This is a genomic window from Peribacillus sp. NPDC097295 (genome assembly GCF_044761665.1).
In the GTDB taxonomy this organism is placed as follows: Bacteria; Bacillota; Bacilli; order Bacillales; family DSM-1321; genus Peribacillus.
Genome location: NZ_JBIWCW010000002.1, coordinates 288,358 through 403,700, shown reverse-complemented (window position 1 = coordinate 403,700; position 115,343 = coordinate 288,358). Strand labels below are relative to the sequence as shown.

The window sequence follows — 115,343 nt, the reverse complement described above, 5'->3', positions numbered from 1 at the left end:
GGGGCTGGAAACCGCTGTCCCTTTGCGTCCAGCCAAAGTGAGGATGGACCAGGAAGGATGCGAATCCCATGCTTGTTCCAAATAGGATCCCAGTTTTTAATCCCTTCCGTATAGTGCCACATCCGGTCTCGATTGACGATCCTCCCACCCGCTTTTTCCGTGATGGCGAGCATCCTTCCGTCCACATGCTCCGGTACACCTGAAATCATCGACTTCGGTGCATCACCCAGTCTGGCAGGCCAATTTGTCCTGATTAGATCATGATTAGCACCAATTCCACCACTTGTGACAAGAACTGCCTGCGAACGGAAGATGAAATCCCCAGCCACTTCACGGGAACTTGCTTCTCCTCGAGCCGCAGAGCTTGGAACGAGTACGGAACCTTCCACCCCGATTACAGCATCATTTTCCGTAATCAATTCATTGACGCGATGACGGGGTCGATAATCGACAAGCCCCTTTTCCATGGCCTTGCGAACTCGCTCTTCAAACGGTTTAACAATGCCAGGCCCCGTCCCCCACACGATATGAAACCTTGGGACCGAATTGCCATGGCCTTCAGCCAGATAGCCACCGCGCTCCGCCCAGCCGACTACCGGAAAGAAGCCTATGCCTTGGGAGGATAACCATTCCCTTTTTTCCCCGGCAGCGAACTCGACATATGCCTCCGCCCATTTCTTGCCCCAATAATCTTCATCCTCTTCCCTATCAAACCCAGCCGTGCCCAACCAATCTTGCCACGCAAGTTCCTTAGAATCCTTGATTCCCATCCTTCGTTGCTCAGGTGAATCCACAAGGAATAAACCGCCAAAGGACCACCACGCCTGCCCTCCCATGGAAGTCTCTGGCTCTTGATCCAAAAGTAGAACCCGCTTCCCGGCATCAGCTAGCTCTGCCGTGGCCACTAACCCTGCAAGACCAGCTCCGACAACGATTACGTCAAAATCCATGTCCATTCCTCCGATTTGGTTCAAAGAATTTATATTTGCTTACATTGTAAGAATATAGTCCTTACATTCCCTGGAACAGACCCGATTTCCTTCTTAAATAAAAAAAAGTCTAACTTGTCTATGACAATTGAACACATAAAGATTTATCCGTCAGTTTCCCAAATGTATACCACTTACTCCGTCTCATTTTCCTATATTTTTATATAACTTCATTTGTAAATTCGTTGAATCCACTAACATTCTTATAAGAAACAGGAAAGATGTACAAGCAATCCGTCACTTTTTTCATATTTTATATAACTGAGTGTTATTAGAATCAATCTTCTAAGCTGACACTTTTTGAATTTAAATTATATAAAGAAAGGGTGAGAAAATTGACACGGGAAAATAGGAATAAGAAGTTTTCTATCATCATACCTGCCCACAATGAAGAAAAATATATAGCGGGGTGTCTGGAATCCATCAAAGCTGCTTCAAAGCGGTATAAGGATCAGATTGAAATTATTGTTGTGTTGAATCGGTGTACAGATCGGACGGAGGAAATCGCAAAATCCTATAATGCGATCACGATCAAAAATAAGGACAAAAATCTTTCGAAAATTAGAAATGCAGGGGCGAAAGTTGCCACTGGAGATATTCTGATTACGATAGATGCAGATACCAAAATGTCTAAAGGATTCCTATCTAGAGTGAATTTGTTATTATCGAGCGGGTTATTTATCGGTGGCGGGACATCCGGGTTATTTGACCGTATGTCTTTGGGGATTCTAACATCTGTTGCAGCCATATCCATTCCAATGCTAATCAAGTATGGTTTGATTTCAGTTGGGATATTCTGGTGCTACAGAAAAGATTTCGTGGCCATTAACGGATTCAATGAGGAATTGCTTATGGCCGAAGACGCTGATTTTGCCCATCGGCTGATGATGTGGGGGCTGGTAAATCGAAAGCTTTTCGGCATCATCCCTTTTGGCATGCTCACATCAAGCAGAAAGTTTGATAAATTCGGGGATTGGATTATGGTCAAAGACCCTCGCTATATATGGTCTTATCTGAAGGGAACGGACAAGAAGCGGGCGGAAGAATTGTATTATGATTATTAAGCAGGAAAGGGCTGGCGGATATTCCCCAGCCCTAAATAATAGGTCCTATAAAAAAAGGAGTTTAACCAGTAAAAACTGGTTAACTCTATAATACGAGTCGAGTAGAAGGAAGAGCCTTTCTACCTTGCGGTAAATTGGACTCTCCCCCTCACAGAACCGTGCTTGCGCTATTAACGCACACGGCTCCTCCTAGTTAACATTTACAGAATGTAGCTAATCTCTTTTCTTGAATCGTATATATTGACTTTTATTCTTGGTGATGGAAGTGGATATTTATTAAGAAATAGACTGAATTTATCCCATGTAAAGGATTTCCTTTGGCTTCTTCTATTGAGCCATTTAAACAATAACTTTTCGATTTCGTCTTTGAAGTTGTTAACATTTTGGGTATTATCAGTGATGCAATAATAGTTGTAATAACCTATTAGTGAGCATTTAAATCTATCCACAATCATATGAATACCTTTACTTCTATTACTCTTCAGCCATTCTTTCGTTTCTTTTAGTTTACCTTGTACTTTCTTTCTGCTGTGCGTAAGACATCAGCCCTCTCGATTCACTAACATTATGGAGCTCAATCCCTTCAACCATTTGGTTTTCGGCCCGCTACCTAACTGTCTACGCTTAAAGACTAAAGTTACCTTTAGCCCTCCAAGACTCGCTACGAGCGAATGGCTAGTTCTTACTCGACGGGAATCCCACCCGCTATATGATCCGACCTATGCTCGGCGATTTATGGTGGAATACAGCATCGTTCTCATAGCCTTCCTACCTTTGTTAATGAATACGAAGACATCATCCTCTCCTCTTTCTATTTATTAAATTTTAATCCAAATAAATAAAAGTGCATATAAAAATAGACAGAAACCGATATTTCAAATATCAGATTCTGTCTATATATATTATTTTATTGAAGTAAATTTTTGCAGAAAGTATATTGAAGCATATCGCTGCCTATGTGGCAAAAATATGATTCAAGACACAAAAACACAAAAAACCACCAATAATATGTATTGGTGGAGACGGTGGGAGTCGAACCCACGTCCAGACATAACGGCACTTAAGCTTCTACGAGTGTAGTCGATATATTCGCATTTCGCGAACTCATTAGCCTATCGACAGGCGGCAGAGCAGCTAGTCTGATTGGTCTCTTCCTTCATCCTCAGACGGTGGATTCCGGCGTATCCCACTTAGAGTGAGTCCCTTACCCTACCACGTGGGCCATGGAGGGAGGAACAGCTTAACGTCTGTTGTTACGCAGCGAAAGCTAGGTTGTTGTTTTGTTTGCCAGTTATAGGCGTTGACGTTTTAACGAGGCCGATCCCCTCGACTCGCAACTTAAGCTCGAACTATCCCTGTCGAATCCGTAACGTCCCCATGATTAGAATGGAGCGTACGAGAAAAGAATAGTCAGCTAGTTGGCTGATATTCAGTTGTCATCGGTACAAATTTAATTATAACAGATTGAATCAAAAAATCAATTGTAAGGTCTTGGCAACCCTACATCTTCTGACGATCGCGGAAAGCACGCTCGATATCGCGTTTTGCTTCTTTCTTCTTCAGGTCATCACGCTTGTCATATTGTTTCTTCCCTTTACCTAACCCAATTAAAACCTTTGCAAAGCCATTTTTTAAATACATTTTCAGTGGGACGATGGTGTAACCCGTTTCCTTCGTTTCACCAATCAGTTTACTGATTTCTTTCTTGTGCAAAAGAAGCTTCCTTGTACGCAATGGGTCATGGTTAAACTGGTTCCCCTGCTCATAAGGACTGATATGCATATTATAAAGATAGATTTCACCATTTTCAATTTTGGCAAAAGCATCCTTCAAATTCAGTCGGGCTGCACGTATTGCCTTGATCTCGGTCCCTTTCAATACGATACCTGCTTCAAATGTTTGTTCAATAAAGAAATCATGATACGCTTTTTTATTTTGCGCTAATTGCTTTCCTGAGCCTTTTGGCATCTAACTCTCCCCTTTTATCCAATCGGAGAGAGGATGACTCGCATCCTCTCTTCCGTTTTATCTCTTTTTAGGTTTTCTTTTACGCTTCGCTGCCGGCGCATTTTCAAAGAATTTTTTCTTCTTTTTCGGTTTTCTGTCAGAAGAAGCTCCACCGTTTCGGTTATCACCACCACGGCCGCCTTTCCCTTCAGATCCTCTTGAGTCTCCGCCTCTGCGCTTCCGGCCGCCTGAACCTGAATTGGCTTTGAAAATTTTCTTTTCGCCAGAAGGACGCGGTCGGCTTACTTTCATGCCGATGATTTCAAAATCAATCGCCCGTTCTTCTTTATTGACATTGGAAACCCGAATGTCGATTTCATCACCAATCCGGAACACCTTCCCTGTCCGTTCCCCGATCATCGCAAGTTGACGTTCATCAAAGCGGTAGTAATCGTCCGTCATGAAGCTGACATGGACAAGCCCTTCAATGGTATTCGGCAACTCGACAAACATTCCGAAGTTCGTAACGGAGCCGATGATTCCAGTATACTCTTCGCCAATTTTATCCAACATGTATTCCGCTTTCTTTAAATCATCCGTTTCCCGTTCTGCGTCAACGGAGCGACGTTCACGTTTCGATGTATGGTCGGCGATATCCGGTAAAATGGCGTTCCACTTCTCTTTAGTCGCTTCATCGAGTTTCCCTTCGATTAAATACGTCCGAATTAAACGATGGACGATTAAATCTGGGTAACGGCGGATCGGTGATGTGAAATGAGTATAAAACTCGGCTGATAAACCAAAGTGACCTAAGCTTTCCGGATCATATTTAGCTTGTTGCATCGAACGAAGCATGACGGTTGAAATGACGGTTTCTTCCGGCTTTCCAGCAACGGCCTGAATGATTTCCTGCAGAGCCTTCGGATGGACATCATTGGCAGATCCACGGACGATATAGCCGAAGTTCGTGATGAATTCAAAGAAACGTTGTAATTTTTCTGGTTTTGGATCTTCATGAATACGGTATATGAATGGCACATCAAGACGGTTGAAATGCTCCGCAACGGTTTCGTTAGCCGCTAGCATGAATTCTTCAATCAGTTTCTCTGCAACCGAGCGTTCTCGTAAAACAACATCAGTCGGGTGACCTTCTTCATCAACGACCACTCTTGCTTCACTGAAATCAAAGTCGATTGCCCCGCGGTTCATCCGTTTCTTGCGAAGGATTGCTGCCAATTGTTCCATATCCTGAAACATCGGAACAAGGGATTCATAGCGTTCGATCTGCTCCTCGTCTTTATTGACAAGAATCTTGTTCACATTGCCATATGTCATCCGTTCTGTCGTCTTAATGACACTTTCAAAAATATCATGAGAAACGACTTCCCCATCCGGTGTGATTTCCATTTCACATGATAACGTGAAGCGATCGACTTGCGGATTCAAAGAACAAATCCCATTTGATAGGCGATGTGGAATCATCGGAATGACCCGGTCAACCAAATAAACGCTCGTCCCTCTTTCAAGGGCTTCCTTATCAATCGGCGAACCTTCTGTCACATAATGGCTGACGTCGGCGATATGTACGCCGAGCTTGTAGTTACCGTTTTCGAGTTTAGTAACTCCCACTGCATCATCCAAGTCCTTCGCGTCCGCTCCATCAATCGTAACCAATATTTCATTGCGTAGATCCCGGCGGTTCCCAATTTCGGATTCTTTGATGGTATCTGAAACGGCATTGGCCTGCTCCATTACGTCTTCCGGGAATTCCATCGGAAGGCCATATTTATGGATGACGGATAGAATGTCTACGCCAGGGTCGTTCTTATGGCCGAGGATCTCAATGACTTCCCCCTCCGCACTTACGCGTCCTTCAGGATAAGACGTCAGCTTGACGACAACCTTATGCCCTTCCACCGCACCATGTGAAGCATGCTGGGGAATGAAGATATCATTGGCAATCTTTTTATCATCTGGAATGACAAATCCGAAATTTTTGCTTTCAGAGTATGTACCGACCACTTGTTTGATCCCACGTTCAAGGATCCGGATGACTGTACCTTCTTGTCTTGATCCAGATGTTTCAGATGAAACCCTGACCATGACGATATCTCCATGCATAGCTGTGCCTGTTTCATTTGGCGGGATGAAAATATCATCCATTCCAGGATTATCTTCCGGTGTCACAAAAGCGAATCCTTTTGCATGTCCAGTTAATTTACCTCGGAATAAATTCATTTTTTGTGGCAGGCCATAACGATTGCTTCTCGTCCTTACCACCAACCCCTTTTCTTCCATCTTAACTAGCGCCTTCACGAAATTCTTGAAGTCCGCGGAATCTTCGATTTTAAGGGCCTCTTCCAATTCTTGTACCGTAAGTGGCTTATATGCTTCATCTTTCATGTATGTCAGAAGCTTATTTATATGTTCTTGAATGTTATCTTCCATAAAAACCCTCCTATTCAGGGTATGATTAATTAATTATTCGGACCAATCCAGGCTTTCTAAAAATCCTAATACATCTTCATGCAGCTGTTCACGCTCTTTATCAAGGGTAATGACATGCCCAGACTCTTCATACCACTTGATATGCTTAACGGGCGATTCGACAGTTCCATAAATAATATCTGCACTTTTAGGATTGATAACATCATCATGTCGACCCTGCACGACAAAAGTCGGTGCGTAGATATGATCTACGTGCTCACGTACATCGGTTATCAATTCCTGAAGAGCCTTTAATGTACCCATGGGTTTATCAGCAAAGCGGTCCATTTCGTGTTCGATTTGTTCTTGGGTCTTTCCTTCATACTTTTTAAATTCTCTAGCGTAGTCCAATACTCCTTTATACATCGCTTCTTCACTTTTGATATACATAGGCGCACACATCGATACGATACCCTTTATAGGTACAGTGTAACCTAATTTAAGAGAAAATACGCCTCCTAATGACAGTCCCGCAACAGCAATTTCTTCATGGCCTTTTTCTTTCAAAAAATCATAGGCCATCATCACATCTTTCCACCAGTCGGAAGGACCTGTTTTCACTAATTCCTCAGGGGGGACACCATGCCCTTTATAGTGTGGCGCATGACAAGTATATCCTTGTTTTTCAAGATAACGACCAAGCATCCGTACATCGGCGGAATTACCCGTGAAACCATGTAACAGTAAGACCGCCCTTTTTCCACCTTCAAAAGTAAAGGGCTCTTGCAGCTTCATTTTCATGTATCTTGGCTCCTTTAATTGCTGTCATCTGCATGTTTTATACTTTCTAAATTAACTATAGCTATTCCTGCAACTATTGTGCAAAGAAAAAAGCCTAGCTATTTAGCTAGACTCATTTTTGATCGATTACACATCAAAGTACGCAACAAGTAAAGTTAAAGCAAAGAATAAAACAGCTAATACAATCGTTGCCCGATGAAGGACAAGGTCTAAGCCGCGTGCTTTTTGCTTTCCGAATAACTGCTCAGCACCGCCAGCAATCGCACCTGATAAACCTGCACTTTTTCCTGATTGAAGCAATACCGTCACGATAAGCGCGATACTAACAATCACTAAAAGCGTTATAAGTAATGCATGCATGCAATTACACCTCCTGAAGAACCAATAAACAATTACTTTAACTTTACCACACCCCTAAGGTATCTACAATCTTTGTTATGACATATTGGAAAGAATTCCTAGACTTTAGAGCCATTGTTTTCTTTTTGAATCAAAATTTGAGATAATTTACAAAAAGAGAAGAAAGAGGTGTATCTATGTTTAAGCCCATACTTCGGATTCTTGATATACTGACCATCCTATTCTCGGCGGTGGCCGGTTACTCCCTTTGGACAAACGGTAGCAACCTGATAAGCGTCCTGTTAATCATTCTCTCACCGCTTCTACTGCTGTTAGCCAAATACCATGGGAACCGATATTTATTATTTTCTGCATATATCACGACAACCATTTATTTTACTGCTATTATTTATAATGGACTATCCGATAGCAGCATTGACTTCTTCCAATCAAGCTTCAGTGTCTTATTGCTGGGAGTAGCCGCCGTTTTGTTAAGTATCATAGCCGCCGTCATCGGTTTTGGTACGAATACACTGACCATTCTTTGGCTAGCCTTACATGCGCTTGTCACCTTTGAAACCGTTAGGATGAACAGTGCTTCTGGATTCCTTTCACACTTTTGGTCAAATCCTGTAGTGGAAACAGCCATCCGTAATGATTTTCCTTTTTTATTAATGATCATCTGGATTGGCTTATTTCTAGATAAATACCAACGTGAGTTAACAAGGGACTATTTATCCCGATAATCTAAAGAAACTTATCTTTTGGAAATCTTATTTAAAGCAAGGAGCTTTCATATGTTAAAACCTATATTCACTGCAACTGCTCTATCCTCTTTCATATTATTGGCTGGATGTTCGTTTGATTTTTCGACGGACAAAAAAATAGAAGAAAAAGAAGAGCAACAAACATCCCAGAATGCCTCAGAAGAACCTAAGAAGGAAGATTCTACGGGACAAGTCAAACATGAGGTTGCAGTCGATACAACCGCTAAACCTGCCCAGGAAGGCCTTCAGACATTGGCTGAGCCGGAGAGCATACCTGTTCTGGTCAATAAACAATACAGCCTTCCTGAAAGTTACAAACCGACCGACCTGATTTACCCTAAAGTCGATTTCATCTTCGAAGATAAAATCGAGAAAAGAATGATGAGAAAAGAAGCGGGAAAAGCCCTGGAGAAAATGTTCCAAGCGGCTGAAAAGGAGAATATGCATTTAGCCGGCGTTTCCGCCTACCGCTCTCACCAAACACAAATCTCCATCTTTAGTAACTATGTCGCTAAAGACGGAGAAGAAATAGCCAAAACCTACAGTGCCCTTCCCGGGACAAGTGAGCATGAAACAGGCCTATCCATCGACGTCACGACACACGATGGAGCCTGTGCTGCCCAAGACTGCTTCGGTGACTCAGATGAATCTGCATGGCTAGCAAAGAACGCCCACGATTATGGTTTCATCATCCGCTATCCTAAAGGCAAAGAAGACATCACGGGCTACAAATATGAACCATGGCATATCCGTTATGTCGGAGTCGATGTCGCTACGGAAATATATGATGCGAACATGACCTTGGAAGAATACTATAATGCTGTACCGGTAGAAGCCAGTACGGAGAAATAACAAACAGGGTGTCCGCCGCGGGCACCCTGTTTTCATTTAATCAAACGTTTGATTAAATTTTTCACTAATATGAAATGTAATTTTAGGTCTATACCATTGGCTCAATTATGTACATGTAGCAAGTTGATTAATTCGATAACTTTTTCATCATCGCCAGGGTTAACGTACACTAGCTTTTTATTTTTAATAATCTCTGTATAGAAATTATCGGGATGACTGACATCCAAAAGTAAAGGAACGTTATATACATTAATGGAACCATTTCGATTACTGCTATACGTTACGGATCCATCTACTAAACGGGAACCCGCTAATTGGGTAACATCTTCTGGATAATTCTCACTGGTTTCATCATAAGGATTGAGGGGTGTGCCGGCCGTAATGTGCCTCACATTTAATTCATCTAGATCTTGGTTCGCACCAAGTTGTAACCAAATCCTTGCATATTCGACTTGTTCACTTGAAAACTCCGCAAGAGTCTCTACGTCTTGCTTAGCATCTACATTTGGGTCCATACTTCCCTCTGGATCGATGTCTTCTGCATCATCCCTTTTTATTTCCCCTTCCTCTTTTGATTCTAAAACTAAGTGGCTTTCTTTAGAGTCAGCTGTCGATTCCTCACTTTTATCCCCATCACACCCTACCAGGATTCCCAACAGCAAACACAGAATACCATTTAAGAAAAGAATCCTCATTAGCTCTTTCCATCTGACCATAAAGTTCCTCCAACCCTTCCTAGCATAAGAATATACAACGTTAAATATCGATTTATTTATCATACTATAAATATGTAAAAATGGTAATTTATGATAAAATATTACAAGAAGTATAAGGAGAGGGTTTTATGATGATTTTTGGTCCTATGCTGGTGGCTCTTATACCAGGAATAATTATATGGACGCTTACTTGGTGGCTTAGTAAAAAAGGAGTTTCTCCTCTAATAAAGATGTTACCTGGAACTATAGCCGTAATTTCGGCCCTTATCCTACTTTATATTAGTATTGTCTACATAAGAGGATTTGAAGGGGTAGGTTATGGATTCCTTTCCTTTTTTCTGATACTTGTTGCATGTGTCTCTTTCATGATTAGTAAGGGAGTTAGGGCTACCGATGAGAGTATATAAAAACACTCCGCTTCTGTTCCGAAGCGGAGTGTTTTTTCATTTATTATTTCTTCAAGTTATAGAAAGATTTCAAGCCGCCATAGACAGCCAAGTCACCAAGTTGGTCTTCGATGCGAAGAAGTTGGTTGTACTTAGCAATACGGTCTGTACGGGACATGGAACCTGTTTTGATTTGCCCTGCATTTGTCGCAACAGCGATGTCAGCAATTGTGGCATCTTCTGTTTCACCAGAGCGGTGAGAAACGACCGCTGTGTAACCAGCACGTTTTGCCATCTCGATTGCATCAAACGTTTCCGTCAATGTACCGATTTGGTTTACTTTGATTAAGATTGAGTTGCCGATACCTTTTTCTATACCTTCAGCCAATTTTTTCGTGTTCGTTACGAATAAATCGTCACCAACCAATTGAACTTTAGTGCCTAGGCGTTCTGTTAGAAGCTTGTGGCCATCCCAGTCGTTTTCGTCCAAGCCATCTTCAATAGATAGAATTGGGAATTCATTCACTAGTTCTTCATAGAAAGCGACCATTTCTTCAGAAGTCACACCATTGCGGCCTTCGCCAGCAAGATCGTATTTGCCTGTTTCTTTGTTATAGAATTCAGAAGAAGCAACGTCCATACCAAGATAGATATCTTCGCCAGCTTTGTAACCTGCTTTTTCGATAGCTTCAATGATGACTTGAAGCGCTTCACGGTTTGAACCAAGGTTTGGTGCAAATCCACCTTCGTCACCGACAGCAGTGTTTAAGCCTTTAGAAGCAAGAACCGATTTCAATGCATGGAATACTTCCGCACCCATACGTACTGCTTCTTTAAAGCTAGGAGCACCGACAGGAAGAATCATGAATTCTTGGAAATCCACATTGTTATCCGCATGTGATCCACCGTTGATGATGTTCATCATTGGAGTTGGAAGTTGTTTGGCATTGAATCCTCCAAGGTAGCGATACAATGGCAGTCCTGAAAATTCTGCAGCAGCATGAGCAGCAGCCATAGAAACACCAAGAATTGCATTAGCACCTAGGTTTCCTTTATTTTCTGTACCATCTAATTCAATCATTGTAAGGTCAAGACCAGCTTGATTGGTTACATCCAAGCCAATGACTGCTTCAGCAATGATATTATTTACGTTATCTACTGCATTTTGTACACCTTTACCAAGGTAACGAGATTTATCCCCGTCACGAAGCTCTACTGCTTCATGTTCACCTGTTGATGCACCAGACGGCACTATTGCACGGCCAAAGTATCCTGACTCTGTTTGAATTTCTACTTCTATTGTTGGATTACCACGAGAATCTAGTACTTCGCGTGCATATACGTGTTCGATATACGGCATTATAAATCTCTCCTTTTTTATTGCTGTTTTATTTTATTTAGATAATAGGGATTTACCTGTCATTTCAACAGGTTTTTCGACTCCAAGCAAATCAAGGATCGTTGGAGCTAAATCACCTAGAATTCCATCTGTTCTTAATGTTACCTGATTTTGCGTGACAATGACAGGAACAGGATTGGTTGTATGAGCTGTCATCGGATTTCCTTCAAGCGTTACGACTTCATCAGCATTTCCGTGGTCAGCCGTAATGATGGCTGTACCACCTTTTGCAACGATGAGGTCAACAATCTTACCAAGGCATTCATCCACCGTCTCTATCGCTTTAATAGTAGGCTCTAGCATCCCTGAATGGCCGACCATATCAGGATTGGCAAAGTTCAAGAGAATCGCATCAAAGCGGTCCGCCTCAATTTGCTCCAGCAAAGCATCCGTCACTTCATAGGCACTCATTTCAGGTTGTAAATCGTATGTAGCAACCTTTGGAGAATTAATTAGGATCCTCTCTTCTCCAGGAAACTTCTCTTCACGACCACCGCTCATGAAAAACGTCACATGTGGATATTTTTCCGTTTCGGCGATACGAAGCTGTGTAAGATTATTTTGAGAAAGTACTTCTCCTAATGTATTATCAAGATTTGTCGGCTTAAAAGCAACATATCCGTCAACAGTTTCCGAGAAATGTGTCAAACAGACAAAATGAAGCTGCTCAGGATGGCCCGGACCACGATCAAATGAACGGAAGTCCTTGTTCGTGAATGTATTGGATATCTGGATGGCACGGTCTGGACGGAAGTTATAGAAAATAACGGCGTCTTCGTCCTGTATTGTCGCTACAGGCTTTCCATCTTCCGCTGTGATGACCGAAGGGATCACGAACTCATCGAAAATACCATGTTCATAAGAATCGTCTACACACTCCATCGCAGAACCATATGCAGGTCCATCTCCGTATACCATCGAACGGTAGGATTTCTCCACACGCTCCCAGCGTTTGTCACGATCCATGGAATAATAACGTCCGGAAATGGTCGCGAATTGTCCGACGCCGATTTCCTTCATTTTTGCCTCTGCTGCCTCGATATAGCCTTTTGCCGTTTTCGGTCCGACATCACGGCCATCAAGAAATGCATGAACAAATACATCTTTGACGCCTTCTTTAGCAGCCAGTTTCAGAAGGGCATATAAATGCTCAATATGACTGTGTACGCCACCATCAGAAAGTAAACCGAATAAGTGAAGGGCCGTACCCTTTTCCTTGGCATGGTTCATAGCATCAACTAATGTTGGGTTTTCCGCAAAGTCCCCTTCACGAATGGCAAGATTGACACGCGTCAAGCTTTGGTAGACAATCCGCCCTGCCCCGATATTCAAGTGCCCTACTTCAGAATTCCCCATTTGACCATCTGGTAGTCCTACAGCTTCTCCACTTGCAATTAAATGCGAGTGGGGATATTGATCCCAATAACGGTCAAAATTAGGCTTTTTCGCATGATAAACAGCATTTCCCTCTTCTTCTTTCCGGCATCCAAATCCGTCCAAGATAATAAGAGCGACAGGCTTTTTACTCATATTGACCAGCCTCCAGCAATTGTAAAAATGAATCAGGCTTCAAGCTTGCGCCACCAACCAAAGCACCATCGATATCTGGTTGAGCCATATATTCTTTGATGTTTTCAGGTTTCACGCTACCACCATATTGAATGCGGATCGCTTCTGCCGCTTCTTTAGAAAACTTGTCAGCCACAACGGAACGGATATGGGCACACACTTCATTTGCATCTTCAGCAGATGAAGACTTCCCTGTTCCGATGGCCCAAATTGGTTCATAGGCAATGACGGTTTGTTTCAATTGATCTTCAGATAGACCTGCTAGGCCTTTTTCAATCTGTCCTCCAACGAAATCATTCGTTTCGCCAGCTTCCCTTTGTTCAAGCGTCTCTCCACAGCAAACGATAGGAGTCAGCTTATTTTTGAAAGCAGCATGGGCTTTCTTATTCACGGCTTCATCTGTTTCATTAAACATTTCACGACGTTCAGAATGACCAAGGATTACATAAGAAACTCCGATATCAGCTAGGGAAATCGGGCTGATTTCTCCAGTGAAGGCGCCATTTTCTTCATAATGCATGTTTTGTGCACCAATCTTCACATCTGTTCCTTGTGCTGATTGAACAAGCTGATTCAGAAATAATGCTGGAGCACAGACTACCGTGTCAATTTTATCTGACTTGGGGATTAACGTGCTCACTTCTTCTAAAAAGCCAGTCGCTTCTGATAAAGTTTTATTCATTTTCCAGTTTCCTGCAATAATCGGTTTTCTCATTTAATCTCCATCCCTTCTAAAGTTGTATTTCTCGGATTGTCACTTCTTATTTATCGTTCAATGCCACGACCCCAGGTAGTTCCTTGCCTTCCATGAATTCAAGAGAGGCTCCGCCGCCAGTAGAAATGTGGGACATTTTATCAGCAAGACCGAATTTCTCCGCCGCTGCAGCTGAATCACCGCCTCCGACGATGCTGTATGTATCTTTTGCATCTGCTAAGGCTTCAGCAACCGTTCTTGTTCCATTCGCGAATTTATCGAATTCAAATACCCCCATTGGTCCGTTCCAAATGACCAATTTAGATCCTTTAATGACATCAGCAAATAGTTTGCTCGTTTTAGGTCCGATATCCAGGCTCATTTTATCACTTGGGATTGAATCGATATCGACAACTTCCGTTTCTGCATCAGGAGAAAATTCCGCTGTCACGACCGCATCAATCGGTAAGTGCAGTTTAACGCCTTTTTCCTTCGCACTTTCAATGAATGATTTGGCCAGTTCAATCTTATCTTCTTCCAATAAAGAAGTTCCGATTTCGTGACCTTGGGCTTTAATGAAGGTATAACCCAATCCGCCACCTATGATCAAATGATCCACTTTTTCTAAAAGATTTTCGATGACGCCGATTTTATCTTTCACTTTCGCTCCACCAATGATTGCTGTAAAAGGACGCTCCGGTTCAGATAAGGATTTACCTAGGACCGAAAGTTCTTTTTCCATTAATAATCCGGCAACGGCTGGAAGATGGTGGGCAATGCCTTCCGTAGACGCATGGGCACGGTGAGCGGCTCCAAATGCATCATTTACATAAACATCCGCAAGTTTCGCAAATTCCTTCGCTAATTCTGGGTCATTCTTCTCTTCCCCAGGGTAAAAGCGTACGTTTTCCAACAACAGGATTTCGCCATCATTTAATTCTTTAATGATTGATTGTACGTCCTCGCCATGTGCTTCATCAGCCTTTTGTACGTCTTTACCTATTAGCTGACTTAATCTCTCAGCAACAGGAGCCAAGCGCAATTCCTCTACGACCTGTCCCTTAGGACGACCAAGGTGACTGGCTAAGATAACTTTAGCTCCTTGTTCAATCAAATATGTGATGGTTGGTAATGCCGCTTTGATTCTCGTATCATCCGAAATCTTTCCGTCCTGCATCGGAACGTTGAAATCCACCCGACAAAACACGCGTTTACCTTTTAATTCAATATCTTTAACCGACTTTTTATTCATAATCCAAGAACCTCCTTAGATATGGTTACTTTATTTTTAAAAGGGAGACGACCAATTCCCAACTCCCTTTTTTCTCTTTTCCATTATAGTCTGTATACGGATATTTATCCAAAAACAAGTTGAAGTCTTTCACGTAATATCATTATAAAAAAAACCTCACCTTCGTGAGATTTTTTTTATAATTTAATTTTCAAGCGAATTACAGACCTTTTTTAGCAAGGTAATCGATCAAGTCTACAACACGGTTAGAATAACCTGTTTCATTATCATACCAAGATAATACTTTTACCATGTTTCCTTCCATGACCATTGTAGAAAGAGCATCAATCGTAGAAGAAGATGGGTTTCCATTATAGTCACCAGATACTAGTGGAAGTTCACTGTATTCCAGGATTCCTTTTAGTTCGCCTTCAGATGCTTTTTTGAATGCTGCGTTTACTTCTTCAGCGGTTACGTCTTTTTCAAGTTCAGCAACTAAATCCACTACTGAAACGTTCGGTGTAGGAACACGCATAGCCATACCATTCAATTTCCCTTTTAACTCAGGAAGAACAAGTGCTACAGCTTTAGCTGCACCCGTAGTTGTCGGAATGATATTTTCAGCAGCCGCACGAGCACGACGGTAGTCTTTATGAGGTAAATCAAGAATTTGTTGATCATTTGTGTATGAGTGAACAGTCGTCATCATTCCACGTTTGATACCAAATTGCTCTTGAAGGACTTTAGCGAAAGGAGCTAAGCAGTTAGTCGTACAAGATGCATTTGAAATGACATGATGGTTTGCTGCATCGTATTTGTCTTCATTTACACCCATTACGATTGTAATATCTTCGTCAGATGCAGGAGCGGAGATGATTACTTTTTTCGCACCAGCTTCTAAATGTTTAGCTGCATCAGCACGTTTTGTGAAACGGCCAGTTGACTCAACAACAACTTCTACGCCAAGTTCTCCCCATCCTAATTGTGCTGGATCGCGCTCAGCCAATACTTTAACTTTATGTCCATCAACTACTAAGAAATCCCCATCAACTGTAACTTTTTCTTGTAGTGAACCATGAATTGAGTCATATTGCAGAAGGTGTGCCAACATATTAGCGTCAGTTAAATCGTTAATCGCTACGATGTCTACCTCTGGATTTTTTAATGCTGCACGGAATACGTTACGTCCAATACGTCCAAAACCATTAATACCTACTTTTACTGTCATGAAAAATTCCTCCTCTTAAGTTCGAAAATATTTTATTTAAGGGTATGATATCCCTGAATTAACTCTAATGCTGCCGCTTCATCCGTAATTAAAACCGTCGATGAAGGAGCGCCTTTCATATAGGAACGGATTGCCTTTACTTTAGTCTTCCCGCCAGCAACAGTTATCACTCGCTTTTCAGGGCTAAGGTCTTCTAATTGAATGCCAACGGTCAAAACTTTATGGACAACAGTTCCATTTTCATCGTAATAATAACCAAATGCTTCACCTACAGCATTTCCATCAATCAGCTTTTTTAACATATCTGATGACGTATTTCTTCTCTTAGCCATCGCTAGAGCGTCACCTATACCATGGATAATCATATCGGCAGATTTGATTTTCGTGATGACTTCTTTCATCGCAGGTTCCTTCATGATAGAAGTATAGGACTCATCGCTCAATTGATCGGGAACATACAGTACCCGGTAAGATGCACGAGCTTTATGGGCCATCTTTTCCACGATCGTATTCGCCTGGATTTGCGTGGCTTCACCTAGTCCACCTCGGGCTGGAACAAATGTCAACTGCATCGATGCTTCATCTGGCGATAGTGAATTAGCTACTTCAGCCATTGTCGATCCGCCAGTAACGGCTATGGTATTCTTCGTTTTCCATTCCCGTTTCATCCGGATTGCGCAGGCTTTTCCTAACTCTTTTTTCACCCAAGGAGACTCTTCACAGTTCCCTGAAACGATGATGACTTCGTCAACTTGCAACATTTCCTGCAATTGCCGCTCCATTAGGTCTATACCCATTACCTCTCGCATTATTCCTTCCAATTTTTCCAGGACTTCAATCCCTTCTTCAGAAAGCATCATGCCAGAACTAAATATATTGATAAGGTTCTGACCTTTTAGAAAGTCAATTTCACTTCTAAGGATCCGCTCAGTCAAATTAAGGCTCACAGCCAAACTTCGCCTTCCCACGGGCTGTAACATTTTGATATGACGCAGGATATCATACCTTTTTTGCATAACCGTAAGGAAATCAGGCAATAATTTTCTTTGTACCTCGAGTAGTGTGCGCATGGTTAAATCTCCTAAAAGATCTATATGGACATATTATGTCCCACATAGTCATTTTGTGTCCCGCTTAAAATAAAAAAATATTCCTGCTACAAAACTTATAATAGCAGGAAAAGAATGTTTCTTCAAACAATTTGATAGATTATTTTACCAAAACACTTCTAAGCGTTGATATATCAACGTTTCCATACTGAATAATTCTTCCACCCATTTCAATGACTGGAATCATCAGCCCGTACTTTTCAACTAAAACATCATCAGAATGAATATCAATTTCTTTATATGTTAACTCAGATTCCTTTTTTAATTCTTCCAGAATCTGTTTCGCCTTTACACACAGCGGGCACTGTACCCTGCTGTACAAAATCAAAGTGTCCTTTTCCATCATACTCATCCTTTTCAATCATACCTTTTTCGTTTAGATGAAGCGGGAATGCCCAATTGTTCCCGATATTTGGCTACCGTTCGCCGAGCCAAAATGATTCCCTTCTCCTCTTTTAACCATACAACTAAGTCTTGATCGGAGAGCGGCTTCTGTTTATTTTCATTTTGGATGGCAACCTGCAGATTTTTTTTCGCCTGCATCCCTGAGATATCCTCCACATGGCCAACCGATTGCAATGAAGTGGTAAAAAATATTCGCATTTCCAATGTACCAAATGAAGTTTGTACATACTTCCCTTTCACAGCCCGGCTCACAGTGGACTCATGGATGCCGAGTTCGTCCGCTATTTCTTTCATCGTCATCGGCTTTAAATAATGTAAACCATGAAGAAAACAGAAAGGCTGCTTTTCGACAATTGTTTGCATAACCTTTAAAATGGTTTCCTTACGTTGTTGTATCCCCTTTGAAATCCACTGGAACTCCTGCCACTTGTCCTGAATAAAACGTTGCACCCCATGGTCTTTATAACTCTTCATCTGGTTCATATACCCTTTATCCACATGAAGATTGGGCGAATTCCCTTCATAATTCCCTACCAGCAGAGTTCCGTTGACTACTTCGACAACTACATCCGGTACGATATAGGAGGGCTTTTCCTGAAAAAAGAGGGAGCCGGGCCTTGGGTTCAATGTCTGGACATAATCAAGCACTTGCTGAATTTCTTTCAGTGAAACACCAATCTTTTTACTCAAATCCTTCCAGCGTTTTTCGACAAACTCAGGAAAATAATTTTCAAGGATACATTCCGCTAATCGATTCACCCCTTCTGCTTTCACCTGAAGAAGAAGGCATTCTTGCAGATTCCTTGCCGCAAGACCATGTGGTTCTACCTGTTGTAATACGTCTAAACTTTCTTTTAAAATGGTAGAAGACATGCCAGGTTCACAAATATCATCCAAATCGATTCGTAAATACCCATTTTCATCAAGATTATGGATCAGGAACAACATCGCTTTTTGATGTTCAGCGGATACATGCTGGTGATTTACTTGTGACATGATATGCTGTTCAAGCGAGAGCGTATCTTCACCACTCAATTGTTCGATCCAATCATTCGAATCATACGTATTTTTTATATGTTGTTTCCCTTTTTTACGATCGTAGGTAGGTTGAAATAAGGCAGAAACTGGTTGTTCCAGGGATATTAGTGGGTTTTCCTCCATTTTATTTTCTAAAAAGGCGGTAAGCTCTTGTGTCGAATACTGCAACAACGTAATAGCCTGCATTAATTCCTGGGTCATAGCCATTTTTAATGTTTGCTGTTGAAAAAGACCTGCGTTCATGTTCATGCTCATTGATCCATCCCTCCCCATTCCATTTTACATGATTAGGAGATAATACTACACTAAAAACTGAAAACGCTTACTCAATAGAATGTTCTTATTTATACACTATATGCTCAGGCAGAGCCCTTAACGACTACTTATATGGGAACCAAATTATTCAATATCGGGAGATTCAAAAAGAAATTGAGGTTATCTTCAAGTAAAAAAAATCTCCTACTATATGCAGGAGATTGCAGTTTCCGACAAAAGAGTGTCGGAATGTTTTCATTCTTATTATTTATCTGCTTGCTTCTTTTTCAAATATTCCGCACGCAATTTTTCAAGATGTTGCTTTTTATCAAATTTGGCCGGCTTCTGTTTTTCATGAAACTTTGTCACAGCTACCTGGCTTTTGTAATCCAATTGATATTTCCCCACTTTGTTCACCTACTTTTCTTGTCTTTAAAGAAAATCCATTCATTACATATACTATACCTTATTTTACTGATATAAACCGGATTACTTTATTGGTGTAATGCTAACCTGCTATATAAGCATTCCTTTAAAGCATCGTAATAAAAAAAGCCCCCACGCTATGAAAAGCGTAGGGACAGTAAACAGTAATGCCCTCGGCAGGAATCGAACCTGCATTTCAAGCTTCGGAGGCTTGCGTTCTATCCGTTGCACTACGAGGGCGGAATAGGAAGTCGATTAATCGAGCTTAAAGTATTTTTTCAACAGACTCCATTATATGATATAAACCGTTTGTTTGCAAGAGCATTCACGTTTAAAACATCGAAATATGGGTAGTATGGATAAAGTGGAAATTCATCCCTGGACGGCATAAATCAAATTAAATATAAGTTGAAAGGAGCATTCATTGTAAATTGTCGAACGAATAATCAAATATAGGGTTTGTTTTGTTTGACCTTAATTGACCAAAAAGTGTATCATACATACATAAAGAAATTTAAATGATTCTCTCAATCGAAGGAGGAAATGAACATGAATTTAATTCCTACAGTTATCGAACAAACAAGTCGTGGGGAGCGTGCCTACGATATCTACTCTCGTCTTTTAAAAGACCGGATCATCATGCTTGGAAGTGCAATCGACGACAATGTATCCAATTCTATTGTTGCTCAATTACTATTCTTAGAAGCTGAAAATCCTGAAAAAGACATTACACTTTACATTAACAGCCCAGGTGGAAGCATCACTTCCGGTATGGCGATTTATGATACGATGCAATATATCAAGCCTAATGTCTCTACTGTATGTATCGGTATGGCTGCTTCAATGGGTGCATTCCTATTGGCTGCTGGTGAGAAGGGCAAACGTTTTGCACTTCCTAACAGTGAAGTCATGATTCACCAACCACTTGGAGGCGCTCAAGGTCAAGCAACAGAAATTGAAATTGCAGCCCGTCGTATCCTTCACTTGAAAGATAAATTGAACCAAATTTTAGCGGAACGTACTGGTCAACCGCTAGAAGTCCTTCAAAGAGATACAGAACGTGATAACTTCATGACTTCTGAAAGAGCTCTTGAATACGGCTTAATTGACAAAGTCATCACGCGTAGCCACCTTGACGAAAAGAAAGAATCTTAATGATAAAACGAACGGACTCATTCATTTGAGTCCGTTTTTCTATATCAAAAAAGGGATGCTACTTTAGGCATCCCCATTTTTTATCCTTCTTGCTGTACGAATTCTTCCAACGCTTCAATTGCTTCCTGTTCGTCGCGCCCGTCTACGATAAGCTTGATGGATACACCAGAACTAACAGCTAGGCTCATCAAACCCATAATACTTTTGGCATTCACTTTTTTTCCGTCTTTTTCAAGGAAAACGTCTGATTGAAAACGATTAGCCTCTTGAACGAAAAGAGCTGCCGGGCGGGCTTGTAAACCTGTCTTTAGTTTTACTTCTATTTGTTTTTCCACCATCTTGATCTCTCCATTACACCTTATTTTTTCGCAGAAATAGCTTCTCCCCCACGGAGTCTATCAGCTATTTCATCAATTTTTCGTAGCCTGTGATTAATGCCTGATTTACTAATAGTTCCTCCAGAAACCATTTCACCCAGTTCCTTCAGAGTAATATCTTGATATGCAATCCGCAGTTCGGCTATTTCCCGCAACTTATCCGGTAAAATACTTAGTCCTACTGTATCTTCGATATAATGGATATTCTCGACCTGTCGCAGTGAAGCTCCAATCGTTTTATTCAGATTGGCAGTTTCACAATTTACAAGCCGATTGACGGAGTTACGCATATCCCGCACAATTCGTACATCCTCGAACCTTAGTAATGCTGAATGCGCTCCCACAATGCTTAAAAACTCGGCAATTTTCTCGGCTTCTTTTAAATAAATGATATATCCTTTTTTTCTTTCAAGCGTCTTCGCCTTCAAGTCAAACTTATTCATCAATTCACATAAGGCATCGTTATGCTCCTTATAAAGCGAGAAAATCTCGAGGTGATAGGAAGACGTTTCCGGATTATTGACCGAACCTCCTGCGAGGAAGGCACCTCTTATATATGAACGCTTGCAACATTTCTTCCCCACTATATTATCGGATATAGCATGAAGAATTTCAAAGCCTTCTCCCAAAATTTCTAAATCGGTTAAAATCCGCTGGCCGCCTGCTGACATCCTTACGATATACACATTATTCTTTTTGAGTTTCATCTTTTTACGAACGAGTAGCTCGACCTGGACTTCATAGCTTTTTTTCAGGAGCATATATATCCGTCTAGCGATCGCTGCATTTTCCGTCTGAATATCCACAACAAGCTTACGGTTGGAAAATGAAAGGGATCCGTTCATCCGAATAAGGGCACATAATTCGGCTTTCACGCAGCAATCCTTACCTTCCAATGTAGTCAATTCTTTCTTTGTTTCTGAAGCAAAAGACATTCATTTCACCCCCCAATCGAACATAGGTCATCTATTTTTTAGTCAAAAGACAGTCTCCACCTATATTTAAGGAGCTATATGACTTTCGTGTATAAGCATGTTATATAGTAAATCCGCTACCTTTTTCGTGTCATGGCGGATGACATCATCCTCATAGCTGAAAATGTGCCCCTGTATGATTTCTAGGCCCATTCTCTTTAAACTCTCGACATCATACACAACCGGCTTAGCATATTCCGCTTGATAACGTTCCTGAATTCCGATTGGTATGGCTTCCGCATTGACAAGAATCCGATCTATGTAGGCATTTCCCATATGATCATATATTGCTTTTATATGGTCGCTCGCACTATAATCCAGTGTTTCCCCTGCTTGGGTCATTAAGTTGCAGATATACACCTTCTTTGCTTTGGAGCGGGCTATTTCTTTCCCAATACCTGGTACAAGTAAATTCGGAAGGATGCTCGTGTATAAACTTCCTGGCCCGATGACAATAAGGTCGGCTTGCTTGATGGCCTGGATCGTTTCACTGAGCGGCTTTATTTGTTGAGGAGACAGAAATACTCTTTTTATTTTCTTTCCTGACAAGGGGATTTTCGATTCTCCCGTTACAATCGTACCATCTTCCATTTCAGCATGAAGGACCACACTTTGGTTCGCAGCAGGAAGGACTTTACCACGGACATTCAGGAATTTACTCATTTCCTGGATGGCATGGACAAAGTCCCCCGTCAATGAGGTCATGGCCGCAAGGATTAAATTCCCCAACGAATGACCGGACAATTCATTTTTACTTTGGAAACGATGCTGAAACATTTGCTCGACAAGAGGTTCTACATCCGAAAGTGCAGCCAGGACATTACGGATGTCACCTGGGGCAGGGATATGCATATCCTCCCTGAGGCGGCCAGAGCTACCGCCATCATCGGCAACTGTCACAATAGCCGTTATATCTACTGGATACTTCTTCAACCCCCTCAGTAGGACTGGAAGGCCCGTTCCCCCTCCAATGATTACCACTCTAGGTTGTCTCTCTTTATCTGGCATCTATTTTCCCCTTACTCTTTTCGATATCACGATGGGACACATGAACCGTATAGCTCTTTTGGAAATAATTCGAAATGTATTCGGTCAAGGCAACGGAACGGTGCTGACCTCCCGTACATCCGATTGCGATTACCAGCTGCGCTTTTCCTTCACGCTTATAGTATGGAAGCATGAAGCTAAGCAGATCCGTCAACTTTTCCAGGAACTTTTGTGTCTCGCTCCATTTTAAAACGTAACTTGATACTTCCTCATCCAAGCCGGTCTTTGGTCTCATTTGATCAATATAGTATGGGTTAGGTAGAAAACGCACGTCAAACACAAGGTCAGCATCAATTGGCAATCCATGTTTGAAGCCGAAAGACATGACATTCACAGAAAATCCAACCTGTTTATTCTTCGAAAACTCCGTGGCGATTTTTTCTCTTAATTCCCTTGGTTTCAGCTTGGACGTATTAAAGATCAACTGAGCCCTTCCTTTTAATTCATCCAAAAGCTCACGTTCCAATTTAATGCCTTCTAATGGCCGATCCAATGGAGCCAACGGATGGGTTCTCCTCGTCTCTTTATAGCGACGGACCAATGCTTCATCATCCGCCTCAAGAAAGAGGATCCTAGGCGATACCCATGAGGTCTCCGTTAAGTTATCCAAGGCAAGAAATAAGGAATCGAAAAACTCCCTACCCCTTAAGTCCATGACTAGGGCTACTTTATTCATCTTATTTCCGGAGTCCTTCATTAACTCCAAGAACTTTGGTAATAAAGCGGGCGGCAAATTATCGACGCAAAAAAATCCGAGGTCCTCAAAACTTTGAACTGCCACCGTCTTTCCCGCTCCTGACATTCCGGTTATGACGACCAATTGCGTATCATTTATCTGCCCAACACTCATGTTTTCGCCCCCTTGATTAGTTATCTTCTTTTTATAAAATAAGGATTAACCTGGATCAAGTCGATAGGAAAGTAGCTTGAATTCCGGTGTATAGGTAAAGGTGCCGTAGATCACTCCACTTCCTTGAACCATATAATCTAGAATATGATAATCCCCTTCGGCCATGTCCAGTTTCTTAATATCTTCAATAGGGTGCCAAAAAAGCTCCCCTTCTTCACAAACATCCACATTGACACCATCGGAATCGGTCGCAAAAAAGGTAAACATCATCCATTCGGACAACACTTTGTCTCCATCCTTCATAATAAAGGTGAAAATCCCTTTAATGGTCGGGTTTTTCAAGTAAACGCCCGTCTCTTCACGATATTCCCTGATACAGGCATCCCGGACTGATTCTCCTGGCTCCATCTTGCCTCCGGGAGCAACCCACCAACCACGTCTTGGTTTTTTTAACAAAAGGATTTGGTTGTCCTTTACTAATACACAGTTTGTGACACGTTGCACTGTTCTTCACCTCAAATTGGCCTATGCTCGACTATAGAAACTTCCCCTCTGATTCCTGAAGAGAGTCCGTTGTTATTCTTAAACCACCGCTAGACATCCATTTGGCGATTTACAAATGCTTTATAGTACAAACAAGCTGAATTTTACATTTTACCTCTATGATTAAACTATGTGTAGTATATCTTATCATTATACTATTTTTGAAATAAGCTAACAATAAATGAAACTTCCTGGTTTGGTTGAATATTCATTCCTACACTTGATTTCCTACTCACTCTCCGGGTTTCCCTCTTTATTCCAGACAAAAAAAGACACAGATTTCTCTGTGCCCAACGTTTATATAATAAAGGGGGTCAATACTACCCTTACTATACCCAATCTTTATTGCATGGATGTTACAGCCTCGTTAAAACCCAATGACGAAGTGTAAATTTTTGTATAAGCCGTTACGCTTTAATTTGTAACTTCTCTTTTAGTTCTTCCACATAGTGCTGAACGGATTGCGCAGCAATACTACCATCGCCTGTAGCCGTTACGATTTGGCGCAATGTTTTTTCACGAACGTCTCCAGCCGCAAAAATGCCAGGAACCCGTGTTTGCATCACGTCATTCGTTTCGATATAACCTGTCGCATTTAAAATGCCTAAGTCCTCAAAAGGCTTCGTTAAAGGAAGCATGCCGATATAGATGAATACACCATCTGCCTTCAGCTCTTTTTCTTCTCCGGTAGCCGTGGAAACTAATGTGACACTACCGACTTTTCCACCGTCTTCATTGATTTGTTTCAAGGTGTGATTCCAGATGAAATCGATTTTTTCATTAGCAAACGCACGGTCTTGAAGGATTTTCTGTGCACGAAGCTCGTCACGTCTATGAACGATCGTCACTTTAGAAGCGAAGCGAGTTAAGTAGACCCCTTCTTCAACCGCAGAGTCTCCTCCACCGATGACGAACAGTTCTTTCTCTTTAAAGAAAGCCCCATCACAAACCGCACAATAAGATACACCTCGGCCACCTAGTTCTTTTTCACCTGGTACGCCGATTTTCTTGTATTCCGCTCCTGAAGAAATGATGATGGAACGGGCCTTGAATTCCTTAGAGCCAGCTTTGATGGTTTTGTACTCTTCTCCATCAATGATTTCCTTAACGTCTCCGTAAGCATACTCTGCCCCGAATTTTTTAGCATGGTCAAACATTTTTGTTGAAAGCTCAGGTCCAAGGATGGTGTCGAATCCTGGGTAGTTTTCGACTTCCTCCGTGTTGGCCATCTGGCCACCTGGCACTCCGCGTTCTAACATCAATGTTGAAAGGTTCGCCCGTGATGTATAGACAGCAGCCGTCATCCCTGCAGGACCAGCTCCGATAATCACAACGTCATAAATTTTTTCAGACATAATCTCACTCCTCCATATTCCATAACAAATGGAACATTCACTGCCGTTAGTGTTCCCTACCTATTATCCTATATAACAAATAATTTTTCGTCCAAGTATTTGCTCATTCCAAAAGGTTTTGAACAAGTTTTACATACTTCGATAAAGTGGAAACCGAAATGAAGTACTTATCCGCGATGGCCTGTTTACTCGTCTTTTCGTTTTTAAGTTTATTCCATACATATTCGACCGCAGCGGCCCAGCCTGCTGGATTGTTAAGCTTTTGCTCTTTATGAGACGCCTCGACGAAGACAGAAAACCACATTAAATAGAGGCCGGCCTCATTTAATTGGATAGGCTGGAAGTGCTGATATAATAATTCGGCCGTCCGATCGGCAAAACCAATCGCTGTTTGTTGACGGTCTTTATTAGGTTCCTGAACCAAATCGGCATAATCCTTTTCCCATTCAGTGAAGTTCTGCTTCATGGTGAACACCTGGTTTTTTAAAAGCTTCTGCTTATGCACGGAATGCTTTAATAGGAAAATAGCAAACAATCTTTCTTCGATAAATTCACTCTCAAGCCGTTTTATAATGGAAGGAAGATGATGTTCAAATCCTTCTGAGGTAGCATTCATATCTCCCCAAGGCTCCATGCCCTCTTTTTCCGGATTCATCTCCACGACCCTTTTCCACGCTTTTCTGGCCGCTTGTTCATGTCCAAGGTGATAAGCCGATATCGTCAGCCAATAGTAGAACGTACCGTCACCTTCGAACCCTTGCTTCTGTAGCGCATTCAACCATTTATATGCAGAGGCATAGTTTCCGATTAACGCAAAGGTAGCGCCAAGTTTGAAGCGATGTTCAGATAACATGGGACGAATCTTTTCGAGCATCGAGACAAGTTCCTCCACATGTTCATCATCCTGCTGATAATGGTGAAAAACGACAAGGTTACAAAGCGCATGCAGGTTTCCTGGGCTTTTATCCAGCACCTCATCCAATGTGCTGAAAGCTTCCTCTACCTGACCGAGGTAAAAATAGGCGAGTGCTAGATTATTGTATGCTGACCAATAATCCTCGTATTCGGCAATCGTTTCTTTTAACACTTCGATCGCTCTAGGAAAGTCGCCTGCTTCCAGATATTCTCGGGCTTTTTCCTGTTTCGCAATAAGGCCATCATGCTTAAATGGGTTTTCCCCTGAATCATCGGACTCAAAGGTAATTAGTTCAAGAAGATCCTCAGCATCGTCGCTGAACTCCCCGTCTTCCTCTTTATCAAGGTACGCACTCGCGTGGCGATACGCTTCCTTGAACATGCCTAGATGGGCATAATTATTGGCTAGGAAGTAATGGCATTCCGACATATAAGGATCCATTACATCCAAGATATTTTCTAGAAGGTTATTGGAATAATTGTATTCGCCGATTTCTGAACAGGTAATCGCCAATTGACAGGCTATCATCGGTTCAGCGGGCTCAAGTTCCAGGGCACGTTCCAAGTATTTTTTTGATTTAGGTAATTCATGTCTATGATATGCTTTTAAACCCTTGGTGAAGTAATACTCACCAGTTGGGTGAAAGGTTAGAATCTTTGCCTGTTGGCTATATTTAGAGTCTTTACTCATGTAATCCTCCATCTACAAGTTGATTAACTATAGTATTATATCATATGGAAGGATTTTTGCCGAACGATTCAAGAATATGGAAATGAGTCTTCCTCCTTTTTTCTCATTCTGGTAGATGGTCAGTTATAAAAAAACACCCTCCAAAGTAGGAGGGCAGTAAACTGGCTTAAGCCTTTAATTTGGGTTCATCTTTTACGGAATGCCTAGCCTTCAATACATCAAGAACGGCCTGGAAAGGCAATTCCTGTTCTTGAAGCAGGACGAATAAGTGATATAGAAGATCTGCACTTTCCATCGAAAGTTCTTTTGCATCGCGGTTTTTGGCCGCAATGATGACTTCAGCTGATTCTTCCCCCACTTTTTTCAGGATTTTATCAACGCCTTTTTCAAATAAGTAGGTCGTATAAGAACCTTCAGGCATTTCAGCTTTTCGCTCCGCAATCAACCCTTCCAATTCCGTCAAGAAATTCACGTTCGTAGGTTCGGATTGCTTCGCTTCTTCATCTTTATAAATCGTTGTGCCGAAGCAGCTAGTTGCACCAGTATGGCATGCAGGCCCTGCGGGAATAACCTTAACGACTAAAGCATCTTGGTCGCAGTCATATTTGATTTCGACGATTTTTTGTGTATTTCCGCTCGTTTCCCCTTTATGCCAAAGCTTCTTGCGAGAACGACTGAAGAATACGGTCTCCCCTTTTGCAATGGATAGATTCAGGGATTCTTTGTTCATATAGGCGAGTGTCAAGACTTCGCCTGTTCCTGCGTCCTGGATAATCGCCGGAATAAGACCTTTTTCGTCATATTTAATCGTATCAAAATTCATCGTACAACCACTCCTTGTTGTTTGAGAAACGTTTTGACTTCTTTGACTGATGTTTCTTTATAATGGAAAATCGAAGCCGCCAATGCCGCGTCCGCTTTTCCTTCTTCAAATACAACCTGGAAATGCTCTGCGTTCCCGGCTCCACCCGAGGCGATAACTGGAACCGAAACAGCTTCAGATACCGCTTTCGTTAAGGCGATGTTAAACCCTTGCTTCTCGCCATCACAATCCATGCTAGTCAATAAGATTTCACCGGCACCACGGCTTACCGCTTCCTTCGCCCAATCAATGACTTCCCACTCTGTTGGTTTACGGCCACCATGTGTATATACACGCCAAGAACCAAGCGCTTCATCATATCTCGCATCAATGGCTATGACGATGCATTGGGCGCCAAAATAACCGGAACCTTCGTTGATCAAGTCAGGTCGCAGGACCGCGGCCGTATTTAAGGACACTTTATCTGCTCCTGCGCGTAAAATCTTTTTCATGTCTGCAAGTGAGTTTATCCCACCACCAACGGTAAAGGGAATGGCAAGGCTACCCGCCACACTTTGAACGACATCGACAATGGTTTCCCGTCCTTCGTGAGAGGCGGAAATATCAAGGAAAACCAGTTCATCGGCCCCTTCCTGGTCGTAAAAGGCAGCAAGTTCGACGGGGTCACCAGCGTCTCTCAAGGAAACAAATTGTATCCCCTTCACGACACGCCCGTCTTTTACATCCAAACAAGGAATTATCCGTTTTGTCAGCATTTAACCACGCACCTTTTCTAGCGCTTCCTTAACCGTAAAGCGATTCGTATAAATGGCTTTCCCGATGATTGCCCCGGCCACCCCTTGGGCCTCATATTCTTGGAGTTTGATAAGGTCATCAAGAGAACTGATACCGCCTGAAGCAATCACATTCTTTCCGGTAGCTTTAGCCATCGCGACAATCCCATCGACATTTGGTCCGGAAAGCATGCCGTCTGTCGCGATATCTGTCACGATAAACGTTTCCGCTCCGGCGTCAGCAAGAATCTTCCCGAGGTCGATTGCCCGTGTTTCCGAGGTTTGTAACCAACCATGTGTGGCAACCTTCCCATCTTTCGCATCGATTCCAATCGCGATATGTTTGCCGTATTTTCTGATCATATCTTTTGTGAACTCAGGATTGGAAACAGCCGTACTGCCAAGGATGACTCTCTCTATCCCGTTTTCGAGATAATGGGCAATATCCTGCTCTGTCCGGATCCCGCCGCCGATTTGCACACGTGCCCCCAACTCTTTCGCCGCTTTGATCACGTATGAGTCATTGATGCGCACACCTTCTTTGGCCCCGTCCAAATCGACCATATGTATCCACTCTGCTCCTTGATCAGCAAAGCTTTTTGCCATATCAAAGGGAGAATTCCCATAAATCGTTTCCTGATTATAGTCTCCTTGGATTAAGCGGACGCATTTTCCGTCGCGCATGTCAATCGCCGGGTAAATCGTAAAATTGCTCATGCTTTATCCTTCCCTTCCACTAACGACAAGTAATTTTTCAAGAGTGACATGCCCATCTGCCCGCTTTTCTCAGGATGAAACTGCATCCCAAAAACATTGCCTTTTCCAACGATTGCCGGTACTTCCACATCATAAGTTGTTGAAGCGATCATATAGGATTCATCGGTATCTGCATAATAGGAATGAACGAAGTACACATGCTCCTCTGCAAGACCGTCGATTAATGGCGATGAGTGTTTAAATCTTAGTTGGTTCCAGCCCATCTGGGGTACTTTATATGTTTGTTCGTTAGCATCCACACCCGTAAAACGAACGACTTTACCAGGAATGAGGGAAAGACCCTTTGCGGGCCCCTTCTCTTCACTTTCATCAAATAGAAGCTGCATGCCAAGGCATATCCCCAGTAAAAATCCGCCGTCGGCTACGTATTGTTTCAAGAACTCATCAAGGTTTTGTTTTTCCAAGAGACTCATCGCATCTCTGAAAGAACCGACGCCAGGTAGGATAATGCCTGTCGCTTTGGCCAGCTCGGCAGGGTCATCGGAAATGAATGAGTCTGCTTCAAGACGCTCTAGCCCCTTGCTGACGGAAAATAAATTCCCCATTCCGTAATCGACGATACCAATCATTTACAACATTCCTTTCGTCGAAGGAATCCCTTTTTCTCGTGGATCGATGGATGTCGCTTCATCCAATGCACGCCCGAGCGCTTTAAAGATGGCCTCGATCATATGATGCGTATTGTGGCCATAATGAACGACGACATGCAGATTCATCCTTGCTTCCAGTGCGAATTTCCATAGAAACTCGTGCACCAATTCCGTATCGAATGTGCCTACCTTTTGTGAAGGAAATTCCGCACGGAACTCAAGATGCGGTCGATTACTTAAATCGATGACAACCTGTGCAAGAGCCTCATCCATCGGTACGAAGGCATTTCCATAACGCTTGATGCCACGCTTGTCCCCCAGGGCTTCCAATAACGTCTGCCCTAAGCAAATGCCGATATCTTCAGTTGTATGATGATCATCTACCTCTGTATCGCCCTTCGCATCCACAGTAAGATCAAACTTCCCGTGCTTCGTGAACAAATCAAGCATATGCGTCATAAACGGAACACCCGTCTCAATCGACGAAACACCTTCCCCATCCACACCAAACTTCAAACTAATATCCGTCTCATTCGTCTTCCGCTCCACACTAGCAAAACGCTCCATAACAAATCCTCCTCAAATCGGGGGTCAGACCCCATTTCCCAAGTTCGCAAACTCTTTGAAAACACTTATATATCAATACTTTCAATGATTTATTTAGGGGTCAGACCCTATTTCCCAAGATCGTGCACACCACGGGATTCGATGGCGCGTGCGTGGGCTTCGAGTCCTTCCATTCGGGCAAATGCGGTAATTTTCGCGGCATTTTGGCGGAAGGCCGTTTCGCTGTACATGATGATGCTCGATTTCTTTTGGAAATCGTCAACATTAAGCGGACTGGAGAAACGAGCTGTCCCGTTCGTAGGCAAGACATGATTCGGGCCTGCAAAATAATCCCCGACAGGCTCCGAACTAAAGCGCCCAATAAAGATCGCCCCGGCGTGACGGATTTTTGCCATCACTTCAAGAGCATCGCGAGTCATGATTTCCAAATGCTCCGGTGCCAGTTCATTTATGGCACCAATGGCCTCGTCCATATTCTCACAAACAACAATTCGTCCATAATCCTTAATCGATGCTTCAGCGATTTCCCGACGCGGAAGTAAAGCCACCTGCTTCTCTACTTCAGCTGCTACGTCTGTTGCCAGTACCGTTGATGTTGTCACGAGTACACTGCAAGCACGAGCATCATGTTCTGCCTGTGATAACAAATCAGCTGCCACTTCGGAAGCAATTGCCGAATCGTCAGCAAGCACCGCTATTTCACTAGGTCCGGCAATCATATCGATGGCCACGTCCCCGAATACTTCCCGCTTCGCCAATGCCACATAAATATTACCTGGCCCTACAATTTTATCGACATTCACAATCGTTTCCGTTCCATAAGCAAGAGCCGCAATAGCCTGAGCTCCTCCGACCTTGTATATTTCCGTCACGCCGGCAATTTTCGCAGCGGCTAGGACCGCTGGTGCCAATTTGCCGTCTTTTCCAGGCGGGGAAGTCATTACGATGCGTTTCACCCCCGCCACTTTAGCAGGCATGACATTCATCAGAACAGATGAGGGATAGGCAGCCGTGCCACCAGGGACATAAACGCCCACCGCATCAAGTGGCGTCATTTTTTGACCAAGCATCGTTCCATTTTCATCGGTTGTCATCCAGGAATTGCGAATTTGTTTCTCGTGAAACATTCTGATATTATAGGCTGCTTCCTGAATAATCGCTATCTGTTCTATAGTTAACTCTGCAGTCGCTGCTTCGAGTTCCTGCTCGGTCACTAGAAATTTCTCAAGACGGACTCCGTCAAAGCGTTCTGTATAAGCGCGTAATGCTTCATCACCATGTTTCCTCACAGCATAAATGATATCCTGTACTGCTTTTCGTTGATCGGCAGTACCTGAATCAACCGAACGCTTCAAGGAAATCCCTTCTGCAAACCTTGAAATTTTCATGTATTCACCTCATAAACGTTCCTTTTTATTGTTCTATAATTTCAGCTAACCGATCGACAATTTCCGTGATCCGTGCTTCTTTAATTCGGTAACTGACAGGATTCGCCACCAACCTTGAAGTCACATCCGCAATTTTCGCATATTCGACCAAACCGTTTTCCTTCAACGTTTGACCAGTTGAAACGATATCCACGATTCGTTCCGCCAAGCCAATTAGTGGTGCTAATTCAATCGAACCATTCAGTTTGATTATTTCGACCTGCTCGCCTTGTTGGCGGAAATAACTTGCGGCCACATTCGGATATTTGCTGGCAATTTTAGGGGCGAATGAGCTGATTTTCGTACCAGGCAGACCGGCAACTGCTAAGTAGCAGGCACTGATTTTCAAATCAAGCAACTCGTATACATCACGTTCTTCCTCTAACATAACGTCTTTACCCGCAATCCCAATGTCTGCGACTCCATGTTCCACATACGTCACGACATCCATCGGCTTTGCTAAAATGAACCGAAGATTTTCCTCTTCCACTTCAATGATTAACTTGCGGGAATCATCAAACTCAGGAGGTAGACGAAAGTCGGCCTTTCTTAATAGCTCTGCCGCTTCTTCAAAAATTCTCCCTTTAGGCATCGCAATTGTTAAAAAGCTATTACTCATCTTGTCCATTCCCTCCATTCCCCACAAATAAATGCACGTCAGAAAAAGTCCTCGTAAATGCGTCGACATTTTGCACGACCGTAATATCTTGAATCGTAATTCTTTTACCTTCTGATCGTTTCGATTTCGCAAAATCAAGTGCTTCCGGCCGGCGTTCCGGGCTGAACAAAATACATTCCGGTGCAACAAGCTGCTTAGGTTCCCCAAGCGCTTCCGCAAGACGATCGACACGAATCGCAAAACCAGTGGCAGAAGCGTCCCAGCCGAACTTTTCTAGTAAGTTATCATAGCGTCCACCATTACCAATAGGCGATCCGACTTGATCTGCATACACTTCAAACAGAGTGCCTGTGTAATAACTCATATGACTGACTAATGTTAAATCAAGGTTCACATACTGTTCCACACCGAATTCCTTCAGCTGTACAGCCAGTTCCTTGAGTTCATCAAGCGAATCTTGTCCTTTACCATTCTCAAGCAACTCCATCGCTTTTGACAGAGTGCCTTCGCTTCCCCTTAAAGAAATGAATTGGATGAGCCGTTGTTTATCAATAGAAGAAAGCGGAAGTGATTTTACATGTTCACGGAAACCAACATAGTTCTTCTCATATAACAACTTCCTTAATCTAGAGGCTCTTTCTTCCGTACCGAGGATACTCAAGAAAAACTCTTGTAAGAATCCGATATGACCGATAGAGATTTTGAACTCCTTGAGCCCAGCTGCCTTCAGGACATCCGCAAGTAACGCGATCATTTCTGCATCTGCGCTGATGGATTTGTTTCCAATACACTCAATGCCGATTTGTTCAAACTCGGCTGGTCGGCCGCCTTCACGTTGCTGGGCACGATATACATTCGCGGAATATGCGAGACGGAGCGGGATTTGCTGTTTAAGCAATTTCGAAGCCGCCACCCGTGCAATGGGAGCCGTCATATCCGGGCGAAGCACAAGCGTATGCCCCTGAGAGTCTAGCAATTTAAATAACTGCTGATCCAAAATGGCCGATGCTTCCCCAATCGTTTCATAATATTCCAAAGCAGGTGTCTCAATAAATTGATATCCCCACTTCTTGATTTCATCACTCATCTTATTTCGAACCGATACTTTCGTTTCGTACAGCATCGGTAACGTATCTCTCATCCCTAACGGTTTCTCAAACATAAATGGCTTAGTCAAGGCTCCACATCCTTTCGGAATATTCGGTAATGTATGTATTTCCATTTGACCCTTCTAATCAAAATCAGGACCAAGCATATATAAATGTGTATATACCTATATCTTTCCTATATAACAATCTTAAAACCCCACGATGGGCCACATGTAAAATACTATCAAAAAAACGAACATAAACCTACGAATAATCAAAATAATCTATCAAATTACTTTAGTTCGCTAATATGGTAACAAGATGAAGTTATTACTAGTTTACTCCTGCCCCAACCAGACGTCAATGAAAAAAGGCTCCGAATGGGGTCAGACCCCATTTCCCAAACTCCACAAAACTTCCTGAAGCTTACAGCCTCAAAGGTTTTGGGATAAACTAGTAGGGGTCAGACCCTATTTCCCAGTCCTTTTATACTATCTTTGTTCATTTATCATTATTGTTGTATATCTTTTGGTCTGGAGGTCTTATAATTTTTAGTGGTTTAGGTGTATTTTAACTTTTTAGGGGGAAATGAGTTTGAAAAGAATTTTTTCATTTTTCATTGTATGTGTAATCATCTTTTCGCTAGGTTTTGGCGGGAATAAAGGGTTTGCTGCAACGAAAATCAATCAAGATGAGCTGAATACCTATCTTGCTGAGATAAGAATGACCCAAGATGAGCTGATAGATTACTTGGAATACTACGATTTAACAATGGCAGATTTTGAGTCAGTAGAAGACCTGCGGGATACATGCGGCCCGGCTGCCACTCCTGAAAGTTTGCAGGAGCTACTTAATGAATATGAGATGACCGAAGAAGAACTTACGAACTTATTAGTGGATTACGGGGAATTGGAAGAAGGAGATACCATTCTTGATACCTTCCACTTCATTTACGATATTGAAGATATCATCGATTTAGATTTAGAAGCAGATATGGACTATGCAGACGAGGATTTCATTGATTTAATGGATGACCTATTTACTGAGATTGACCTGACAGAGGAAGAACTCGAGCGTCTTATGAACCATTTGTTACCCATCGTTGAAGATCCTGCTTTTGAAGATCGCATGATGACGATTGCCGATAAAATGGAGCAATTGGAGTATTTCGATACCATAGACGAACTATCCGCCGGACAAGTTGCCGAATTGCTTTCGATCTATGATCAATTGCAAAACTTGTTACAAATCCAGTTCAAGTTTTCTTTAATTCATGAAGGTACGACATCCACCCTTTCTCTTGAATCGCTATTCAGGCTTGAGGATTTAACGAATGCTAGTTTGTTAGTCTCCATCTATGACTTAAGCGGTAACCTCTTGCTTGATTTTAAATTGACTGGGGAAATGATCGGTTCAAATTTAGTAAAAGAAACGGGAAATGACCTTAAGCAATCTACGGAGGTCATAACCAAAGTGGCAGAGGTAAAAAAAGAAAAACCTACACATAAAACGGAAAAAGGAGCCATGCTACCTAAGACTGCCGGCAATTACCTTTTTGGAACGTTAATCGGTTTAGTGATGATCGCCCTTGCATTTAGGTTTTTCAGGAAAGCGTTGCTCGTAAAATAAAATGAAACCCAAGCATAAGAAAAAGTGGCTTCTCACTGTGGCTTCCTGCCTTCTCATTGTAGGTTTCTATTTTACGACGACGAATGCTTTTACCTTGTTAAAAGGGTATGCCCTTTATAAATGGGACAAGCCCGATACCGCTGAGATAGCGACCACCCACAAAGAAAAAAAGGCTCCACCCAATGATCAGCTATATGATAAAAGGCCAAAAACGGGCGACCTGATAGGTGAGCTGTATATCCCCAAGCTCGAGGCGACTTTACCGATTTACCATGGAACAGATGAAGATGAGCTTGAAAAGGGTGTCGGGCATTACGCCGGTTCGGTTCTGCCTGGTGAAAAGGATAATTCCGTCTTATCCGGCCATCGTGACACGGTTTTCCGGAAGCTAGGTGACGTTGGTGAGGGCGACTTGCTTGTTACGAAGACCGAAGCTGGCACGTTCACCTATAAAGTGAGGAAAGTCCGAATCGTCGACGCTGATGATCGGACCGTGATTGTACCCAAGCCAAAAGCCACCCTGACTGTAACAACCTGTTATCCTTTTTCATATATTGGTAGTGCACCTGAGCGGTATGTATTGATTGCAGATTTACTGAAATCGGAAATGGACAATTAAACATGAGGGCTGCATCCTTTTGCAGCCCTCTCTCCATTATAAGAGAGTAGGAGGACGAGTGCGTTATGGATAAACAGGCGCAGGAAAAGTTCTATCAAATCGTAAGAAACACATATGAAGTTACATCGAAAACAGAGGATCTATCGATTGCAGAGGTCATCGATCAACTGAAAAAAGATTTGTCCCAACTAAAAGGGCTTACTCATTGAGCAAGCCCTTTTTCTTATAAAGAAGTTTGCTGTTCACGCAGCAGCATTTCTTCTTTCGTATATATCACCTGCATCGGATTCCCTCCGACAAAAGCTCCTTCGGGAACATCCTTATGGACCAGCGTCCCCGCTGAAACAATCGCCCCATCACCGATGGTAAGTCCCGGAAGAACGGTGGAATTGGCTCCAATCAGCACTTCATTTCCAATGACGACTTCCCCCAACCGATATTCATTAATCAAATATTCATGTGCAAGTATCGTCGTATTATAGCCAATCACGGTATTCCGTCCCACTGAAATCTTTTCAGGAAACATCACATCCGGCATGACCATCAAGGCGAATGAGGTATGCTTCCCTACTTTCATCTGCAAAAAAGTCCGGTACAGCCAATTTTTCATGCCTAAAAACGGTGTATATCTTGCTAGCTGAATCACAATGAAATTCTTCACGACTTTCCAGAATGGAACGGTTTTGTACACCTGCCAAAGTGAATTGGCCCCTTCCACTGGAAAGCGGGTCGTCCGTCTCATCCTTTTACCTCTTCAAGCTTTTCAACCTCCACAATATCCAATAAATCGGACATGTTCTCGAGCATAAAATCCGGATGAAAGCTCTCCAAGAACTCACGGCCTTTTATCGACCATGCGACACCAGCCGTTTTGGTGCCAGTATTTTTCCCGCCAAGAATATCATGATGGCTGTCTCCGATCATGATGGCCTCCTCGGGAACCGAATTGAGCTGCTTTAAGGCTTTTAATAGCGGCTCCGGATCAGGTTTCGCATGTTTCACTTCATCCAGAGTGACCACAACTTCAAAGAACTGATCCAGTTTGCTTAAACGCAATCCTCTTTCGACTATATCGCGTTTTTTCGTCGTCACGACCGCCAGTTTATAACCGCTCCGTTTCAACGTTTGAACCGTTTCGAATACCCCATCAAACTGGGTCACGAGTGTATCATGATTTTTCCAATTATGTGCCCGATAGTAGGCAATCATTTCATCCGCGCGGTCCGGGTCGATTGATGAAAACGTATCAACCAACGTCGGACCTATGAATGGGATGATGTCCTCCCGCTTGAATTGTCCGGGATAATAATGGTTCAACGTTTCCGTAAATGAAGCGATGATTAATTCATTCGTATTGATCAACGTTCCATCCAGGTCAAATAATAGTGTTGTTATTTTACTGTTCATATGCGGCATCCTTCCTCTGTACACTGTCATATCGATTCCATATATAAGCGACTGCCATCGTTAGGACAATGGCTGTGACCAGCCTGATTAGTAATAATGGCAAAACCGGAATCCCCAGTGGGATAAAAATTAATGTATCTTCGATCACGGCATGGCAAGCTACCAAAAAGATGAACGCGAGTGTCATATCCTTCTTCGAAACATTGTCTTCCTTAGCAGCCTGGATCATCACACCTGCACCATAGGCAAGGCCGAGCGTAAGCCCAGCTACAAATGGCATCGAGGTATTGGGCTTCATCCCCAATATCCTCATGAATGGAGCGAGCGCCCGTGAAAAGGCCTCCAACCATTTTAAATCTTTCATGATTTGAACGACGACCATGAGGGGAATGACGATGAGTGCCAACTGTCCAATTCCGATAAAGGCTTTTGTGATTCCATGTAAAAGGATCGCACCTGCCCCAACGATCTCAGTCGCCTCTTGAACCACAAAACCTTGGGCCATTTCCCCTCCGCCCTGCCAAACGAGATTGATGATGACAGCAGACATTAAGGCAAGACCGATTCGGACGGTCAAAATGACCCACAGCTTCACACCTGTTTTCATGGCTACCCCTGATTCAATAAATAAATTATGTGAAAAAGATAACATCACGGCAATGATAAAGACTTCTTTTACAGTGAGATCGAGCGTCAAGATTCCTGCAATCGCTGCATATAAATTCAAGAAGTTCCCCAGGACAAGGGGAATCGCTGCATCCCCAGGGAGGCCGATTAGATTCATCAGGGGCGCTATCAGGTCAATCATCCAAGGTAATACGGGTGTATATTGAAGCACCGTCACAATTAATGTAACCGGAAAAATCACTTTCCCCAATGTCCAAGTTGTATTTAAACCAGAAAGAAGCCCCTTTTTAACGGAATCTACTATCACTACGCCCTCTCCTTTTACACATATTCTCTATGCATCTAAATATCGCTTATCAGCCTGACCACGAAATCTCCTATAAAGGATCAAAGCGACAGCCACAATCACTAAGACAATGGAAATCACTTGGGCAATCCGAAGGGATTCCGTTAGCATCAAGCTATCTGTCCGTAGCCGTTCAACGAAAAATCGACCGATTGAATACCATAGAACATAAGTTAAGAATAGCTCTCCCCTGCGCATATTCACTTTACGTAATAACAGGAGAATAATCACACCGACAATGTTCCATACCGATTCGTATAAAAAAGTCGGATGATAATACGTACCATTTATGTACATTTGATTAATAATGAACTCAGGAAGATGTAAGTTTTCCAAGAAGGCTCTCGTTACTTCCCCACCGTGCGCTTCCTGATTCATGAAATTACCCCAACGGCCAATGGCCTGACCTAGTAACAAACTCGGTGCAGCAATATCCACTAGCTTCCAAAATGAAACGTTCTTTATCCTGGCAAAGATAATGGCCGTTAATACGGAACCGATTAACGCTCCGTGGATGGCAATTCCGCCATTCCATATCTTAATGATATCCCCAGGATTTTGTGAATAATAATCCCATTGGAAGATGACATAATAAATACGTGCGCAGATGATTGCGATTGGCACTGCAAACAGAATCAAATCCGTAAATATTTCCTTATCAAGTCCCCGGCGTTCCGATTCCCTTAAGGCAATGATAAGACCCAATAATACGCCGAAGCCGATAATCAGCCCATACCAATGTATCTGGAGGGATCCAAGTTCAATCGCAATCGGGTTTAATGGTTGTATTCCTTGCTCCATTTTGTCTCCTCTTTTCCTATAACTTTACTTAAAATTCATCATTGTCCGAATCGGCAATAGCATTATTCAGACGATCTGAAAACTGTTCTGCGGCGTTTACACCCATGCGTTTTAATCGGTAATTCATGGCCGCCACTTCAATGATGACAGCTAAATTTCGACCTGGGCGAACAGGAACGGTGATTTTCGTAACCTCCGTATCAATGATTTTCATTGTCTCTTCATCGAGACCGACTCGGTCATATTGCTTATTCTTTTCCCAAAGTTCAAGATTAATAACGATGGAAATTTTCTTATTACTCCGAACCGCACCAGCCCCGAATAATGTCATGACATTGATGATGCCAAGACCCCTGATTTCAAGCAGGTGCTCGATTAAGTCCGGGGCATTCCCGACGAGCGTATCCTGATCTTCCTGGCGGATTTCGACACAATCATCGGCGACAAGGCGATGTCCACGTTTAACCAGTTCAAGTGCTGTCTCGCTTTTACCGACCCCGCTTTTTCCAGTAATCAACACACCCAACCCATATATATCCACCAACACACCATGAATCGCTGTGGTGGGAGCTAATTTACTTTCGAGAAAGTTAGTCAGACGGCTAAATAGCCTTGTTGTTTTCATCGAAGACCTCATCACAGGAACGGACTCTCGCTCGGATGCTTCGATCAACTCGATAGGCACTTCCTGACCACGAGTAACGATGATTCCCGGTGTATAGTCTCTACATAGTTCTTCCATTCGCTGGACTCGGTCTGCTTCATTCAGCCGGTTAAAAAAGGACATTTCCGTCATACCCAGAAGTTGTAAACGATCTGCTGGATAATAATCAAAAAATCCGGCAATTTCTAACCCAGGTCGAGATAAATCACTCGTAACGATTGGCCGGTTAATACCTTCCTCACCACTGATAAGTTCAAGATCGAGTGCTTCGACAACATCCTTAGTACGTACTTTTGCCATATATCTTTCCTCCTTTTTGGAGTGATGCTTATTTTTAGCGATACTTTTTCATTTTAGCATTATTCTGTAAATAACCAAACAACGCATATTCAATTTATTCTTTTTTCCAATCAGAAGCTACTTTCAACCTTTCTCACTTGATTATAATAATGGATAGAGTATTTCGAAAGGAAGGGAAGATCCATGAAAATCGTCATTGATGCCGGCCATGGTTATACTACGCCCGGCAAACAATCGCCTGATGGCATGAAGGAATATGACTTCAATCGGGAAACGGCATCCTTCACCAAACAATATTTAGAGAGGACGGATGCCATCACCGTTCATTTCGTCCATGAAGATGGACGGGACGTCCCTCTTAGTGAGCGAACCCGTAAAGCACATGCCCTTGGAGCTGACCTATATGTATCCATCCATGCAAACGCCGCTGGCACTGGTAATTGGCATGAGGCAAACGGGATCGAAACATACGTTTATACCTCTAAACCGAAGGAATCCCTTTCCCTCGCTGAAAAGGTCCAACATGATCTTGCAAAAGCCACACAGTTAAAAAATAGAGGGGTGAAGACGGCCAATTTCCAAGTGTTACGCGAAACAAAATGTCCGGCCATTTTAATCGAGTGTGGGTTTATGACCAATCAAGATGAAGCCGCACTTTTAAAGACGAAGGCCTATCGGAAAATATGCGGAGAATCCATTGCCAAAAGCATTCTCTCCCATTATAAGCTTCATAAGGAGCTCCCTTCCACCATACTATATAAAGTTCAGATTGGGGCCTTCTCGGAAAAGAAAAATGCCGAAGCCCTTGTTAAAAAATTGGCCAAAGATGGGTACGAAGCCATCATTACCACACAACAATAAATAAAGCCCGTCAGTCTAACTGGCGGGCTTCCTTTCTATTACCTCAAGAAACCGTAATTGCCGCCGTTTTTGTATCGGCAAATACGTGTAGTACCGAGTCTTCCAGATTAGTTGTTTTAAACTTAAGCACCTTTTGGACCACATCACTTTTTTCTTCGACGATGGTCATCCCTTCTAAACTTACGTTAAAGCTTCCCAAATTAGACTTCAACTCACCTTCGATTGCCTTTCCCGGAGGCAAGACAAGCTGGACTTTCCCGGTAATCGACTTGGCATGAATGGCTTCGCAATCCTGTGACCCATTCTTGCAGACGATTTCCCCGTTGAAAGTCTGAACATCCATCTTCTTGAAGTTTCCTTCCGCATTGATTGCGCCGTTTAACGTTTCCGCTTCCATCTCGTCATAATTCGTATCGGAAATGGTAATCGTTCCATTACCCGTTTCAAGTTCGCATGTTTCGCCTTTCCCTTGTTGGATATGGATGACGCCATTTGCCGTTTTGGCCTTAAGTTTCTCTACTGTCAGGGATTCTGTTGTTATCGCACCGTTAAACAGCCTAACCTGAATATCCTCATACACCTTGCGGGGAATATAAAGCACCGTATCAACCTTCATCGTTTTTTCACGGACCTTGAACTTCAATTTTCCGGCTTCAATCTCGAAGTGAACTTCTTCTAAAAAGGTTTCCCTCGCTTTATCTATATCTTCCACTCGATATACTTTCGCATGACATTCCACTCGGACTTCCTGCTGATCCCATGTAGCGATATTCACTTTTCCATTTGCGACATCAATATCGATTTCATCCAGAAACTCATAATCATGCTGAAAAATATGGCTAACCTCAACCGATTTTCCAAAATTAAAATCCAAATCCGTTTCCTTGATCTTTTTATATGCACTTTCTACGAAACCTAGTATTTTTTCCTTAGAGGATTGGACATTCTTCTTAAAAGAGTCCTGGCCATTTTCTTCACTTTTCTGATTAACCACTACGGTGGATAGTTCATTTTGCAGCTTTTGCTCTTTCGCTTCACTTTCCATACCAGCTTTTTCTAAATCGTCTAAAAGATTCATTGCTTCCACCGCTGTCAGCTTTCCATCTTGAACCATTTCCAATATTCTTTGTTTTTCTGCTTGCATAGACCATCCCCACTTTCTTAGTGTACTTACACATACATACGCCTAGTCAGGTGAAAAGTTTCATACAATATCCCAATTCCATTTCTCGACATTGTACGGCGACAATTTCTGAAAACTGTAATGGTTACATTTCCCCGGAAATAACGGACTTCACTTGCTACTAATCAAATGATTGATTAAAAGAAATTATCCATATTTCTACAAAAAGCAAGCCAATTGGCTTGCTTTTAAACATGTTCATGTTCTTTTTCTTCTATCCATTTTTCCATCCGGGTTTGATCACGGGTCAACACAGGCTTCAAGTATTTCCCTGTATACGATTCCGTAACTTCACAAATTTTCTCAGGTGTTCCGTACGTTACAATCGTCCCACCTTTATCTCCACCTTCTGGACCCAAGTCAATGATATGGTCAGAAGCCTTGATGACATCGAGGTTATGCTCGATAACGAGAACGGTATCCCCATTGTCCACGAGCCGTTGCAAGACTTCAAGCAACCTCGCTATATCATGGACATGAAGCCCGGTTGTCGGTTCATCCAAGATATAAAATGAACGGCCAGTTGACCGACGATGCAATTCAGAAGCGAGCTTTACCCTTTGTGCCTCTCCGCCTGATAGAGTGGTAGCCGGTTGACCTAACTTGATATAACCAAGGCCCACATCAAATAACGTTTGAATTTTCCGTTTGATTTTCGGAATATTTTCGAAGAAACTGACACCTTCCTCAACCGTCATATCAAGGATATCAGAAATGGTTTTTCCTTTATATTTCACTTCAAGCGTTTCGCGGTTATACCGTTTTCCATGGCAGACTTCACATGGAACATATACATCAGGTAGGAAATGCATTTCAATTTTAATGATTCCATCACCACGGCAAGCTTCACAGCGACCACCTTTCACATTAAAGCTGAACCGTCCTTTTTTGTATCCACGGATTTTCGCTTCATTCGTTGAGGCAAAAACATCTCGAATATCATCGAATACACCGGTATAGGTAGCTGGGTTAGAACGGGGCGTTCTTCCAATTGGCGATTGATCGATATCGATCACTTTATCTAAATGTTCAATCCCTTTAATTTCGCGGTAATCTCCAGGCCTAGCCTTGGCACGATTAAGCTTTTGCGCTAGCGATTTATGAAGGATTTCATTCACTAATGTACTTTTACCAGACCCGGAAACGCCAGTGACAGCGATGAAGACTCCAAGCGGGAACTTAACATTGACGTTTTTCAGGTTATTTTGCTTAGCCCCTTTAATTTCAATGACTCGACCGTCATTTTTCCTGCGTTCTAACGGTAGCGGGATGAATTTCTTTCCTGATAAGTATTGACCAGTTAAAGATTCTGGATTGTTCATGACCTCTTCCGGGGTACCGGCAGCCACAATTTCTCCACCATGAGCCCCCGCTCCTGGTCCGACATCAATCAGGTAATCTGCCGCAAGCATCGTATCTTCATCATGTTCAACCACTATAAGTGTGTTTCCGATTTCCCTCATGTTTTTTAACGTATCGATCAATCGGTCATTATCGCGCTGATGTAAACCGATGGATGGTTCATCTAAGATATATAGCACGCCCGTCAGTCGTGAACCGATCTGGGTAGCAAGCCGTATACGTTGTGCTTCACCACCTGATAATGTTCCTGCTGCTCGACTCAGCGTCAAATAATCCAGTCCTACGTTATCAAGGAAACCAAGACGTTCCCGAATCTCCCGTAAAATCAACTTCGCAATCGCGGCTTCTTTTTCCGTCAAATCCAGCTTATCAAAGAATAATAATGAATCTTCTACTGATAATGTTGTTGTTTCGCTTATATTAACACCTTGAATGAGTACGGATAGACTTTCCTTTTTCAAGCGCTGTCCCTTGCATGCAGGACAAGGGTTCTCGGACATGTATTTCTGCATTTGTTCTCGAATGTAATCGGAGTTCGTTTCCTTAAAGCGCCGCTCGACATTCCGTAATACCCCTTCGAATGGGATATGCCCTTCCTGTACTCTACCAAAATCGTTTTTATAGCGGAAATAGATTTTTTCCTTACCAGAACCTAATAGAATTTTCTCGATTTTCTCTTCCGGAAGGTCTTTGACTGGAACATCCATATCGATATCATAATGAGCCGCTACCGCCTCAAGGAGTTGAGGGTAATATTGAGAGCTCGTCGGTTCCCAAGGTGCGATGGCATGCTGACGAAGACTTAGATCTTTATTCGGGATAACCAAATCACGGTCCACTTCAAGCCTTGCACCCAAACCATCACAATCGGGGCAAGCACCGAATGGACTATTGAAGGAGAACATCCTTGGCTCCAGCTCACCGATGGAAAAACCACAGATTGGGCAAGCATGATCCTCACTGAAGAGCAGTTCCTCTTCACCCATCACATCGATAATGACCTTGCCATCTCCAAGTTTCAAAGCACTTTCCAAGGAGTCCGCCATTCTTGCCCGAATTCCCTCTTTGATAACAATCCGGTCAATGATGACTTCAATTGAATGCTTCTTATTCTTTTCAAGCGTGATATCGTCACTGAGGTCAAACATCTCCCCATCCACGCGAACGCGGACATACCCTTGTTTCTTCACTTCTTCTAGCACTTTTACATGTGTGCCTTTTCTTCCTGAAACGAGCGGTGCCAACACTTGAAGCTTTGTCCGTTCCGGATAGTCCAGTATACGATCGACCATTTGTTCAATCGTTTGAGAACTGATTTCGATATTATGGATCGGACAGGTTGGCCTACCGACCCTCGCATATAACAATCTTAAATAATCATAAATTTCGGTAACGGTCCCGACAGTTGAGCGGGGGTTTTTACTCGTTGTTTTCTGATCGATCGATATCGCAGGGGACAACCCCTCAATCATATCGACGTCCGGTTTATCCACTTGCCCTAAAAATTGGCGGGCATAAGCCGAGAGTGATTCTACGTAACGTCTTTGCCCTTCCGCATATATCGTATCAAAAGCCAAGGACGACTTCCCAGAACCAGATAAGCCCGTCAGAACCACAAGTTTATCCCTAGGTATCGTGACGTCGACATTCTTTAGATTGTTAGTCCTGGCTCCCTTAATCACAATTTTGTCCATTGCCATGTTTCGTCACCCTTCCGCTTTTAACTCTAGTACTAAATCACGCAGCTCGGCAGCACGTTCGAAATCTAATGCCTTTGCCGCTTCCTTCATTTCTTTCTCCATGCTCTTTATTACCTTTTCGCGTTCTTTTTTCGGAAGCTTAGACAATTTAATAGCAGGATCTTCCTTGTACGCTTCTCCATCTTCGGCAACTTGCGTAGCGCGGATGGCGTCTCTGATATCTTTTTGAATCGTCTGGGGTGTGATTCCATGCTTTTTGTTGAAGCTTTCCTGGATTTCCCGACGACGTGATGTTTCACTAATGGCCAATTCCATCGAATTCGTGATCCGGTCCGCATACATGATAACGTGCCCGTTAGCATTCCTAGCGGCACGACCCATCGTTTGAATGAGGGAACGCTCCGAGCGGAGGAACCCTTCTTTATCCGCATCGAGAATCGTCACCAAGGACACTTCGGGAATATCCAAGCCTTCCCGTAAAAGATTGATTCCGACAAGGACATCATATTTCCCCATCCTCAATTCCCGGATGATTTCGATTCTTTCTAATGTTTTTACCTCAGAATGAAGATATTGAACCTTAATTCCAATATCCTTCAGGTAATCCGTTAAATCTTCGGACATCTTTTTCGTCAGGGTCGTAATTAAAACACGTTCATCCTTCTTAACCCGTTCCTGGATTTCACCTATAAGATCATCAATCTGTCCTTCAATCGGTCGGACTTCAATCGTAGGGTCAAGCAATCCAGTAGGCCGAATGATCTGCTCGACCATTTCCGGTGTATGTTCCAATTCATATGGACCTGGAGTTGCCGAAACGAATATCGATTGATGAACTTTCTTTTCGAATTCCTCGAACCTGAGTGGCCGGTTGTCTTTAGCAGAAGGCAGGCGGAATCCATGATCCACCAGAACCTGCTTACGTGCCTGATCTCCATTGAACATGCCACGGATTTGCGAAAGCGTCACATGCGATTCATCGACGACTAATAGGAAGTCTTCCGGGAAGTAATCAATCAAGGTATAAGGAGTTGCGCCTGCGGGGCGCAGTGTCAAATGACGGGAATAGTTCTCGATACCCGAACAGAAACCCATCTCCCGCATCATTTCCAAATCGTAACGTGTCCTTTGCTCCAAGCGCTGTGCTTCAAGGAGCTTTTCATCCTCCCGAAGCTCTGCCAAGCGTTCTTCGAGTTCGATTTCAATATTTTGAATGGCTACCCTCATTTTCTCTTCACGCGTCACGAAATGGGACGCTGGAAAAATGGCGATATGTTCCCGTTCACCAGTAATCTCACCGGTCAGGGCATCCACTTCACGAATCCGGTCAATCTCATCTCCGAAAAACTCGATCCGTACACAGTGTTCGTCCCTAGAGGCCGGGAATATTTCAACTACGTCGCCACGAACCCTGAACGTTCCACGTTGAAACGCAATATCATTTCTCTCATATTGAATATCAACAAGTTTATGTAGCAGTGCATTTCGTTCGATCTCCATGCCTGTACGCAGTGATACAACCATCTCTCGGTATTCTTCCGGAGAACCTAACCCATAAATACAGGATACACTGGCAATGATGATGACATCTTTTCGTTCAAACAAAGAGGATGTTGCCGAGTGACGCAATTTATCGATTTCATCATTGATACTGGCATCTTTCTCAATGAATGTATCAGTGGAAGGCACATAGGCTTCTGGTTGATAATAATCGTAATAACTGACAAAGTACTCAACAGCGTTATTAGGAAAAAACTCTTTGAACTCACTGTAAAGTTGCCCTGCCAATGTTTTGTTATGAGCAATGACAAGGGTGGGTTTATTGATTTGTTGGATGACATTGGAGACCGTGAATGTTTTCCCCGTTCCCGTTGCTCCAAGCAACGTCTGCATTTTCTTTCCTTCTTTTAGGCCAGTTACAAGCTCTTCTATTGCCGCTGGCTGATCTCCCTGGGGAGTATATTTTGAGACTAACTCAAACGTTTCCTTCACCAAGCATAGCCTCCTAATGAATTAGTTTTATATGAAAAAGGGTTAAGTTTTATTCCTTCTATTTATTCCGTTTAAAGAACTATATATACACATTCTACCACAATAACCTCAAAACAAACCATCAAAAAGCGAACAAGCATTCTGTTTTTTTCGTTTAATAACCTAGCAAGCTAGATGAACCCTTTTCATAGAAATTAAGATAAAAAAAAGCACCTTTATAATTTAGGCGCTCTTGGCTGTTCGCTTCATCATTCTTTTTGATAACCAGAAACCCACCGTCAGTGACAATGCGTCAACGATAATCAATAAGTTCGTGTGTGTATAACCTTTATATGCCGAAGCCGCAATCAATGCAACCGTTAAAATAAGACCTACAATATAGTTATAGGTGACTCTTGAAAATAACATGACAAGAAGACCAGGAAATAGAAGGGCTGAAAGAAATTTAATCATTTTTCCATCTCCTTATAAGAGAAAAATAGAGTAGTTAGACTGTAGACAAACTCGATGAAAAATGTGAATTGATTTCCACTTCAGGCACTCGCTTTCCTCAGGCGGTCAGGGAGCATCCTCGGCTTCCCTGCGGTGTCTCCGCTAGAAGCGCATGTCCCGCAGGAGTCTCGTACCTTCCGTTCCAATCAACTTTTCGTTATCATCAAGTAAAATTTATATATTGGCAAAAGAGTATGGTTTGGATTACTTTAAGGGACTTTTTTAAAAAACAGGCGATGCCTTTTGTCGACAAACTGGAGTAGTTATAGTTTAAATGATTACATAGTTTTTTGCCAACCAATATCCTGCAAGGTATTTTGATTCATCAAACACGAAACTTCCTCCCTTGTAAATATCGTCCATTATCCAACCTACATATGCCCCATTACACAGTCTTCACCCATATTCATTCAATTTACATCAAAATATGTAAATTAAGTTCTATATACCTACAAAAAATACCATAAAACCACTACTAATTAAGGTGAGTATATTGTACTATTATTAGTGAATTCTCTTCATATAACCCACATGCTACCGATAAAAATCATGGAGAACACTCAATATAAAGGCTTCTCCGCTATAAAAGAATATTCATATGTAATTAATCCACCCAACCTCTGGATCAGCTATAACCATTCGATTATGCAGCATTATTTAAAGGAGCGAGCTTTATGAAAAAAAGAATGATCACTTTATTTGTAGCAACCTTGGTTTTTTTGACGACTTTCTCTTTTCCTTACGCCACCGATCAAGTACAGGCTGCTTCAAAGACAGCCAAAATTACAGCTAGTTCCCTCCATATAAGAGAAAATCCTAAAACAACAGCAAAGTCTCTAGGATTAATTAATAAAGGTAAAGAAGTCACCATCTCTTCCCAACAGTCTGGATGGTCGAAAATCAAATATGGAAAACTAACTGGTTGGGTTTCTAGCACGTATTTAGACGAGTTAGGGTATGTTACAGCTTCTTCATTAATATTGAGAAAATCAAATAATACCAGCAGCCAGTCACTGGCCACTTTGTCTAAAGGAACCTTTGTCGAAATAAAATCGACTAAAGGCAATTGGCTACAAGTCTATGTATCTTCCAAAAAGAAAACCGGTTGGGTTTCTAAAACATACATATCAAGTTCCAAGCCGAATGCCACAGCTAAACCAGCAACCATTACAACGACCAAATATTATGTGACAGCCAGTTCGTTATATGTCCGTAAGTCTGCCAATACAACATCAAAGAAATTGGCAACTATCAAAAAGGGCGATGCTGTTACCTTTATGAAAAAAACAGGTAACTGGGCAAATGTGAAAACGACTTCCGGTGTTAACGGATGGGCTTCATTAACCTATTTATCTACGAAAAAACCTACTGCATCCACGTCAGCGGTGAAAGAAACGACCTATTATGTAACAGCTGGCGAGTTATATGTCAGAAAATCTGGAAACTCAAAAGCGGACAAAGTCACCACCTTAAAAAAAGGGGAGGCTGTCACACTTTATGAAGAAAAAGATAAATGGGGAAGAATCAAAACGGCTTCCGGTAAAACAGGTTGGGCTTCCCTTACCTATCTATCAAAAACCAAGCCAAAAGAAACAAAACCAGTAGCCACCACACCACCTAAAGAAGAGGCACCGACGAAAGAAGAACCAATCAAAGTGGAACCAACCAAATACTATGTCATTTCCGATAGTTTGAACATTCGTAATGGTCCTTCTGCAACGCACAAAGTACTTGGGGCCGTCGATAGAAGTGATAGTGTGATAGTGACTGAAAAACAAGGAGATTGGGGTAAAGTCGAAACCCAATCCGGTTTGGTGGGATGGGCCTCCCTCACGTATCTATCGAAGACCAAACCAAGTGATGGCTTTAAAGGCAAAGTAATCGTCCTTGACCCAGGTCATGGCGGGACTGACCCTGGGGCATCCGGGAAATATAATCGTGAAAAAGATTTAACTCTTTCCACGGCTAAAAAGCTGAAAGCTAAATTAGAAACGGCGGGTGCAAAAGTCGTCATGACACGAACAGGCGATACGTATCCCTCTTTAAGTAAGCGGGTGGAAATCAGCCAAGCTAACAAACCCGACGTCTTTATCAGCATTCACTATAATGCTGGTCCCAGCACAGCCAACGGCATTGAAACATTTTATCTAGCAACGAATGTCAATGAAAAAGAGCTGGCACAAACCGTACAAGCAGAAATCATTAAAGAAACAAAATTGAGGGACCGCGGCACAAAACCAGGTAACTTCCAGGTCATCCGTGATAACAAACAAGCTGCTATTTTGCTAGAGTTAGGATTCATCTCCAATCTAGAAGAAGAAAAGCTTATCGCCACAAGTGCTTATCAAGATACTGCTGTTACCGGAATCTTTAATGGATTGAAAAAATATTTTAATTTATTTTAATGAGGCAAAAGGCTTTGGATGGATTTTCTCATCCAAAGCTTTTTTTTACCCATATTCAGAAAATTGCATACTCAATTTTGCAAATATGAATTGTTCCCCTTTATAATTGAGAGTGGATTATAATAAAAAAATTAAAAAGTGAGGTGCCTTCATTGGACATATTAGGAAGACTAAGCAAAGTGATGACCGGAAAAATTAGCCGCTGGGTAGTCATCGCCATCTGGGTTATTGCGACTGTGCTATTAACCTTCTTATTACCGGCAGTGAACGATAAAACGGAAAATGTCCCTACTGATTTACCTGCAGACTCAGATTCCGTCGTAGCCGATGAACTGATAAAAAAAGAATTCCCTAATTCTTCTGGGATACCTGCCTTGCTTACATGGCATCGGGAGGGTGGACTGACTGATGCTGATTTAGCAGAGATTCAAAACCTTTCCAAGGAGCTTACAGAGAGTCCCTTAAAGCAGCAATCCTTCTTACCTCCTCTTCATAATGCTCCACTGCCTGCACTAAAGGGCTCTGTTTCTGAAGATGGTACGACTTTCGTACAGCCCCTCTTCTTTGAGGAAACTGCTGGGACAGCCGTTTTAGAAAAAAATATCGAAAGCATCAATAAATTGGTGACCGAACGCGTCGGTACCGATCCTTCAAAAGTTAAAATTGACTCTGAAGATCTGTCTCTTCGTGTAACGGGTCCTGTCGGGATCTCCGTTGATGCGACTGGATTATTTGCGGGTGCTGATATTCAATTACTTCTAGCGACCGTTATTCTCGTCCTTGTCGTCTTATTACTGATTTACCGCTCACCACTTTTAGCGATCATTCCATTGATCGGAGTTGGTTTCGCTTACCTTGTCACAAGTCCGATCCTTGGATTCATGGCAGACCACGGCTGGATTACAGTCGATGCGCAAGCCATTTCGATTATGACCGTGCTGCTATTCGGAGCGGGAACCGATTATTGTTTATTTTTGATTTCCCACTACAGAACTGAATTGAGAAGACACGAAAGCAAACGAAAAGCCATGATGGCTGCGTTTAAAGATTCTTCAGGCGCCATTGCGATGAGCGGTCTGACAATCGTCGTCTCTCTATTAACATTGCTTGTTGCTCAATACGGTGCTTATCATCGTTTCGCCGTACCTTTCAGCTTATCGATTTTAATCATGATGATTGCTGCCCTGACTCTCGTTCCCGCACTACTTTCCGTTTTCGGCCGGGCCTCTTTCTTCCCGATTGTGCCACGTACACCGGAAATGGAAGAAGCACGTGCGAAGAAAAAAGGCAAACCCGTCAAGAAACACAAAGAAGGTGGACGTATTGGAAAATGGATTGGGAATATCGTCACAACCAAGCCATGGACAGTCATCCTAACCTGCCTGATTCTTTTCGGCCTTTTGGCTGGCTATTCATCGCAAATTAAATATTCCTATGATATTTTATCTTCGTTCCCAGAAGATATTAACTCGCGTGAAGGGTTTACCGTCATATCCGATGCTTACTCACCTGGTGAACTCGCACCGGTAACAGTCGTCATCGATACAGATGGTAAAGATATTGATTTAACGGATTCCCTGAAGGATATGAGCCTGATTGGTAGTGTCTCTAAACCTGTAAAGAGTGAATCCAATAAGGATTTACTATCTTATGAAGTCAAATTCAATATCAACCCTTACGATACAAAGGCCATAGACTCCATTACAGATATACGCAGCACTGTTGAAAAAGAACTGAAAGATGAGAATATCTCATCCGCTGATGAAAAAGTATGGATTGGCGGACAGACGGCCGAACAGTTCGATAAACGTGAAACGGTCAAGGCAGATGAATTCTTGGTTTTCCCAATCATCATCGTCTTGATTTCATTGCTACTGTTAGCCTACCTGCGTTCCGTAACAGCCATGGCTTATTTAATGGGAACGGTTATCCTATCCTTTTTTGCCGCTATGGGCTTAGGGTGGATCATCCTTCACCACTTCATGGGTGTGGATGCCATTGAAGGCACAATCCCGTTGTATTCATTCGTATTCCTTGTCGCCCTTGGCGAAGATTACAACATCTTTATGGTGTCCAGTATATGGCGCAAGAAAAAGACGATGCCAATCAAGCAAGCAATAAGAGAAGGTGTCACCGAAACAAGTGGAGTCATCACTTCAGCCGGTATCATCTTGGCAGCTACATTCTCTGTGCTTGCTACATTGCCAATTCAAGTGCTTGTCCAATTCGGACTCATTACCGCACTCGGTGTACTGATGGACACATTCATCGTTCGTCCATTCCTAGTGCCAGCGATTACCGCTCTGCTTGGTCGCCATGCTTTCTGGCCAAGTAAAGCCCCGATTCACGAAGAAAAAGAACAAGCAAACTAAGAGCTTTTATTCTAAAAACCTGTGTCTGTTTACAGTCAGCACAGGTTTTTTGTTTTCCAAAATATAGAAGAAAAACATTGACTCTCGAATCACATGCTCATATAATTACATTATGTTTAAAATATCTCAAATTAAAGATATATACTTTCAAGATTTAGTAGGAGGAATGAAAAATGACCAAAACAAAATGGACCGTCGACCCTACACACAGCGCTATTGAATTTTCCGTTAAACATATGATGATTGCAAAAGTAAAGGGAAGCTTCAACAAGTTTGATGCTACCATTACTGCCGACCCTGCAGATTTAACAACAGCCGAAATTGATTTCACCGTCGATTTGGCCAGCATCGACACACGTAATACTGACCGTGATAACCACCTGCGTTCTGCTGATTTCTTTGATGTTGAAAAGAACCCGACCCTTACGTTTAAAGCTACGAACATCAAGAAAACGAATGATGACACGTATGCCATAACAGGTGACGTCACACTTAATGGCGTAACAAAAGAAGAAACGTTCGATATCACATTCGAGGGCCAAGGAAAAGATCCATGGGGTACGGAAAAAGCAGGCTTCAGTGGTAAAGGGAAAGTGAAACGCAGCGACTATGGATTAACCTATAATGCAGCCCTGGAAACAGGCGGCGTGCTGATTGGAGATCAAATCACGCTTTCCATAGATATCGAAGCTGCCAAGGAAGCGTAAAAAATCAATATAATTTCCCATTGCCAGAAGGGGCTGTCTCATAAGTCCTTTTTCGAGTAAAATAACGCAAAATTGAAGAGGCAGAAATGTTGTTAAATCAACATTTCTGCCTCTCTTTATTTATTCAATTTAGGCTTAACTACCCTTTTTGGGACAGCCCCTTCTTTTACTTCCGAATGATCCTATCCTGCTTGACCGCTCTCTTTCAATTGGTCATCCACAAAGAGAATGCCCAATTCGTAATGTTCCCCTTCAAATAAGGCTCGTTGCACAAAACGCATTTGCTCATTGATACCGATGACCTCGAGCTTACAATAGGCCCGGTTCTTTTGCAACGCCCGGTACAACTCTTCTTCTTCCCTTACGGCAACACCATTGATTTTTGAGATGACCTCACCCTTCACCAATCCCATTTTGTCCGCCGGGGATTCAGGGATCACGCCAAGAATCTGAACACCAAGCTTGCTTTTTGAAAAATAAAATGGCTGCTTTTCATCCAAACTCTTTTGCGTATAATGGACAAATTCACGACCAAGAATCGCTAAAACGACTGTTATGATCGCCAATAATGGATACCAATAACTAACGACGGCCAACGCTGTAATTAAAACTCCCAAGGTCCCTACCTGCTTACCCTGGGCCTTTATGGCCTGTTCAGGAAGCGATCCATGCACCTTCTGCCTAAAGCCAATTAAAAATGGCAGAACGATTGGAGATAGGTACACTTCGCCGATTGAGAATATCGGGTACCAGTCAAATGGAACAGGCAGTTCGCCTCCAGGAATTAATACGAACATCGGAATCAACCAAACACGTTGCGAGACATAGGTGCCAATCGGCTGTCCCCGCTTGGAAACCTCTAGCTGTGGTGATGCCTTTTCACTGCCCTTCCTAACGATAAGAAAGCCTTCCGCAATCAATAAAAGCCCAATCAATATCACCAGTGTAGGGTATACCGATTGGTTCAGCTGGTCAAAAGCGTCCTGGAAAAATGGAAGTGGTATATCCCTCCCATTTAAAAAGAAAAGGATAAAGAACGTCACGCCCATCGTATATGCTGGTGATATCAGTCTCCGTTTCATCGTCAAAATGGCAAGAATCGTAACTGCCGTCATGACGACTATAGCCGCCATCGGTATGACAAGGCCTGATACTAACGCAATGATTGATAGAATCAATCCGGTGATGATTCCCTGTAATAGCAGTGCACGCAACTCCATGGTTTTCCTGTAAATCTTGGTATTGAAATCATGGCGTTCCCGCTTGACCCGAAGATAGCCGATGAATAAACAATAAGCAATAGAAACGTAAAGCAATGGATGAAGAAAGAGTTTTCCCAATCCTATTAAGCATGCAAGAAGCCAATCCGTTGTCAATTTCTCTCCACCATCCCTATAAGTAGTTAAAAGTATGTATAATTCGTTCTGGTCAGTTACTTCCATTCTATCAAATATGTCAGCTTCCTGCCTATTAAGATACAGAAAAAACTCTATTAGTTCTTATGAAATCAATGGATTGCTCTCCATTTCTGCAAAGGAAAAGGCAACGCTCCAGTGAACGTTGCCTTTTGTTCCTATTTGACCAAATAATTCAATGCCGTGCGTAGCTGAATATCATTCTCTTCATCTTGAATTTTTTCCAGAATAACGGTTTCTAGCCGTGCTGCTGTTTTCGCGTCCAATCTACCGGTCGCTTTCATCCCATACTGCTTTTGAAAGGCCTTAACCGCAATCTCGGTATTCCAATCATAATAGCCATCCTCACGCCCTGTTTCAAAGCCAATGCCTTTCAGGATCGTTTGGGCATATTGAATTTGATCGTCCGTCATATCCCGCTTCAATACATTTTCAATTGTTAGCTGATGTGCATTGAAGTAGACCGGTTGCTTCACTTCAATCGTCGGCTCAATCCCCTTTTTATGAATCCAGTTGCCAGAAGGTGTCAGCCACTTATACAGCGTAAGCTTAATATTGCTTCCATCACCCATCGGGACTGCCTGTTGCACTGTCCCTTTGCCAAATGTCTTCTCGCCGATCAGAGGGTATCCCCCGGCTTCCTCCATGGCACCGGCAAGGATCTCCGAAGCAGAGGCACTGCCTTTATCCGTCAGGACGGCAATGGGATAGTCCTTCTTTTTCTTCAAATCGGTAAAAAAGGATTGTGTCTCACCCGTTCTTTCGGCTATTTTCAAGTATGGTTTGTCTTTTGTAATGAACTCTCCTAGAATTGTTTCCACACTAGAAAGGAGACCGCCTGGATTGCCTCGGACGTCAATCACCAGCCCTTCAATCCCTTCTTTCTCAAGTTCTTTCAGCTGCTTTTTAAAATCGGCTGCGGTATTTTCCGAGAATGTGGTTAACTCAATGTATCCGATATCTTCTCCAGCTACTTCCTTGGTCGAAGAAAAAACCGTGTCCAAGGGAATTTCAGCACGAACCATATTGAATTCAAGCGGATTAGAAACGCCAGTACGCTTTATCTCCATCTTGACTGCAGAACCCTTCTTCCCCCGTATCTTTAATCGTGTTTCATACAGATCCAACCCTTCGACACTTTCACCATTCACCTTAAGGATTTGATCCTTCGGCTTCAATCCAGCCTTCTCAGCCGGGGAGTCCTTGTAGGGAGAGACAATGATGACCTTTCCATCATCCATCCCGATTTCCGTACCGATTCCTTCAAAAGAGGAATCCAGGGTTTCATTGAATTGCTTGGCGGTCTCCTTGTCCATATAGACCGAGTAAGGATCCTTCAATGTGCTCAGCATGCCTTGGATGGCACCTTCGATTAACTGTGAGCCGTCCACCTGTTCGACATACTGATTCACGATCAATCCATAAGCTTGTTCCACTTTTGCCCATTCCTGATCTTCTATGACCTCTTTTTTTTCCTGTTTCGTCCCGTTCTTACCTTGAGAGCTTGTCCAATATATGCCCCCTGCCGCCCCAATTACTAATGACATAATGATTGCTAGAGGAACTACCCATTTTTTGACCATATTTATCCCCTTTTCTACCTCGATATGTATTTCACTATATGAGCCGCTTCGGGTAAATATGCTTTTGAACATAGCAAAAAACAGACTAGAACGTGATCTAGTCTGTTTTACTGTTCATATATGGGATATTAATTAGGTATGTAGTCTAATGGATTAACAGCATTAGACTTGCCGTAATTCCAAGTTCCTTTGTGAAGCTCGAAGTGTAAATGCTGTCCATAAGAATGTCCAGTATTTCCCATGATGCCAATTTGTTGACCTTTGGCAACGACTGCACCATTGCTAGCTTGTCTTGAACTTAAATGTGCATAAACCGTTGTCCAAGTTTGTCCACTTATATTATGGGTAACAAAAACGACATTGCCATATGTAGATGATAGATACGAACGGCTTACAACTCCGTCTGCAGCAGCAACAACAGGAACGGTACCGCTTGCGGCTATATCAATGCCGGCATGTTGTTTATTCCAGCGTTCACCCATTGTCGAAGAAACATAACCCGCACTTGGTCTTGTAAATGTTCCTGACGATACAGCTGGCGCAGAACTTACACTGGCTGGAGCTTGTGATGATGGTGATGAAGAACTTTGACTTGAACTAGAGTTGGAATTGGAAGAAGACTGCTGTTTCTTCGCTTGTGCTGCCTGAGCTGCTTGTGCTGCCGCTTCTTGTTCTGCACGTTTTTTCGCTTCAGCGGCTGCTTTTTTACGAGCTGCTTCTAATTCAGCCAAACGATTTTTCTCTAAGTCGATAGCAGACTTGATTGCTGTTTCTTGAGCAGCAAGGTTCGCTTTTTCTTCCTCTAAGCCCATTTTGTTTTCTTCTTCTTTTTTAGTCTGTTTCTTTAATTTCTTAACTAACGCAGCTTTTTGTTCTTTCTGCTGTTTTTGCTGTTTTTTGATTTGTAACAGTTCCGCTTTAGCCACTTCTAAACTAGCAAGCTTCGTTTCAACGGATTTACGCTTTTCTTCCAGCTCTTTTTTATCCAGTTCATGCTGTTTTAAAATCTCGCGATCGGCTTCGGCAATGGCTGCCACAGCCCCTACACGGTCAATTAAATCGCTGAAACTAGATGAACCGAACAATACTTCAACATAGTTTAAATCCCCGCCGGACTCCTGGAAGGATAGGGCACGTTCCTTCAGAACATCGTTACGTTTAGCGATACGATCTTGCAATACTTTAATCTCTGCTTTCAATGCTTCAATTTCCTCTTTTGTTTGAGCAATTTCAGCATTTTTCGCGTCGATTTTCTTTGTGGACGCTGCAATTTCCGCATCAATGGCAGCGATTTGTTCCTCTGCCGTCAATTGTTTATTCTGCAAATTATTGATTTTTTCCGAAGTAGTGGAAATGTCCGCTTCAACGCCGGAACGTTTCTCCTGAATAGAAGCCTTCTTTTGTTCTAAGTCCGAAATGGATTCAGCAAAAGCTGAAGGAGCAGCCAAAATGCTCCCCAAGCCGATCATGATTGTCGCGTTCATCGCGATAATATTTTTTTTCAACGTTCTATTTCCCCTTTCAATCCCGTCACAACTCGTGCTTTGCAACGTCTCTCTATTTTGAATGAACATCTTCTATTTCGAGTGTAAAAGAATTGTCAGTTTGTACGTTTACGCTTTTAGGAATTTTCTGACGGACATTAAGCTTCCCCAGATTCCGATTACGGCACCCATGATGATAAGAATCGCCGACACTTGGTACATGAATGGGCTTGCCGGTAAAAAGTCAACGAATTTAAACGTAATTTGTGGTGATATATAATTGAACAGATTGTAGTAGAGTACTGAAATCAGAGCGATTGGTACAACAGATCCAAGGACTCCCAACCAGAGGCCCTCTAAGAAGAATGGCCAACGAATGAAGTTGTTTGTTGCTCCCACCAATCTCATGATCTCGATTTCTTTTTTCCTAGCGACAATCGTAATTTTAATAGTATTCGAAATTAGGAACATTGCTGTGAATAGCAATCCTAAAATAAGAACAATTCCTATATTCCTAGCAATTTTGACAAAGCTGAATAAATTCTCGACATAGCCTTGTCCATATTTAACGCTTTGAATATACTCGATGTCTTCAATTTTGTTAGCTACCTTAATAACATCTTGAGGTGTTTTCGTCTTGATGATATAAACATCCCGCAAAGGGTTGTCTTGTTCAAATGGCTTAAAGGCATCTCCATTATCACCTAAATCATCGATTAAATTGGTGAGCTCTTCATCCTTAGGGGAGAAAATGACACTATCAATTCCACCAATTGCCATGATTTGCTTGCTGATAGATTGCATATCAGCTTTATCCGCTGCATTATCTATATGTGCACGAATTTCGACATCGTTTTCGACATTACCTGCGATATGATTCAAATTCATCATGATCACTAAAAATACGCCAACCAATGTTAGCGTGACCGTTACAGCACTTACTGATGCAAACGTCATCCAACCATTACGTCCAATGCTTTTAAAGCTTTCACGGAAGTGACGGACGAGTGTTCTAAATTTCATATCCGTATTCACCTCTATGTTCATCGCGAACTATTTTTCCACCCTCGATGGCAATTACACGTCGTTTAAAGTTATTAACGATATCTTTATTATGTGTAGCCATGATGAGCGTCGTTCCGCGCTTGTTTATTTCTTCAAAAATACTCATGATTTCCCACGATGTTTCAGGATCCAGGTTCCCTGTAGGTTCATCGGCAATGACCACCTTAGGGTCATTGACAATCGAACGGGCAATCGCAACCCTCTGTTGTTCCCCACCTGATAACTCTTCAGGGCGCATTCTTGCTTTATGTTTGATCCCTACTAAATCAAGCACTTCCATGACTCTCTTTTTAATGACTTCAGGTTCTTTTTCAATAACTTCCATTGCAAATGCTACATTTTCATAGACTGTGAAAGTTTGAAGGAGTTTGAAATCTTGGAATACCATTCCGATATTACGGCGAAATAGAGGAACTTTCGAATTGCGGATTTTTGGAAGGCTAACACCATTAACCAAGATATTTCCACTTGTCGGCTTTTCTTCCCGATACATCATTTTGATGAAGGTCGATTTGCCGGCTCCACTGGGACCCACTACATATACAAATTCGCCTGGTTGTATTTTTACATTTAATCCGTTGATGGCAATGACGCCATTCGGATAAGTCTTTTTGACATCTATCATCTCTATCATTCTAAAACCACCTAATTTGCTTGTTAACTTATCTATTAAAAGCGTTTTTTTCGACAGCATTTTTTAAATAACGACAGGAATCATTTCGTTTTAAGCACAGGAACATTATAACATCAAAGTTTGTCAAATTAAGAATAAAAATATTACAGTTTCATTTCATTGAGGGTGATAAAGACTTTCTATCTAGTAACAAGGATTTTAATGGAAATAACTGAGGATATTCGGAGGAGGATAGATGAAACGCCCAGCCTAAAGAAGGACGTTTCAGTGGATTTTTACTTGTGTTCTGAAAGCCACTCGGCTACTTTTGATGCTTCATCGCCAAGGATGATCCCTTTTGGCATTCCACCTTGACCCTTCAGGATGATTTCTTCAATTTCATCTTTCGACAAACGAGAACCGACTTCCGTTATATTCGGACCTACGCCGCCTTCAAGATTCACAGCATGACAGCTTGAACATTTGTTTTCATAAATCTTTGCTGCGTCACCAGCACCAGCAGTGGTCGTTTCGTTATTCTCTGCCGGCTCTTTATCTGCGTTATTATCGTCATTGCCCCCGCAAGCTGTAAGTGCAAGAGACGTACCTAATAGTAAAGCTAACCATTTCTTTTTCAATGCACATGCCCCCTTCTTAAGTCTACCAGTACAGAAACATTATACCAATTTCAATCGAGTTTAAAACCCTCCCCTAATACTTCTGATGCGTCCATTACAATCACGAATGCTTTAGGGTCAACGAGTTTAACCAATTGTTTCAATTTGGTGAATTCCGACTGATCGATGACACACATTAAAATCGGACGGGAATCATCCGTATAACCACCATGTCCTGAAATCCGGGTTACACCACGGTCCAGTTCATGTATAATAGCATCCCTCACCTCAGGTTCATTAACCGTGATAATTAATGCCATCTTGGAACGGTTCAATCCAACTTGGACAAGGTTGATTGTCTTGCTCGTCACATATAAACCAATCAAAGCATACAGCCCTTTTTCAATATCAAAAACAATGGCTGCACTTAGCACGATTAATCCATCCATGACGGCAACACACGTACCCAAGGACAAATTCGTATACTTATGTACGATCTGAGCCGCTAGATCGGTTCCCCCTGTGGATGCCTTCCCGCGAAAAACAATACCCAATCCAAGACCGACCATGATACCGCCGCATAGCGAACCGAGTAAAGCATCGTTCGTCCATGCTTCCCAATCCTTTGTCAGGTAAACGACAAAAGGCAGAAACAATGTACCGATAAACGTTTTTGCGCCAAAATTCCTTCCAAGGACAATAAGCCCGGCAATAAATAAAGGGATATTAAAAGCCCACTGAACATAAGCTGGTTCCCATCCTAGCGTCGCGTCCAGGATTGTACTGATCCCGCTGACCCCGCCTGAAGCAACCTGGTTCGGTAGTAAAAATACATTAAATCCAAGTGCAATGATGGCAGAGCCTACCAACACCAATCCATACTCCGTCAAAATTCGTATCAAAGGGTGCTTTGGCTCCCGATATCTCTTTCTCATTCTTGTTGTCTCCTCATAATCCTTCTTTTAAGTTAGTCTTAACCGAAAGTAGTATAGCATCCCCATTCATTCCCTGTAAATAACAGCCAGATGACGTGGTAAAGGATTAATGGAAGAAAAGGATGCAAAAAAACGAACCGAATAAAATCCGGTTCGATTGGTACATCTTATAATTTAGAACGTAAGTAAGCATCGATGAACATATCGATATCCCCATCCATCACTGATCCAAGGTTTCCGGTCTCCGCACTTGTACGGTGATCCTTCACCATGGAATAAGGATGGAAGACGTACGAACGGATTTGGCTTCCCCAGCCAATTTCCTTTTGTTCGCCACGGATTTCATCCAAATCGGCTTGCTGTTGTTCAATTTCACGTTGATATAATTTAGCTTTCAGCATATTCATCGCTTGGGCCTTATTTTTGATTTGCGATCTCTCATTTTGACACGTTACGACCGTATTCGTAGGTAAATGGGTAATCCGAACAGCTGAGTCAGTCGTGTTAATATGCTGTCCGCCGGCTCCACTTGCCCGGTACGTATCGATTTTCAAATCTTCCGTGCGGATTTCTATATTGATCGTTTCATCGAATTCCGGCATGACTTCACATGATACAAACGAAGTATGTCGGCGACCTGATGAATCGAAAGGAGAAATCCGGACAAGACGATGAACGCCTTTTTCCGCTTTCAAATAGCCATATGCGTTATGACCTTTGAATAGTAGCGTTACACTCTTGATTCCTGCCTCATCACCCGGAAGATAATCAAGGGTTTCCACCTTGAATCCGCGTTTTTCGCCCCATCTAGTGTACATGCGAAGCAACATGGAACCCCAATCTTGAGACTCCGTTCCGCCTGCACCAGGATGCAGTTCCAAAATCGCATTTTTCGAATCATACTCTTCGCTTAGTAAAAGTTGTAGTTCAAAGTCATTCATCTTTTGTGAAAGAACCGTGATCTCTTCCACCAACTCGGTCATAAGGTCTTCGTCATTTTCTTCTTTAACCAACTCATACGTCAAATCCAGATTTTCATACGAAGCATTCAACTCAGACAATTGGTCAACTTGTTCTTTTAATGCATTCGTTTCATTGATGACCCCTTGAGCTGTCTGCTGATCATTCCAAAAGTCAGGGTGTGTCATCTCATTTTCCAGTTCTGCTATGCGTGCCTCTTTTTCATCTAAGTCAAAGAGACCCCCTAAAGTCCGTTAATCGTTGCGCTGTTCTTTCTAATTCGTTTCTGATTTCTGCCATTTCCATTTCTATTCACCTCATTAGTATGTTAAAAAAATCCCGAAACGGGATATGTTTCACTGCCAATATACTTCTTGAAAACTATATACAACCATCCACTTTACGTAAACGGAACATGAAAAGAGGCGGTAAGTTCTTATAACTTATCCGTCTCTCCTCCATTATACACCTAATGTCAGGCTAAGTTGCCATGACAATTCTTATATTTTTTCCCGCTGCCACATGGACATAATGCATTTCGCCCGACATCTTCCGACTTACGAGCCGGTGCCTTCTTCACTTTGCCGCCTTCATTTTCTTTCGGATTAACCGCTTGTCCTTTTATGACTTCCTTCCGCTCCAAGTTGTTGCGGATTTCAGCTTTCATGATGTACTTAGTGACTTCATCTTCCATCGAAGCAATCATGCTTTCAAACATCGTAAATCCTTCAGATTGGTATTCACGAAGAGGATCGATTTGACCATATGCACGTAAGTGAATCCCTTGACGCAATTGCTCCATCGCATCGATATGGTCCATCCACTTGCTGTCCACCGCACGAAGTACGATAACTTTTTCAAACTCACGCATTTGGTCTTCAGCAAGCTCAGCTTCTTTTTGGTCATAATTATCTTTGACTTTTCCTAAAACGAACTCAACCAATTCCGATTCATCTTTGCCTTCCAAATCGGCGATGGTGATCTCACCTTCTTGGAACAGATTACCGTTCAAGTAATCGACAAGCCCTTGTAGATTCCAGCCCTCTTCATCGCCCATAGGAGCAAAAGCTGCGACATTACGCTGGATGGATGCCGTGATCATCGTTTCGACAATTTCACGTAAGTTTTCACTTTCCATTACATCGAAACGCTGTTTGTAGATGATTTCACGTTGCTGACGAAGAACATCATCATACTGCAGCAATTGTTTACGAGAATCGAAGTTATTGCCTTCTACCCGTTTCTGAGCGGATTCAACGGCTCTTGACACCATTTTGCTTTGAATAGGCTGGGAATCATCCATGCCAAGACGCGCCATCATGCTCTTCATATTATCCGAACCAAAGCGACGCATCAATTCATCTTCCATGGAAAGATAGAACTGAGTGACCCCTGGATCTCCTTGACGTCCGGAACGACCACGAAGCTGGTTATCGATTCGGCGACTTTCATGACGCTCCGTACCGATGACAGCAAGTCCGCCCACTTCTTTGACACCTTCGCCTAGCTTGATATCCGTACCACGTCCGGCCATATTCGTAGCGATCGTAACCGCGCCTTTATTCCCCGCATTCAAGATGATTTCTGCTTCACGCTCATGGTTCTTCGCATTCAACACGTTATGAGGAATGCCTTTTTTCGTTAAATAATTGGAGATGATTTCCGAAGTCTCAATGGCGACTGTACCAACTAGTACTGGCTGTCCTTTTTCATGACGCTCCGCAATATCTTCCACGACTGCTTTGAATTTCCCGTCCATTGACGCATAAATAAGATCTGGGCGGTCATCCCGGACGATATCCCGGTTAGTAGGAATCGCGATAACATTCATATTATAGATGTTACGGAATTCCTCTTCTTCCGTCTTAGCCGTCCCCGTCATACCAGACAGCTTTTCATACATCCTGAAGTAGTTCTGGAAGGTGATCGTCGCAAGGGTCATGCTTTCATTCTGAATTTCAAGCCCTTCTTTTGCTTCAATGGCCTGATGAAGACCTTCACTGTAACGGCGACCTTTCATTAAACGGCCCGTAAACTGGTCAACGATGACAATCTCACCGTCTTGGACCACATAATCCACATCCAGGTGCATGGCAACATGTGCTTTCAATGCCTGATTGATATGATGGTTCAAGGTCACATGCGTGATATCGAATAAATTATCGATATTGAACGCTCTTTCCGCCCTGTTCATGCCTTCTTCAGTCAACTGAACGCCTTTCGTTTTCTCATCATATGTGTAATCCGTATCTTTTTTCAGGGTACGTACGAACGCATTCGCCTGGATATAGAGCTGGGCTGATTTTTGTGCCGCACCCGAAATGATCAATGGCGTTCTCGCTTCATCGACCAAGATAGAATCGACTTCATCGATGACCGCATAATGCAAAGGTCGCTGTACCATTTGTTCTTTATATAACACCATATTGTCACGCAAGTAATCGAAACCTAATTCATTATTCGTGCTATACGTAATATCCGCATTGTACGCTTCTTGTTTCTCTTCTTTAGAATGACTGTTCAAATTCAAGCCGACAGACAACCCGAGGAAATTGTATAAAACGCCCATTTCATTCGCATCACGTTGCGCCAGGTATTCATTGACGGTCACGACATGTACGCCTTTACCAGTAATCGCATTTAAATAAACAGGCAGGGTTGAAGTCAACGTTTTACCTTCACCTGTTTTCATTTCAGATATATTACCATCATGAAGGGACGCACCACCCATGATTTGAACGCGGAATGGATACATGCCAAGGGCCCGTTTTGCTCCTTCACGTACAACCGCAAAAGCCTCCACCAACAAATCATCCACGGTTTCCCCGTTTTGATAACGTGTCTTGAACTCTTCCGTTTTGGCAGCCAGCTTCTCGTCCGACAACCCAGCCATTTCATCCGCCAGCGCTTCTACCTGATCTGCCACTTTCTCTAACCGCTTAAGTTCTCGCTTATTCGGATCAAAAACTTTATTTAATATATTAAGCATTCATTAACGCTCCTCTATTGGGAAAATGATCATTCAATATCGTTCATTCATATAAGTAAGAAGGAACACACCTTCTGCCGATGATAGTCTAGTGTTAATTTTACCACTTCTATTCTTGAGGTACAACTTCATGTCACTCAATCCCTTATGGGTCAGAAATCACTTCTTGCGAAAAACAATGGATAAAACAGGGCAAAAACTGTTAAAATAGAGGGAAGATTTAAAATACATAGTGTAAGAACCCATGTTTACACTGCTAGTCTTTATAAAAGGCTATATATCTCAACTACTAATTTAGTAGATTCTTTAATAGACAATTGATGCCTTTAGCCAATAAACCTGGTAATAGAAGACATGGTAAGTGGGTTAGAAAAGCTCATTCTGCGGGATAAATAGAACTAGTTTCGAGGTGGTAATGATGATCGGTGAGCGTGTTAAAAAGCTGCGGGAAGAAAAGAAAATGTCGATGACTGAACTAGCCGAAAAAGCCGGCGTAGCCAAGTCTTACTTAAGTTCGCTCGAACGGAACTTACAAACGAATCCTTCCATTCAATTTCTGGAAAAGATTTCTGCAGTGCTTCATGTTCCTGTTGATGCCCTTCTTTACGATGCCCCCAACAAGGAAATCCTGGATACCGACTGGATAAAAATCGTTGAAGATGCCATGCATTCAGGCGTTTCAAAACAACAATTCCGAGAATTCATTGAATTTAACAAATGGAAAAAGAATAACGAATAGCATAATACCAATCTATTTAAGCAGAACAAAAGCATCCCCATAAACAGCGATGATCCTTTACTGTTTATGGGGATGCTTTCCACATCTTTTTCATTTTTCGTGATTCTCCTTCAATGATTCCTGCGCAAAATAATCACGAATCTCCTCTTTCGTCAATCCCAAGCTTTTTGCCTCTAAAATCAACGTCATCCACTCTTGATCCATTTCAGCTGTAATCATTTTATTAACCTCCTAAAATACTACCTTGTATTTCAGGCAGACCAGCCATCATAGCCACTTACAGCCTTAGACCTGTGCCTTTGCGCCCCCACCTTTCGATAAGTTTGCCTTTGTCAGGATAAATATTACTAAATACATGGTTTACAATCTTATTATAGGGAATACACCCTACATATGTTGCTAGTTTATGTCGCCACCTAACTAAAATAATGAAATTTTTATCGACAAATAGTAACAATATTTAGAAAATTAAGTGCATAGTAATATCAAGTTCGTTTATTTATAAAATAAAAGACCTTGCTCTTTTCATTCAGGCGATGAGACATATTAATCCGCTCCATCGATAACGCATCAAAGGCTTTTAGCACGGTCAAATCTTCGCCGCAGGTCGGACAAAGCCAGTTACCACTTTCCGAACTACTAAACGAAGCCCTATTACATGTATGGCAATTTTTCCGAAACAACCTTCCATCCCCTCTGCACCTAAATTTAATAACCGTTCGTTTTAAAGAACCTATAAGCCAATTATATGACAAATTAAGGGAGTAGAGAAATGGGTACAAAATGCTATTTTTCTTGAAAAAGAACAATAAATGTTCATTATTAAGAAAATAAGCTATATTTACTTTGCCTATTATTTTATTGAGAACACCTAGGATGACAAGGGCTGATTCATTGATTTAGTTTCGCTTTTGGTAATTAACTATGTAACCTTATACCTATACTGATATTGATAAATAGAAAAAAGATAGATACACTAAAAAGCACCGCCCAGAAATGTGGGCGGCGCTTGGTTAATTCTACTATTCAATTAACTTGGTTCTATTAATCCGTATCGTCCATCTTTACGGCGATACACGACATTGGTTGTATTAGTATCCGCATTCGTGTAGACGAAAAAGCTGTGACCAAGCATATTCATTTGCAGAATCGCCTCTTCACTGTCCATCGGCTTCAAATCAAAGCGCTTGTTACGGACCACTTCAATATCACTGTCATCCTCGAATTCATCCACTTCATCTAGTTCTGTAGCAAAAGCGAATGCCTCTGGAGTATTTGATAAGTTATTGCGGAATTTACGATTGACCTTCGTTTTATGTTTACGAATTTGGCGTTCAAGCTTGTCATTAATCAAATCAATTGCGGCATACATGTCCGCATTTTCCTCTTCAGCGCGAAGAACCAAATTCTGCATGGGAATCGTCACTTCGACCTTAGACGTATTGTTGTTCACTTTCAAATTCACTAGCACATTTGCATCTGGCGTATTGTTAAAATATCTTTCTAACTTGCCAATTTTCTTTTCGACGTATTCTCGAATTGCTGGAGTTACCTCAATGTTTTCACCGCGTACGTTGTAATTCATAAAGTGAGTCCTCCTTAAATTAAGACTATACAGTTAGATTCTACAATACCCCTCCGGTCTCCTTTAGAAACACATCATGAAATATGTCGAAATTATGAAACAATTGTCGGAAGGTTTGAAAAAGGTTGATGTCTACCTTAGTTCTATTATAACAAACACTCCCCAATAATGAAAAAATTAGCCATCGCAATTTACATAATTTTTAGAAAAAAATATACACAAAAACCGTTTGAAATTCAAACGGTTAGGGTAACGGATTAATTCTTTTTATCATAGAACATGCCATCAGTGGCAAGGTTCTCGTAAGGATTCGTATATTTATTCGAAGATTTCTTCTTCTGATTCAGTTCCTTTATATCTCGCTGTATCTCTTGCTTTTGGAGCACCAACAATTGATCGACCTGCTGATTCAGAAGCATGGATTGACGCCCCAGTTGGAGCTCTTCATCAGAAAAAGGCGGCTTGATGTGCGAAAGGAACTCTTCACGCCGCTCAAGCAACTCTGTTATTCTAGTGATTCGGTCATCGCGTTCGACAATCTTCTTGTCTTGCAATACGGTTAGCAGTTCTCTAGTTACATCATGAAAATGTTGAAGCATCATCAGACTTGACCACTTTGGACGAATTGTTTTTGACGGTTCAACTGAATCGCTTCTTTCCACGTGTTACGGAAGTCGGTAACAAGACCTTCGACTTCTTCTAGAGCAACAATGTCATTCTTCAAATTCGCGTCAATCAGGCGTCGGTTCATATAATCATAGAGGCTCATCAAATCTTTCGAGACAGCAACATCCATGTTCAAGGTCACCATCAATTCATGAATGATGTTTTGCGCCTTTATGAGATTCATATTCTTCTCTTCGATTTTACCCGCTTCAATGGCTTTTTTACCAAGTAGAATGAACTTCAGGCATCCGTTATAAAGCATAAGTGTAAGCTCTCCCGGAGACGCTGTATTCACTGAATTTTGTTGATAGGACTGGTATGGATTATTAATGGCCATTTCTTTTATTCTTCCTTTCTTACTTAACTAAAATATTGCGATAAACTGGAACTTTGACTATTAGCTTTCGATATCGCTTTCTCCATGGCTGTGAACTGATTATAGTAACGAGTTTCAAGTTTGATTAACTTTGCCTCGAATGCGGAGATTCTTGTATCCAATCCATTGATTGATTTCCCGATGGTGAAATTATTATTTACATACCCAGCCTTACCGGCTTTTTCTGTAATCACCTTCATGGATGATTGGATATCAGTACGCAGACGACGTGCCAGACCTTGTGAACTTTTATCGACACCATTCCCCTCTTTCATGAACAAATTATAAATCGCATTCGGATCTTCAGAAATGGCCTTACGCAAATTATCCTCGTCAATGGTTAATTTACCACCTTCTAAGTAATTCTTAGTTGTGGTGATCCCTAGCTTACTTAAATTGTTGTTTCCTGTTACACCGTCTACTGACGTATAAAGGGAAGACCGCATCGTCGTCAGAAGACTTTTTAGCGTTGAATCATTTTTCAACGTCCCACTCTTCGCCTTTTCCTCCCAAAGCTTCACTTCATCCTCGGTCATGGCCTTCTTTTGCTCCGTTGTAAGGGGCGTGTACGAGCGATATTTCGTTTCACTAGTCTTGTCTTGGACTTTTTTGATGATTTCATTGTATTTGTTCACGAACTGAGTGACCGTATCTAAAATGGTGTCCACATCAGGTTTGGAAGAGAAAGTGACCGGGCCATCCGTCTTATCTTTCAAAGTGAATTCAGCACCATTAAGATTGAAAACATTCGAACTTCTTGTGATTTCTAGTCCATTGTAGGTAAGGGTCGCATTTATCCCACTCGTTCCGTTTGATTTTTCTTTTGCTTTGTCATTATCTGCATCCATCTTTAGAGTCTCCGTAAAAAAGTCTCCGGTTAATATGATTTCTGCATTACTCACAATATCGCCGGTATTTTTTGCTGTGAATGACATTTGACCGGATTGCTTATCATAGAAAGCAGTAACCTCAGTATTAGAATTAATTTTAGAAATTAGGCTATCTAGAGTATCTTCAGCAGCAATGGTGATTTTTTTTTTCTCGCCTAGTTCCCCATTTTTATCAATTGCCTGGATATAAATATCTTTTTCGGCTTCTCCTTCAGCTAAAACCTTGGCTTTAGGATCAAGGGAAAGTGAAGTATGGTTTTTCATAGTAGCCGCAACCGCTAAATTCTGTACTTCTATCGTTCCAGCAAAATCTGTAGTTGAATTTATATTTTTAATGCCAATCGCATTCTGGTTAGAAATTGTTACCGTCTTTTTTATAAATGAAGATTGTTTCCCCACTCCATCGCGTATTAGTGTATCCAATTCAGATAAGGCTGTATTGACCGATCGATAATCATCCCGTTGCCACTCAGAATATTGTTTCTTCTGCGTTAATTTATCCAAAGGCACTCGTTCTGCCTGCATCATACTTTTCACTATTTCATCTATATCCATTCCACTCGCTAATCCACTGACACGTACCATCATTCATCACCCGCTTATATTTTTTCGTCGACCATTATCCCGACAAATTCCGTCATTGCCGCATAAAAGTCCAGAAGCTTTTTTGGAGGAATTTCTCTAATTGTTTCATTCGTAACGTCATCAACGACCTTGACATAATACTCGTCCAGTTTTTCATGATATTCAAACCGAACAGCTGTATGTGCCGGGTTTAGAAAGGTATTTAGACTCTCAGTTACCTCCTGAACCTTTTCCTTTGTTGGCTTGTCATTCGTCTCTACGCTTTGTTCTGAATATGCGACTGTATTGAGCTCTCTCTGATAATACGTACTGATTCCCTCTGAAATTGCTGTTCTAAGTTGCGAGGAAAGAATATTCGTCGATAAACTCTCCAACATCACTTTTTCCCCCAATAAGATATCTTTACTTTTTATATCGGTATTTGCCGGTTTATATTTAGTGATTGAAATGGGGTTATGTAGATTTAGCGATTATCAGATTAGGTTGAAAAAGACCCTAGCTAAAATCTAGGATCTGCACCATACCAAAATATTAAGTAGCTACTTCTAATTAATGAATACTTCTATTGCTAATGTTTAATTATTTTATTATTTATGGTTCTTCCACTAACTCAACCTTATATATTTTCCCATTTATCAATCCAGTAATCTCAGTTACCGATAATGGTGCTGTCTCGGAAATGTCCACACCTAATGTTCCGTCAGCTTTCACACCGTAACTTTTACTATCAACCACTACCTTGTATTTCTTTGTATTCGTTAACCCTAAAATTTTTCCATCACCAGCAATTAGACCAGTTAGGGAGTCATTTGAAAGAATAACTTTGGTTGGCGGTTTGATATTCTTTTCAGTTAGTGTTAGTTGTTTGAACTTAACCACTCTATCACCGTCTAATTCATAAACACCTAAGTATTTATTGGTGGTTGCATCTACACCTGTAATATCAATTGGACTTGTTGGTAATGAGCGTAAATTTGTTAAGTACACCTTAGAATATAACTTAGGGGGATCTATTGAAACTGAAGAAACTTTATAGTAAATTTTATTCTCTGTTTTTTTAGTTGGTGATGCTTTCAATTGAGTGCCCTCTATTGAGGCTTTTGCTACTGAAGCAGTTAATGCTGGTGCATTAGTGGCCTTAATAGCTTGAACAACAATTGAATCTTTAAAGCCTGTAGCTTTAACAATAATCGTGAAATTTATATCACTTTCGAAATTTTCTTGATTCTCTTTTAAGAATGTCAAGATAGTTTGATTACTGATGGTAATTTTCCCGCTTGCAACCTTATAATCCCCTGAAATCTTTCCATCTGCACCTTTTGAAATTTTCTTTAATCTTTTAGCTTTTTCGTAATTATCTTCAAGATTTTTTATTTTTAATGTCACTTCTAGGTAGGTTGCCGTAAGTAATGCTCCTGATTTATCGGCAAAAGGGATGCTAACGTCTTTTCCAACGGCTGCATTTTTCATATCTGTAAAGCCAGGGTCAATTGTCCCAAGTTTAATAATACCAGGAGAGTAGCTATTTAAAGCATCATCTTCTACAACAATCTTAATATTTTTCCCCGGCTGAGCTTCTTTTAACTTAATAGAAAAGTTACCCGTTGTGGAACCTTTAGTTGCTTTTTTAGTTACCGTTTCTCCAATCAATGTATACTTGTCGTCATTATCTACACTATAAGCTTTCACCGTTGAATTCGGAATGGCTTTTCCTTTGTATTCCTTCGAAGCAGGATTAATGGAGTCAAGCCCCAATTTGTCTTTCTCCATCGCATAACCTAAATCTACCGGGGAACCCAACTCTACATACATAAAGGGAAAGTTATTCTGGCCTGCTAGGACTTTTACCGAGTATTTGGTGTTTTTATTTTTCCCGTCTGGATCAACAATGATATCGTAGGTACTAGCAGGGACATATGCTTTAAAAACACCCTTATCGTTAGCTTGTGTAGTCCATGCTGTAGTTTTGTTTTTTATTATGACCTTTGCATTTTTTGAAACATGACCACTGATTTTTCCGGATTTCTTTGGATCGACACTTTCGGAGTCAGGCAGAGCAATTGCTTTAACCTTTGTTGCTTTGGTACTCGCTTTAATCGTTACAAAACTTGTCACGCTTAAATCTTTAGTTACTTTTGCAGTGATGGCATATTTGCCTGGATTAAGAGGTTCTGATTTTAACGCCGCAGTACCATTATTTACTCCACTATTATATTCGAATCCCCAAATTGATTTATAATTAACAATCCCTCCCTTAAATTCAGTTAGATTCTGGAATACTACCTTATCAGATTGCACAAATGTTTTTCCATCATCATCTAACAAACTATAATCGATTGAACCTGTTAATGGTTTTACAGTCGCCGCTTCAACCACTTTATCCATTAAAAAGAATACAGAAGAAAACAGTGTTACTACTATTCCAAGTGCAAGAGTTTTATTAAAGGATAATTTCCTTTTGGTCAAAATCATTATTTATACCGCCTCTTAATTATTTTTTGAATATTTAAATCTATGTACTTATTTTCCTCCCTTCCCTACTATTTTCATATAGATTACTTCTATTCATACATCGGTATAAATTTGGAATTCATTAGCACTTTTACCTGTTTTTTATCGAACAAGATGTGCTGCCGACTACATGAAGCAAGAGCGTTTTGGGTCTATGTTCAGCCATAGCGACTATCTATTAGTGAGTCAGAGGGCGGAAAAAATGCATCGTGATGCCGTGAGGGATTGGTTATCAAAGGTTTCAGTGGAGCTAGGGTTCAAAATGCATCCTATTCTAGAGATTGCTTTAGAAGAACTGTTTAAGAAGAATAGGCGGTAAATGAGTAGCATGAGTAGCTGCACGTTGTCCTCACTTCCAGCGGCAATTCTGATTCTATCCCGTTTCAACTGAATAAATGATTCATGTACGATGTCTTTAGTTCTTAGAAAATTGTTGTAAACCTTTAGACTATTAACCTTTTTGTTAATGGTTGAAACAGCATAGCCCTCCTTCATCAAACGTTCCTTGTACCTAACAAATGAGAAGCGGGATAGAACTGGAACATCCTTCAATTTCTCTTGCAAATATGATTGGAACCCTTTGACATCGTTCACATAAGATTCGATTGTTTTGGCTGCTTTGCCCTCTGTAAATAGCCATTGACTAAACTCATCTATCCCCAAGAATGATTCCCCTCCAAAAGTGAAAAAAGGCTATTGATTTATGTAGTTCTACACCAGTAGCCTTTTACTTTTTCTTTGTATTCATTTTTTCAGTTCCTTTCTTAACCGCTCACGACAGTTATATAATAATGTCAGCAGTTTTTTTATACAGAAATCATTCCATTTCTTTGCAATTCATGCATTCTGCGAAACGGGATACAAGTCCTAAAAGTTTTGTCGTAAGATTGCAGAAAGAAATATCGTGAATCTCGCTTGTAAGTGCGGCTTAATCGACATAGAACTCATATGCAATTTGTCCCCCATTCCTAATGCAAACTTGATACAGTTTCTTTTTCGTTTTCTCATCCAATACAAAACCTGCTATCCACTCATAGTCCTTAACATCCACAAAGGAAAGGGTTTCAATTAGCAATGGATCAGGTAGCTTTACCAATTGTTCCGTTAGGATGAGCAAACCATCAATTTCTTCATGATAGCATCATAAGCTTAATAACCTACATCTTCCCTTTTGACCTCAATGTTAAGTATTTTTTTCATCGTTCCAGCAACCAGTCTAAATGCTTCATCTTTTCTCCTCCTAATAATAGAAATAGCCCTTACTCCGACAATCTAAGTAGAGGCTAGAAGCTTGTTCTTGAACACATAGTGCCCTTTGAACAAACGTACATTCTATGATAATAATATATATCTGAATACACAATCATTACTGTTAGACACAGGGAATTTGTTTTCAACATTTCTCATCTTTCGGTGCATTGACTACTAAAAAGTGGACTTTAGGGGCCCATTCAATTTTCCCTATCTGCCCAGGAAAAGAAAAAGTTTTAAACAAATTTATAGCCTTTAAGTTGTCTCCAATCCCCTTGTACCAATGTAAATACTGTCCCTAATTGTGGTTTTACCCTAATTCTATCTTCGGTATCTTTGCTATCATATGCAGTAAAGTACAAATCTCCAGCAACTTCTTTTTGAAAGATAACCTTTTTGAAGTTCCAATCCCTTTTAAGCAAATTTCTGATATTTTCTACTCTTTTTTCGTCATACATCCAATCAATCCTCTCAATAATCATTCATTCCTTTCAGTATATATATATAAAAGGAACCCTAGTAAAACTATAGTCCCTTCCAAATAATCTAAAATTAACGAAGAAGTTGTAAAACTCGTTGTGATTGTTGATTTGCTTGAGCCACATAGCTTGTGCTACTTGAGAAAGAATATAATTCTTAGTTTGATTTATCATTTCTTTAGCAGCCGTGAGAACATTTACTTTCATAAATGACTAGACTATATCTTCATCCACATGCCCCAATGCTCAACAACTTCGAAGAGTGACCTTAATTCTTAATTAAAATAGCCATATATGCCATTGTTGTATATCCGTTATCTCTCAATAAATTAAAAGCCCTTTTCAAATAAACATTGTTATGTTCAACTGATTTAGAAAATGATTGGATTAGTGTAATAACTAATTCAGTTGTAAGACACTTGTGGAAACCAGCCATACCGATTAGATGAAGTTTAATCATTGAATAATGTAGGATAAGCATTACATAATCTTCGAAAATAGTTTTATTCCCAAACGGGAAGAGATTCTTGAAGACATAGTTTACTAAATAGTTTTCAAGAATATATTCTTGTTCATTCATAAAAGGCTTATAATACTCCTCAAAAGCCTCTTTATACTTTTCTGCAACTTCTTCAATATTTGATTCGTTCGTATATTCAATCCCTTGTAATGTCTCTGATAAGCATTTCATGTATCTTTCGCTTCCTATCCCGTGCGCTACCCGATAGTCAAGCAACTCTTTGCATAACTCCATTTGAATTACTAAGTGTGTCGGGTCATTAGAAAGAACAGATTTCGTTCCTCCATTTGCCATCATCTTTGCATAATGCGCAATGATGTCTTGTATAGAGTGTAATTTACCATGATCTAAAGCTTCTTGCACTTTTCTAAAGAATAAGCCTAGCAAAATTAGACGTTCATTCAATGAGTATGTTCTATCCTGCAGTACTTGAATGGTAAAAATACGAAGTTCCCAGAAATACTTTACTGGTTTATTTATTGAATTTGGATTATTAGTATCTAATTCCTTTGCGATAAAACCATGCGTATTATCGAATTCTTCTGTCTCATCAAATTCAATTCCATTTTGATTCAATAATGCTAATCTTGCCGCCTCGGGACATGACATCGTTAATGATTTCTCAACTACTCCGTTAATTCTATTTATAGAGCGAGGATAGGTTGTACAAGTATTTGATAACTATTCTTCTCCCAAATTTAATTGTACCTTACACAAATTCTCTTCAGTTAAAAAAGAGCATCTGCCTCCATCTATCATTTTAATCTTAGCAAAATTATCCGATGAAGGATTAGATCTGTTTCGTTTTATATTCTTTTCGAATAATGGTTTTAGTTCTTTATCTTGAGTTTTTCTATATTTCTTATAAGTTGCTTCATCTATATTTACTCGCCAACCTGCACAACATGAATCTTCACACGCAGAACCAATACATGAAAATTCCTTAACATATTGTGGTATTAACATATGCCTTGTTTTTTCAGTCATTCATTTCTCTCCTCCTCTTGATGATACATGATTAACATAGATTTCCCACAAATGAAAGAAATCTATGTTAATCATGTAATGTAAAAAGGAATTGAGGATACCCCCAATCCCTTAGCCTTTTATTAACGTAATAATTGAAGAACACCTTGTGGTTGTTGATTAGCTTGAGCCAGCATAGCTTGAGAAGCTTGCGCCAAGATAGAGTTTTTGGTTTGCTGCATCATTTCTTTAGCCATATCTACGTCACGTACACGCGACTCTGCTGCTGTCAAATTCTCAGATGCATTATTCAAATTGTTGATTGTATGTTCTAATCTATTTTGAATAGAACCGAAAGTGGACCTTTTTTCAGAAACTGTTTTAATAGCAGCATCAACAGCAGCGATATCAGTATCAAATGTATTTTTTGTTCCATCCGGCTTAACACCATTTACAGCTAAACCAGTAGCGTCCATATCTGTAGCAAGTTTAATGTTTATTTGTTGAGTTTTGTTAGCACCAATTTGTACATCGATATCTAGGCTACCATCAAGCAATTTTTTACCGTTAAATTCAGTACGATCTGAAATACCAGTAAGTTCTGAATTAAGCTGTGTTATTTCATCATTTATTGAAGATAAATCTTCGGTACCTAAAAATCCGTTTCCACCCTGTACTACTAGTTCTCTCATTCTTTGAAGAATTGAATGAGTTTCATTCAATGCGCCTTCTGCAGTTTGAATTAATGAGATACCATCTTGAGCGTTACGAGAAGCTTGATCCAGACCGCGAATCTGTCCACGCATTTTTTCAGAAATTGCTAATCCTGCTGCGTCATCTCCAGCACGGTTAATACGAAGACCTGAAGCTAATTTCTCCATAGATTTAGATTGTGCACCAGTTGCACTTGATAACTGACGAAAAGCAACCTTGAAAATCAAAATTCTTCCTAAACGAGAAACCCATGTGACTCAAGGTATTTGCAGAAAGTGAAGGTCCATCATTAGGTAAACTAAGTATAATGGAAAGAACTCGTTCCAAAACATTAGGTAAGCATAAGAAAATGGAAGAGTGAAAAACAGGGATTCAGTAGGAAACCATTAGACCTGTTCATCATCTCTTCCATTAGTAATCCATTTGCTAGGCATTTTTTTGCAACAAAATCTCGACTTCACGAGCATATCCATACTTCTGAAAGAACTCAATCAATGCTACCTCAAAAATCTCCCGCTGATTGATGTTCTTTTCCTTGCTAAAATCCCGAACCATTTGGTCTAAAACGTTCGTCATGTGGACTGATTTTGTCGCAAATAATCCTTGTAGAGTGAAACGGGGAATCTGTCCTGTCGCTACTGACGCTCCTAACAGACTTTGCAAGCCATCCTTGTTCGATGCTAACCATTCTAGTAAAGCTGTAAATTGTTCAACATCACCATTTCCGATAGAAAGAGAACTCTCCAAAGTACCTTCACTACTTGCAAGAGCAACATTTTCCTCATTTTTAGGCTTTGTAGGGGAAGTAGAGAGATAATTCCCTGCTTCCTGTGACCATTCAAATCCTTTCGATTTCATGTAACGAGCCATTTCAAAATGATTTTCGAATCCTACCTTCAATGCAACCTCCTTCAAATCCGCTCCTTCCTTGTTTAGTTCCATCACTACTCTTCGAACCTTGTCGGATGCAAAGTTCACCATTGTTTCCAACGTAGCCTTGATTGCATCCGCTGGTACATAGGTTTCTTTTCGCTTGTCCCAAACAAAATTCTTGCGACTCATATAGCTATCCATCGAACGATAGGTTGAATAGCGATACTGTTCAGCCACCTCATCCCTTGAAAAACCTTCCCCTAGTAGTTTTAAGATTCCTTTAACCTTATCATCATAAATAGGTTGCAATGCTTCTGCATTAGTCATTGGTTACTCCTCCTTTTACAGCGTATTAACAGCATCTTTCAAATCATCCATGTTGCTGTGGACGTATATACTCGTTGTTTTTAGACTACTGTGTCCTAATAGTTTTGAAATCTTAACTAAATGAACATCGTTTTTGACTAGCTTGGATGCAAAAGAATGGCGTAGGATATGTGCGGTCACTTGTTTTTTCCATCCTAGTGACTTCCTTGTATCACTAAACACCTTTGCAACTCTTGTAGGTGAAAGAGCACCTGAAATTCTTGTGGCAAAGAAATTGTCTGAAACAACTCTCCAGTTCTCGTTGTAATCCACTAGCAATTCCTTCAATTTTGAATTGATTGGCACAAAGCGGTCTTTGTTCCCCTTCCCGTGTCTAATATAAATCAGATTGTCTTCCAAATTGACATCTTCTACCTGAAGACACAGACATTCGGAAATACGCATACCAGTGTAATAAAGAGTTTGTGCGACTAAACGAACGAGGTCATGTTGGATGGCATTCACAAAGTGATTGACCTCTTCCTCAGATAGATAATGCCGTTCTTTTTGCTGACATTTGATTGACTCCAATTTTGCTGTAACATTCTTGTCACACCACTCGCTTTTGTAAGCATAGCCGAAGAATGACCGCATGCATCCTAACACACGTTTCCTACTAATCGGCTGGTTACCCTTAACCTCTTTAAGATAATAAAGATACTCTTCCACATCTTCTTGTGTAATGTCCTCCAAGTAAACTGGACTGTTGTATTTCTCTTCAAGAAAACGATTTAAAAGTGTTAAATCTTCAAAATAGGCTCGTATAGTGACTGGACTTCGCTCAATGTTTGCTTGATATTTCCCAAACCGTTCAAGTGATTCTACAAATAACATGTAAACATCCCCTTTCCAATTAGTTCAAAGTAATAATATAATTTTAGATTCTTCTTTTGATTCGGGTAGGTGTTACCTCACATAGCGTCAGTAGCAACCCTATCCTTCGCTACTGACACTACGGTTGGTACAAGTGGATGATTCCCATCCCTCAAATTCGTTGTAGTCCTCCGATAGTTCAGCATCTATGGCTACATTTGAATCAGTCCCTGTAAGTTTCAATGTTTCTTGTTGAGGACGAATTGGAATAACCTTGCTTCCAGACTTTTTGATGGATATCTTTTTTGAGTCCCCTGCATGTCGGATGTCAAATGTAATTCCCACATCTTCAAGATTAGACTTCACTTCTTTTAGCCTTCTGCTTAAAATGTGAGCCGCTTTTGGGAATGTCTTGACATTCGTATTGATTTTTTCTTGGAAGGCTACTCGTTCAAGTTCATTTAGCAAACTAGCAACGGAACCCGACCATGTTTGATTGTCTTTCATCAAAGCAACAACTGACGCAGCAACTGGATGTGAAGAGATAGCTTCTTCATTCGATTGATTACGATTATTACGGTATGCTTGTAGGAATCGCTCGCCTCCATATCCTAATACTTCCGCAATGGCATAACCCCAGCGAGTGAAATCTGCCATCCTTGGAAGCTTGTCTAACTTTACATCAGGGAAAATTGCCATTGCATTTGCTAAAGTCTGCAATGCTCCACCCACAATACCTGCCCTATCTACTTCGAAAGCTTCCCACACTTCCCGCTCCTCTTTCCGTTCGTCTTCAGGAATACGGTCCAATTCAATAATGATAGAACGGTCAATTAAATCCGCCCTTGTAACCACTACATTGATACCTGTTAATCCAACACATCGGCGAAGGTCAAGAAGTGTTTCATCATCATCTGTAAATAATGTCCTTTTGCTAAACCCGCCACCTGTAGAAGCAATACATAAGAGGTCACTTTTTTCAGCTGATAGGCCATCCAAATTATCGAAAGATGGCATATAGTTGTTAGCTAATGATAGTGCTAAGTCTTGCAAACTATTAGGCATGGATAATAATTCTTGAACAGCTGGGTCAACGATTTGTCTAGTTAATCGCATAGAAGTGGACTTCGATGCTCCCTTTTCACCGCTAAACACTAAGACAGCATGCGGTATGTTCGGAATAAAGCATGTTACAACATAAGCAAGATAAAGAATTTGGTCATCTTCATTTTTAATGCGTACATGGTTTAGTAATTGCTTTAAGTCCCCGCCAAAGTCAGGAAAAACTTGTCCTTTAGTATTCTTATTACGGGTAAATAGGATGGGAGGGTCTTTTAATACACGACAAGCACTAGGCTCTATCTTTACAACACTCCAATCATCATTCGCTAGGTCATAATAAAAATCACCGTCTTTTTCTGCCACTCGTAACTGCAAACTATGTTCATCCCCATCAAAAGCGGCTTTCATTTCCATAACACCAAGTGCTTGATTCATTGCATCACTGGTTGGTGCTCTTTTCGTTGTGTCATAATATTGCTTGGTTAGCCACATTTTGAATTTCTTACTTTTCACTTTCAAGACTTCCTTGTGACCATTGAGAATCACCGCTGCATAAGCTTCTCCCAAATCACTTTGGAAAAACTTAGCTTCATCACATACCCGAATCAAAATGTCTGCTTGCGATTCCTTTTTTGATTCTTCTTGGGATGAAGGATTCCAGCTGGGGTCAAATTTCTTCCGTAATGTCTGCCAGTTTTCTTCCGAACAGCTATTATGATGGCATCCTGCAGCAATACCTCCGTTTTCAAATTGGATAACATAAGCACTTTTATTTGTGTGGCTTTCATTCCAAGGACAAGTTGACAATACATACTTTGTTGCTCCTTTTTGCCATGGAGCGGTAAATACTACATCCAGTTCATGTTCTTCAATGAATTCTTCTAGATTGAACCCTGCTTCAGTATTGCTCTTTTTGGAAGTTGATTTTCCTTTGAGGGAAATGGTTGGACAAATAGAGGCTAATACCTGCAGTTGTTCCTTCGATACCTCTTTCAGTTCTTTTGGATACGACAGTATTTGAGACAATCGATGTGGTCGTTCATCTGTATGGTCTCCTTTACCTGCCATCGTCCCATAAAGCTTCCAAATTCGAGCGGCATTAAATACCCCTTTATCAACATTGACTGCTTCATTACTGAATTGAAAGTCCAATGCTTCTAATGCTGTTTTGATGAGCATCTTACTTTCATCATCGTTCGGAAGGTCAACAGCGTATAATAGATGAGCACCATTCCCACTATCCGCCAAAATTGGTTCATTCCATCCCTTTTCTTTCAAAAACTGTTTCACTTCTTTTGCCCTTGTAATAGCAGCTTGATGTTCTTCTTCCGTTGATGAAATACCTGTTGGACGTACTGGGTCAAAATCAATCGGAAACCAACGTCTGCATTTAATGTCCGCATCAGATGTTGTATTTTTTGGTCGGACAGCACGGTTTGCCGCTCTGGAAAGCAAATCAGGCTTCACTGGATTTAGTGTTAAATAGATTGCTGGAACTTTTCCATCGTATGCCGCTGCAATATCTGCTAGCTTTTTGTCATTGCTAAAATAGCCACTAACCGTTCCTTTAGTCGTTTTCATTATACGTAATTCTGTTACCTCTCCATCTCTTTTCAGTATAGAAAGAGATTCCATAATCATTTCTTCTGTTGTTTTTACTTCTGTATATGCCATTATCGTATCGACTCCTTATTTGTGTTTGTCTCATGTAGCGTAAGTAGGGACTATAGCAACCTTTGTCACTATAGTCGGTACTGTTGCTTCGTTAGGGTGTGGTGGGAAGACCCCTTTTTAAATAATGTCTAAATCATCCAGGTCCTTGATTACCTTAGTCGGTATAGCTGATTTGTTGCTCCTAGACTTTTGAAGTTCATCTACCGAGCAAACATCTACAACATTTGCAAAAACTCTGTCATTCCAGAATTTGTGTTCAACTTTAATCCCGCAGCACATACCCTCCAGATTCCCTAATTCTATTTCTTCATCCCCCTCCCCAATTGTGGTGTCAATCAACTTTTCAAGTAAAAAGTTTACACCTTGTGCCATAAGGAATGACTGTGTAACAAGACAATGATTATCAGTGGTAAAGTTGATATCTTCTCTTTTGACTTCGATATTAAACGTCTTTTGCATTGTTCCTACAAACCAGTCCACATACATCATCTTTTCTCCTCCTACTAGTAACTCTAATTATTTACTGTTATTCGCTTGATAGATTGTCAAAATAAAAATACCCCAATCCCATTTCTGAGATTGATGCGCTATTCTACATGTTCTGCTTGTTCAGCTAAAAAGCTTTCTGTTTCATCACCTAATGTTCCAACAATGGAGTACAACATGATTCCACTTTCATTGTCATTTAGGATGAAGGTTCGGTACATCGAAATACTTTCTTCAATGGTCACTAACTCCACGAACTCCACTGTGCAATCAAGCAAGCTGCTAGGCAATCCAATCAACTCGATATCATCCTCCGATGTTTCTAGGAGAACCATTCGGCAGTGCCTACTCATGTCAAAATCCTCCACATGCTCGTCAACCGAAAGGGCATTGTAAAATTGTATCCATTCTTGCACAATGTACCGTCTCACTTCATGCGGAATTCTTTTTTCACTTAGCTGATGTAAATCACTATATTCGTCCAGTATCTTCATTTAATTTCCTCCTTATCAATTGAAAAAGGACTTCCCTCCGAAGAGAGAAGCCTAGTTTTTGTGAACATCAGATGAATACATGTTCTTGTATATAATATATGCTTTCGTTCTATTTCATTACCTCTATATGTAAAAGAGACCCTAGTAAACTAGAGTCTTTTCAAGTAATTTATAATTGACGCAATACACATGCACACTATAATAGTCCTAAGTCCTTCAGTGACATTTCGTAAAATTAGTTCTATACCTATTCCTGCAAATTTACCAGATTGAAATAAAGCTTTATTCTCCTTTAAAAAGAGAGTATTTTGTAAAAAACTAAATTAATCGACTCCCCCCTTCTTCATAACATACATTACAAATCTGTACTCTATGCATTATTTTATGAAGACGCTGACTCAAAAGGTCGTTGAATGACGATTTCTTGAGTCAGTTTTTTCTTTCGAGCACGTATTTAGATGTTCTAGGAAGTATTAGAGGTAAATTAAGAGGAGATTTCGTTTTTGCTGTTTCTGGTGAATGATAAATCTTGGAATCCCACTTCTTTAGGTAGTGGGCTACACAAATAAGGCCCAGTCTGTGATGTTTTTTGAGTGGCCCCGCAGCGACAATTGATGAAAATTCCGTTTGTCTGGATCACGGGCTCGTTAATGAAGACTGAAAATCACCACAAATTGAATTTTCGTCCGAACTTGTACATTATAACCGGGCTTCAATTGGCCGTTAATCTGGTCCTCTTTCATTCACATGAAAGAGGCATTCGAATCGGTTTTGGAAAAGCTGTTTCGTTCTCCGATTTTGGGACACCCTCCTTCTACTAATTATTAATTAAAATAGACATATAAGTTAAATTCATCATATTACCGTCTTGCAGAGATTTTTTGATTTCATCTAAGAAAAATGTAGAATGCTCATAAGTTTTAGATAAAGATTGAACTAGCTTGACTACTAATTCGCTAGATAAACCTTTATGAAAATTTGACATTCCGATTAAGTGAATTTTCAATAGAGCGTAATGTAAAACCATCTTTGAGTAACTGTCGAAAGGGTTCTTCTCTTCAATCGGCATACAGTTCTTAAATACATAGTTTACGAGGTAATTTTCCAACAAGTACTCGTTTTCTACCATAAATGGTTTATAGTATAACTCATAAGCAGACTCATAGCTTTCAAGCACTTCATCGTCAGTAGTTGTCTTAGATATATTTAACCCTTCCGACATTTCTCTCAAACATTCTATATAGCGGTCCGCATAAATACCACTAGACATTCGAACAAGAAGCAGTTCTCGACAGATACGTAACTGAATATCTTTTCTATGATTTACAGTCTTTAACGCTTCCTTTAAATCCTTTTTGTCTAATGCTTCTAGGTACTCACCTAGAACGGTCGGTATATTATTTAAATTACCACTCTTTACATTTTCATCAATTTCATTATACATCAACCCTAAGAGAAGCAAACGTTCCTCTAATGAATATTGGCGATGTTGTAGTATCAATATCGTCACATACCGATATTCGTCAAATAGGTCAGTCCAATCTTTTATTTCTTCTTTATTAGTTCTAGCAACGTACACGTAAACATCACGTTTCATTTCTAGTTTTGTTTGCTCAAATTCAATTCCATTCTTATTTAACAATACTAGTCTTGCTGCTTCGGGGCATGAAACGGTCAAAGTCTGTTCCGTTACTCCGTTCACTAAGTTATTTACCCTCGGATAAACCGCACACGTATTACATAGGAAAGACTCGCCTAGTTTCGAATGGATTTCACATAACCCTTTCTCATCTTGTAAAGAGCAACCTTTACTACCCATTATAAAACTCGCCATATAATCTTTCGTCGGATTATTTCTGTTTCGTGTAATATTCTCTTTTATCTTTGTTTTCAGTTCTTTATCTTTCACATTATTATATTTTTTATAGGCTGTATTATCAATCGGTACTTTCCAACCCGAACAACAAGTATCTTCGCAGGAAGAACCTATACAGGAAAACTCTTTTACATAGAGGGGGATTAATCCGTTTACTACCTTTGTTTTCATTTGTATTACTCCTTCTTTATTATTAACGTTTACCTAACTAATGAAATTAGATGTAAAAATCGTCCCACGAAAAAGAGGATGGTTTTCCCCATCCTCTCTTTATGAATTTTATTAGCGTAGAAGTTGAAGTACGCCTTGTGGCTGTTGGTTAGCTTGTGCAAGCATAGCTTGAGAAGCTTGAGCAAGAATTGAATTCTTAGTCTGCGTCATCATTTCTTTAGCCATGTCAACGTCACGAATACGAGATTCAGCCGCTGTTAAGTTTTCAGAAGAAGTATTCAAGTTATTAATAGTATGTTCTAGGCGGTTTTGGTTAGCACCGAGGTAAGAACGAGCTGTACTTACAGTTTTAATTGCTGTGTCTAGAGTAGCAGTAGAAGCTCCACCTGCGGAAACGTCTAGTGCCGCGATAGCTAAAGTACCAGTATCAGCTTTTGTAGTAGATAGTTTAAGAGTCATCTTTTCACCATTATTAGCACCGATTTGTAAGTCTTTGTCTGCTGCTGTAGCACCGATTAACTCGATACCGTTGAACTTAGATGTCTTAGAAATTCTGTCAACTTCATCAATAAGTTCTACGCCTTCTGCTTTGATAGCTGCTAAGTCATCAGCAGTATTCGTTCCATTAGCAGATTGAACGGAAAGTTCACGCATACGTTGGAGAATATCATGTACCTCGTTCAAAGCACCTTCTGCAGTTTGAATCATAGAGATTCCGTCTTGAGCGTTACGAGAAGCTTGGTCAAGACCACGAATCTGTCCACGCATTTTTTCAGAAATTGAAAGGCCTGCCGCATCGTCACCAGCTTTGTTAATACGTAATCCTGAAGAAAGTTTCTCCATTGATTTACCTTGTGCATTTGAAGCACTGTTCAACTGACGATGTGTGTTAAGTGCTGCAATATTGTGATTGATAATCATTTTTGTTTCCTCCTTGAATTTGTAAGTTCCCACATCCATGTGGTTTTTTTACGATGAGTAGTGAATAAGTCGGCCGCCTATTTCACTAACCGTCGTTCTATATATAATATCGGCAGGCACGGAAGCATATTTAGTAGTATTTAAGATTTTTTCTTAAAAAACGCATTTAAATTTTCCAGAATATTGGTTTCAATTTTTGATGCCTCATTATTTTCCTCTTGTATGGAGAGATAGACTTCTTTTCTGTGAATATCCACATTCTTCGGAGCATGAATACCTAGTTTTATCTGTTCACCTTCTATTGCGAGAACAGTAATTTCTATATCATTACCTATAATAATAGATTCATTTGGCTTTCTAGTTAATACAAGCATTAGTCTTCCCCCTGTTCTACTTCTAGAGGTTCAATAAGCAAATGCTTATTCATATAGCTACTGCCGTTCATGATGAACTGCTTTCCAGTTTTTTTATGACTATTTAAAATAATAGGAGCTTGAAGGTTAGCAGTTGTTTGATTGAAAGGATCATGAATGGTTAAGATGACAAGTGTGATCACTTCTTTTTCTGTTTCTATTTGTAAGGTAGAAAGGACTTCATCCGTCAGCTTTACTTCATAATCACGAAAAGTATCAAAAGGATTCGTTACGATGAAAGCCACCTCTTTTGTTTCCATAGATTGGAGAACGAAAAATGGTGTTTCTTCTAATGGTAAGAGACAAAATTGCTTTTCCTCCAGAAACCCCGGTATACCGCTTTCAAATCGATAGATATCTTCCTCTGCTATATCTATTTCACCATGAAATTTTGTTGATCTGATCATCTATGCCTTCACTCCCCAATCTCATCTGGAAATAAATTAATGAAATCTATATCCAGAGAATTTTTTTGTATAACTTCCACTTCTGTGTTACCTGGCGTATATTCATGAGTCGGTCGATTAATTTGCACATCCATATTTGGTTTTTGTGGAGTTACTTCAATGTCAACTAGAGCCGGTTGATAGTCTAGCTTCACACTGAAATGGGAGGGAATCCACCCGAGATTGAATTGCTTCTCTGGCCCTTGTCCGTTTTGTTTCGCTTGAGAAGCAAGTGCATTACCCCCGTTTTCAATATGCCTTAATTCCGTCCCCTGCTGTGATCTTCTTGCCATACCAGCCAGCCAATCTTGGTAACCCTGCTGAGCAAATTCCTCCACCCGTTTGGATAAGCTTTTCAAATCCATGTCTTCCCTGGCTTTCGATTGATCGATGGTCAGTTTCCCAGGGGTGGTCTGAATTTCTAAAATCGCCTTCGGTTGTTCGATGGATAAGTCCGCTGGCTTCTGTTCCAGTTGCTGTACCGGTTGTTCGATATTCAATCCAATTTGCATCGATGTAGACTGCATACGGATTTGCGGCATTTGCATCTTCATCACTCCTCTCGTTATAGAAAAAAGCTATCCGGTTACGAATAGCTTAGCGAAGAAAATCTAGTAAACTCGGTTGCATGATTTTTGCACCGATACTCAATGAAGCACTATGGACACTTTCTTGGGTCGTTAAATTCATGATCGCTTTTTCAATATCGACATCCTCATTTTTCGAAAGGATTTCTGTCGCAAACAATTCTTGTTGGCCTAGACGGTCTGTCATCAACTCGATTCGATTCTGTCTCGCACCCACTTGAGCCTGCGTTGCCAAGAAGCTGTCAATCGTTTTATCAAGCTCTGCCAACATCGCACCCACATCACCATTATTTTCTAGTGCATCAATCGTTTTTTGAATGCTACCATCTTTTGCGAGCGCATCGCCAAACATCTTAGATCCATCCGTATTGACCTGAATGGATACCCCTGAAAACACTTCAAGGTTGATAGGGTCCGTTCCGTATGTGATTTTTCCGGTAGCTTCTTCTAAACTATCAGAAGGTTTCACATTCGTATTCTTCCCATTAAAAATATACTTCCCGCCAATCTGTGTATCACCGATACTCACAAGATGTTCTTTTAACTGCTTGATTTCTTCCGAAATATTCTTTAGCTGTCCACCCTCATAGGTCCCATTACTGCCTTGCACGGTTATCTCCCGGATCCTTTGTAGTGCAGAAACGGCTTCTGTAATCGCATCATCCGTACTATTAATCCAGTTTTCCGCTTCCGAGATGTTACTCTTATACTGCTGGATTTGGTTAAGATTAGTCCGGTACCCCATTCCCATCATCGCTGCGACGGGATCATCCGAAGGCTTCGAGAACTTCTTTTGCGATGAGACTTGTTCCTGAAGTTTTCCCAACTTTTCATAGCTGCTGCTTAGGTTGGTCAACATATTATTGGTTAGCATCGATTGCGTTACGCGCATCTATTTTCACTCCTATTATCGGCCTACAGTTCCCATTCCGTTAATGATTTTATCAAGCATTTCGTCGACCATCGTCACCATTCTAGCCGATGCATTGTAAGCCTGCTGGAATTTGATCATGTCTGTCATTTCTTCATCCAAGGATACAGAACTGACAGATGCCCTATTTTGGTCAACGGATGCCGCAAGCACAGTCGAGTTAGAAAGGTTCTTTTGCGCACTTTGTGAATCAACACCCAAGTTTCCGATAATTCCGGAATAATTTGTATCAAAGCTGCCTGTTAGATTCATTTTCTTCAATTCTTCTATTCCAGCGGGAGTTTTGAATGTTTCATAGTCACTAAATGCCTTCTTTTTTAAATCAGCCAATAGCTTAGCATTTTCATTATCCCCAGATGCCCCACTCGTTTTCCCAGCTGCAGCAATTAATGAAGAATCTTTTAAAATCTTGTCATTAACCGTAATACTTTGGGCAGCACTCCCATTAGCACTGATTTCGAAAAAGTTGTGTTCTGATTTAACATTGGCACCTAATGCATATCCACTTTTATGAATCGCATTAAATTCATTCACATAAGCCTTCGTCATGTTATCGAGCTTTTGCAGCATGTCAGGATACTTGCCCGCCGTTGTCCCATCACTCTTTTTATATCCAAAATTCTCAATTAATCCAGCTAGTTCTCCTGAAAATTTAAACTCCGTCAACTTTTTCGAACCAAAAGTCACGTCGCTAACCATACCACTCTCTTTGTCATAGTTAACTTCCACTTTGGCCGTCCCGAGCATCCCCGTTTTGTTTACGCTGACTAGATTGACAGGGGGTACATAAGAGGAACCATCTTCTTTCATTAGCTCGATGTTGTATAACCCTGTTGCAACGTCACTTGCTTTTCCATAATCGCTTGGAATCACGTTTTTCACGTTGATGCTGACAAGCTGCGATAGGTTATCCACGAGTACATCCCGTTTATCATAAAGTTCGTTCGGAACCAAACCGTGTGGTTCCACTTTACTGATTTGCTGATTCAGCTGATCGATGCTACTGATGATCGTGTTGATTTCGTTCGCTTTGACATTAATTTGATTGCCGATGTCCGTTTTCACGCTTGTTAACGAGTTATAGTAGTAGTTCAATGTATCAGCAACCATAACGCCTGTGGAAGCAACGACTTCACGGGCACCGGAGTTTTCAGTATTGGCCGTTAACCCTTGGATCGAATTCCAGAACTTCTCCATCGTTGCGGCCAGGCCACTTTCGGTTGGCTCGTTCATGATGCCTTCCATTTTCGATAGCGATTCGCTCATGGCACCGTAATAGCCGATTTTATTACTTTGTGTCCTGTATTGCGCATCCAAAAAGCTGTCGCGGATGCGTTGCACGGTTTCTGCCTCGACACCCGTCCCGATTTGACCGGCTACACGCGGGCTGTTCATCCCGACGGTAGGAAAACCGGATGTTTGCTCCAGGTTGACCCGTTGCCTTGAATAGCCTACCGTGTTGGCATTGGAAACGTTATTTCCCGTCGTATATAAGGCGCCTTGCGAGGTAGTCATTCCACGCTTTGCTGTTTCGAGCCCCATAAAGCTTGAAATCATATGATCAAACCTCCATCTATTTACTGTTTCCTGTTTTGTTGCTTACGCTTTCGAATCAAACATGCCTAAGCCGCTTTTCGCAGCCTTCTTGGCCGTCTTGCCATAGTTCATATTCTGGTTTTGTGGCCGTAGCATATTTAGGGAGACATTTATGAATTGAAGAGATTGGTAGATTAATTGCTGGTTTAAGCTGTTTTGCTCTTTCAGCTTGGTCACCTCTTGTATCAATTCCGTTTTAAGATCTTCAAGGGCATCCGTTTCAATCGGATCAGTAAATTCCATTACAGTGGAAATGGAAGCGTCCTGATTTTCGGCACCATTGGCTGTGAGAAATCTCTCGACGGCGGCTTCTCTTTCTTGATCCGTTTGACTGATTGCTTTAATATGCTTTTGTTCATCAATCAGCAGGACGGAGATAGCCTCCGTGTCGCCGGCTTTCAAGATGTTTGTTTTACTTTGCGCTAACTGATTGAAGCTTTTATGAAGGGTAACCAATTTTTCAAGCGAGTCGATAATCTGTCGTGCAGACATGTTCGCTGCCTCCTCTGCTCATAGATGATGGACGGAATACGGTTCCGTCCATTTTAATCAAACGTTTGATTAAGGGTTATTTTCGGTAAAAATCGATAAGTCCCTTGGCTGTTTCCTGTGCATTCATTTTATATGTTCCATTTTCCACTTGGATCTTCAGTTCATCCACCTTCGCCTGTCTTGCAGCTGGTATTGGAGATAGTTGTTGCATCTCCTTTGCTGCCGAAGATATTTCCACTTTATCTGAAGGGTTGACCTTGGATTCTTTGACAGTCCCTACTTTATTGATTGAAGTATTATATGGGTTCACACCCGTTACACCGACGTTATTGATTTTCATATTCCAGATCCTCTCCTTCGGTCGATTTCGTTTATCTATTCTTATCAACATCCACATATTTATGATTCCTTTAACAGACGATGATCTGCTCATGACTGCGTTTATTCTCTATACTAGTATTATCGACAAGGAATAGATTTATTTTAAGATTTCTGGGAATTTTTCCTTCGACATCGAATGTCGAATTCTGTTCTCAATACAGAATATTCTAACAAAGTATCAGCAGAGAAGCTAAGATTTACACTTTATTGATCTTTCATAAAGTATGTACTTTTTTTATCACGTCCTTGAATTTCGAGACGGCGCTTTTCTTCATTTTCATACGTCTCCAACCCGGAACGAATGGAGTCGCTACAAGTGCCACATAGTCTTCCACTTCGGATGATTGTCCCGCATTTTTCACAGGGAACGCCCAGGTTCGGAAATTGGGCAATTCTCAGTTTCCCCGTTTTCACGAATTTAATGATTAATTCTTCCTCAACACCTGTCGCTTCAACTACCTGTACCATGGACGCCGTTCGGTTACTTTTCTTACGGATGTATTCATACACCATATCGAATTGCTCTTCTTCTTCTTTATAGCAAGCATCACAAACATCACGGAATTTTGTTTTAACGAATAACGAATTGCAGTTTGGACAGTTGTATAAATCCATTTGGGTGTCCCCCTCGACTATATTCTTGTACTTTATATATCGAGTATTAAGAGCGATACTTTAGAAGGTTTTTAAAAATACTTACTTTTACCTAGCTAGCGTGATGGATGATACTTCTCTTGCACCAGCGATTTTCAAGATTTTAGCAGCCTGCCTGAGCGTTGAGCCAGTCGTGTAAATGTCATCCAAAATCAAAATCGATTTGTTCTGTATCACGTCCGTTCCGGTCACTTGAAAAACCTGCGGCAATGATATCCTCTCTTTTCGTGACTTTTTCGATTGTTTTTCGGTATGAACCCGCGTTAACAAATGCATCGCTTCAAGACCTAATAGATCCGTAAAAGCTTGAGCCTGATTGAATCCCCGCTCCTTTAAACGCTCTTCACTAAGCGGGATGACCGTTATGATTTCAAAGTCCATCTCCTTCATTTTCTCTCGTAAGAAGGGGACGAAGGCTTCGGCCAGTGCATAATCTCCACGATACTTATATTTCGCAATGATGTCTTTCAAGTATTCATTATAATGAAAGATCGATACGTTCTTCGTTATAGAACCCTTCCACTTCTCATCTTTTTCCCACCTTACACAATCCAAACATCGATCTCCCTTCCGGAACTCCTCTTCCAGCTCTCTTGAGCATACCTGACAGGTCTCACCACCTATCTTTTCTAGTCTTGATTCACAGTTTTCACATATCATTTTCGCTTCAACCTTCAGCAGTAAACTTCTCCAAGTCAGGATTTCATTCATCTTTTCGTCGCAAAATAAACATCTACGCATCAAGCAGCCCCCTTTTCCTGGCTTCTTGATTCATCATGAAAATATGACGAACGCTCTCTAGCATCGCCCTGCTTTTTCCATAATGGAAAAACGTGACCGTTCCCCTCGGGTATGCAAAGCTTCTACCGACGCGTCCGGCAATCTGGACGAGGGCACTTTCCGAAAAGACCTCGTGTTCAGCACCAATCACCGCAACTTCGAGCCGTTCGATCGTGACGCCTCGTTCTAATATGGTCGTCGTCAGTAATCCTGGTACCTCACCATTCCGTAATGCCTGCACCCTTTCTTTTCGATTTGGATGCTGGGAGTGAACAGCTTCTAATTTTGGATTCAACTCTTGAAACAGAGGAAGCACCTGCTCCATCACTTGGATGCTCGGGAAAAACAATAAAAGTGGGATCTTTTTCTCTAGGCGTTCACTTACCCACTTCTTGATCATCGGGGGAATCCTTTTTTGGAGAAACTGCTTTTGCCAATTGCCACTCCATTTCATTTCAGGGACAGGAATAGGTTGCCGGTGATACCGTGCCGGAATCGTCACCGCTTGAAGTTTCCCTGTTAGGTAAGATCTTTTCATTTTTTTGGAGGGAGTCGCCGTTAGGTATATGGTTGTAGCAGTAGGTTTTTTTGATTTAAGGACTGCATAATGCAGCGATTGATCCATAGAGTAGGGAAAGGCATCGACTTCATCAATGATGATGACATCGAAGGCTTCAGAGAAGCGAAAAAGCTGATGGGTCGTGGATACGGTAAGGGGTGATGCTTTATGACGGTTTTCACTCCCCCCATAGAGGGCGGATACTTCTATTCCAGGGAAAGCTCTTTTTAACCGAGGTGCTAGTTCAAGAACGACATCGGTACGGGGCGTTGCGATGCAGATGCGCTTACCAGCAAGTAAGCCCGCTTCAATGCCTGCAAACAGAACCTCCGTCTTCCCGGCGCCGCACACAGCCCATACGAGGAATTCCCCCTTCTCTTTAATCGCTTGAACGACACAGTCCGAGGCCGTTTGCTGACCAGCTGAAAGTGTCCCCTCCCATTCCTTGACTTTATCGGGAATGGAGAAACTGAGGGGAGGGCCGGTCCAGCTGTATAATTTGGTACATTCACTGACACGCCCCATCATGATGCAGGACCGGCAATAGGTACAATCTTGATTGCATATTTTGCAAGGAAACGTATAAAACAAGGTGGAATCCTTGTTTCCACACCTTATGCATGCGAAGCGCCCATTTTCGCGGTGTACTCCACGTATTTCCGAGATATGGCCTTTCGTGATTTGTTCAGTAAGTAATTCTGGAGGAAAGGGGATTTCCGCTGCCAACAGCAGCCGTCCTGCGAGGTGGTTCTGAAGTTCTTTTGAATAGGGGGGAGTATTCACATTTCGACCTTCTTTCTTAAAATGATAAACTCCTGATTAAAATTCGCTTTTTCTATGGTAATTCCTTTTTTTATCCGACAAAAAACGCCTCTCCCTATGGAAAGACGTTCTTCACTTATATTTTATACCAGCCCATACCCATCGAGCCTTCACCTAAGTGCGTGCCGATTACCGGACCAAAGTAGCTAAGGTCAAACTCAACATTCGGGAATCTTGTTTCCAGTTCCGCTTGCCATTCCTTCGCTTCCTTTTCACGCTTGGCATGAATGATGACCGCTCTATATGGGAGACCGCTTGCCGCGTCTTCCCCGAGTAAGTCCGCAATCCGTTTCATCGCTTTTTTTCTCGTGCGGATTTTCTCGAACGGGACAATGACCTTGTCAACGAAGTGAAGAACAGGCTTAACTTGAAGCAGGCTGCCGATCAAAGCTTGAGCACTGCTTAGGCGTCCGCCACGTTGCAGATGAGATAAGTCGTCTGCCATGAAGTAAGCCCGAATGGACTGCTTCATTTCCTGAAGTCTCGCCAGGATTTCCTCTGCCGATTTACCTTCAAGCGCCATCTGCGCGGCTTCAAGTACATAAAACCCTTGGACCCTGCAGCTAATCTCGGAATCAAAGGCATGGACCCGTATCCCCTCCACCATCTCACCGGCAGATATTGCTCCTTGGTACGTTCCGCTTATCCCACTCGATAGATGAATCGAGATGACATCATCATATTCTTTTTCCAGTTCTTCAAACTTCTCGACAAACAAACCAATGGGAGGCTGCGAGGTGGTCGGAAGCTTGTCCTGCTTTTTAACTTCCTCATAAAACTCATCCGCTGTAATATCCACTTCTTCTCGGTATGCTTCGTTCGAGAAAATCACATTAAGCGGCAACATATGTATATGTAATCGTTCGCGCGTTTCTTTAGGTATATATACAGTGCTGTCTGTTACGACTGCCGTTTTCATAGTGAAGTACCATCCTTATATATATTTACTCTATATACTTATTCAACATTCTATAGGAAAATGCCTTCATTTGCATTAATACCTTTTCTTATTCATGTGATAATAAGTAAAATTAAAAAAGTCCGGCCCCTCCTTACGCAATGCGTAAACGGAAGAACCGGATAGCCTATTCATACATTTATTTCACTTCGACCCAGCCGTTTTTAATAGCCATGACAACAGCTTGCGTGCGGTCGTTCACATTCATTTTCTGAAGAATGTTACTTACATGGTTCTTGACGGTCTTTTCGCTGATATAAAGCGTTTCGCCGATGGCACGGTTGCTTTTTCCGTCAGCTAGAAGTTGAAGGACTTCACACTCACGTCGAGTCAATAAGTGAAGGGGCCTTCTGATTTCCACAGCATGTAGGGAGTCGCGATCAGCGCCTTCTTCAGCGGCTAAACGACGATATTCCTTGACCAGGTTATGTGTCACTTTCGGATGCAGGTATGAACCGCCTTCTGCCACAACACGAACCGCATCGATTAACGCATCTGCGTCCATTTCTTTCAACAGATAGCCTTGTGCTCCTGTCTTCAATGCATGCTGTACATAGTTTTCATCATCATGAATCGATAAAATGATGACCTTCGTGTCAGGATAACGTTGTACAAGCAATCTCGTTGCTTCTACCCCGTTCATATTCGGCATGTTAATATCCATGATTACAACATCTGGTTTGTGTTCTTCGACGAGGTCCATAGCCTCGCTTCCGTCATCGCCCTCGGCGATAACGTCAAAGGATGATTCAAAATCTAAAATACGCTTAACGCCTTCGCGGAAAAGCTGATGGTCATCGATAATGATGATACTAGTCTTCAACGGCTTCTTCCTCCTAATTTCTATTTAAATGCTTCTGCATTTGGTTGTCTATTTTAATTCATAAGGGACTTGGATCAATACCATCGTTCCTGCCCCTGATTGCGAGTCTATCGTCATGCTTCCTTCAAGGAGCTCGACTCTTTCCCTCATTCCGACCAAGCCGAAAGAACCTTCTTTTTGGATGGCCGCATCGAACCCTTTTCCGTCATCTTTAATGACGACGGTCACCAACTCTTTGGAAATGGACAATTTGACCTGGATTTGTTTGGGCTGGGCATGTTTTAGGGAATTTTGCACAGCCTCTTGGACCAATCGGAACAAAGCGACCTCCATATCGGAGGGCAACCTTATGACCTGGCCGATATTCACAAAATTCAAACGTACGCCACTATTGATATTATAATCCTCGGTCGTTTGCAGATATTTCCTGAGAGTAGGAACGAGCCCCAAATCATCAAGAGCCATAGGGCGAAGATCATAGATGATTCGACGCACCTCATATAATGCATTTCGTACCATGACTTTTAAGCTGCGTATTTCCACAAGCGCTTCTTCAGGGCCTCTCTCCCGTTGTACACGTTCAATTAAATCCGAACGCATCATGACATTGGCCAGCATTTGAGCCGGACCGTCATGAATTTCCCGTGAGAGTTTTTTACGTTCCTGCTCCTGGGCTTCGATGATTTTCAATCCGAAGTCCTGCTTACGCTTCGCTTCTTGCAGGGCTTCCCCTACAAATTTCAAGTCTTGTGTTAAATAGTTCTGTACAACGGAAATCTGCGAGACAAGATGTGCGGCTTTATCAATCGTCTGCTGCAACCCTTTTAACCTGAGTTCAAGTTCATCCCGTCTATTACGAAGCTCTTTTTCCAGCTGCCTGTTCATTTGTAAATCGACTTGCAACTTATGAGCCCTTTCATAAGCATCGCGCACCTGTTCCTCGGAAAACTGGTTGAAGTGCATACTGACTTCCGAAAGCCTTTTTCGAGCAAATCTTGCTTTAGCATCCAGTGAATCGCTGTCGTTTATCATAATCGCCACTCTAATTTTCACATCTTCAAGCTCTTTTGTTAGTGACTCAAAATCTTTTCGACATTGTTCTTCGATATCAAAGACTTCATCTCGGCTTTCACTAACGGTGCTTACCATTGTTTCTAAGATCATGTCCAATGCTTTAGCATCAACCTTGTGTATGGACATCAAGATCCCTCCACTTAAATCAACACACTTTTAACCATGTTGTTGTCATTTAGACTATGTATACGGAAAAAATCCTTTTCCCCAATTCATGAATGTTTAAATTACAGCAGGAAACTTATTAGTAGAAACCTTCATGAACATATTGTACCAAAAAAAGAAGAAAAATACGTCACCTTACAGAATGGAATTTCACAAAATATACATAATATAGCACACTATCGAGCTTTTGGACCTCTACATAAATGAGGATGAACGGCCCACTTGTATGGTTATCCTGATCAACAAAATCATTATTCTACTTCTTTAATTATTATACGAAACAGAACAATTACTAAAATGGCATAATTCCTTAAATGCGAGAACTCTATCAGGAATAGTTGAGATTATTGGGCCAAACGCATTGATTTTGCCATAAAGATATTCTTTTAAGCATAAATATCCGAATATGAAAGATGCACATTCAATAAATTTAATTATAACACGTACATATTTTTCTTATATTAAAGTTTCTTTACACATGTCGAATTTATATCAATCCTCGTTGCCACTTTTTGAGCTAAGACTTATAATTAATCAATTATATAGAAAGAACGAAGGTGAAATACCCATGCTCCCTCATTATTTAACGGTAAAAGGACGTGGGGAACATGAAATCGTCATTGAAAAATCCCGGTTCATTTCCCACGTCGCCCGAGTCGAAACAGAAGAAGCAGCACAGGCCTTTATTCAGGAAATAAAGAAAAGGCATAAAGATGCCACCCATAATTGTTCAGCTTATATGATTGGCGAACAAAATCAAATTCAAAAAGCCCTGGATGATGGTGAACCAAGCGGCACAGCGGGCGTTCCAATCCTTGAAGTGCTTAAGAAAAAAGATCTGAAAGATACAGCCGTCGTAGTTACGCGTTATTTCGGGGGCATCAAGCTTGGTGCAGGCGGCCTCATCCGCGCTTATAGCAAAGCCACTTCGGAAGGAATCAACACAACAGGTGTTGTCGTCCGTAAATTAATGCGCATCATCTCCACAAACATCGAATATACATGGCTCGGAAAAGTGGAAAATGCTTTACGATCCTCGATTTACCAATTGAAAGATATCCAATATCTAGAACAAGTCGTTCTCCTTGTTTATGTGGAAGAAGGACAAAAAGAAGCGTATATAAACTGGATGACTGAGCTGACGAATGGCCAAGGCCGCATAACAGAAGGCGAAATGCTGTACTTGGAAGAGGCGCTTACTTAAGTACCATATTTCCTTTTTTTACTATTTCTCACTTGAAAAAGAAATATTTATTTTACGAATTCATGGAATCCATGTAAAATTAACTGTAATGCATGACGATATATATTTGAAGGATTCGAAGAATAGCAATTTATTCCTGCTATTTAAAAGGAGAAGAAAAGATGTCTACTACTAGACGTGTTTATAAAATTAAAAAAACGAAGAAGAAAAGACGTAAGAGACTTTGGTTATTTCTAGTTCCCCTGTTGGTTCTCGCTTTAGGAGCTACTACGTATTTCGCAACGTTATATGTGAAAGCACAGAACGTTTTCAATGGTTCCTACGACCCTGTTGAAGCTTCAGCAAAGCGTGATGAAGCGGTAGACCCGCTCGAAGATAACTTCTCAATCCTGTTCATTGGTATCGATGACAGCGATGAACGTGACTATCAAGGAAATTCCCGCTCAGATGCTTTGATTCTGGCCACTTTCAACAAAGATCAGAAATCGATTAAACTCTTAAGTATTCCACGTGATTCATATGTGTACGTGCCAGAAAAAGGCGTGACCACGAAAATCAATGCAGCACACGCTGCGGGTGGTCCGAAAGCTACGATGGACACGATTGAGAATTTGTTCGACATACCGGTTGATTACTATGTCAGAATGAACTTTAACGCATTCATCGATGTCGTGGATTCTTTAGATGGCATCGAAGTGGATGTTCCTTATGAAATGAACGAAATGGATTCCCATGATAAAAAGAATGCCATTCATCTAGAAGAAGGATTACAGACAGTCAATGGGGAAGAAGCATTGGCCTTTGCCCGGACGCGTAAGAAGGACAGCGATATCCAACGTGGCGAACGTCAACAGGAAGTCTTGAAAGCCATTATCTCCAAAGCAACTACTGTCGGAGCTTTAACGAAGTATACCAATGTTATGGAAGCTGTAGGCGACAACATGACTACGAACCTTCAATTTTCACAAATTAAAGGGTTCATCAAATACGTGACCACAGACAATGGCCTTAATCTTGAAACGGTCAAGCTCGAGGGAACTGATTCGACCATTAACGGAACCTACTACTATCAATTAAATGAAACCTCCGTCGAAAATATTAAACAGCAGTTACAATCCCATTTGAATTTGGGACCGACTAAGACTACCAGTCAAGCGGAAACTGTTGAATCACAGATTGAATAAAAAAGGGACTCGCCTTGAGTCCCTTTTTCATTTGATTAGTTATCGGAAACTTCCCTTACTACTTTTGAAGAAACGAGACACTTCCTTTTGGTAACTCCCCGTTCACAAGGATAATATAAAAAGCAAAAGGCTGCCCTAAAGAAATTTAGGAACAGCCTTTTGTTTATTTTTTCATATTGCGTGCATTTAGCATTTTTAACAGCGGTTGATAGTCTGAACCGACCAGACCGATTTTCTCCACTAAAATCTCTATGAGCACGAGGATACCTGCTACAAGAATTAGCGCTCCCCAGAGTGTAGCGAAGGAAAAAATGATGGCAGCAAGTCCAAAGCATGCTGCTAATGCATAAATGAGTATAACCGTCTGCTTATGAGTGAAACCTAAGTTCAATAAGCAATGATGTAGATGCGATTTGTCGGCGGCCGAAATTGGTTGTTTATTGACAAGCCGGCGAATGATTGCAAAGAATGTATCCGAAATCGGCACACCCAAAATGATGATCGGTACAATCAAGGAAATCATCGTTACGTTTTTGAATCCAAGTAAGGATAGAACCGCAATGATGTAACCAAGGAATAGTGCACCTGTATCACCCATGAAGATTTTTGCCGGATGGAAATTGTATTTCAAGAACCCAAGTGTACTTCCAATGACAATCAAGGCGATCGATGCAACAAATAAATCCCCTTTAATAAGGGCCATTGTCGCGATGGTCACTAAAGCGATTGTCGAGACCCCACCTGCAAGCCCGTCTAGGCCATCAATTAAATTGATGGCATTGATGATGCCGACAATCCATAGAATCGTGATGGGAATACTAAAAATACCAAACTCAAGCGTATCGGTAAAGAATGGCAAATTGATAAATTCCACTTCAAGACCGCCCCATAACACAATGATGAGAGCGGCTAAAATCTGACCTAAAAATTTAGGCGCAGCCTTTAATTCGTATATATCATCCAATACACCAATCAGTATGATGACTATAGCGCCGACTATAAGCGGTAACAGTCCTAGAAAGTCATCCGTGAAAATGATTAACGTAATTAAGAAACTTAAGAATATTGCTAATCCACCCATACGTGGCATAATTTTTATGTGAACTTTCCGCTCATTCGGTTTATCGGTTGCTCCAAGTTTAAAGGCGAGTTTCCCGACAAATGGAGTCAAAAGAATAGATAAAAAGAATGCTACCAATAAGGCCCCTATTAACATCAAGAACCACCTCTATTCAACTTAAAATCTAGTACCCTAATTATCTATAATACAAACTTTATATGATATTACTTATTTATTATTCACCCTCAAATAAATATTATATATGTTTTTAGCCGAAATCTCTATAGGAAAGTTGTTTTTTGCAAGTTTTTGTAAATTAATTCCTATCTTTGTCAACTTTCCGTCCTTTTACATGCCTAGAGAATTTGGTGGAAATCAACCCACTTCTCTACAAAATGAATTATAAATGTCAGCTTGGTAATCTCCGCTAGGGGGTATATCTTTTCCGTAACCTAAAAAGAACACATGGTTAGATAATTCCTTATCCCAAACCATGTGTTCTAATGTGCGCCCTCTGCTGCCATCTCAAGCAAGCAACCGCTTCATACGTGGATAATAACGTCGACTCCTTATATTTAGGAACGCTGAAGCCTTCTCCTTCTACGTCTAACCTTGATTACGAATTTGGGCAACACGAGCATTCGCTTCCATCGCGAAGGCTCCTGAATCAGACGATAGAGCCATTCAAGGCGCATCTTTTGCCATAGAACGGGTGCGCGATTCACCTTTCCTGCAAGAACATCGAAGCTTCCTCCTACTCCCATGAAAAGTCCTTTCTTAAACAAGGGATAGTGGAGCGATGTCCACTTTTCCTGCCTTGGAAAACCCAAGGCCGTCAAAATGATATCCGGCTCAAGTTCCGCTATTGATTTCGCCAAGGTTTCGTCCTCTATATCCACATAACCGTGGTGATACCCGACCAGATTGATACTTGGAAACTTTTGACGGACCTCCGAGGCAGCTTTTTCAATCACGGATTCTTCCGCTCCCAATAAATACACCTTGAGTGATTGCTCATTAGCAATAGCAAAAAGCTGATTCATCAGGTCAAATCCTGTGATTCTTTCCTGTAGCGGTTGGTTCAACCATTTAGAAGCCATGATAATCCCGATTCCGTCTGGCGTAATGTAATCCGCTTTCGTAATGATGTCCTTATACACCTGATGTTCATTTGCATATTCCACAATTTCAGGATTCGCCGTTACGACGAACGTTTTTTCTTGATTTCTTATTCTTGGAAGAATCATTTGATTGATGAATTCATCCATATTTGTATCTATAAAGGGAATCGATAAGATTTCCACAAATTTCTCATTCATCATTATTCAGCCTTTCGTATGTACTATACCACCCGGGTGGGCGAGTACTATTCAAGATTTTTTTCATACACAACCTAATTAAGAAAATTCCATGCAAAGGTTGTTTAGTAGTTGAAGCTCCTTTAGAAATATCCGGTACCCATTCTGATTGTACGTCTCCTCTTCTCATTAACCGAGACCTTCTTGCTTGTTTACATTATCGGTGAACAGCATCTAGAAAGAAAGGATATCATTCTTTTTTAAGGGTGACCTTCCTTTTTGCATTCACATTTTACATGCACGATACTCATCCCTGAGAGCCAAAACAGGCAGACCCAAAGCTTTGGGTCTGCCTGTTCTTTATACTGTTGCTTGACTGCGTTTCTCCATTTGTTCTTCGCGGTATTTTTTTTGTTCCTTTTTGGACATCGCTTTATATTCCTTCAAGAACGTTTCATATTGCGGCATGACTTCATCCATGGAGCCATATGCTTTTACTTCCCCGTATTCGAGCCATAACGCCTTCGAACAGAATTTCTTCATCTGACCGATCGAATGGCTGACAAAGAACATTGTCTTGCCTTTTTCCTTGAATTCATTCATCTTTTCCAGGCACTTTTCAGCGAAGTTTTTATCACCGACCGATAAGGCCTCATCAATGATCAGGATATCCGGATCGATATGAACTGAAATCGAGAATCCAAGTCTGGATTTCATCCCACTTGAGTAAGATTTCACCGGCTGGTTGATGAACTTGCCAAGTTCCGAAAACTCGATGATTTCAGGCTCCAGCTCACGAATCTGCTTTTTATCAAATCCGAGCATCAGCATTTTCAATTCGATGTTTTCTTTCCCGGTCAATTGATTGTTAAGACCCGATGAAACGGCAATCAACGCCGTTTTACCATTCGTCACAACATTTCCATCCGTTGGCGGTACGATTCCAGCAATGATATTCGACAACGTCGATTTACCGGAGCCATTGACCCCGACAAAACCGATGACGTCGCCTTTTTCCGCTTCAAAGCTGACATTCCTCAGCGCATAATACTCTTCCCCGTAGCTTTTGGGTAAAAGGAGGTCGAGAAGCTTTTCCGAGTTTTTATTATATAATTTATATTTCTTCGTTACGTTTTTGACAATTACCGATTTTTCCAATATCTCACTTCCAGTTTACTTAAAGTCAACAAAGCGATCTCTAAATCTAACATGCAGCGAGGAACCTATCAAAAAGAAGACGAGTACGACTGCCCAGAAATAAAGTGTGTATTCCCAATGCCCGATGAAGTACCATGATTCCCCCAATAACGAAGCACGATACCCTTCCACTATATAGTATAGCGGATTTAGCTTCATAATACTGGCGATTGTCGGATGCTCGGTTGCATCTAGTATCCAAAGGATGGGTGTTAAATAAAACAAGATTTTCATAAATGACTGGATCAAATTGTGTACGTCACGAATGACGGTTGATAACGTCGATGTAATTAAACCGAACGAAAACAGAAACGCTACCGTCGCAATGATGTAATATGGGAGTTGAATAATGTAAAATGTTGGGACATACCCCGTGAATGCTAAAAGTACGATGATAACGGCTAATAACATTAAATGTTGATACAATTTCGCAAAAATGACATAAGAAGGAATGACACTCATGGGAAAATTCATCTTGGACACCATATTCAATCTCGAATAAATGGATTTGGATGTCTGGGTTATCGCTGGATTTACAAAGAACCAAACAACAATTCCCGCCATCAGCCATGGAAGGAACTCTTTACCACGGTCTAAAATTCCAAACCCAAATACGAACCAATAAATCGCAATCTGGATCATCGGGTTGATGATTTCCCAGAGGATACCCAGGTAGTTATTGCTGTTGGCACTTTTCATTTCATAGGCCGACAAGCGTCTAACCAAATAAAAATTATTGATTTGCTCTTTTAAAACGGTCAAAGCTGAAATCATATATTACACAGACCTTCCTAAAAACACTTTTTCTACGATACGGCGTGAAGCTTGACCATCCTCGAGTGCACAAAACTTCTCATGGAACTGATCCAACTCTACGGGCTTCTCCAATTCCATCGCCTTGATGCTTGCAATGACAGCATCTGACGACCTTACTAACGGACCTGGTGCCGTCCCTTCAAAATCAAAGTAAAACCCGCGAAGCTTGTCCCTGTATTTTTCAATATCATATACATAGAACAACATCGGGCGTTGTAAATTTGCGTAATCAAAGAAAACCGATGAATAATCCGTTATTAATAAATCTGAAATAAGGTACAAATGACTAATATCTTCGTAACTCGATAAATCATAGGCGAAGCCTTGATAGGCCGACAAATCCAAGTTCTCGGAAATTAAATAGTGAAGGCGGAGTAGAATGACATACTCATCCCCTAATTCCCGTCTCATCTGATCCAAATCCAGTTTTATTTCAAACTTATATTTACCTTTACTATAAAACTCATCGTCTCTCCACGTAGGGGCATATAAAATGACCTTTTTCTCTACCGGTACACCTATCTTCTGTTTTAATGAGTCGATTGTATCACGATTATTCCCATTATACAGTAAATCATTTCGCGGATAACCGGTTTCAAGAATTTTGGATGGATCCACATTGAAAGCACGCGCAAAAATCTCACTTGAGTAAGCATTCGGAGATATTAAATAATCCCATTTACTTGATTCAGCATGGAAATTCTCTTTATAGCTCTCTGTCGTCGTCCCAGGCATATGAACTTCCTTCATATCTGACGCAAGCTTTTTCAATGGCGTACCATGCCAGGTTTGCAAATATACGGTATGCTTCGGCTTTGGAATCCAAAGCGGCATCCTGCTATTCGTCACCCAATAATGAGCACGCGTCATCTTGAGCAGCCACCCTACCGAAAATCGGTTGAGATGAGGAATGCCCGCCTCTTCAAATGTGGCGGTATACCTTTTATCTACGCTCCAATACATTTTATATTCAGGATGGTTCTTCTGCAAGTATTCATATATCGCACGGGGATTACAGCTGTATTGCTTTCCTAAAAAGCTTTCGAAAATAACAAGCTTTTGATCGACGGGCAACACTTTTCCAGCCGTGCTGAATGCCATTTTATATGCTCTGAAAAAGATGGATTTCACTCTTTTTTTCACTATTGATAGCAAGGAAGGTTTACTTGGGATTTGTACTTTTTCATTAAACATATCTTATCTCCCTGTTTATTGTGTAGTAGTGGTGGTTGAATGTTTTATCCCAGAGGACACATACTACTTCCATAAAATATTCAAAAACTAAAATAAGCTCGCCCAGATCAGGGGAGCTTATTCTCGTCTACACGTAACAGTTACTCTAAAGACTTTATTGCTAGTCCCAGATTATTTGCCACTGTTGTGTAAAACTCCACATTTTTATTATTATACGTCATCTTATTTTTAAGGATCCTTTTAATATTCACCAATTGATAATCATTATAGCGAATGAACACTGTAAATAATGACTTTTCCATTAGATCAATTTCATCTAAAGAAACAGTAAAATGGCCTCTATTACCTTCTATCTGAACTTCACAATTGAGCTCATTGTCAATTCTTTTCCTATCACGTATCAATACAGAATTTATGTTGTCTAGATCATCACCATAAATTTCAAAACTTTGGTGGTACACATTATCCATAACATAAGAATCAATGGCCCTAGCAAGCATCGGTATTCTTACATAGCGATATTCCTCTTCCAGAAATGGAAGTTCATAATAAGGTAAACCATCTAGAATATGATATTTTTTATTGGAATCTTGCTTTAACCATTCAAATAGCTTTACGAAATCGTCCAAACGATTCTCCATAAATAATTCAATCGCACATTTATATATAGGTTCTTTAAATTCATTCTTAAAGTCATAGGACAGGTTTTTCGTAGTTTCGACAACTTCTCTTAATACTTCAATAAAACCATTTTTATCTTTGGATTTCACAAAAATTTGGCTGTCGAATGATTTTACAATATCGTACTCATAAATACGGTTAAGAGCCACCCTTTTCAATTCCGTGGAAATGTCCTTGGATTGAATATATCTTATTACTCTAAGATCCGCTTTTCTTTTGTCCAACACATTTGTGGCACGTGTTAAGGAAGATGGATTCTCAGAAGTTCTATTGACATAATAAATAGGTTTTGTAGTAGTAGATACTGCTCTCACTTTAAAGAATACATCCATAAAAAACCATTTATCTTCACCGAATTTCATATTCGGGAAACCAATTTCATTTTCTTTCACCATAGGCAGGTTCATCATCCTGGCCGTAGGACCCATATGATAAAAAAAGTGTGGAACATCCAGTGGAGTAATGCTTCTTCTTTCTTTGATGGAAGCAAACTCACCGATAACACTCTCTGACTCAGATTCGACTTTGACCGTTTTGCCCACTACATAATCGTCACCTGTTTCCTCCAGGATGTTATAGAGGGCTTCCAATCCATCATGAACAAGCCAGTCATCCGCGTCTAAAAAAGTTATATATTTGGATGTCCCCAATTCTATTCCGATGTTTCGGGGAGTCCCAGGTGAACCAATATTTTCTTGCAAGGTAACTGAACAGATATTTTTATACTTAGCTGTATACTCTTGAATGATTTCATTGGTGCCATCTGTCGAACAATCATCAATAATGATATATTCGATCTGATCTATACCTATAGTTTGGTTTATTACCGAATCGATTGTTTTTCTTATGAATTTTTCGGCATTATAAGCAGCAGTAACTACAGTAACTTTTCTAATTCTTCCTAAGAATTTATTTCTTAAGCTTGAAGGGTTATTTTTAATTAGAATATTACCGCTCTTTAGAAGTTCCCTCGCTTTTTGACGCACCAAAAAGTTCATCCGATTCCACTCCTTTTAATTCTATAGGTTTCAATCAGACAGCTAATGTACCCATCGCTTGAAATCAACACCATTTTGAGGGATCAATTATCAAAGAATTTATCAACGATTCTCTTCGCTGCTTGACCATCCTCTATTCCACAATACTTCTCTTTAAATAAACGGTATCTTTTTTCGTACTGCCTATTAATTTCTTCAATATTAGTAATAGAATCAATAATATCCTCAGTCGTTTTTAAGAAGGGTCCTGGTGCCTCTCCCTCAAAGTCGATATAGAAGCCACGGAGATTATCTCTGTAATCTTCCAAATCATATGTGTAATACAAGATTGGACGAGCTGTATTAGCGAAATCAAACATGACTGAGGAATAGTCAGTAATCAATATATCACTAATCAGGTAAAGCTCCTGTATATCCGAATATTTGGAAACATTTATAACGAAATCTTCATATCCTTCGGGAATCTTGAGCTTGTTACTAATGACGACATGCATTCTTAATAACAGAACATATTCATCTCCAAGAGCTTCTTTCATTCTCTCCAAGTCTAAATTTAGATCAAATGTAAACTTATTATTTTTTGAGGTTTGATTATCCCGGAAAGTCGGAGCATACAGGATAACTTTTTTCCCTTCCGGTATCTTCAGTCTATCCGTCACAACATTAGCAATCGCTGAAACATCTTCTCTATAAAACAGATCGTTCCTTGGATAACCGGTTTCTAATATTTCTCCTTCATAACGGAAAGCGCTCCTGAAGGCTTTAGAGGCATATGGGCTTGGTGACACTAAGTAATCCCAAGTCTTTGTGGCACTATGCACTCGGTTTAAATACCCATCATCTCTGCCTTGAATATTCTCGATGTCAAATTGCATCTTCTTCAAAGGTGTACCATGCCATGTCTGTATATAGGTCGTTTCTTTTCTTTTGCTTAAATAGGTAGGGAAGTTTTGATTGTTTACCCAATAACCTGCTTTCGCTAAATAGTAATAATATTCCGGGCTTAACCGTTTTATCCGTTTTGTATTCTTATCTTTCACCGGTAAATTACTGTTATATACCCAAACTTTTTTAAAGTTATTATCCCTTTTGACAAGTTCTTCAAAAATATACTTGGGACTATCCGAATATTGTTTCCCGATTCCACTCTCAAAAAGGATAAGATTTCTGTCAACTGGAATGACCTTAGACATGATTTTATATACCTTCTTCATAACAGGGAAGTAATATTTGCTCTTTCTAAAACGATTCATTAAGAGCTTCATGATTGGATGATTGTAGACTCTCGCGGCCGTCTTTTCATCTTTCCCAACATTTTGAATCACTTCAAAGATTCTCTCATTAGAATGAACATCACGATATTTAATAAAGCGATTTGCTCTTTCGATGTACTTGTTTTCCATAACAAAACCATTTTGGACATACTTATCAAGTATAGCAAGCAGTTCATCCAAATCATCACTGATTTCACCTGGAAGATCATTATCTAAATCCAAGTGCGATGGTCTTCTCCCTATGAAGCGGCTTCTATCAAATTGATAGTAGATTACAGGCTTATGCAGGAAGCTAAAGTCGAAAGCTACACTTGAATAATCCGTTATCATCATCGCACTTTCCTTAATTAACCTTTGAACATCCACTTCTCCCTGGCTAATTACCCTTACCGGGGCATCTTTGAAATAAGACGTGAATTTCTGCATATTAGGGTGTAAACAAAAAATGATTTCAAATCCGTAGTTCTTAGAAAGCGCATGTAAAAATGGATGATTAACCAATTCCTGATAACGCTCAAAATACTCACTTTCCAAAAAGATTTCATCAGATGTAATCCAATCTCTCCACGTTGGAATGATTAACAACTGTCGTTTTACTAAAACATCATTATTGAAAAGGGAGTCAAACCTAGATAAACCAGTAGCAAATACTTCTTTTTCATTGTAGCCAAAATCTGTCACAATCATATTCTTCTCAAAATCTGAACTTACTAGAAAAACATCCGTTTTGAACCCAGAAGTTGAGTTTTTTCCATAATTAGCTACCATATTTTTAGTTCCCATTACACCATGTTGAAGAAAGACTTTAATCGACTTAACCCTCTTTTTAAAGCTAGACGTTCTTAAAGGATATAAATAATCTGGGTGATGTGAAGAAATTACACGTGTCGATTCTAAAGTCTTCTTAATATGTTCCTTGGATTTGAAGTAGAGAACATTCCCAAGAGGCTCAACGTTCTTAGCTTCCACCGAACTTTCTTCAATTACATAATACGCTTCCTTTTCGGGGTGATTCTCTCTCATATATTTAAAGAAATGATATCCCGTATCCTGTGCTTTATAAGTTCTTTCACCAATGAGCCAGACATCTTTCTTCTTCTTAAATGCATTCAGGAATCTTCTCCATCCCATTTGCCTTCTTAGATATTGATACGTATCTCTAGGGAAGTTATATACTTCTAACGATAGATTCGAAGCTTTAAAAGTATAGTATGGATTGATGATGGCAACCGTGCTATTTCGACTAACATTGGTCTGTTTCGTAAATAATTTAGCTCTAGTAGTCGGTCTACCGATACGGACCATTGTCGGTTCTTCTTGATCATGCAGTTGCAACTTCATATAAATATCAAATACATCATCTTCTAAGTTTTCACTTACTAGCTGTTCCAAGTCCAATTTAATATTATATAAATAACGGTTCAGACCAAATTTCTTTCTATTCATTTCCTGATTGTGTATAAAAGAAAGATCTGCCTTATATTCTTTATCACTTTGTCTTCCTTTAATTACACCTTCACCAGATAAGATTTTCGAATTTCTCGTGAAAATTTGACCATCGATAAGCATGGTTTTCGGCTCATTGGTTATTTTTTCAATTTGAGATTTTATCGAAGTATTAGGTGTAAAATTCATATAAAGAGACAAATTCCCTTTTTTAGTTAAAGAGAAAATACATTTCTTATCTTGAACATGATAAAAACCTAATTGACCGATGTTCGTCTCCTGGAAACGGCCAAGTCGAATAAGATATTCAATATGTAAATGACCGCCTACTTCTACACATTCGGCTTCATGCTGCACTTTGAATAATGTCTTTTCGCTAACCGTTTCAACAGGAACGGTAACCTTTATATAAAAGTCATAAACCGCTGCTTCCTCCTCCTGTAAGCTTTGGATTAAACTTTTTAAGTTCAATTCAAAATTAAAAACAGGTGAAATAACGGTTTCAGCTATTTTAACTTTCTTTTCCTCGTCTTCCCTAGAAAAAAGCCACAGTTCTTTTGCACAATAATATTCTTTAGAAAAATTTCCTTTTATCGATACAATATCGTTATCTTGGGTAATGGTCAGACTCTGTTTTAACTTAGTTTTGGGAAATTTACTTGCTTTTCTATTTCTAAAAAGCTTATTTATCATTTCGGACCACCTATAATTTATTATTTAAAAAGTCGATTTTAAAATATACACTTTAAAATCATAAACTTTTTTCATATTTTTCTCAATGTTGATGATATTATGGTCCAATTAGAAAGGTTGGACTTCATGTAAAAACATTTGATGCGTGAGTACATTATATAATGTAAAATACTGAGACAGACTTTTAAAGTGAATAATCAAGTAAATTTGGACATAATAAAGAAGAATTTAGAAAGTATCCCCACTTTAATAACCCTTAGCCTAACCGTTTGTCAGCCTCATGATTGTTTTAACATTAGCTTTCCATTAAATAGAACCGGCTTCTTGCCTGTGTTATAGCCCCCCGCACTTTATTCACTCTTAAATAACCTCAAATTCTCTTCAACATAATAGACCATATGTGCATACTTCATGATATGGATATAAATTCTTGAATTACTCCATATAAAAATGTAAAATTATATCCAAATTGATTAAACATATGTTATAAATTCAATAAGACTGTAAAAATTTTGTGGTTCAATTGTAAATTTAATAAGGTATAATTAAGTGTACTGCTTAATATTCAAAACTTTAAAGTAGTGCTTTACTATTGCATCCTTAATATTTGACCATTCAGACTAAGTATATAAATTTCACTTGTACAGGAGGAGAAAAGCATGAAAAAAGTTATAACATACGGAACCTTTGATTTACTTCATTGGGGACATATTAATCTACTTAAACGCGCTAAAGATTTAGGAGATTATTTAATCGTTGCTATTTCCACGGATGAATTTAATGCATTAAAAGATAAAAAATCATACCATAGCTTTGAAAACAGAAAAATGATTCTTGAATCCATTCGATATGTGGATGAAGTTATCCCGGAAAACACTTGGGAACAAAAAAGGGAAGATATCATTCGTGAAGGTGTAGATGTTTTTGTCATGGGCGATGACTGGAAAGGCAAATTCGATGAATTAGCTGAAGTTTGTGAAGTCGTATACTTGCCAAGAACAATCGGAATATCCACTTCACAGATTAAAGATGATCTTTTAAAAGTTACGAATGGCTAGGGAACTCGCGATAAATATCTATTTGGTATGTTTTAAAATCTTATTCTCCATTTTCAAGCTCTTTCCATTAAGAGATAAAACGACCTTTGTCACTTCTTTCGGAGATAACTGTCAACACATTGCAGAGGAAATGGACGAGCAGGACCTTGCTATTCAAAAGATTTTCTTAATAAAATCGAGTAGTCATATACAAGTAAAGGACGATGGGAAAACCATCGTCCTTCCGTTTGAAACGAAACATATCATAGCCATGATCCGTTCCATTTATCATCTCGCCACATCCAAGTGGATCATCATGGATAACTACTTTGGATTTCTCTCGGCAGTAACATTTAAAAAGCCCGTCATCTGTGTACAAGTCTGGCATGCGGCTGGTGCAGTCAAGAAATTCGGCGCCAAGGACCCTTCCGTCCAAGCCCGTTCAACCAGGGCCAGGAAACGTTTTTTAAACGTCTATCAGCAATTTGATTATGTTACCACAGGGTCTGAGAAGATGGCCGAGATATACCAGGAAAGTTTTCAGTTGCCGGATTCTCGTATACTCAGAACAGGGATACCACGCACAGACTTCTTTTTTAATGAAGAAGCGAAACAGGACGCAAGGCAGGCGTTATTAACGAAATATCCAGAACTTAAGAATAAGAAAATCATCCTGTATGCCCCGACTTTTCGAAATGCAGACTTAAACTCAGGGAACATTGCGCTCGATTTAGCCTTGCTTTTCAAAGAATTACAAAGTGAAGATTACGCCATATTGCTTAAGCTCCATCCGGCGGTTAAAACAGAACATGATTTAGAGCATAAGTTTCCTGGATTCGTGTATCCCGTTACCGGCGATTTTCACGTGAACGAGCTTCTCATAAGCACAGATCTTCTCATAACCGACTACTCATCGATTCCGTTTGAGTTTTCTATCTTGCAAAAGCCCATGATATTCTTTGCTTATGACCTGCAAGAATATGAAGAAGAACGCGGCTTTTGGGAAGATTACCCGTCTTCCATGCCCGGGCCCATTGCCACGACAACAGAAGAACTTCTTGAAAAAATTCGCGCAGCAGATTATCAATTAGAAAAAGTTGATCTCTTTAATCAAAAATGGAATCAGTATTCCGACGGAGATTCTAGCAAGAAGCTAGTCGAGTTTCTTTTTCCGCAAAAGTAGATAGATATTCATTTCATTATTATAGTAGATTCTTTCGCCACCCCACATAAATACAGGGGTGGTTTTTTATGTTAATTGGTATATTTTCTGGTAGAATAATAGTATCAGAGACTATTTCACTAGGAGGTACCCTTTCTTGATACAAATTAAAAAACTATTTCTTACCCTCTCTACCCTCTTTCTCTTAGTTGTCCTTCTACAGCCAAGTTCGACGCACGCCGTTTCCAAAACAGAGGCCACGGTCACTAATGCGGAAAAAGCAGCCTCCACTTTATATAATTTGAGTTACCTCCCTGGTAAAGCTACCGGGAAAAACCTGCCTGAAAAAGAATATAAAGCGGCAAACAGTAAATATACAACTGCTCAAAAGGAAGTAAAAAAGCTATCAAACGGCAAGGCGAAAACCAAGTATAACGATCGCCTCAAAAAAGTGAAGACAAAAATAGACACCGGAAAGACCTATATCACGGCAGTTAAAGCGGGAAAAGAAATAGACAATAAACGAGTGGCACTTGAAAAGGCTTTGAAAACCGGCCCATACACAGAATCAGCACATAATGCCTACCTCTCCCTTACAGCCACCTTTGGTAAACAAGCTTCGAAGGTCGCCAAAGTAAAAGGAACCAAGACAAAAGAAAAGATGACATCGCTATATATCAACCCAGTCGAAAAGCATAAAAGTCAGTTAAAAACGGTTTCGGCCGTGAAACAAGCCATAAGCGAAACGAAGAATAATATGAATGCTTCTAGCGAAAAGATCCTGCCGCATTACAAAAGTGTCATTCTCCATATCGACACGATTCCTAATGCAGAACAAAAAGCCCAGCTAAAGAAAGAATTCGCAGCGATTCAAAAGAAACTTGCCAATAAGGAGCTCCCGAAGAAAGATAAGCTTGGCGAATGGGTGGCCCTTCAAACGAATTATGATCAGTTAGATGGCCTCATCTCACCAGGGAAGTCTGACGCAATGGTCCCTACATTCCATAAAACTATTAATACGAAGATCAGCTCCCTACCTTCAACCGAGAAAAACTTATTGGAGCAAAAACTAACAACAATCATGTCCGATATGTTTCTAAGTACGAAAGAATTAAAAACCTTGCTAACGAAGAAGGCGATTGAAAAAAACATTCCCCCAGAGGTAGTTAAAGCCATCGCCAAAACGGAGAATGGACAGTGGCATCAATTCACAAATGACGGCGAAGCATTCGAAAGCTCGGATGGTGGGTACGGAATCATGCAAATCACCCCCCAATCCAAAGAAGATAAAAGCTATGAATGGGATAAAGTGAAGTATGATTCGGAATATAATATTCAGGCTGGTGTAGAGATCCTGTTGAAAAAATGGGATTATGCCAATGCTAAGAAGCCTGTACTGCCTAAGGTCAACGAATACAATACAGAGATTCTCGAAAACTGGTATTTCGCCATCATGGCCTATAATGGTTTATCCGAACGGAACCATCCAGCTGCAAAAGCTCCCTATCAGGCGAAGGTCTATCAATTGATTAGTGGGCAAGCCTTTGTTAATCCTTATGTCTTCAACAAAAATGATGTGAAAATAGAAATTAAAGACAACAGTATCCTCAGCTTTCAAAACAAGATGTCTTACCAGACACCTAAGCAAACACAATCAACCCAATTATATAAAAAAGGGACATCGCTCACATTAAATAAGGATACTTCTTTCAGAAATGAGCCTTCGACAACCAGCTCCAAAAAGCAAATCTTTAAAAAAGGAACGAATTTCAAGATTGTAGAAAGTTCGATAGAAGACAACAATGCCGCCAACTTATTCAATTGGTACAAGATTCAAGCATCAGGTTCAAAAACGATTTGGTATGTCGCCTCTTCCAATGTTCAATAAGGTAAAAAAAGGGTCACCCTCTAAGGTGACCCTTTTTTACGTTAATTATAACTTGGCACATCATACACGATCGTATAACTATTGAGTAGAGAATAAAGCTCTGCATAGTTTCTTGTCTGCTTCACAGCCCAGCCAATGTCACTGGCATATTGATGGGTTGCATATCCCTTCGCCGCTAGCTGCTCTGGATTCCACCTCATTTTATACAGTGTATCTTGACCTGCATAAATATAGTTTTCAGCAGCAAATTGCGCGCCTTCTACAATGGCCTTGCTTGGAGTTGTCCAGCCTTCATTGAAAGCCCTTCTCGCACCGCATTCAATGGCACAGCTGTCATAGGCACCAATCCCGTACATATTGTATACCTTCTCTTCATAGTCCTTTGCAGTATCCGGCAGTATGACAATCTCTTTTTCCTTATTGGCTGCATAGATGATGTTGCCCTTGCTATCTTTTTTCGTTTTCACTTTAATTCCATTCGCCAATTTGGATCCCCCTCTACCCGTTTCAAGGTTAGCATGAGAAATAAGATAAATTTCGTTCACGCCATACTTGAAACCAGCTTGTAGGAAAGAACTTGCCTGGTCTTTCAAGATTCCCCGATTATAAAGAATTTTTTGGTTGATTTCATCTTCACTTAAAGCGGAAAAAGTTGATAGTTTAGCAAATTGGTAATAGGATTCATCCGTTTTTAAGAAGTTTTCCGGATCCATATAATACTTCGTATCGGTTGGGGAGGCACTGACCCATCCCGTTGCAATCTTATAGTATTTCTTTTTGTTAATCGTTTTATCATCTTGAATCATTACCTTCGAATTCTTGGATAACGTGCCTAACTTCCTGGAGTCCGTAGTAATGATGTTTACCTTTTCCTTCGTTGTCCCGCTCGTCTTGGTAGAGGCTAACTTCACACTGCTGGCAGGGATATAGGCTGCGTACTTTTTATCCGTTTGTGGATTAGTCGACATTTGCTTCGACAAAGCTGTATCCAAGGACACGTCATACCCTGTCTTCGCTGCCCTGGTTATATTTGATTTTTCTTTTAGATCGACCTTAACTTTAGCAAAACCCGTATTATCATAGTACTCCACTTTGATGATGTGAATGCCTGCATCCAAATTCATTTCTATGTTAAAAGGATGCGTTCCATTTTTCCATTGGTCTATCTTTTTCGTTCCATCGACATACACACGTACCCCATCATTGGCACCGCCTGATAGGATATACGTACCCGAGCTTGTCAGGTTTGTCCGTTTTTCGAATATCGCTGAAAAATGATTGACCGGGATTCCATCGGCTGGTTTTTTCGTGCCCCAATCATAATCCAGTGTAGCAGCACTTTGATAGACCTTGTTCCCTGTCAAATTCTGCTTATCATATAAGGTCACTGCCCATCTCTCAAGCGGCGTAACATCTTTGGATTCCTTCAGGTTAACAGTTAATTGCGCACTTTCACTTTTATTATAGTATTCTACTTTTATCGTATGAGTCCCTTTTTTCAACGTAATGTTCTTTTCGAAATTGCGCGTTCCATCTTTCCAATAGTTCACTTGCCTTACACCATCCACATAAATTCGGATGCCATCATTCACTTTCCCCATTAACACGTATTTCGTGTCATTTTTCACGACTACCTGCTTTTGATAGATAGCCGAATATGTACCTTTTGCCACTTTATCAATCGGAGCATTCGAGCCCCAAGAGAATTTCAGATTACTAGCCGTGGTACTTACTGGCGTTCCCGTGAAGTTAGAACTTGGGAAAAACAATCCAGTCCATTTGTCAGTAGGGATAGTCTCCGATACTTTCTTAACGTCAGCATTCAAGTAGGCACTGCCATTTTGATCATAATACTGAACTTCAATCTTATGGTCTCCCTTTGCCAACATAAGATCCTTCTTAAAAGAATGCGATCCATCCTTCCAGTAATCTACCTGTTTCTTACCATTTACATAGATTCTGACACCGTCATTCGCTTTTCCGGAGATACGATATTTCGCTCCCTCTTTAACCGTAAGTGTTTTCGTCAATTTAGCCGAAAACTTATCGATAGGAATCTTCGTCGCTGGAGATTTAGCGCCCCAAGCAAAATTGATATCACTAGCCGTCTTTTTGACAGCTGTTCCCCTGAAGTCAAGTTTTGGATAATAATTCACACTCCATTTACTACT

The 115,343-nt window shown here is 40.9% G+C and carries 104 protein-coding genes, 1 tRNA gene, 1 other RNA gene, 4 pseudogenes and 1 riboswitch (2 of these 111 only partly in view); of the genes and pseudogenes, 18 read left to right on the top strand and 92 right to left on the bottom strand.

The window, feature by feature from the left end; genetic code table 11:
- Positions 1-950: the 5' portion of an FAD-binding dehydrogenase gene (locus ACIQXN_RS05140; RefSeq protein ID WP_402962587.1), read on the bottom strand. It extends 706 nt beyond the left edge of the window; only the first 950 of its 1,656 coding nucleotides appear in the window; the start codon lies at positions 948-950; its stop codon lies beyond the left edge, outside the window.
- A gap of 365 nt (positions 951-1,315) precedes the next feature.
- Here ACIQXN_RS05140 and ACIQXN_RS05135 point away from each other — a divergent pair, with 365 nt between their 5' ends.
- Positions 1,316-2,053, top strand: coding sequence for a glycosyltransferase (locus ACIQXN_RS05135; RefSeq protein ID WP_402962583.1), 738 nt, complete (start codon positions 1,316-1,318; stop codon positions 2,051-2,053).
- Between the two features lie 200 nt (positions 2,054-2,253).
- Here the strand turns inward: ACIQXN_RS05135 and ACIQXN_RS05130 are convergent.
- The 6 genes and pseudogenes from ACIQXN_RS05130 to secG all read right to left on the bottom strand — a co-directional run.
- Positions 2,254-2,544, bottom strand: a pseudogene (locus ACIQXN_RS05130) (group II intron maturase-specific domain-containing protein); the annotation flags it as partial.
- 523 nt (positions 2,545-3,067) lie between these two features.
- Positions 3,068-3,430, bottom strand: a transfer-messenger RNA (tmRNA) gene (gene ssrA, locus ACIQXN_RS05125).
- A 123-nt stretch (positions 3,431-3,553) separates the two neighbouring features.
- Positions 3,554-4,021: an SsrA-binding protein SmpB gene (smpB, locus tag ACIQXN_RS05120; protein ID WP_402962579.1), complete on the bottom strand. Its 468-nt coding sequence runs from the start codon at positions 4,019-4,021 to the stop codon at positions 3,554-3,556.
- A 57-nt stretch (positions 4,022-4,078) separates the two neighbouring features.
- Complete coding sequence (gene rnr, locus ACIQXN_RS05115) at positions 4,079-6,448, bottom strand: ribonuclease R (protein WP_402962575.1); 2,370 nt, start codon at positions 6,446-6,448, stop codon at positions 4,079-4,081.
- Positions 6,449-6,481: 33 nt separating this feature from the next.
- Positions 6,482-7,228, bottom strand: coding sequence for an alpha/beta hydrolase (locus tag ACIQXN_RS05110; RefSeq protein ID WP_402962571.1), 747 nt, complete (start codon positions 7,226-7,228; stop codon positions 6,482-6,484).
- 126 nt (positions 7,229-7,354) lie between these two features.
- Positions 7,355-7,588: a preprotein translocase subunit SecG gene (gene secG, locus ACIQXN_RS05105; RefSeq protein ID WP_402870772.1), complete on the bottom strand. Its 234-nt coding sequence runs from the start codon at positions 7,586-7,588 to the stop codon at positions 7,355-7,357.
- 176 nt (positions 7,589-7,764) lie between these two features.
- On the opposite strand from secG, the gene ACIQXN_RS05100 reads away from it, so the two are divergent.
- Complete coding sequence (locus ACIQXN_RS05100; RefSeq protein WP_402962567.1) at positions 7,765-8,313, top strand: hypothetical protein; 549 nt, start codon at positions 7,765-7,767, stop codon at positions 8,311-8,313.
- A 51-nt stretch (positions 8,314-8,364) separates the two neighbouring features.
- On the top strand, positions 8,365-9,186 hold the full coding sequence (locus ACIQXN_RS05095) for a M15 family metallopeptidase (RefSeq protein ID WP_402962563.1): 822 nt from the start codon (positions 8,365-8,367) through the stop codon (positions 9,184-9,186).
- Between the two features lie 101 nt (positions 9,187-9,287).
- Here ACIQXN_RS05095 and ACIQXN_RS05090 read toward each other — a convergent pair whose 3' ends face one another.
- Positions 9,288-9,902: a hypothetical protein gene (locus ACIQXN_RS05090; protein WP_402962559.1), complete on the bottom strand. Its 615-nt coding sequence runs from the start codon at positions 9,900-9,902 to the stop codon at positions 9,288-9,290.
- A gap of 128 nt (positions 9,903-10,030) precedes the next feature.
- Here ACIQXN_RS05090 and ACIQXN_RS05085 point away from each other — a divergent pair, with 128 nt between their 5' ends.
- Entirely contained in the window at positions 10,031-10,309 is a 279-nt protein-coding gene (locus ACIQXN_RS05085; RefSeq protein ID WP_402962555.1) for a YesK family protein, read from the top strand.
- A 43-nt stretch (positions 10,310-10,352) separates the two neighbouring features.
- On the opposite strand, the gene eno is transcribed toward ACIQXN_RS05085, so the two are convergent.
- The 10 genes from eno to ACIQXN_RS05035 all read right to left on the bottom strand — a co-directional run bounded on the left by eno (position 10,353) and on the right by ACIQXN_RS05035 (position 19,882).
- Positions 10,353-11,648, bottom strand: coding sequence for a phosphopyruvate hydratase (eno, locus tag ACIQXN_RS05080; protein WP_402962551.1), 1,296 nt, complete (start codon positions 11,646-11,648; stop codon positions 10,353-10,355).
- 33 nt (positions 11,649-11,681) lie between these two features.
- Positions 11,682-13,217, bottom strand: a complete 1,536-nt coding sequence (gene gpmI / locus ACIQXN_RS05075) for a 2,3-bisphosphoglycerate-independent phosphoglycerate mutase (RefSeq protein ID WP_402962547.1) — start codon at positions 13,215-13,217, stop codon at positions 11,682-11,684.
- Positions 13,210-13,971: a triose-phosphate isomerase gene (tpiA, locus tag ACIQXN_RS05070; RefSeq protein WP_402962543.1), complete on the bottom strand. Its 762-nt coding sequence runs from the start codon at positions 13,969-13,971 to the stop codon at positions 13,210-13,212. The genes gpmI and tpiA overlap by 8 nt, the downstream gene beginning before the upstream one ends.
- 46 nt (positions 13,972-14,017) lie before the next feature.
- A complete protein-coding gene (locus tag ACIQXN_RS05065; RefSeq protein ID WP_402962539.1) occupies positions 14,018-15,202 on the bottom strand; it encodes a phosphoglycerate kinase in 1,185 nt (394 codons plus the stop codon).
- 199 nt (positions 15,203-15,401) lie between these two features.
- The gene (gap, locus tag ACIQXN_RS05060) at positions 15,402-16,409 is read right to left on the bottom strand and encodes a type I glyceraldehyde-3-phosphate dehydrogenase (protein ID WP_402962536.1); all 1,008 of its coding nucleotides are present in this window, start codon (positions 16,407-16,409) and stop codon (positions 15,402-15,404) included.
- Between the two features lie 32 nt (positions 16,410-16,441).
- Positions 16,442-17,479: a sugar-binding transcriptional regulator gene (locus ACIQXN_RS05055; protein WP_402962533.1), complete on the bottom strand. Its 1,038-nt coding sequence runs from the start codon at positions 17,477-17,479 to the stop codon at positions 16,442-16,444.
- Between the two features lie 139 nt (positions 17,480-17,618).
- Complete coding sequence (locus ACIQXN_RS05050; RefSeq protein ID WP_402962530.1) at positions 17,619-17,861, bottom strand: glutaredoxin family protein; 243 nt, start codon at positions 17,859-17,861, stop codon at positions 17,619-17,621.
- A gap of 14 nt (positions 17,862-17,875) precedes the next feature.
- A complete protein-coding gene (gene rpoN / locus ACIQXN_RS05045; protein ID WP_402962527.1) occupies positions 17,876-19,216 on the bottom strand; it encodes an RNA polymerase factor sigma-54 in 1,341 nt (446 codons plus the stop codon).
- Positions 19,217-19,480: 264 nt separating this feature from the next.
- Positions 19,481-19,624, bottom strand: coding sequence for a hypothetical protein (locus tag ACIQXN_RS05040; protein ID WP_402962524.1), 144 nt, complete (start codon positions 19,622-19,624; stop codon positions 19,481-19,483).
- A gap of 186 nt (positions 19,625-19,810) precedes the next feature.
- Positions 19,811-19,882: transfer RNA gene (locus ACIQXN_RS05035), tRNA-Arg, on the bottom strand.
- A gap of 300 nt (positions 19,883-20,182) precedes the next feature.
- Here ACIQXN_RS05035 and clpP point away from each other — a divergent pair.
- Positions 20,183-20,797 (top strand): annotated as a pseudogene (clpP, locus tag ACIQXN_RS05030) (ATP-dependent Clp endopeptidase proteolytic subunit ClpP); the annotation flags it as partial.
- 80 nt (positions 20,798-20,877) lie between these two features.
- Here clpP and ACIQXN_RS05025 read toward each other — a convergent pair.
- From ACIQXN_RS05025 to ACIQXN_RS04955, 15 genes are all read right to left on the bottom strand, one after another.
- Complete coding sequence (locus ACIQXN_RS05025; RefSeq protein ID WP_402962521.1) at positions 20,878-21,135, bottom strand: HPr family phosphocarrier protein; 258 nt, start codon at positions 21,133-21,135, stop codon at positions 20,878-20,880.
- 20 nt (positions 21,136-21,155) lie between these two features.
- Complete coding sequence (whiA, locus tag ACIQXN_RS05020; protein WP_402962518.1) at positions 21,156-22,109, bottom strand: DNA-binding protein WhiA; 954 nt, start codon at positions 22,107-22,109, stop codon at positions 21,156-21,158.
- A 66-nt stretch (positions 22,110-22,175) separates the two neighbouring features.
- Positions 22,176-23,156: a gluconeogenesis factor YvcK family protein gene (locus ACIQXN_RS05015; RefSeq protein WP_402962515.1), complete on the bottom strand. Its 981-nt coding sequence runs from the start codon at positions 23,154-23,156 to the stop codon at positions 22,176-22,178.
- Positions 23,146-24,045 carry an RNase adapter RapZ gene (rapZ, locus tag ACIQXN_RS05010; protein WP_402962513.1) on the bottom strand — a complete coding sequence of 300 codons (900 nt, stop codon included), beginning with the start codon at positions 24,043-24,045 and terminating at the stop codon, positions 23,146-23,148. Before rapZ ends, ACIQXN_RS05015 begins: the two co-directional genes overlap by 11 nt.
- Positions 24,046-24,090: 45 nt before the next feature.
- Positions 24,091-24,549, bottom strand: coding sequence for an NUDIX hydrolase (locus ACIQXN_RS05005; RefSeq protein ID WP_402962510.1), 459 nt, complete (start codon positions 24,547-24,549; stop codon positions 24,091-24,093).
- Positions 24,550-24,995: 446 nt separating this feature from the next.
- The gene (gene trxB, locus ACIQXN_RS05000) at positions 24,996-25,946 is read right to left on the bottom strand and encodes a thioredoxin-disulfide reductase (RefSeq protein ID WP_402963344.1); all 951 of its coding nucleotides are present in this window, start codon (positions 25,944-25,946) and stop codon (positions 24,996-24,998) included.
- Between the two features lie 100 nt (positions 25,947-26,046).
- Positions 26,047-27,549, bottom strand: coding sequence for a tetratricopeptide repeat protein (locus ACIQXN_RS04995; protein WP_402962507.1), 1,503 nt, complete (start codon positions 27,547-27,549; stop codon positions 26,047-26,049).
- Between the two features lie 166 nt (positions 27,550-27,715).
- Positions 27,716-28,372: a bifunctional phosphoribosyl-AMP cyclohydrolase/phosphoribosyl-ATP diphosphatase HisIE gene (gene hisIE, locus ACIQXN_RS04990; protein ID WP_402962504.1), complete on the bottom strand. Its 657-nt coding sequence runs from the start codon at positions 28,370-28,372 to the stop codon at positions 27,716-27,718.
- Positions 28,369-29,127, bottom strand: coding sequence for an imidazole glycerol phosphate synthase subunit HisF (gene hisF / locus ACIQXN_RS04985; protein WP_402962501.1), 759 nt, complete (start codon positions 29,125-29,127; stop codon positions 28,369-28,371). Before hisF ends, hisIE begins: the two co-directional genes overlap by 4 nt.
- Positions 29,128-29,862 carry a 1-(5-phosphoribosyl)-5-[(5-phosphoribosylamino)methylideneamino]imidazole-4-carboxamide isomerase gene (gene hisA, locus ACIQXN_RS04980; RefSeq protein WP_402962498.1) on the bottom strand — a complete coding sequence of 245 codons (735 nt, stop codon included), beginning with the start codon at positions 29,860-29,862 and terminating at the stop codon, positions 29,128-29,130.
- Positions 29,859-30,491: an imidazole glycerol phosphate synthase subunit HisH gene (hisH, locus tag ACIQXN_RS04975; protein ID WP_402962495.1), complete on the bottom strand. Its 633-nt coding sequence runs from the start codon at positions 30,489-30,491 to the stop codon at positions 29,859-29,861. Before hisH ends, hisA begins: the two co-directional genes overlap by 4 nt.
- Positions 30,492-31,079 (bottom strand): imidazoleglycerol-phosphate dehydratase HisB, encoded by a 588-nt coding sequence (gene hisB, locus ACIQXN_RS04970; protein ID WP_402962492.1) that lies wholly within the window; start codon positions 31,077-31,079, stop codon positions 30,492-30,494.
- 107 nt (positions 31,080-31,186) lie between these two features.
- Positions 31,187-32,467, bottom strand: coding sequence for a histidinol dehydrogenase (gene hisD, locus ACIQXN_RS04965; protein WP_402962489.1), 1,281 nt, complete (start codon positions 32,465-32,467; stop codon positions 31,187-31,189).
- A 25-nt stretch (positions 32,468-32,492) separates the two neighbouring features.
- Entirely contained in the window at positions 32,493-33,125 is a 633-nt protein-coding gene (gene hisG / locus ACIQXN_RS04960) for an ATP phosphoribosyltransferase (RefSeq protein ID WP_402962486.1), read from the bottom strand.
- Complete coding sequence (locus ACIQXN_RS04955; protein ID WP_402963341.1) at positions 33,118-34,302, bottom strand: ATP phosphoribosyltransferase regulatory subunit; 1,185 nt, start codon at positions 34,300-34,302, stop codon at positions 33,118-33,120. The genes hisG and ACIQXN_RS04955 overlap by 8 nt, the downstream gene beginning before the upstream one ends.
- 505 nt (positions 34,303-34,807) lie before the next feature.
- On the opposite strand from ACIQXN_RS04955, the gene ACIQXN_RS04950 reads away from it, so the two are divergent.
- The 3 genes from ACIQXN_RS04950 (at position 34,808) to ACIQXN_RS04940 (ending at position 36,670) form a co-directional block, all read left to right on the top strand.
- Complete coding sequence (locus ACIQXN_RS04950; protein WP_402962483.1) at positions 34,808-35,842, top strand: processed acidic surface protein; 1,035 nt, start codon at positions 34,808-34,810, stop codon at positions 35,840-35,842.
- A 37-nt stretch (positions 35,843-35,879) separates the two neighbouring features.
- Positions 35,880-36,461 (top strand): class D sortase, encoded by a 582-nt coding sequence (locus ACIQXN_RS04945; RefSeq protein ID WP_402962480.1) that lies wholly within the window; start codon positions 35,880-35,882, stop codon positions 36,459-36,461.
- A gap of 65 nt (positions 36,462-36,526) precedes the next feature.
- On the top strand, positions 36,527-36,670 hold the full coding sequence (locus ACIQXN_RS04940) for a hypothetical protein (RefSeq protein WP_402962475.1): 144 nt from the start codon (positions 36,527-36,529) through the stop codon (positions 36,668-36,670).
- Positions 36,671-36,684: 14 nt separating this feature from the next.
- On the opposite strand, the gene ACIQXN_RS04935 is transcribed toward ACIQXN_RS04940, so the two are convergent.
- The 5 genes from ACIQXN_RS04935 to hprK are packed head-to-tail and all read right to left on the bottom strand — an operon-like array spanning position 36,685 to position 40,606.
- Positions 36,685-37,203: an acyltransferase gene (locus ACIQXN_RS04935; protein WP_402962470.1), complete on the bottom strand. Its 519-nt coding sequence runs from the start codon at positions 37,201-37,203 to the stop codon at positions 36,685-36,687.
- Complete coding sequence (gene ppaX, locus ACIQXN_RS04930; RefSeq protein WP_402962465.1) at positions 37,200-37,868, bottom strand: pyrophosphatase PpaX; 669 nt, start codon at positions 37,866-37,868, stop codon at positions 37,200-37,202. The genes ACIQXN_RS04935 and ppaX overlap by 4 nt, the downstream gene beginning before the upstream one ends.
- Positions 37,858-38,802 carry a nucleoside recognition domain-containing protein gene (locus ACIQXN_RS04925; RefSeq protein WP_402962460.1) on the bottom strand — a complete coding sequence of 315 codons (945 nt, stop codon included), beginning with the start codon at positions 38,800-38,802 and terminating at the stop codon, positions 37,858-37,860. Before ACIQXN_RS04925 ends, ppaX begins: the two co-directional genes overlap by 11 nt.
- Before the next feature lie 27 nt (positions 38,803-38,829).
- Positions 38,830-39,642, bottom strand: coding sequence for a prolipoprotein diacylglyceryl transferase (gene lgt, locus ACIQXN_RS04920; protein WP_402962456.1), 813 nt, complete (start codon positions 39,640-39,642; stop codon positions 38,830-38,832).
- Between the two features lie 28 nt (positions 39,643-39,670).
- Entirely contained in the window at positions 39,671-40,606 is a 936-nt protein-coding gene (hprK, locus tag ACIQXN_RS04915; protein ID WP_402962451.1) for an HPr(Ser) kinase/phosphatase, read from the bottom strand.
- 183 nt (positions 40,607-40,789) lie between these two features.
- On the opposite strand from hprK, the gene ACIQXN_RS04910 reads away from it, so the two are divergent.
- A complete protein-coding gene (locus tag ACIQXN_RS04910; protein WP_402962446.1) occupies positions 40,790-41,467 on the top strand; it encodes an N-acetylmuramoyl-L-alanine amidase in 678 nt (225 codons plus the stop codon).
- Between the two features lie 43 nt (positions 41,468-41,510).
- Here ACIQXN_RS04910 and ACIQXN_RS04905 read toward each other — a convergent pair whose 3' ends face one another.
- From ACIQXN_RS04905 to ACIQXN_RS04890, 4 genes are all read right to left on the bottom strand, one after another.
- Positions 41,511-42,611, bottom strand: a complete 1,101-nt coding sequence (locus ACIQXN_RS04905) for a DUF4097 family beta strand repeat-containing protein (protein WP_402962443.1) — start codon at positions 42,609-42,611, stop codon at positions 41,511-41,513.
- Positions 42,612-42,838: 227 nt separating this feature from the next.
- A complete protein-coding gene (gene uvrA, locus ACIQXN_RS04900; protein ID WP_402962438.1) occupies positions 42,839-45,712 on the bottom strand; it encodes an excinuclease ABC subunit UvrA in 2,874 nt (957 codons plus the stop codon).
- A 6-nt stretch (positions 45,713-45,718) separates the two neighbouring features.
- The gene (uvrB, locus tag ACIQXN_RS04895; protein WP_402962433.1) at positions 45,719-47,704 is read right to left on the bottom strand and encodes an excinuclease ABC subunit UvrB; all 1,986 of its coding nucleotides are present in this window, start codon (positions 47,702-47,704) and stop codon (positions 45,719-45,721) included.
- 222 nt (positions 47,705-47,926) lie between these two features.
- A complete protein-coding gene (locus ACIQXN_RS04890; protein WP_402962428.1) occupies positions 47,927-48,157 on the bottom strand; it encodes a CsbA family protein in 231 nt (76 codons plus the stop codon).
- Between the two features lie 713 nt (positions 48,158-48,870).
- Here ACIQXN_RS04890 and ACIQXN_RS04885 point away from each other — a divergent pair.
- From ACIQXN_RS04885 to ACIQXN_RS04875, 3 genes are all read left to right on the top strand, one after another.
- Positions 48,871-50,601: an N-acetylmuramoyl-L-alanine amidase family protein gene (locus tag ACIQXN_RS04885; RefSeq protein WP_402962423.1), complete on the top strand. Its 1,731-nt coding sequence runs from the start codon at positions 48,871-48,873 to the stop codon at positions 50,599-50,601.
- A gap of 182 nt (positions 50,602-50,783) precedes the next feature.
- The gene (locus ACIQXN_RS04880) at positions 50,784-52,973 is read left to right on the top strand and encodes an MMPL family transporter (RefSeq protein WP_402963338.1); all 2,190 of its coding nucleotides are present in this window, start codon (positions 50,784-50,786) and stop codon (positions 52,971-52,973) included.
- A 173-nt stretch (positions 52,974-53,146) separates the two neighbouring features.
- Positions 53,147-53,680, top strand: coding sequence for a YceI family protein (locus ACIQXN_RS04875; RefSeq protein WP_402962418.1), 534 nt, complete (start codon positions 53,147-53,149; stop codon positions 53,678-53,680).
- Between the two features lie 182 nt (positions 53,681-53,862).
- Here ACIQXN_RS04875 and ACIQXN_RS04870 read toward each other — a convergent pair whose 3' ends face one another.
- The 9 genes from ACIQXN_RS04870 to secA all read right to left on the bottom strand — a co-directional run bounded on the left by ACIQXN_RS04870 (position 53,863) and on the right by secA (position 65,341).
- A complete protein-coding gene (locus ACIQXN_RS04870; protein WP_402962413.1) occupies positions 53,863-55,056 on the bottom strand; it encodes a PDZ domain-containing protein in 1,194 nt (397 codons plus the stop codon).
- 197 nt (positions 55,057-55,253) lie between these two features.
- Positions 55,254-56,678, bottom strand: coding sequence for a S41 family peptidase (locus tag ACIQXN_RS04865; RefSeq protein WP_402962409.1), 1,425 nt, complete (start codon positions 56,676-56,678; stop codon positions 55,254-55,256).
- A gap of 128 nt (positions 56,679-56,806) precedes the next feature.
- A complete protein-coding gene (locus tag ACIQXN_RS04860; RefSeq protein WP_402962404.1) occupies positions 56,807-58,183 on the bottom strand; it encodes a murein hydrolase activator EnvC family protein in 1,377 nt (458 codons plus the stop codon).
- 108 nt (positions 58,184-58,291) lie between these two features.
- Positions 58,292-59,185: a permease-like cell division protein FtsX gene (ftsX, locus tag ACIQXN_RS04855; RefSeq protein WP_402962399.1), complete on the bottom strand. Its 894-nt coding sequence runs from the start codon at positions 59,183-59,185 to the stop codon at positions 58,292-58,294.
- Entirely contained in the window at positions 59,175-59,861 is a 687-nt protein-coding gene (gene ftsE, locus ACIQXN_RS04850; protein WP_402962395.1) for a cell division ATP-binding protein FtsE, read from the bottom strand. The genes ftsX and ftsE overlap by 11 nt, the downstream gene beginning before the upstream one ends.
- Positions 59,862-60,136: 275 nt before the next feature.
- Positions 60,137-60,478 carry a cytochrome c551 gene (gene cccB, locus ACIQXN_RS04845; RefSeq protein WP_402962391.1) on the bottom strand — a complete coding sequence of 114 codons (342 nt, stop codon included), beginning with the start codon at positions 60,476-60,478 and terminating at the stop codon, positions 60,137-60,139.
- Positions 60,479-60,528: 50 nt separating this feature from the next.
- The gene (locus tag ACIQXN_RS04840) at positions 60,529-61,392 is read right to left on the bottom strand and encodes a YitT family protein (RefSeq protein ID WP_402962389.1); all 864 of its coding nucleotides are present in this window, start codon (positions 61,390-61,392) and stop codon (positions 60,529-60,531) included.
- A gap of 167 nt (positions 61,393-61,559) precedes the next feature.
- A protein-coding gene (gene prfB / locus ACIQXN_RS04835; protein ID WP_402962386.1) for a peptide chain release factor 2 occupies positions 61,560-62,658 on the bottom strand; the annotation gives its coding sequence in 2 pieces (ribosomal slippage) (positions 61,560-62,585 and positions 62,587-62,658; 1,098 coding nt in all).
- A gap of 169 nt (positions 62,659-62,827) precedes the next feature.
- The gene (secA, locus tag ACIQXN_RS04830; RefSeq protein WP_402962383.1) at positions 62,828-65,341 is read right to left on the bottom strand and encodes a preprotein translocase subunit SecA; all 2,514 of its coding nucleotides are present in this window, start codon (positions 65,339-65,341) and stop codon (positions 62,828-62,830) included.
- Positions 65,342-65,759: 418 nt separating this feature from the next.
- Here secA and ACIQXN_RS04825 point away from each other — a divergent pair, with 418 nt between their 5' ends.
- Positions 65,760-66,080: a helix-turn-helix domain-containing protein gene (locus ACIQXN_RS04825; protein ID WP_402963335.1), complete on the top strand. Its 321-nt coding sequence runs from the start codon at positions 65,760-65,762 to the stop codon at positions 66,078-66,080.
- Positions 66,081-66,170: 90 nt separating this feature from the next.
- On the opposite strand, the gene ACIQXN_RS04820 is transcribed toward ACIQXN_RS04825, so the two are convergent.
- The 33 genes and pseudogenes from ACIQXN_RS04820 to ACIQXN_RS04660 form a co-directional block, all read right to left on the bottom strand.
- A complete protein-coding gene (locus ACIQXN_RS04820; protein WP_402962381.1) occupies positions 66,171-66,299 on the bottom strand; it encodes an anti-repressor SinI family protein in 129 nt (42 codons plus the stop codon).
- A 32-nt stretch (positions 66,300-66,331) separates the two neighbouring features.
- A riboswitch (cyclic di-GMP riboswitch) is annotated at positions 66,332-66,418 on the bottom strand.
- Positions 66,419-66,565: 147 nt separating this feature from the next.
- On the bottom strand, positions 66,566-66,763 hold the full coding sequence (locus ACIQXN_RS04815) for a hypothetical protein (protein WP_402962379.1): 198 nt from the start codon (positions 66,761-66,763) through the stop codon (positions 66,566-66,568).
- Between the two features lie 347 nt (positions 66,764-67,110).
- Positions 67,111-67,665 carry a ribosome hibernation-promoting factor, HPF/YfiA family gene (hpf, locus tag ACIQXN_RS04810; protein ID WP_402962377.1) on the bottom strand — a complete coding sequence of 185 codons (555 nt, stop codon included), beginning with the start codon at positions 67,663-67,665 and terminating at the stop codon, positions 67,111-67,113.
- A 257-nt stretch (positions 67,666-67,922) separates the two neighbouring features.
- On the bottom strand, positions 67,923-68,267 hold the full coding sequence (gene fliT, locus ACIQXN_RS04805) for a flagellar protein FliT (RefSeq protein ID WP_402962375.1): 345 nt from the start codon (positions 68,265-68,267) through the stop codon (positions 67,923-67,925).
- Complete coding sequence (gene fliS / locus ACIQXN_RS04800; RefSeq protein WP_402962373.1) at positions 68,267-68,668, bottom strand: flagellar export chaperone FliS; 402 nt, start codon at positions 68,666-68,668, stop codon at positions 68,267-68,269. Before fliS ends, fliT begins: the two co-directional genes overlap by 1 nt.
- 23 nt (positions 68,669-68,691) lie before the next feature.
- On the bottom strand, positions 68,692-70,185 hold the full coding sequence (locus ACIQXN_RS04795; protein ID WP_402962371.1) for a flagellar hook-associated protein 2: 1,494 nt from the start codon (positions 70,183-70,185) through the stop codon (positions 68,692-68,694).
- An 11-nt stretch (positions 70,186-70,196) separates the two neighbouring features.
- On the bottom strand, positions 70,197-70,559 hold the full coding sequence (gene flaG / locus ACIQXN_RS04790; RefSeq protein ID WP_402962369.1) for a flagellar protein FlaG: 363 nt from the start codon (positions 70,557-70,559) through the stop codon (positions 70,197-70,199).
- 214 nt (positions 70,560-70,773) lie between these two features.
- Complete coding sequence (locus ACIQXN_RS04785) at positions 70,774-72,654, bottom strand: hypothetical protein (RefSeq protein WP_402962367.1); 1,881 nt, start codon at positions 72,652-72,654, stop codon at positions 70,774-70,776.
- 225 nt (positions 72,655-72,879) lie between these two features.
- Positions 72,880-73,356, bottom strand: a complete 477-nt coding sequence (locus ACIQXN_RS04780; protein ID WP_402962365.1) for a site-specific integrase — start codon at positions 73,354-73,356, stop codon at positions 72,880-72,882.
- Positions 73,357-73,621: 265 nt separating this feature from the next.
- Entirely contained in the window at positions 73,622-73,810 is a 189-nt protein-coding gene (locus tag ACIQXN_RS04775; RefSeq protein ID WP_402962363.1) for a hypothetical protein, read from the bottom strand.
- Between the two features lie 370 nt (positions 73,811-74,180).
- Positions 74,181-74,402, bottom strand: coding sequence for a hypothetical protein (locus ACIQXN_RS04770; protein WP_402962361.1), 222 nt, complete (start codon positions 74,400-74,402; stop codon positions 74,181-74,183).
- A gap of 289 nt (positions 74,403-74,691) precedes the next feature.
- Positions 74,692-75,909 (bottom strand): annotated as a pseudogene (gene fliB, locus ACIQXN_RS04765) (flagellin lysine-N-methylase).
- A 143-nt stretch (positions 75,910-76,052) separates the two neighbouring features.
- Complete coding sequence (locus ACIQXN_RS04760; protein WP_402962359.1) at positions 76,053-76,850, bottom strand: flagellin N-terminal helical domain-containing protein; 798 nt, start codon at positions 76,848-76,850, stop codon at positions 76,053-76,055.
- A gap of 199 nt (positions 76,851-77,049) precedes the next feature.
- A complete protein-coding gene (locus tag ACIQXN_RS04755; RefSeq protein WP_402962357.1) occupies positions 77,050-77,823 on the bottom strand; it encodes a hypothetical protein in 774 nt (257 codons plus the stop codon).
- 15 nt (positions 77,824-77,838) lie between these two features.
- The gene (locus tag ACIQXN_RS04750; RefSeq protein ID WP_402962355.1) at positions 77,839-78,696 is read right to left on the bottom strand and encodes a tyrosine-type recombinase/integrase; all 858 of its coding nucleotides are present in this window, start codon (positions 78,694-78,696) and stop codon (positions 77,839-77,841) included.
- Positions 78,697-78,795: 99 nt separating this feature from the next.
- A complete protein-coding gene (locus ACIQXN_RS04745; protein ID WP_402962353.1) occupies positions 78,796-81,411 on the bottom strand; it encodes a hypothetical protein in 2,616 nt (871 codons plus the stop codon).
- A gap of 117 nt (positions 81,412-81,528) precedes the next feature.
- The gene (locus ACIQXN_RS04740) at positions 81,529-81,900 is read right to left on the bottom strand and encodes a hypothetical protein (RefSeq protein ID WP_402962351.1); all 372 of its coding nucleotides are present in this window, start codon (positions 81,898-81,900) and stop codon (positions 81,529-81,531) included.
- Between the two features lie 98 nt (positions 81,901-81,998).
- Complete coding sequence (locus ACIQXN_RS04735) at positions 81,999-82,391, bottom strand: hypothetical protein (RefSeq protein ID WP_402962349.1); 393 nt, start codon at positions 82,389-82,391, stop codon at positions 81,999-82,001.
- A gap of 817 nt (positions 82,392-83,208) precedes the next feature.
- On the bottom strand, positions 83,209-84,438 hold the full coding sequence (gene fliB / locus ACIQXN_RS04730; protein WP_402962347.1) for a flagellin lysine-N-methylase: 1,230 nt from the start codon (positions 84,436-84,438) through the stop codon (positions 83,209-83,211).
- Between the two features lie 111 nt (positions 84,439-84,549).
- On the bottom strand, positions 84,550-85,359 hold the full coding sequence (locus tag ACIQXN_RS04725) for a flagellin N-terminal helical domain-containing protein (RefSeq protein ID WP_402962344.1): 810 nt from the start codon (positions 85,357-85,359) through the stop codon (positions 84,550-84,552).
- 140 nt (positions 85,360-85,499) lie between these two features.
- Positions 85,500-85,733 carry a carbon storage regulator CsrA gene (gene csrA, locus ACIQXN_RS04720; protein ID WP_402962342.1) on the bottom strand — a complete coding sequence of 78 codons (234 nt, stop codon included), beginning with the start codon at positions 85,731-85,733 and terminating at the stop codon, positions 85,500-85,502.
- Positions 85,733-86,179 carry a flagellar assembly protein FliW gene (gene fliW / locus ACIQXN_RS04715; protein WP_402962340.1) on the bottom strand — a complete coding sequence of 149 codons (447 nt, stop codon included), beginning with the start codon at positions 86,177-86,179 and terminating at the stop codon, positions 85,733-85,735. The genes csrA and fliW overlap by 1 nt, the downstream gene beginning before the upstream one ends.
- Positions 86,180-86,187: 8 nt before the next feature.
- Positions 86,188-86,766 carry a DUF6470 family protein gene (locus ACIQXN_RS04710; protein WP_402962338.1) on the bottom strand — a complete coding sequence of 193 codons (579 nt, stop codon included), beginning with the start codon at positions 86,764-86,766 and terminating at the stop codon, positions 86,188-86,190.
- Between the two features lie 49 nt (positions 86,767-86,815).
- Positions 86,816-87,697: a flagellar hook-associated protein FlgL gene (flgL, locus tag ACIQXN_RS04705; protein ID WP_402962336.1), complete on the bottom strand. Its 882-nt coding sequence runs from the start codon at positions 87,695-87,697 to the stop codon at positions 86,816-86,818.
- A 15-nt stretch (positions 87,698-87,712) separates the two neighbouring features.
- Positions 87,713-89,293, bottom strand: a complete 1,581-nt coding sequence (flgK, locus tag ACIQXN_RS04700) for a flagellar hook-associated protein FlgK (RefSeq protein ID WP_402962334.1) — start codon at positions 89,291-89,293, stop codon at positions 87,713-87,715.
- 42 nt (positions 89,294-89,335) lie between these two features.
- Positions 89,336-89,824, bottom strand: a complete 489-nt coding sequence (locus ACIQXN_RS04695) for a flagellar protein FlgN (protein ID WP_402962332.1) — start codon at positions 89,822-89,824, stop codon at positions 89,336-89,338.
- A 76-nt stretch (positions 89,825-89,900) separates the two neighbouring features.
- Complete coding sequence (gene flgM, locus ACIQXN_RS04690; RefSeq protein WP_402962330.1) at positions 89,901-90,164, bottom strand: flagellar biosynthesis anti-sigma factor FlgM; 264 nt, start codon at positions 90,162-90,164, stop codon at positions 89,901-89,903.
- A gap of 245 nt (positions 90,165-90,409) precedes the next feature.
- On the bottom strand, positions 90,410-90,820 hold the full coding sequence (locus tag ACIQXN_RS04685; protein WP_402962328.1) for a TIGR03826 family flagellar region protein: 411 nt from the start codon (positions 90,818-90,820) through the stop codon (positions 90,410-90,412).
- Between the two features lie 87 nt (positions 90,821-90,907).
- The gene (locus ACIQXN_RS04680) at positions 90,908-91,600 is read right to left on the bottom strand and encodes a ComFC family protein (RefSeq protein ID WP_402962326.1); all 693 of its coding nucleotides are present in this window, start codon (positions 91,598-91,600) and stop codon (positions 90,908-90,910) included.
- Positions 91,593-92,981 (bottom strand): ATP-dependent helicase ComFA, encoded by a 1,389-nt coding sequence (locus ACIQXN_RS04675; protein ID WP_402962324.1) that lies wholly within the window; start codon positions 92,979-92,981, stop codon positions 91,593-91,595. The genes ACIQXN_RS04680 and ACIQXN_RS04675 overlap by 8 nt, the downstream gene beginning before the upstream one ends.
- A 115-nt stretch (positions 92,982-93,096) precedes the next feature.
- On the bottom strand, positions 93,097-93,939 hold the full coding sequence (locus tag ACIQXN_RS04670; protein ID WP_402962322.1) for a DegV family protein: 843 nt from the start codon (positions 93,937-93,939) through the stop codon (positions 93,097-93,099).
- Between the two features lie 178 nt (positions 93,940-94,117).
- Positions 94,118-94,801 carry a response regulator gene (locus ACIQXN_RS04665; RefSeq protein WP_402962320.1) on the bottom strand — a complete coding sequence of 228 codons (684 nt, stop codon included), beginning with the start codon at positions 94,799-94,801 and terminating at the stop codon, positions 94,118-94,120.
- A gap of 48 nt (positions 94,802-94,849) precedes the next feature.
- Positions 94,850-96,001, bottom strand: coding sequence for a sensor histidine kinase (locus tag ACIQXN_RS04660; RefSeq protein WP_402962318.1), 1,152 nt, complete (start codon positions 95,999-96,001; stop codon positions 94,850-94,852).
- A 607-nt stretch (positions 96,002-96,608) separates the two neighbouring features.
- Here ACIQXN_RS04660 and ACIQXN_RS04655 point away from each other — a divergent pair.
- A complete protein-coding gene (locus tag ACIQXN_RS04655; protein WP_402962316.1) occupies positions 96,609-97,244 on the top strand; it encodes a YigZ family protein in 636 nt (211 codons plus the stop codon).
- A gap of 161 nt (positions 97,245-97,405) precedes the next feature.
- Positions 97,406-98,428: an LCP family protein gene (locus ACIQXN_RS04650; RefSeq protein ID WP_402962314.1), complete on the top strand. Its 1,023-nt coding sequence runs from the start codon at positions 97,406-97,408 to the stop codon at positions 98,426-98,428.
- Positions 98,429-98,591: 163 nt separating this feature from the next.
- Here ACIQXN_RS04650 and ACIQXN_RS04645 read toward each other — a convergent pair whose 3' ends face one another.
- The 7 genes and pseudogenes from ACIQXN_RS04645 to ACIQXN_RS04615 all read right to left on the bottom strand — a co-directional run bounded on the left by ACIQXN_RS04645 (position 98,592) and on the right by ACIQXN_RS04615 (position 109,085).
- The gene (locus tag ACIQXN_RS04645; protein ID WP_402962312.1) at positions 98,592-99,644 is read right to left on the bottom strand and encodes a glycosyltransferase family 4 protein; all 1,053 of its coding nucleotides are present in this window, start codon (positions 99,642-99,644) and stop codon (positions 98,592-98,594) included.
- 419 nt (positions 99,645-100,063) lie between these two features.
- A complete protein-coding gene (locus ACIQXN_RS04640) occupies positions 100,064-100,807 on the bottom strand; it encodes a WecB/TagA/CpsF family glycosyltransferase (RefSeq protein WP_402962310.1) in 744 nt (247 codons plus the stop codon).
- Positions 100,808-101,146: 339 nt separating this feature from the next.
- A complete protein-coding gene (tagH, locus tag ACIQXN_RS04635) occupies positions 101,147-101,944 on the bottom strand; it encodes a teichoic acids export ABC transporter ATP-binding subunit TagH (RefSeq protein WP_402962308.1) in 798 nt (265 codons plus the stop codon).
- A 15-nt stretch (positions 101,945-101,959) separates the two neighbouring features.
- On the bottom strand, positions 101,960-102,757 hold the full coding sequence (locus ACIQXN_RS04630) for an ABC transporter permease (RefSeq protein ID WP_402962306.1): 798 nt from the start codon (positions 102,755-102,757) through the stop codon (positions 101,960-101,962).
- A 3-nt stretch (positions 102,758-102,760) separates the two neighbouring features.
- Positions 102,761-103,963, bottom strand: a pseudogene (locus tag ACIQXN_RS04625) (CDP-glycerol glycerophosphotransferase family protein); the annotation flags it as partial.
- 170 nt (positions 103,964-104,133) lie between these two features.
- On the bottom strand, positions 104,134-105,672 hold the full coding sequence (locus ACIQXN_RS04620) for a glycosyltransferase family 2 protein (RefSeq protein ID WP_402962305.1): 1,539 nt from the start codon (positions 105,670-105,672) through the stop codon (positions 104,134-104,136).
- A gap of 83 nt (positions 105,673-105,755) precedes the next feature.
- On the bottom strand, positions 105,756-109,085 hold the full coding sequence (locus tag ACIQXN_RS04615; protein WP_402962303.1) for a CDP-glycerol glycerophosphotransferase family protein: 3,330 nt from the start codon (positions 109,083-109,085) through the stop codon (positions 105,756-105,758).
- A gap of 659 nt (positions 109,086-109,744) precedes the next feature.
- On the opposite strand from ACIQXN_RS04615, the gene tagD reads away from it, so the two are divergent.
- The 3 genes from tagD to ACIQXN_RS04600 all read left to right on the top strand — a co-directional run bounded on the left by tagD (position 109,745) and on the right by ACIQXN_RS04600 (position 113,172).
- Positions 109,745-110,143, top strand: a complete 399-nt coding sequence (gene tagD / locus ACIQXN_RS04610) for a glycerol-3-phosphate cytidylyltransferase (RefSeq protein WP_402954698.1) — start codon at positions 109,745-109,747, stop codon at positions 110,141-110,143.
- Positions 110,136-111,305 carry a CDP-glycerol glycerophosphotransferase family protein gene (locus tag ACIQXN_RS04605; protein WP_402962301.1) on the top strand — a complete coding sequence of 390 codons (1,170 nt, stop codon included), beginning with the start codon at positions 110,136-110,138 and terminating at the stop codon, positions 111,303-111,305. Before tagD ends, ACIQXN_RS04605 begins: the two co-directional genes overlap by 8 nt.
- Before the next feature lie 136 nt (positions 111,306-111,441).
- Positions 111,442-113,172, top strand: a complete 1,731-nt coding sequence (locus ACIQXN_RS04600; protein WP_402962299.1) for a transglycosylase SLT domain-containing protein — start codon at positions 111,442-111,444, stop codon at positions 113,170-113,172.
- A 41-nt stretch (positions 113,173-113,213) separates the two neighbouring features.
- On the opposite strand, the gene ACIQXN_RS04595 is transcribed toward ACIQXN_RS04600, so the two are convergent.
- Positions 113,214-115,343 carry the 3' portion of a PA14 domain-containing protein gene (locus ACIQXN_RS04595; protein ID WP_402962297.1) on the bottom strand. 48 nt of this gene lie beyond the right edge of the window, so the window shows 2,130 of its 2,178 coding nt (coding positions 49-2,178); its start codon lies off the right edge, out of view — the gene reads right to left on this strand; its stop codon occupies positions 113,214-113,216.

Coding starts and splice junctions, on each gene's coding strand:
- smpB (WP_402962579.1), bottom strand. CDS start 4,021: ATGCCAAAAGGCTCAGGAAAGCAATTAGCGCAAAATAAAAAAGCGTAT.
- rnr (WP_402962575.1), bottom strand. CDS start 6,448: ATGGAAGATAACATTCAAGAACATATAAATAAGCTTCTGACATACATG.
- ACIQXN_RS05110 (WP_402962571.1), bottom strand. CDS start 7,228: ATGAAAATGAAGCTGCAAGAGCCCTTTACTTTTGAAGGTGGAAAAAGG.
- secG (WP_402870772.1), bottom strand. CDS start 7,588: ATGCATGCATTACTTATAACGCTTTTAGTGATTGTTAGTATCGCGCTT.
- ACIQXN_RS05100 (WP_402962567.1), top strand. CDS start 7,765: ATGTTTAAGCCCATACTTCGGATTCTTGATATACTGACCATCCTATTC.
- ACIQXN_RS05095 (WP_402962563.1), top strand. CDS start 8,365: ATGTTAAAACCTATATTCACTGCAACTGCTCTATCCTCTTTCATATTA.
- ACIQXN_RS05090 (WP_402962559.1), bottom strand. CDS start 9,902: ATGGTCAGATGGAAAGAGCTAATGAGGATTCTTTTCTTAAATGGTATT.
- ACIQXN_RS05085 (WP_402962555.1), top strand. CDS start 10,031: ATGATGATTTTTGGTCCTATGCTGGTGGCTCTTATACCAGGAATAATT.
- eno (WP_402962551.1), bottom strand. CDS start 11,648: ATGCCGTATATCGAACACGTATATGCACGCGAAGTACTAGATTCTCGT.
- gpmI (WP_402962547.1), bottom strand. CDS start 13,217: ATGAGTAAAAAGCCTGTCGCTCTTATTATCTTGGACGGATTTGGATGC.
- tpiA (WP_402962543.1), bottom strand. CDS start 13,971: ATGAGAAAACCGATTATTGCAGGAAACTGGAAAATGAATAAAACTTTA.
- ACIQXN_RS05065 (WP_402962539.1), bottom strand. CDS start 15,202: ATGAATAAAAAGTCGGTTAAAGATATTGAATTAAAAGGTAAACGCGTG.
- gap (WP_402962536.1), bottom strand. CDS start 16,409: ATGACAGTAAAAGTAGGTATTAATGGTTTTGGACGTATTGGACGTAAC.
- ACIQXN_RS05055 (WP_402962533.1), bottom strand. CDS start 17,479: ATGCGCACACTACTCGAGGTACAAAGAAAATTATTGCCTGATTTCCTT.
- ACIQXN_RS05050 (WP_402962530.1), bottom strand. CDS start 17,861: ATGGAAAAGGACACTTTGATTTTGTACAGCAGGGTACAGTGCCCGCTG.
- rpoN (WP_402962527.1), bottom strand. CDS start 19,216: ATGAGCATGAACATGAACGCAGGTCTTTTTCAACAGCAAACATTAAAA.
- ACIQXN_RS05025 (WP_402962521.1), bottom strand. CDS start 21,135: ATGGTGGAAAAACAAATAGAAGTAAAACTAAAGACAGGTTTACAAGCC.
- whiA (WP_402962518.1), bottom strand. CDS start 22,109: ATGTCTTTTGCTTCAGAAACAAAGAAAGAATTGACTACATTGGAAGGT.
- ACIQXN_RS05015 (WP_402962515.1), bottom strand. CDS start 23,156: ATGCCAGATAAAGAGAGACAACCTAGAGTGGTAATCATTGGAGGGGGA.
- rapZ (WP_402962513.1), bottom strand. CDS start 24,045: ATGAGTGTTGGGCAGATAAATGATACGCAATTGGTCGTCATAACCGGA.
- ACIQXN_RS04995 (WP_402962507.1), bottom strand. CDS start 27,549: ATGAGTAAAGACTCTAAATATAGCCAACAGGCAAAGATTCTAACCTTT.
- hisIE (WP_402962504.1), bottom strand. CDS start 28,372: ATGAATTTTGATACGATTAAATATGACGAAAAAGGTCTTATTCCGGCG.
- hisF (WP_402962501.1), bottom strand. CDS start 29,127: ATGCTGACAAAACGGATAATTCCTTGTTTGGATGTAAAAGACGGGCGT.
- hisA (WP_402962498.1), bottom strand. CDS start 29,862: ATGAGCAATTTTACGATTTACCCGGCGATTGACATGCGCGACGGAAAA.
- hisH (WP_402962495.1), bottom strand. CDS start 30,491: ATGATTGGTATCGTCGATTACGGAATGGGGAATTTATTTTCCGTCAGC.
- hisB (WP_402962492.1), bottom strand. CDS start 31,079: ATGGAGCGTTTTGCTAGTGTGGAGCGGAAGACGAATGAGACGGATATT.
- hisD (WP_402962489.1), bottom strand. CDS start 32,467: ATGAAAATTTCAAGGTTTGCAGAAGGGATTTCCTTGAAGCGTTCGGTT.
- hisG (WP_402962486.1), bottom strand. CDS start 33,125: ATGAGTAATAGCTTTTTAACAATTGCGATGCCTAAAGGGAGAATTTTT.
- ACIQXN_RS04940 (WP_402962475.1), top strand. CDS start 36,527: ATGGATAAACAGGCGCAGGAAAAGTTCTATCAAATCGTAAGAAACACA.
- ACIQXN_RS04935 (WP_402962470.1), bottom strand. CDS start 37,203: ATGAGACGGACGACCCGCTTTCCAGTGGAAGGGGCCAATTCACTTTGG.
- ppaX (WP_402962465.1), bottom strand. CDS start 37,868: ATGAACAGTAAAATAACAACACTATTATTTGACCTGGATGGAACGTTG.
- lgt (WP_402962456.1), bottom strand. CDS start 39,642: ATGGAGCAAGGAATACAACCATTAAACCCGATTGCGATTGAACTTGGA.
- hprK (WP_402962451.1), bottom strand. CDS start 40,606: ATGGCAAAAGTACGTACTAAGGATGTTGTCGAAGCACTCGATCTTGAA.
- ACIQXN_RS04910 (WP_402962446.1), top strand. CDS start 40,790: ATGAAAATCGTCATTGATGCCGGCCATGGTTATACTACGCCCGGCAAA.
- ACIQXN_RS04905 (WP_402962443.1), bottom strand. CDS start 42,611: ATGCAAGCAGAAAAACAAAGAATATTGGAAATGGTTCAAGATGGAAAG.
- uvrA (WP_402962438.1), bottom strand. CDS start 45,712: ATGGCAATGGACAAAATTGTGATTAAGGGAGCCAGGACTAACAATCTA.
- ACIQXN_RS04890 (WP_402962428.1), bottom strand. CDS start 48,157: ATGATTAAATTTCTTTCAGCCCTTCTATTTCCTGGTCTTCTTGTCATG.
- ACIQXN_RS04885 (WP_402962423.1), top strand. CDS start 48,871: ATGAAAAAAAGAATGATCACTTTATTTGTAGCAACCTTGGTTTTTTTG.
- ACIQXN_RS04880 (WP_402963338.1), top strand. CDS start 50,784: ATGACCGGAAAAATTAGCCGCTGGGTAGTCATCGCCATCTGGGTTATT.
- ACIQXN_RS04875 (WP_402962418.1), top strand. CDS start 53,147: ATGACCAAAACAAAATGGACCGTCGACCCTACACACAGCGCTATTGAA.
- ACIQXN_RS04865 (WP_402962409.1), bottom strand. CDS start 56,678: ATGGTCAAAAAATGGGTAGTTCCTCTAGCAATCATTATGTCATTAGTA.
- ftsX (WP_402962399.1), bottom strand. CDS start 59,185: ATGAAATTTAGAACACTCGTCCGTCACTTCCGTGAAAGCTTTAAAAGC.
- ftsE (WP_402962395.1), bottom strand. CDS start 59,861: ATGATAGAGATGATAGATGTCAAAAAGACTTATCCGAATGGCGTCATT.
- ACIQXN_RS04840 (WP_402962389.1), bottom strand. CDS start 61,392: ATGAGAAAGAGATATCGGGAGCCAAAGCACCCTTTGATACGAATTTTG.
- secA (WP_402962383.1), bottom strand. CDS start 65,341: ATGCTTAATATATTAAATAAAGTTTTTGATCCGAATAAGCGAGAACTT.
- ACIQXN_RS04825 (WP_402963335.1), top strand. CDS start 65,760: ATGATCGGTGAGCGTGTTAAAAAGCTGCGGGAAGAAAAGAAAATGTCG.
- ACIQXN_RS04820 (WP_402962381.1), bottom strand. CDS start 66,299: ATGATTACAGCTGAAATGGATCAAGAGTGGATGACGTTGATTTTAGAG.
- hpf (WP_402962377.1), bottom strand. CDS start 67,665: ATGAATTACAACGTACGCGGTGAAAACATTGAGGTAACTCCAGCAATT.
- fliT (WP_402962375.1), bottom strand. CDS start 68,267: ATGATGCTTCAACATTTTCATGATGTAACTAGAGAACTGCTAACCGTA.
- fliS (WP_402962373.1), bottom strand. CDS start 68,668: ATGGCCATTAATAATCCATACCAGTCCTATCAACAAAATTCAGTGAAT.
- ACIQXN_RS04795 (WP_402962371.1), bottom strand. CDS start 70,185: ATGATGGTACGTGTCAGTGGATTAGCGAGTGGAATGGATATAGATGAA.
- flaG (WP_402962369.1), bottom strand. CDS start 70,559: ATGTTGGAGAGTTTATCGACGAATATTCTTTCCTCGCAACTTAGAACA.
- ACIQXN_RS04785 (WP_402962367.1), bottom strand. CDS start 72,654: ATGATTTTGACCAAAAGGAAATTATCCTTTAATAAAACTCTTGCACTT.
- ACIQXN_RS04770 (WP_402962361.1), bottom strand. CDS start 74,402: ATGTATGACGAAAAAAGAGTAGAAAATATCAGAAATTTGCTTAAAAGG.
- ACIQXN_RS04755 (WP_402962357.1), bottom strand. CDS start 77,823: ATGACTAATGCAGAAGCATTGCAACCTATTTATGATGATAAGGTTAAA.
- ACIQXN_RS04750 (WP_402962355.1), bottom strand. CDS start 78,696: ATGTTATTTGTAGAATCACTTGAACGGTTTGGGAAATATCAAGCAAAC.
- ACIQXN_RS04745 (WP_402962353.1), bottom strand. CDS start 81,411: ATGGCATATACAGAAGTAAAAACAACAGAAGAAATGATTATGGAATCT.
- ACIQXN_RS04740 (WP_402962351.1), bottom strand. CDS start 81,900: ATGATGTATGTGGACTGGTTTGTAGGAACAATGCAAAAGACGTTTAAT.
- ACIQXN_RS04735 (WP_402962349.1), bottom strand. CDS start 82,391: ATGAAGATACTGGACGAATATAGTGATTTACATCAGCTAAGTGAAAAA.
- fliB (WP_402962347.1), bottom strand. CDS start 84,438: ATGAAAACAAAGGTAGTAAACGGATTAATCCCCCTCTATGTAAAAGAG.
- ACIQXN_RS04725 (WP_402962344.1), bottom strand. CDS start 85,359: ATGATTATCAATCACAATATTGCAGCACTTAACACACATCGTCAGTTG.
- csrA (WP_402962342.1), bottom strand. CDS start 85,733: ATGCTTGTATTAACTAGAAAGCCAAATGAATCTATTATTATAGGTAAT.
- fliW (WP_402962340.1), bottom strand. CDS start 86,179: ATGATCAGATCAACAAAATTTCATGGTGAAATAGATATAGCAGAGGAA.
- ACIQXN_RS04710 (WP_402962338.1), bottom strand. CDS start 86,766: ATGCAAATGCCGCAAATCCGTATGCAGTCTACATCGATGCAAATTGGA.
- flgL (WP_402962336.1), bottom strand. CDS start 87,697: ATGCGCGTAACGCAATCGATGCTAACCAATAATATGTTGACCAACCTA.
- flgK (WP_402962334.1), bottom strand. CDS start 89,293: ATGATTTCAAGCTTTATGGGGCTCGAAACAGCAAAGCGTGGAATGACT.
- ACIQXN_RS04695 (WP_402962332.1), bottom strand. CDS start 89,824: ATGTCTGCACGACAGATTATCGACTCGCTTGAAAAATTGGTTACCCTT.
- flgM (WP_402962330.1), bottom strand. CDS start 90,164: ATGAAAATCAATAACGTCGGTGTAACGGGTGTGAACCCATATAATACT.
- ACIQXN_RS04685 (WP_402962328.1), bottom strand. CDS start 90,820: ATGGATTTATACAACTGTCCAAACTGCAATTCGTTATTCGTTAAAACA.
- ACIQXN_RS04680 (WP_402962326.1), bottom strand. CDS start 91,600: ATGCGTAGATGTTTATTTTGCGACGAAAAGATGAATGAAATCCTGACT.
- ACIQXN_RS04670 (WP_402962322.1), bottom strand. CDS start 93,939: ATGAAAACGGCAGTCGTAACAGACAGCACTGTATATATACCTAAAGAA.
- ACIQXN_RS04660 (WP_402962318.1), bottom strand. CDS start 96,001: ATGTCCATACACAAGGTTGATGCTAAAGCATTGGACATGATCTTAGAA.
- ACIQXN_RS04655 (WP_402962316.1), top strand. CDS start 96,609: ATGCTCCCTCATTATTTAACGGTAAAAGGACGTGGGGAACATGAAATC.
- ACIQXN_RS04650 (WP_402962314.1), top strand. CDS start 97,406: ATGTCTACTACTAGACGTGTTTATAAAATTAAAAAAACGAAGAAGAAA.
- ACIQXN_RS04645 (WP_402962312.1), bottom strand. CDS start 99,644: ATGTTAATAGGGGCCTTATTGGTAGCATTCTTTTTATCTATTCTTTTG.
- ACIQXN_RS04640 (WP_402962310.1), bottom strand. CDS start 100,807: ATGAATGAGAAATTTGTGGAAATCTTATCGATTCCCTTTATAGATACA.
- ACIQXN_RS04630 (WP_402962306.1), bottom strand. CDS start 102,757: ATGATTTCAGCTTTGACCGTTTTAAAAGAGCAAATCAATAATTTTTAT.
- ACIQXN_RS04620 (WP_402962305.1), bottom strand. CDS start 105,672: ATGAACTTTTTGGTGCGTCAAAAAGCGAGGGAACTTCTAAAGAGCGGT.
- ACIQXN_RS04615 (WP_402962303.1), bottom strand. CDS start 109,085: ATGATAAATAAGCTTTTTAGAAATAGAAAAGCAAGTAAATTTCCCAAA.
- tagD (WP_402954698.1), top strand. CDS start 109,745: ATGAAAAAAGTTATAACATACGGAACCTTTGATTTACTTCATTGGGGA.
- ACIQXN_RS04605 (WP_402962301.1), top strand. CDS start 110,136: ATGGCTAGGGAACTCGCGATAAATATCTATTTGGTATGTTTTAAAATC.